Origin of the sequence: Pseudoalteromonas sp. Angola-30 (assembly GCF_028599215.1) — a bacterium.
Taxonomy (GTDB): domain Bacteria; phylum Pseudomonadota; class Gammaproteobacteria; order Enterobacterales; family Alteromonadaceae; genus Pseudoalteromonas; species Pseudoalteromonas atlantica.
This window is the reverse complement of record NZ_JAQREI010000001.1, coordinates 288,358-403,700: the sequence shown is the minus strand read 5'-3', so window position 1 is coordinate 403,700 and position 115,343 is coordinate 288,358. Positions and strand designations below refer to the sequence as shown.

Genomic DNA, 115,343 nt, shown 5'->3' with positions numbered 1-115,343 from the left:
CTTTAAGTGAGGCAAATATAACCGTAGCTGATGACCGCATTTGGAATATACCTGAGAGCAGCGAGCGTTTTGCTAATATTGCCGCTAAAGAGGTGTTAAGTGCCTCCCCCCGCCCTAACGTTATCATTTGTATGAGTGATTTAATTGCCCTTGCCACCATGAGAGAAGCGATAAAACAAGGCATAAAAATAGGTGAAGAACTGCGTATTGTCGGCTTTGATGGAATAGACGAAGCCGCTCGTTTTGTGCCGCGCCTAACCACTATTCATCAAAACAGCCAAGAAAAAGGCGTAATGGCCGCCGAACTATTTATATCTAAAGAAGAAAAAATATGTGATGTAAGTTACGAGCTAGATATTGGCGCAAGTGGTTAATAGGTTATGTTAAAAAGGACTGGGTAAACAAAAGCCAAGCTCAAGAGCTTGGCTTTTATGTTTTAATAGCCTGTTAGGCTAACAATGCGTTTAAACTTATCGTTGTTTCTTCATCACCATTTACTTGGGTAATAAGTGCATCTCGCGTTTTAAAATTAACACTTAATGCAATAGACTTATCTTCAAGTTGCCACGTTAAACAACATATTCCCTGTGTACCGTGAGCACTAAACTCTCCTGCAAAAGCGGGGTACTCATTACGTAATTTAATGAGCTCTATTAAACCTTTTACTACAGGTTTATTGAGTGCGTGCTCAATTGTTTCACTATTTAAATACGGACGGTTAATATCACGGCCCACATTGGTACGCGCAAGTAAATCCATATCGTTTTCGCAGGCAAATAAACCACCGTAGTACACTTGCGGCACACCGGGGGCAAAAAACTGTATGGCACGCGAAATCAAATAATCTAAATCGTTAGCGCCTAATGCATTGTAATACGTGCAATTTACTTGGTATAAATCAACGTTACTGGCAGCAGCACCTGTAGCTTGGCGGCTTTGGTTGTTACTGTTGGCATGCATGGTTTCTACAAGGGTATCTATTTGCTGTGCATTTAATAGCCCTGGCTTGTCGCCCATTGGGCCAGCATCAATAATGCCTATGCCGTCGTGTGTATCAAGTACCGTTAAACAGTTGCGTGGTGAAATTTGTAACCATTTAAGTAATGCATCTACATCGTTATTAAATAAGCTATGTAAAATAAGCGGCGGTAATGCAAAGTCGTAAACCATGTTTACACGCTTTGCTACTTCTACTTGTGTTTGGTAGTGGCTATGAATTTCAGCAATGGTTTCCATGCCAAGCTCGTTTGCTTGCTTTGACAAGTTATCTAGGTAGCCAAAGGTTTCGTCTAGCATAAAACAGTTAGTACCGGCTTGTTTAATTGCGTAACCCGCTGCATCTAAACGAATAATATTTACGTTATTTTCAGAAAACTTAGTTAATACGTTATTTAAATACGCAATACCCGCTTCAACTTTTACGTTTATATCAATTTGGTTATCGGTAAACGTGGTCCAAAAGTCATACGTTTGACCATCGCCACACTGCATTGGCGTAAAACAGCTACCGGGGCGCGGGCGATAAATGGCTTGTTGCTCAGCTTCGCTCATACCATTTGGAAAAACGTCTTCTTTTGTTAAAAACAAATCCCAAAATTCTGATTGCTTGCCTTTAGCTAGCACATCTTGAAACTGATAAGACTGCGCTGAAACATGGTTAACGATTAAATCAGCCATTAGATCATGGTTTTCACCCAGTGCTTGAATATCAGCCCATGTACCAATGCGAGAATCTACTTCGCTGTGATCAATCGGGTCAAAGCCCGCATCGCTTCCATCAATAGGATTATAAAAAGGTAAAAGGTGCACACCACCAAATACGCCCTTCAAAGGACCTTTTAACAATGTTGTAAGTGCGTTTATATCTTGACCTGTGATTCGATCAGCATATGTGATCAATTGAACTTTATTCTTCATCATGTGTGATTACCAAGTTGAAACTTAATCGATTAAGATATATCTTTAACTAGCACGTACAATTTTACAAGTAATTTTTAAATATTTTACATACAAAAGTTGTGGCAAAGGTAATACTAACTAGAGTAAGTGATTGAGTTATTACTATAACTTGAGCCACAACGAGGAAAAATCACATGACGAATTTACACACACACTCGCAAAGCGACCCAATGCAGCGCATACGAATACTCACTTACATGATGTTTTTTATGTTTGCGATGACCTCAGATGCAGTAGGTATGATCATCCCTGAACTAATCACAGAGTTTGGTTTAAGTATGACCCAAGCCAGTGCTTTTCATTATGCACCTATGGCACTCATTGCCTTTAGTGGCTTGTTTTTAGGCTTCTTAGCCGACAGCCTAGGCCGTAAACAAACCATAATGCTGGGCTTACTTATTTTTTCGCTCAGCTGCTTTTTGTTTGCCTTTAGCAATAGCTTTTCGGTGTTTTTAATTTTGCTGTGCTGTATAGGGCTTGCCATTGGTTTATTTAAAACCGGCGCACTAGCGCTACTTGGCGATATATCTGCAAGTAACGCAGAGCACACTAAAACCATGAACAAAGTAGAAGGCTTTTTTGGTATTGGTGCCATCGTTGGCCCTGCGCTGGTAGGCGTACTGCTTACTCAAAACGTGAGCTGGACTTACCTGTACATTATTGCCGGCGTTATGTGTTTAATTTTAGCGTTAATGGCATGGCGCGCCGACTACCCAAGTGTTGTTAAAAGCACAGAAAAGCCCGCTTCACTTGCCACCACCATGAAAATGATTAAAAACCCGTACGCACTTGGTTTTTCGTTGGCTATTGCATTATATGTGGCTACCGAGGTTGCTATTTACGTGTGGATGCCAACACTTTTAAAAGATTACACAGGCTCGTGGCCTTTACTTGCAACCTACGCACTTACTATATTTTTTGTATTACGTGCTGCTGGGCGCTTTATTGCTGTATGGCTTTTAAATCACTTTAGCTGGCAAGGGGTCATGGCTTATTTAAGTTTAGGCATCGCGCTGTGTTATGTAGGCACTTTGGTAGGCGGTGTTGATTGGGCGGTAGGCTTGCTTCCGCTTTCGGGTTTATTTATGTCGATGGTTTACCCTACTTTAAACTCTAAAGGTATATCGTGCTTTCCTGTTGCACAACATGGTGCAGTAGCGGGTGTTATTTTATTTTTTACCGCGCTTTCGGCCGCACTTGCGCCTTTATTTATGGGCATGATAAGTGATTACTTTGGCCACGTGCGCTACGGTTTTTACTTAGCTACCGGCTTTGCTGTGATCTTATTTTTAGCCATGCTTTATAACTTTTACCGCGACCCTGCGGCAAAAGCATTAACTAAAAATGCATAAATGGCTGCTCAAGCCAGAATAAAAATACCTTTAAAATCAATATAAAAACAAAAAAAGTGCAAATTACACACAAAAATAATTTGCATATTGTAAAAACTTTGTTATTTTTACTTAATCGATTAAGTAAAAATAACAAACTCACACAACACAATGAGGCGTTAACATGACAACACACCACACACCTTTATATTTAATCAGTGCCTTAGCACTTGCAGTAAGCCAAGGCGTTCATGCACAAGACGAGCAAGAAACCAAAGTGCAAGCTAAGCAAGGGCTTGAAACAATTGTTGTTACCGGTGTACCTCGCCGCACAACTATTATGGCATCGAGCTCATCAGTAAGCAGTTTATCGCTTGAGCAAGTTGAGGTATCAACGCCACGCTCAACGGCTGAAGCATTTAGAATTATTCCGGGTGTTCGCGCTGAATCAACAGGCGGTGAAGGTAATGCAAATATTGCGGTGCGTGGCTTACCTGTAGCATCGGGTGGCGCTAAGTTTTTACAACTGCAAGAAGATGGTCTGCCTGTAATGCAGTTTGGTGATGTTGCCTTTGGTAACGCCGATATTTTTATGCGCCTTGATAACACAGTGCAAACAATCGAATCAATTCGTGGGGGCTCAGCCTCTACATCAGCCAGTAATGCACCTGGCGGCATAATTAACTTTATTTCTAAAAACGGCGAAAACGAATCGGGTAGCGTATCTACTACTGTTGGCCTAGATTACGACAGTGTACGCACCGACTTTGAATACGGCACCTATTTAACCGACAGCGTGCGTTTTCATGTAGGTGGTTTTGTACGCCAAGGCGAAGGCCCGCGCGAAACAGGCTACACATCAAATAAAGGTGGCCAAATTAAAGCAAACCTTACTAAAGATTTTGAAAACGGCTACGTACGCCTTTATTACAAACACCTAGACGATAAGAGTGTTGGCTACCTTCCTATGCCAATGTACTCAAATGGTGATTCTATTGCCGGGTTTGATGCGCAATCAGATACACCGCATTCAGCATTATTTACCAAAACAGTGCGCCTAAATGGCGAAAACCAAATTAGCAGTGGCGATTTACGCGACGGCATGAACCCTAAAGTGGATGCGGTAGGTTTTGAAGCTGTATTTGATTTAGATAACGATTGGCGTATCGAAAACCGTTTTCGTAAATCGTCAATTAGCGGCAACTTTAACTCGCTTATTCCTGCTGAGGTTGGCAGCGCATCATCTATTGCACAAAGTATTGGCGGTGTAGGCGCAACACTGAGTAACGCAAACACAGGCGAAGCATTTAATGATGAACTTGCCATGCGTATTCACACTTTTGATGTAACGCTTAATGACTTTGGCTCTATTGTTAACGATTTTAAACTAACTAAATCGTTTAGCGATGACACTAGCCTAACCTTTGGTTACTTTGCCTCTACACAAAACATTGCTATGTCGTGGTTATGGAACTCGTACTTAATGGAGCTTAAAGGCGACAATGCGGCACTTTTAAATGTAACCGCAGCCGATGGCACTGAGTATTCAGAAAATGGTTTATATGCATACGGCACGCCTTATTGGGGTAACTGTTGTCAGCGCGATTACGACACCGAGTACGACACTCGCGCACCGTATGTTGCGTTTTCAACAAAACTTGGTGATGTAAGCATTGATGCAAGTGCCCGCTACGACAGCGGTGAAGCACGCGGTAACTACGCAGGTGCCGTAACCTCAACAGTAGATATGAACCGCGACGGTACTATTTCTATTCCTGAGCAAAACGTAGCAGGTATTGATATAGCTAATGCAAGCCCAGTAAATTACGACTGGAGCTATTCGTCTTATTCTGTAGGTGCTAACTATCAAATTGACCCAAGCCTAGCTACGTTTGCACGTATTAGTAAAGGCGGGCGCGCAAATGCAGACCGTTTATTATTTGGTAAAGTACGCAGTGACGGAAGCGTAGCTGATGAAGATGCAGTAGATGAAGTAAACCAATTTGAGATTGGTGTGAAAAAACGTTTTGATTCGTTCTCGGTATTTGCAACAGCCTTTTACGCAGAAACAGAAGAGCAAAACTTTGAAGCAACATCGCAAACCTTTTTCGACCGTGAATACGAAGCAAAAGGGATTGAGGTTGAATCAACTTACTTTATGGATGCATGGGACTTTAGAGGTAACTTTACTTGGACCGATGCTGAAATTGCAAAAGATGCGCTAACTCCTGAAGTTGTAGGTAACACACCACGTCGCCAAGCGGATTTAATTTACTCATTAATGGCGCGTTACAGCTACGATAAAGGCGCGGCAGGTGTAAGCTTTATTGGTACAACCGATGCTTACGCACAAGATAACAACGACCTTAAGTTTGACGGCTACACGCAAGTAAATGCGTTTGTAAGCTACGACTTATCAGAAAACTTAAACCTTGCGCTTAATGTAAACAACCTATTCGATACAGTAGGTATTACAGAAGCCGAAGAAGGCTCAGTACCAGAAAACGACATTATTCGTGCCCGTACTATTAACGGCCGCACTACGTCGGTTACTTTAAAATACGCTTTTAACTAAATGTGTGTATTGCGCTGCAGTGAGTCATCGCTGTAGCGCCTTTTAAAGTATGAATAAATAACACCCTTCATGTTTTAGCCCAGCTTTGCTGGGTTTTTTAGGATATTCCAAATGACCAAACTCCTGTGCTTAGGCGAGCTTTTAATTGATATGCTGCCACAAGATGCTCATAACTCAGCGTACTTACCCATCCCTGGTGGTGCACCTGCTAATGTTGCTGTTGGCTATGCCAAACTTGGCGGTGAGGCTGCATTTTGTGGTGGTAAAGGTGACGATCATTTTGCCAATCAATTAAGTAATGCACTGGCGCAATACAATGTAAATACAGACTATTTAATTACCATTGCTGGCTCACAAACCGCCATGGTAATAGTAAGCCTTGATGAAACAGGCGAGCGCAGTTTTGGCTTTTATCGCCATAACACAGCCGATGTACTTTTAACCCAAGCGCATTTAGCGCAAATAAATTGGCAAAGCATAAGCACCCTGCACTTTTGCTCAAACACCCTAACCGATCCAGCCATAGCTAGCACAACGGTTAAAGCGCTAGAACTTGCTAAAACACATAATAAGCTCGTTAGTTTTGACGTAAATTTACGCTACAGCTTGTGGGAAAACACCCATGATATAGCCAGCAATGTACAAGCCTGCTTCGCTTATTGCGACATAGTTAAACTTTCGCGTGATGAACTTAATTTTTTAGCAAAGCATAGCGAAACAACGGGCGAAGATTACATTCAAATACTATTAAATACCGGAGTAAAACTGGTGTTTTTAACCGACGGGCCTAAGCCTGCTACGGTTTACCACAGCGCATTTATACTTAACGAATCGGCACCAAAAATAAACGCAGTAGATACAACAAGCGCGGGCGATGCCTTTATAGCGGGGGTTTTATACTATTTAAATAACTTAGGGAGTAATTTAGTGCTGACAGATAAACTAAATGATGAAACCAGCATAAAAAACGCCCTGCACTTTGCCCTTCAATGTGGCTCTAAAGCGTGTTTAGCTAAAGGAGCATTTCCGGCATTACCTGTGCTGGCTGATGTAATATAAACAGTTAAAGCCCCAAATAGCGGGGCTTAACCTAATTTATAATTATTGCTTAATAAAAGTAACGCCTTTAGGTGTTTCACCTTGTGGTAAACGGGTTGAGTGCATTTGCGATAATAGCCATTTGTCACCCACTTTTGATACAACCACGCTTTCTAACCAATAAATGTCACCGCTTTTATCGGCGTTTTTAAAGTTGGCTTTATTCCAGTAATTAATAAACGCAACGTTTCCTTCTACACGCGAATTTATAACACTAAAATAATTAGTTCTTATGTAATCAGCGGGCTTAACAACATTTACAAAGTCATCAATAGTCCACACTTCACCGTGCTCTAAAAGCAAGAATGAATCGTCAACCGCCGCGCGCATTTTTGCGTGATCAAAGTTAGAAACAGCTAAAAATAAATCGCTCACGGGCGTAAATATGTTGTTGTCTTTTGCATGTATTGATGTAGAAAATATGAGTAATACCAAAAGGGCAAGTACATGTTTCATTGTTATTATAATGTGTAGTTTTATTAATACTAAGGAGTGTATTTTAATTAAGCAGTATTAACAATTAAAATAAAGCAAATTCAAAAACTTATTAACGCTCCTATATAAAAAAGCACTCTGTAAGAGTGCTTTAACTTAAACTTTATCAATCAAGCTATTCATCTAGCCAATCGATGGCGGCGGTGGCGTTTTCGTAGTATTGCACCTCACCCGATATAAACCAGTTGCCTATTTTAGCCATGCGGGCTTGCCATTCTTGATTGCCATAAATAGCAATTTTATTAAATTCTTTTGAGTGTCTTACACCAAGCTTTAAATCATCCCACGCGGCGCGAAGCTCCCAGCCTTCTAGCTCGCTGGCATCAATAAGCACGTTTGCTATAGGGTGTTTAACCTCGCCAAGCGCTGAGTCGATCATGGGGGTAATGACTTTATAGTCGTCGTGGGTTAGCGTTCCTACAGCTTTTAGTTTTAAAAAAAATTCTCGGCCTGCGCGTTCAATACCAATAGATAAACCATGTGTTGTGTGTACCATGCTGCTCTCCTTAATCGGGTGCGCTTATGTTATTTACAGCCTGTGTGAATGGGTTTAATAACGAAAGTTGGAGTTAATTAAAGCCTATAAAGTGAAATTATTCCCTTTAAAAAATAAAAACCCCCAAAATACCCATCACTTACTGAGTTAAACCATAAAACTACACCGTATTAAGTTAATTAGTACTGAACTAAATCAAACAATACTGCTAAATAATGTTACTTGCTAGGCGTTTTGTACGCGCTCTATTTGCTTATCTACATCTGTTAAGTGCCCTAATTTAAGCCACACTTTTGCACCTTGCTTACCTGCAGTTATATTAAGCTCACTGTTAATAGGCAGCCTTAACCAGCTGTGTTTTACTAATACGTCTGTTTGCTCACTTATATCGCCTTCAAGCACGAGTAGCTCAGCACCCTCGCTTGCGCTAATTTGCATGTTAGCGTCTGCCTCAAAATGCAATAAGCTCACATCTTCAAAGTCATCTTTATAAAGTGGGGTTATGGCAAGGCCTTTATATGTGGCGTGTTGCACGCTGCCCATATGCTGTGTTTGTAAGCGTACGTGGGTTCTATCTTGTGGTTGAAATTGCCAAAGCTTTACAAATATTATGCAGCCTTCATCGGAGCCTGGTTTGTGCTTTGATTGCGGTGGGTTACGAATATAAGAGCCTTGTGGAAAATCGCCATGCTCATCTTGAAATACCCCTTCTAGTACAAAAAACTCTTCGCCGCCTGTATGCACATGAGGCGAAAACTCGCTCCCTGGTGCATAACGTACAATGCTTGTAGCACGGGCTACTTCTGCGCCTACTCTATCAAGTGGGCGCCTATCAACGCCCGCCATTGGCGAAGGGTTCCAATTAAGTTGCTCACTATGAACAACGACTCTCTGGGTAAAATCGGCGGCTATTTTCATTTTATTACCTTTAAAATTGCATAGTGTGAGGGTAAATTTTATGCATAAAAAAAGCGAGCTTATTAAGCTCGCTTATTTAACTTTTATCACTTTACGCTACATCTAGCTTTTTATGCTTAGAGTGTACAAACACTAAACCTACTAAGCCAATAACAACCACAGCGGCACCAATTGGTTTACCTAAGTCGGCCGATAAATTAAAGCCAATAGCAGCAGTCATAATGTACGAAAGTGTTACGCCAGTAGCGATAACGGCAGGTATGCTGGTGATCCAGTGGAATGCACGTCTATCAAATAAGTACTTAGTTGCAAGCCATAATACACTGGTTGAAAGCAGCATGTTTGAAAATGCAAAGTAGCGCCAAATAACCGAGAAATCTAATTTAGTCATAAAAAAGGCAATCGTTAAAATTGGCACTGCCAGTAATAAGCGATTACGTAAGCTTTGCGGAATATTAAACGCATCAACCACGGTTAAACGCAGTGAACGGAACGCCGTATCGCCAGAGGTAATAGGGAACACCGCAACAGCAATAATGGCCATAATACCGCCCATTACGCCTAAGTAGCTATTTGCTACATGGTTAACCACTAAACCTGGGCCACCTTGATCAAGCAATGCTTTTAAGCCAGCGTAGCCTTCTGGGAATGCAGCAATACCCGCAAGTGCCCATACACAACCTACAATGCCTTCACACATCATTGCGCCGTAATATACTGGGCGTACGTATTTTTCGTTTGTTAAACAGCGGGCAATAATAGGCGCTTGGGTAGAGTGAAAGCCACTAATAGCACCACAGGTAATGGTAATAAACAGTAACGGCCAGGTTGGCAGGCCATCAGGGTTTGGCTCTAAAAAGTCATGCGCGTGGTCGGCTTCAAAGTAGGCTAAAAAGTCGCCTGCAACTGGTAAGTGTGGCGCATCTAGTAATAACGCACCGGCTATTAATGTAGTCATTACAATCATTAATAAGCCAAATAGCGGGTAAAACTTAGTAATAATTTTATCAATAGGTAGCAGCGTTGCTAAAAAGTAGTACGCTAAAATAGCCAAAACCCAAAAAGTATTATTAGCAAAAAAAGTGCCTTCAAATACATCTAAGTTACTTAATAAGCCTGCTGGGCTCATAATAAATACAACGCCCACAAAAAACAGCAGCATGGCTGTAAATATCAGCATAAAGCCTTTAAACACAACGTTGTAATAGTGCCCTGCTATTTCTGGTAAGCTTTTGCCATCTTCTTTAATGCTCATCACACCCGAGAAGAAGTCGTGTACTGCACCGCCTAATACGTTACCAAGCACAATCCACACAAGTGCTACCGGTCCGTAAAGCGCACCTAAAATTGGGCCAAATATAGGGCCTACACCCGCAATATTTAAAAACTGAATTAAAAATGCACGCACAGGGTGAATGGCTACATAGTCAACACCTTCGCTAAAGCGTTTTTGTGGTGTATCAACTGTTGTATCCATACCTGCTTGTTTTTCAACAAACGGGCTATAAAACTTATATCCCAGTATTAAGATTGTTATGCAGATAAAAAAGATGATCATAAAGCACGTTTCTCTTTTTGTATTTGGAGTATAGAGCGCCTAATTGCCGCCCCGCCTTTCAATCCATGAATAATCGACGAACATTAACAAAGTATTAATCCCCCCGCTATAAGACGAATAGCTAATACACCTCTCTATTTAAGCCACTTTTTATACACCTTGCTCAACACTTAATCTAAACGGCTTTATTAATAAAAATTAAAACAAAAAAAAGCGGCTTTACTATAAAAGTAAAACCGCTTACACACACAATGATTGGGTGTAACTGTGATTTTTTACGTTACGCTGGGCTCATAAACTCGTTAATTTGTTCATGAGTAAGTGTAGGTGTAGCACCGGCACTTTCAGCCACCATAGCACCTACTGCACACGCAAAATCAACAGCATGTTGTGCACAATCGCTACTACAAAGCTGATAAATTAACGACCCTAAAAACGAATCCCCCGCGCCTACTGTATCCACAACGCTAATTAAATAACCTGAGTTATAATAATTTTCGCCTTTTATGGTTAGTAGTGCACCGTGGCTGCCTTTAGTTACACATAAGTATTCGGTGTTAGTTTGCTGTGCAATAAACGCTAAGTTTTGCTCAAGTGAATGGAACTTACAGCCCATTGCTTTGGCAATTTCGTAAAGCTCTTCATCGTTTAATTTGATGAAGTCGGCTTTATTCATTAAATCTACTAATGTGTCTAACGTGTAGTGTGGCGCACGTAAATTTACGTCAAACACTTTAAAGTTAGCTACATCAACTAATTGGTTTAATGTAGCAAGTGAGGCTTCGCTTCGGCCAATTAGGCTGCCAAATACAAATACATCACTGGCTTTTACTTTTTCAATAAGTGAGTCTGTAAGCTCAATGTTATCCCACGCAGTGTCGGCAACTATTTCGTAGCTGGCTGAGCCGCTTTTATCTAAGGTAACTTGTACTGTGCTGGTTTTTTTGTCGTTATTAACGCCAATGTATTCGCAGCTTACGCCTTTGCTTTTAATTTCGCCTAGTAGCTCAGTACCCAGTTCATCGTTACCTACAGCGCTTATCATGTCGGCTTTAATGCCCAGTGAGTTAATACGCACACACATGTTAAGCGGCGCGCCGCCTAAGCGTTTATCGTTTGCAAAACAATCCCATAGTACTTCGCCAAAGCAACTTACGCTTACGTCTTTACCTTGTTTAGAATCAATTAAAATGCTCATTATTAGTTACCTTTAGGCTCAAGCACGTTATTCATAATTGCTTTAATTTTGCTTGCCGGTGCGTATAACGCTTCTACATTGTTTTTGTAGTGAGACGTAAAGGCACTTTGCGTGTTTAAATCACCAAATAAGCTTGTTAGCGATAAAAATGCAAGGTCATCAGTCGCCGTTTTAGCCGCGGCTTCATGTAACTCGCTTTGCATTGCATCAATTATTTCAAGCTTATTGCCTTGCTCATCTTCGCCTTTATCGCTGTAAAAACACCATGCAGCAATAACCAGGGTCGCAAGTGATACATCACGGCCATGGGCTAGATTTTCGTTAATAGTGGCAATTAAAAACTTAGGTAGCTTTGCTGCGCTTTCTGAACAAATGCGCGATAAGCTGTCTTTAATGTTTGGATTAGCAAAGCGCTCAATTAGCGTGTCTTTGTAGATTTCAAGATCAATGCCTTCTAATTTCTCTAGGTTAGGCGTTACTTCTCTATCCATAAACGCACGTAAGTACTTTGCAAATAAAGGATCTGATACTGTTTCGTCAATTGTGCCGTAGCCATGTACAGAGCCTAATAAACCCAGTACCGAGTGGCCTGCATTTAATAAGCGTATTTTCATGGTCTCAAAAGGTGTTACGTCACTTACAAATTGTGCGCCAACGCTATCCCAATCTGGGCGTCCGCAGCAAAATGAGTCTTCAATTACCCATTGCGTAAACGACTCACAGGTAATTGGCCATTCATCGCTAACCCCGTACGCATCAACAACGTAGTCAATATCGCTCTTTTTAGATACTGGCGTAATACGGTCAACCATTGCATTTGGGAAGGTTACATTAGTAGCAATCCACTCGCTTAGCTCTTTGTCTTGCTCGGCCGCAAAGGCAAGTAGCATTTTACGCGTTACATTACCGTTGTGCTGAATGTTATCGCACGACTGTACTGTAAACGCATCAAGGCCTTGTTCTTTACGTAGCTTTAACGCAGCAGTAATGTAGCCAAACGCCGTAATTGGGTCGTTCGGGTTATTAATGTCGTTAATAATGTCTGGGTTTGAGTAGTCAAACTCACCCGTAACTGGGTTAAAGTTATAGCCGCCTTCGGTTATGGTTAACGACACAATATGCGTATCGCTGTGCGCAAGCTTATTAATAACCGCTTGTTTGTCCTCTGGAGCAAACAAAAAGTCAATCATAGAGCCAATAACTTTGTTATCTATTTGCCCATTTGGGTGTCTTACCGTTAGCGTGTAAAGGTAGTCTTGCTGCTTTAAAATATCGCGCAGACCACGGTTACCTTCTAATAAGCCAACACCACAAATACCCCACTGTTCAGCACCTGGCGTTTTTAATAGCTCGTTAATGTACACCGCTTGGTGAGCTCGGTGAAAGCCGCCCACACCAATATGAACTATACCCGCTTTAAGCTTACTACGGTCGTAGTTTGGTGTATCTACATGGCTTGGCATATCTGCCAAGCTTTGTTGGTTTAGCCCTTTAACAAGAGCGTCAGTGTGCTGGTGTTGCGTCATGGTGCGGCCTTACTAAAACAATATTAAAAATTTAAATTAAGATGCAGTATTGAGTGCTTTATGGCGCAATAGCGACCAGTAAGCGGTTGCAAAATAAATAATGGTGCAAATAAAACATGCAATTTCAAACTGAGATTTATTTCCTGCGTAAATGCTCATGCTGTCACTAAAAAACATTACTTGGCTGGCAAAGCCAAAAATAATAAGTAACGAAACAGTCGACACGCCATTTAACACTTTGGTTAGCATTGAGTTATCAGCAACTGGAGCTTGAACGTTTTCTGCCAGTCCTGCTTGGTACTCTTTAATGTCTTGCTGCTCTTGCTCTTCTGCTGCAATTTCTTTGCTGTAGTCTTCACCTGCGCCGTATTTTTTAGCCAGTAGCGTGTAAATAACAATGGTGAAAATCCAAGTAGGAATAAATAAGTAGTAAAACGACATTACATCAATCGCATTTAAACCAAAGCCAAACACAAGTGCTAATGCCCAAGAGGCAATGGCTGGTACGCTACGTGTAATGTTTTTGTATTTAGCCCAGTAACGGGTTAAACCAATTTTAGGAAATAAAACATGCTCGGCAAATACAATGCCGCCTACAGGTACTACTAATAAGCCTGCGTAAGTTAAAAGCGGTAACATTTGCGAAAATACAAACGGGAAACACGCAATTATAACGGTTACAACACCGACAATTGCGGTAGTGCGCTCGCGCGATTGGTCAACAAAAATAGATTGTGCTGCAAGGCCTGCGCGGTAAAGGTTGGCGTTAGCTGTAGTCCAGCCCGCAATAATTACAATAACAAAGCCTGTCCAGCCTAATGCGTGGTAAGCAACGTCACCTGGGTCAAGCGATGAAATAGTGGTTTTAAGTAATACCGCAACACCCGCGCCCATAATACCGGCCGAGATCCACGCTAAGTAATGGCCAAAAAACATACCTACGCCAGAAAACAAACCGTAGCTTTTACGTTTGGCAAATCTAAAAATTGCCATATCAATTAAGCCAAAGTGGGTAATAGAGTTTGCAGCCCATGCAAAACCAATAACCTCTAATAAGCCAATACCTTTTTCGCCATCAGCGGTGGTACCGGTCCAAATAGAAGAATCCCCTATCGCCATAAAGTCATCAAACCCAGTTAGCGTGGTTACTCCTAATACATGATTAGAAAGCTCAGGGAACAAGGCAAACGAACCCGCTATAAAAATAACAAATAACCATGGCGCACAAATTTTAGAAAAATCAGCAACGGTTGAAAAACCATACATAGCCACAAATACAACAATAGAGCCAACCGATAATACAATGGCCACAAATGCTAAGCTGTTAGGGTACCAATCGAGTTGCGCAGGTATATCAAACAAAAACCGCACTGCGGTTGCCGATACCGTGATCATGGCGGCGGATATCACACTAAATATGACCACGTTTGCCCAGTTATAGAGCTTGGTCATTGAGTTACCCGCAATTTTATTTAGGTAGTTGTATAAACTTAAGCGTGTTTCTACCGCAATTGGAGAGGTAATTAACCACCACGAACACATAGCTAATAGGTTACCAATTAATAAACCTAATAGAATGTCGATGGTCGATGCGCCTAATGCAACAAAGGTTGCACCAATAACAAACTCGGTTGCAGCAACGTGTTCACCAGCGTATAAACCGGCAAAGTGCTTCCAACCATGAAGCTTATGATTAGCAACGGGCAATTGCTCTTCGTTAACATCGTTAAATGTTTGTGTGTGTGGACTTGATGCCATGGTATTTTCCTATTGTTTTAAGCACAGCCCTAACTAACCTGAACTCTGGATAATAAATCTATCTCAAGCAGCTATTTCCAGTGCTAACTACGTTAAATTTACTTGCAATAGGCTAGCTATTGACGCGTAATTTCGCCTTGTTTTCACTGTAAATCTCTGGCTAGAGAAAATAAACATAGATATCACTTTTGATTTAATATGTTAGTAAATCTCTTAACCAAAGTTCAGGTTAACTATTAATTTAAATAAGTGTTTTTTATTTAAATTAATAGTGAGTAAATCACCGTGCCTTTTTATAATGCTACTACTATAACTAATTAATAATTAATGCATTTTTACGTTAAGCTTTGTCAGTGTCATAAAGCTCAACGTTGATATTCTATTACTGTGTTTGTAATGTTGGGTACTGCTTATAAAAGTCATCCCAATGCGTTAAATGCGCTACCTCTGGGTAAGCTTGGTGAACAAAGTTCACTGCATCTTGCATATGCCCACCCCCGCTGTAATGCAAAACCTGCATATTGGCGGCAAGTGCGGCGCACACGCCGGCTTTTGAATCTTCAATCACTAAACAATTTTGTGGCTTTACGCCCATTTGCTCAGCGGCATGTAAAAATAAATCGGGCGCTGGTTTACCATTTTTTACCTCACTTGAGGTAAATACCTTATTAAAGTGCTGCGATAAATTAACCACATTAAGCGCTTTAGCGGTGCGTTTAGGGCTACTGCTTGTTGCAATACAGCAAGGTACAGATAATTGCTCTAGCACGTGTTTAATGCCGTTAGTTGGCATTAATGCAGTTTCGAACTCGTTTAATAGTGCTTCTCGGTAATCGGCTTCAAAGCTCTCAGCTAAGGTCACGTTAAAGGTATCGAATAAGTTTTGGGTGACTGTTTTAAAATTACAGCCCAAAAAATATTGTTGTACATAGGCTCGGTCAATATTAACGCCAATCTCTGCAAGCATGTTTATTAACACTTGCGCGCTTAATATTTCGCTATCTATAACAACGCCATCACAATCAAAAATAACTAATTCTATTTTAGTATTCATATTGCCCCTTTTTATGCACCTAGTTTGGTGCAACCTTAACTTGAGCATAAGCCCAGCAAGTGAGCATATTCTCTTTATTGTTATAATAAGTCAACATCTTGTTAGTGAAAAACGCACCACAGTGGTGAATATTTATTCATTAAATATGAAATTGTCTGTATTTTCATTGATTTCAAAATTGCAATTACGACTAAGGTCGAACATTGCAAAACTGCTATTTAGAAAATAAAAGGCAGCACACAAACAGCAATCTAAATTTGTGATTACTCCAATCTAAACAATCAATTTTACCGAACCCACTTTTGTTAATACACTCGTTAACAGTTAAACAGCCAGCAACACTGCCGGCACTTTTATACAGATGAGGTCGACAATGAATACTCAAAAAAACACGATTAATAATAAATCTACGTTAACGCTAAGCGCATTAGCTTTAGCAATGGCATTACCTGCAAGTGCCGCAACTACCCTTACTAAAGACAACGGCGCAGCTGTTGGCGACAACCAAAACTCTATTACCGCAGGTGAGCGCGGAAGTGTATTACTTGAAGACGTACACCTAATTCAAAAGCTACAACGTTTTGCACGTGAGCGTATTCCTGAGCGTGTAGTGCATGCGCGTGGTACAGGTGCACACGGTGTGTTTGTAGCGTCTAAAGAATTAGATGACTTAACAATTGCTGCACCGTTTGCAGAAGCGGGCAAAGAAACTGACGTATTTGTACGTTTTTCATCAGTAATTCACTCAAAAGGTAGCCCAGAAACACTACGTGACCCACGTGGTTTTGCTACTAAGTTTTACACCGACCAAGGTAACTGGGATTTAGTAGGTAACAACTTACCGGTATTCTTTATTCGCGATGCGATTAAATTTCCAGACATGGTTCACTCGTTAAAGCCATCACCGGTAGATAACATTCAAGATCCTAACCGCTTTTTTGACTTTTTCTCATACGAGCCAGGTTCTACTCACATGTTAACGTGGGTATACAGCGACTACGGTACACCAGCAAGCCTACGTAAAATGGACGGCTGGGGCGTACATGCTTACAAAATGATTAATAAGTCAGGCGATGTTAAATACGTTAAGTTTCATTGGGTAAGCCAACAAGGTATAGACAACCTTGATGCTAAAGAAGTAAACGAAGTGCAAGGTAAAGACTTCCAACACTTAACACGCGACCTATACAGCGAGATTGGTAAAGGCAACTTCCCTAAGTGGGATCTATACATTAAAACCCTTGAACCGTCGCAGTTAGATGACTTTGACTACAACCCATTAGATGCAACAAAAATGTGGTTAGACGTTAAAGAAACTAAAGTAGGCACCATGACCCTAAACCGTATGCCAACTAACTTCTTCCAATCTACAGAACAAGTTGCAATGGCACCGGCAAATGTAATTCCGGGTATTGAGCCATCTGAAGACAGACTATTACAAGGGCGTGTTTTCTCTTACGCCGATACGCAAATGTACCGCTTAGGTGCTAACCACCAACAATTGCCAATTAACCGTGCAAAAGTTGAAGTGGTTAACTACAACCAAGACGGCGCAATGAACTACGGTAATACAACAAGTAACGTGAACTACCAACCAAGTCACGAAAACGTTGCAGAAAACCCAATTGCACGCAGAAGTAACACAGAGCTTAAAGGCTACGTACAACAAGCAGCAATTAAAAAGCAGCAAAACTTTGCTCAAGCGGGTGTACTTTACCGCAGCTTTAGCAAGCAAGAGCGCACTAACTTAGTTAACAACTTAGCCGGCGATTTAGGCAAAGTGAAAGACAGCAAAGTTATGCACAAAATGCTTAGCCACTTCTACAAAGCAGATAGCGAATACGGTACACGCTTAACTAACGCTGTAAACGGCGACATGAAACAAGTTAAGCAACTAGCCGCTAAGCTTTAATATTTTACCCAACCTGTAAGTTATTGAGGAAAGCCTAGCTTTCCTCTTTTTTAAAAAGGTAAACAGTATGCGTAAATTACTTATTATATTTACTTTAGTGATGAGCTTTTCAAGCTTTGCCAATGAGCCACAAAGCCCTGTAACGGAACAAAGCACCGCCCAGTCGCAATACGACAGCTTACTTGCTTATTACTTTGCAGCCGCACGCACCGACGACACCGCCGTAATAACGCAATTTGTTGATGCTGGCATTCCTATTAATAGTTACAACAACAAAGGTTACACCGCGCTAATGATTGCGACCTACCACGGCAATAAAAATACGGTAAACACCTTATTGCAATTAGGCGCTAATGCCTGCCTTGAAGACAACCGCGGTAACACAGCCCTAATGGCCGCCATATTTAGAGGTGAATTTAGTATAGCTAAAACACTTGTTAGCCTTGATTGCGACAACGCACATCAAAACAAAGCCGGCCAAACAGCCGAGCAATTTGCACAAAAATTTGGCCAACAAAAAGTACTCGACTTATTAGCACAGGTAAATAATGAAAAATAGATTCAAATGAGAAGCCTTACTCAATGGGCTTTCATTTACCTTAAATACTTTTACTTATTCTAATAAAAGTTTATTTATTAATGCTTCATGCTCTATCCCTGCTTCAAATTTTAAAGCGCGTATAAAGTCCATAGAGTTAGCAGGCCTATTTGGGTAACTATTATTTTTCCAGATCGACCTGAGCGCGCGAATAATAGGTTTATCACCAATAACAGCTCGTAACTTGGCAAAGACAATGGTTGATCGAGAATATTGATTGAAACCTTGTGTAGCATCAACCAAGGCTAACTTTTCCTTTATACTCATTAAAGCACTTTGCTGATAACGTGATGTTTCATACTCTACAAGCGCTTGCATGGCCTTTTTCCCATAACGTTGCTCTATAACAACAAGCTCAATGTACTTTGCTAAAGACTCCACTAAAAAAGCGCTATCTGCAAATACTCCATTACCAATATCATGCCCAAACCATTGATGCGCAGTTTCGTGAACTGCACGGCGATAACGTTGATCAAAGCCTGCATTAGCACTTGGCTTTGATCTAAAACCAACACTGTCTTCAATAAGTATAAGCTGCGGCAGTGCATAACCTGTTACACCAAGCCTAGGCGAGCCTATTAAACTTAATTGTTTTGCTCTATAAGGGCTTATCTTATTAAGCCATTTTATTGTATCGCCCATTGCGCTAAGGTTTACAGCTATAGAATCTGCTCGTGCAGGCTCATTTTTGTCTTTAGCAAACACGTTTAACATCACGCCATTTTGCTGCTTGGTAACAGGGGAGTAAGGCACCGTCACCCAAGCTGGGATTGCATTTATGGGTGTACGAGTCTCAAAATGAAATATTTCGCGGTCATCTTTGCTGGTACGTGATATTTCTTCTCCTTGGGTTATAACCTGATAACCACTTGTTGTACTCACTTTACTAGACATAGTAAGCCACTGGTAATGAGTACTTGCTTTCGCCGTTTTAGCAAATAGCTTCGTGGGTCTAATAGACTGCTTCACTTTAAGTGCGTGTTGCTGCCGAAGTATAGGATCGGTTAATTCATAATTATCTTGATAGCCAACAGTGGGCAATAAAGGCACTGATCTCATATAGCTAAATTCAGGGGTTATTATCTGATGGCCTCTCACTGGCCAAAGCTTAGCTTGATGAAAATCGAACCGTGTAACTAGTTTACGTATTTCTCCTGGCTGCATTTCATTCTCTAACTTAAACACAGCTTGATTAAGCAAGGGAAAGCTTTTAGCCCTTTGCGCGCCATCGATTTCAATATTAGCCCATTTATAAAAACCTGCACGCCCAATTAATACCTCTTTAATAGACTCTTGATGAGTGTTTTTTAAAGTATATATTAAGGAAAAATGAGCCTGCTGCTTTTGTGGGTAAAAGTCTACATTTGCATCAATGTGAACAATTCTTGGCTGTGCTACATTGCGCCATTGTGAAAAAGACTTTTCGTACTGTGCTTTAAAAGCCTCACGCTTATGTGAGTTGGTTAAAGGCTTCTCTTCAACTAGTCTTAAATGCAATTGAGTAAATAATGCCACAGTGATAAGCAGAGGAATGAATAACCAAAAATGTTTAACCCCCAATACTCTTCGGCTCAACCCAGTACCTCGGTGATTAAAAACTCCCGTAATTATAACTAGACTTATACACGCCACTAACCAAACTGATATATAAGGCCAATAACTACTCATACTTGCACGATAACCCCAAAAGTTATCTGGTGCTTGCAAAGGCGTCCAACCAACACTCCACAATGTATGTGTAAGACCAAAATAAGTCATTATTGGTGTGAATTTGATTAGTAAAATAGCACCAATTAGCAAACCGGCAATAAGCTGCGAACGACATAAATCAAATACGCACAAAAATACACATGCAATGATGGTAAGAGGAATAAACATCAAAAATAAAATGCTCAAATGTGCTTCCAATTGATATGCACTGTGTAAAAACCACTGAGCTGCACTTGCACCTAACAAGCTCATTGATAAAAAAACCAATATCATCGTACCTAATACGAATAACTGACTGATTATAAAGTAATATGTTTTAAGGGGGGTGGCAGCAATTAGCTCTGCTATATTATAGTATTTGGCGAAACAGCTTACTTGCCAGCTCCACAAAGCCAACAATAAAGTCCCAATTAAAAGTTGCATATCAAATGCATAATAGCTAATCGCATCTAGACTTGTGGTGCTCATAACACTCATTGGTTCAACATACCCTGACGACGAAGCAACACTGTTAAAAACCATCACTGGCCAAATAAGAATAATCAGTAACGTTATAGGATGTGAAACCAAATTAACCAGTGTAATTTTATATAAACTGGCCATCATCAAAAATGGTTTTTGTGTGACCCTAGCTGTTGTATATTCAGCGGGTTCTAACATGTTATGACGAATGTATTCGTTAGTACTTTGACCTTTATTAGCTTTTTTATTCTTTAAAATTGTATTTTGATTAAGAGTAACCAAAAAAATACCAACAGCGAGCAAACTCACGACAACGCGATTGATGGCAAACGAAGCTCCTAATGAATTAGTTAAACTGTTTATTACACCTGTGTATGCAAAAGGGTCAAGCCAAATAAATAATGTATAAAAGCTATTGCTTATAATACTGCTTCCAGCAAGCATTGGGTTTCCGGTAATACTTGCAAGCACTATATAGCCTACCCACAGCACTGCAAAAAAAACATAATTAGGTAATGAAGTTGCTGATTTATGGCAAATATAAAAAGCAATCACAACTAACAAGCAGCTATTAGGTAACAATACTAAAAAGCTACTAAATAAAGTAAAAGAAGCCGTATTTGGTATATAGCCTAATTGCCTTATATGCATGAACGCCATTATTAAAATAGCGCTTAAGCTGATAATGAAAACCAAGCAAATCAGTATGCATACCCTTGCTAAACTGCGCTTAAATAAGCTAGTTTGCGTAACGTAAATAAGCTCCTGCATAGACGCGTGTTGATCTCGTAAAAATATAACGGGTGCCAATACTCCCACAAGCATAGGTAACTGCATCATTTGTAGCATTGTAATATTTAACTTAAATTGTTTTAACGAATCAACCTCAACCGTTGCAAGCCCATATGACAACATAATCGCAAATATTAAAGGGATAATTATACAAAGCCAAACAAGTGGTTGGCGCACTGCATATCGCCACTCATTAAAAATCAACATGTTTGATTTCCTTTATTGAGTGAATAAAAGTACTTGTCTTGAAGCGTGGCGGGCGAGTTTATCGCATTTTGTGCAGGCGCCGTATCTGCATAAACACGAAATGAAGATCTTCCATAGCGATGGCTCTTACTTAATACATGCTGATTTGGTATGCCGGTAGGTAGGCTTTCAAGCTGCCATATCTTACCGTCTAAAGTAGTTAGTAACTCTTTTACGTCTCCGCTTTGTATAAGTGCTCCTTTGTCTATAATGGCTGCGTAGTGACATAAACTTTCTATATCTTCAACAATATGGGTCGATAACAGTATCAATCTGTTTTGGCTTATACTTACAAGCAAATTATTTAGACTTTCTCGTTCCATTGGATCAAGTCCTGCGGTGGGTTCATCCATAATAATTAGCTTTGGGTCTCCTAATAAAGCCTGAGCTACGCCAAAACGTTGCTTCATTCCTCCCGAAAAATTAACAAGCTTCTTATTAGCAAACTGAGTCAAATTAGTCAGTTCAAGTAAACTATTAATTTGGTTTTTACGTGTATTACCATCTATACCTTTTAACACTGCGATATGCTCAAGTAACGCTCGACAACTCATATTGGGATATACGCCAAAATATTGTGGTAGATAACCTAGTTGCGAACGAAGTGCACCTGGTTGGCTAATCACATCAAGGCCATTAAAATTAATGTATCCGGAGTCTGCATTTTGTAAACACGCAATTGTGCGCATAAGGGTTGATTTACCCGCGCCATTTGGCCCAAGTAGTCCTACCATACCGGCGGGCAGAGTGATCGTCACATCATTCAAAGCTTGCGTACCATCTACGTATTTTTTGTTGATATTTTTCAATGTAAGCATTAGTTTCATCCTTAGTTGATATAACACCAGCTTAAGAAATCAAGTTGAAACAAGCGAACATGTAATGGTTAACGCATTGAAATAAATGATGAAAACGAAAAAGTGACGTTGATCATTTAAATATGTACTTTCATCATAAAAATAAGAAGCCTAGGCATACTTGGAATATTCATTAACAACATGAAATAAAACAATTATTTTGAATTAATAATTACGATTTAAATGATTTTATCGATAAACTTATGCGCTTAGCGTAGTGAATTATGTAAAGGTAATGTTTACAATAAAAAGACAACTTTATCCCAGCCTAACTGCTCACTAATTATAATAAAAATGGAGTTATATATGCAGCAAGCCAATACACCAATATGGCAACGCTTTAGCATTACCCAACTTATAATCTATTTACCGCTAATGGCTGCTATTTTGCTCGAATCTCACATACGCTTTTTGTCCTCAAATATGGAGTCAATTGGCCAATACCTGACTATTAATACTCAACTTTTTCTACAGTGCATTCCCTTATTTATTGCCCATGCATTTGCGTATCGCTTATTGCTTACACCCGCAATCATAGCTTGGTTGTTAGGATTTTTAGCCTACCCATCTCTCCTACTGATTTTAAATATCCAGCTTTTTAACTTTGCTCAGTGGCAATTTATTAATGAACAATGTTGGGCAATGTGCGCATCTGCAAGTGGTATATGGCTTATCACTAGACGCACTAATAGAAATCACAATGTGTTGAGTAAAAAATGGCTTAAATCTTTGTTATCACTTGATAGCGTTGTGTGTATAGTACTTTTAGGTTGGGCAATAATTACAGCTAGCATACTTAATACCCATATTAATCCCATGTTAAATCAGCCTATTGAGCCCATTATTGACGTGCATAAAATATTTACACAATTTGATATTTTTTTGGGCTATCTTTGGCAAATTACTTTTTCTGTAGGATTAGTCTATGGCGTGTATTTAATAAACCGATACTTATTAATACGTTATGTATTAACGTATCATGGAGTATTGATGTTTCTGTTTGCAAATTTAATCAGCCTCGCTGTACTTACACCTGTTTTAATATCCTGTGTGCTACTGTTACCAATTAATGATTTACCTGTAGGCATTGCTAACCTAACTCCAGGCGGTAATAATAATATTTTTAGCCCCGAAAACTATCAGTTTGTATTTTTATTTTTGGCTATAAGCACCCCCATTATTTTAGCGTTTGAACGACAGCAACAACACGTGCAAATTAGTAATATTGCTCAACAACAAACAAAAACAGAACTAAAACTACTTCAACAGCAAATTAACCCTCATTTTTTATTTAATACATTAAACAACCTCTATGCGCTGACATTAAAAAAAGCAGATAATGCACCAGGCTTAGTTATGGAATTAGCTAATTTACTACGTTACAGTGTTTATGAAGGTCAAAAAACACAAGTGAGTTTAGAAAAAGAAATCAATTACTTAAAGGGTTTTATTGCCTTACACAATATACGAAACACTGATCGCTGTCACTTTGATGTGCAATGGCCTGAATACCAACAACACTATTTAATTTCTCCACTACTGTTAATAATGATTTTAGAAAATGCGATAAAGCATGGTGTGGAGCCCACATCACAAAAAGTAACGGTTGTGTTTAAAATCACCATGGCCAATAACATACTTACGCTATTCTCCTCTAACCCTATTCTAACTAATAACAATTTAGAACACGGCGTAGGGCTTAACAATTTACGCCGCAGGCTAACTCTTTTATATCCTAATAAGCACACATTAATTATTGATAAAAATAACACCCTTTGGCAAACCACACTTAAACTGGAGCTGACTGCATGCTAAACACAATAATTGTTGATGACGAGCCGCTCGCTCATGAAGTGTTACTGCATCATTTAAGTGCTCATAAAGATATTAATATAATCGGGCAATACCTTAACGCTAAAGATGCATTATGTGCTTTAGCCACATCATCTATTGATTTGTTATTTTTAGACATAAACATGCCAGAGATATCAGGCATTGCATTACTAAAAGTGCTCGCAAACCGACCTCAAGTCGTTATTATTAGTGCATATCAAGAATATGCTTTAGCTGGTTTTGAACTTGATGTAACTGACTACCTACTTAAACCAGTATCAGCGCAACGCCTAGACCGAGCATTAAATAAAGTACGGCAAAACAGAAAACTTATAACGCTAAATTCCAATGCACCATTAACTATTACGCTTAAAATCGACCGTGAAAAACATAAAATTCATTTAAGCGAAATAGACATGTTTGAGGCTTATGGAAATTATGTAAAGGTATGGCAAGGTGAAAAAGCATTACTTGCAAGCAGTACTCTCAAATACATAGCACAGGAACTTGATACTTCATTTATTCAAGTCCACAAATCTTACGTTATTAACAAGCACAAAGTGGTCACGTTAAGTAATGAAAGCATTCAACTTTCATCAGGCGTATCAGTTAAAATTGGCAAGTCATACAAACAACTAGTTCGTGATATTATCTAATATTAGCCTGTTTAAGGCTCCCTCTTTTATTGTAAAACCCTAATATCATAGGGCTTCAAATTATTATACCAAAAGAGTAAGTTATACTTTGCGGTGCATTATTTAAGAGACACTTAAAAGCGATACGTTACAGACGCACCAAGCGTTTGAGGGTTAACAACAGCCACATAGCCTGTTGGGTAACGCCCGCTTGCAGGTTCTACCGATGTATATTCCTCTTCATCAAACGCGTTGTTAATATAAGCGCTCATTAACCAATGCTCACTATCGTAACTAATTGTGGCACGTGTAATTGTGTAACCACCGGCAATACGCTCTTGTGTATTAGTTAAATCACCATAATATTCATCCATATAATTAGCACTTACATTAACTTTTAAGCTATCAGTAAACCAATGCGACAACCCTAAGCTAGCTGTAAGCTCTGGTGCAGAGTTAAGCTCGTTGCCAACTGCATCGCTGTACGTGGCCGATTCATCTATTTTAGTTTTAAGTAACCCAAGCCCTGCATGGAGTTGCCTTTGCTCACCTAACATACTGTATGCTTCAAGCTCTAAACCATAGCTATGAGCATCATCAATATTAGTGATTTTTCTATCTGAACTTAACGCTTGATACCCACCAAAGTTATTATAAAAAATGTTCGCACTAATATTAATATCACCATTATGAAGTACACTGCGCGAGCCTAGCTCGTAGGTGTTTACTGATTCTTGGTCGTAGTAGTAATACTCTTGTGCGGTAAAATCTAACGCGCCGCCACCCGAGTTATAACCTCTACGGGCGCTGGCCGATAACGTTGTTTCATCTGTAATTTTGTATTGAATCGCTAATGTAGGTAATTTTATAGTGTTAGAGTCATCTAATTGCTCAACTAACCTACTGCCCCCAAAAGCCATATCAAAATTACGAAGCTGCTCTTCGCGCTCTATTTTAAGCCCTGCGGTGAGCGTAAATGCTTTAGTTAACTTAAAGCTTGTTTCTGAATAAATTGCTTTTGAGTCACTGCTGTCGTCACCAAAATAATCTGTTGCGCCTACACCTTTAAAAAAGGGACTCAGCACGCAAGTTATTGGGGATTAGTTAGCCTTGCAGGTTTGTGCTTTTGCATGGCGGGCTCTACCCTATTACAAGCCTTGTTAACAGAGCACTATTTTAAATATTATCAAAGTATTACTGTTGATTTTAGTGCGGTAGTATTTGCACTTATATTTTACTTTAGTGCCAAAAAAGTAAAAGCAAAATCTGCTCACAATACAAGTACGCCAGTATAGCTTTACAACGGGGTTTAAGCTAACAAATTAAACCCCTTTTACTGCTTTGCCCCTTTACAAAACGTCAGCGCTAAACACGATACAAACCGGTATATCGCCCCCTGGTAATTAAGTTTTGGTTTAAGCTGTTATTCTATTCTTGATTAAGCTGGTCTAACCAGCTACCATTTTTAAATTGAGCATTTAAAAAAGCAATAATAAGTAATGAACACAAACGCTTCAAAGCACGTCACTATAACCTGTAACGACAGGCAAACTCTAAGCGCACACCTATTTACACCCACCAGCGCTATTAAAGGTGCGGTGATGATTGCCCCTGCAACCGGTATAAAGCAGCAGTTTTATGCAAACTTTGCTACTTACTTACAGCAACATGGCTTTGGCGTTATTACGTTTGATAACAGTGGCATTGGCCAATCACTTAACCGTAGTATTAAAAAAAGCAAAGCCAGTTTACAAAGTTGGGGTGAGCAAGACATGCCTGCGGTACTTGAGCATTTGCAAAGGGTATTTCCTGATACGCAGTATCATTTAGTGGGTCATAGCGCCGGCGGGCAATTAGTGGGGCTAATGCATAACGCTAACGAGCTAAGCTCCGCGTTTAATTTTGCTTGCTCGTCAGGTAAATTAACTAATATGAGCTTAGCGTACCAGGTTAAAGCGCACTTTTTTATGAATGGGGTTATTCCTCTTAGTAATGCCTTGTTTGGTCATACTAAATCGCAGTGGTTTGGCATGGGCGAGCCACTACCTAAAGGCGTAGCTAAACAATGGCGCAAATGGTGTAACGCCCAAGGGTATGTACAATCAGCATTTGGTGATACCGTATTTCAACACTGTTACAACACACTTTCTATGCCCTCAATATGGGTTAATGCTACCGATGACGATATTGCTAACAATGCAAACGTTGCCGATATGCTCTCGGTTTTTCCTAAATTAAAAGCACAAACCCTAACCTTAAACCCACACGACTATGGTTTGAAGGAAATTGGCCATATGAAATTTTTTAGCAAAAAATCTGACGGATTATGGCCACTTGCGCTTAATTGGCTAAACAAGCACAGTTAAAAAAGGATGCGTTTACTCCGTAAATTTGCACCGTTAATTTACGGCGTTAATTTGCTTTTTAACTGGTTTTTCACGCGTTACGAAATAGCATACGAGTGAGCCGCCAGTTACCATTATTACTCCTTGCCAAAACGAGGCACTAAGGGTAATTGATAAATAAAGCGCCGAAATAATCGCCGAAAAAACTGGCGTAAAATACGAAAGCGTACCAAGCAACATTAAGTTACCGCCAATAATAGCTTGGTTCCAAAGAGCATACCCGCTGCCAACAACCACACCAGCTAGCACAAGCGTTACGGTCGCGTGCAGTGTAAAGGTCATTTTTGGCTCGTCACTTAATCCATACAACACCCATAAGCTTAGTGCCGTGGCGATAAAAAACAGCACAATGGCATTTTGCCCATTGCTATTTTTTTGAGTAATTACACAGTAAACAGACCAAATAAAAGGTGCTACAAACGCCAACAAGTAGGCTATTGGGTTACTGGCAAAATTGCCCATAATACTATTAAGTGATAACCCACTATCGCCACCAACGCACCAAGCCACACCAAAAAAAGCAAGCAGCATACCGGGGTAAATCCAAACACTTACCTTACTACGGTTAACTATAATACTGAGCAAAATGGTAAGTGTGGGCCATAAATAATTTATAACCGCCATTTCTACCGCTTGGTGGCGATTATTAGCAAGCCCTACAAACAGCGCTAAACACACCTCGTAAAGTGCAAATAAAGCAGTACCCCAAATAATATAGCGCTTATTAAACCCAGCAAACTTAGGCCGCCCCATTACCAAAATTAAAAACAGCGCGCTTACACTGTACATGAGTGCCGCCCCTCCTATGGGGCCAAATAACTCCGAAACATCCCTGAGCAGAGCCACTAAACAACTCCATAATAAAATAGCGGCAATGCCATAAAGCGTGTATTTATGATTAGAAAAAAAGTCCATTAACTACCTAAAAGTACTACTTACGTTTGACGTTACGCTAACAGTAATTAGTGGGTTAAACAATTGTTGCTCATCATTTATTGTTATAAAGATGTTTTTGGCCTGCACTTAAGTGTTTGACCTTTTGGTCAGTAAAGTTACAATCATTCAACACGTTAAAAACAGCATCGCCATAATGAGCACACAAACAAAGCCAAATAAAAAAGAACTCACCCGAGTAAAAAACCAAACATTAATACTCGATGCCGCCGAGCAATTGTTTTCTCAGCTTGGTTACGATGGCACCAGTATGAGTATGGTTGCCAAAGAAGCAGGCGTTCCTAAGGCCAATATTTTATATTATTTTAAAAGCAAAGACGGCCTATACGAAAACGTAATAGACCGCATTATTGCACACTGGAACTTAGGCTTAGATAACGTAACCCCTGAGGACGACCCTGCGCATGTGTTGTATCACTATATTAAAAGCAAAGTCATACTTGCAGTAAACCAGCCGCTGCAATCACGTTTATTTGCCAGTGAAATACTGCGCGGCGCTCCTTATTTGCAAAACTACTTTAGAACCAACACACGCCCGTGGGTAAAACAAAAGGTAGACGTGTTTCAGGCCTGGATAGATGCAAACAAAATGGATAATGTTGACCCTTACCATTTATTATTTACCATTTGGTCAACTACGCAGTACTACGCCGATTTTCAGGCCGAAGTGCTACTGGTAATGAACAAGTTAGAATACGACGAAACCGATGTGGCACAAATAACGCAATCAACTGCCCACATAATTTTAAAAGGTATTGGTTTAAAAATACCTGAGCACAGTGAGGCTTAACCCATGGATAACTTTACCACCCCAGACTTATTTGACGATCACCGCAATAGCGTACAAGTAGCCGACAGCGGCCTGCGCCACTTTGGTAAAAAAACCACATTTAGTGGCCAAGCAGTTACCGTTACCTGCCCAGACGATAACTCGTTTGCCGCCGACATACTGCATGAAAACGGCAAGGGTAAAGTACTGGTTATTGATGGCTTTGCTAGCAAACGCTTTGCTTTTATAGGCGATATTATGGCGGAGCGCGCGTTAAAAAATGGCTGGGAAGGCGTGATTATTAACGGCTGTTGCCGCGACATTGAAATACTTGCCACTATGGATTTACCGGTTATGGCACTTGGCTCTACCCCGCGCAGTACATTAAAGCGTGGCTTTGGAGATAAAAATCAAACAGTGACCATGCTTAGTACCACAATTAACCCTAACGATTGGCTATACGCCGATGTAAATGGCTTAATTATTAGCCCTAACGCATTACTATAAACGCCACACTTGCAACCAAGTTGGTGCAATCACGCACCAACTTGGTGTGTTTTCACCTCTAAATTACACCTTCTTTAATACTTATATTTTTATAAATATCTGCTAAACCCCATACAAACCAAACAAAACCTGACCGAGCGGACAACTTTATTGCATTTGGCATTGCTTTTGCTTAGCTTTTAGGCAATATAATAGCTAACCGATTAAAAAGCGGATCAGGCTCTGTAAAATAAAAATAAGATGTTACGCAGTGGGCTGAAAAATAATAATAACTAATTCGTCTTTTTAATCACTCTAAATCTGATTATAACCAGTTGGTCAGATTTACTTTATAACGAGTGGTGATATGAGTACCAAAACACATAATAATTTTACCGGTATTTTTTGTGACCATGGCCCTAACGCATGGCAAACACAAACCCACGGCAAACTTGTAAATAAGCGCCTTGCAGTAAAAGATGTATTTGCTATTAAAGGCGAGCGCAACAGTGCTGGTAACCCAAGCTGGTTTAAAACAGCAAAACCTGCACAGCAAACAGCAAGTGCCGTAAATAAACTAATGAATGAGGGTTGTCGCTTTACAGGCTTTACCCATACCGATGAGCTGGCCTACAGCTTAGAGGGCAATAACATTCACTATGGTGCAGCACAAAACCCAAAACTTAAAGGCCATGCAAGTGGCGGCTCAAGTATGGGCTCGGCAGCAGCTGTAGCGGCTAACTTAGCCGATATTGGCTTAGGCACTGATACTGGTGGCTCTATTAGAATACCGGCAAGTTATTGTGGCTTATTTGGCATAAGGCCAAGCCATAACGTAATTGAAAAAGATGGCCTAATACCGCTAGCGCCCCCATTTGATACCATTGGCTGGCTTACGAAAAATGCAGAGCTGCTAAGCGATGTAGGCAATGTACTGTTACCAAATCAAGCTATTAATAACGTTGATACTTTAGTTATTTGCGAGCCATTATTTGAGCTGGTTGACCCTGCATTACAAGCCCCACTTAAACAACTGCTTGAAAAAACCAAACCTTATTTTAAACACCATAAAGAATTTGAACTGCCTAACAGCAGCTTATTAAGCGAACTGGCTGACAGCTTTAGAATACTGCAAGGGCGAGCAATCGCAAAAACGCATAAAGATTGGCTTCAATTGCCTGGGCAACTTCCCCAGTTTGCTCCGGCAATTGCGGCACGTTTTAACATGGCGCTTGCTCTAACCGCCCAAGAAGAACAAGAAGCACTAAATGTACAAACCCAATGGCAAACACTAATCGCTAAAAACCTAAACACAAACAGTTGTTTATTTTTGCCAACCACACCCACAACTGCACCTAAATTGGGCGCCGACACAAGCGCCTTACGTATGCAAATAATCACCTTATCGGCCATTGCGGGCTTGAGCCGCTCGGCGCAAGTACACTTACCATTGGCTAATTTAGAAAATAGCCACCCGTATGGGTTTTCATTAATGATGAGCCACGGCAACGATAAAAGCCTACTTGCCTGCGTACAACAATTAGCTGCCCACTTTAAACAGGACATACTTGCATGAGCACACACAACATTGCCTTTACTGCCCCGCATTTTGCAGCAACCGAGGCAGGCACTTTAATACTAAAACAAGGCGGTACAGCCACCGAAGCCATGGTAGCGGCAGCCGCTGCGATTAGCGTGGTATATCCGCATATGAACTCAATTGGCGGCGACAGTTTTTGGCTTATTGATAACCCAAACCAAAGTATACCCACTGCCATTGATGCCTGCGGGCGCGCACCAAACGATATAAGCGCCTATAGCAATGAGCCACACATACCAGAGCGCGGCGGTTTAAGCGCGCTTACTCAGGCTGCAACACTTCGCGGCTGGCAAAAAGCCCTTGCGGTAGATGAGCACGCTGCTCTTTCGCTAAGTACTATTTTAGCCCCAGCCATAAAGCTCGCGCGCGATGGCTTTACAGTATCTAAAAGCTTGCAAGCAGGCTGCGAAAAGCTTGCCACCGCTTCAAACACTAACGCTGCCTTTAAAGAACTTTACATACCTAATGGTAAACCGTTGCAAGCGGGCCAACATTTTAAAAACCCAAAACTTGCCAATACCTTTGAGCACATAGCCGAGCATGGCTTAAACGCCTTTTACCAAGGGCCTTTAGCAGAGTCGTTTGCAAACGATTTAGCTGCCGCAGGCAGTGCAATTACACGCGCTGATATTGCCAATACGCAGGCCGATTTAGTAACGCCGCTCAGTGCTAATTTATCGGGCATACAGTGTTATAACTTACCCGCCCCCACACAAGGCGTACATTCTCTGCAAATAATTGGCGCTGTTAATAAACTAAAACATTTAGCCAAAACAGAGGCCGATTGGATGCACTTAATTGTTGAGGCAACCAAACAAAGCTTTACTCACCGCCCTACACTTTGGGCCGACCCAGACGCGCTTGGCGATGATTATAAAAACGCATTAACTGATGAGCGCTTAAGTGCGCTTGCCAGCAATATAGATATGAGCCAAGCCAAGCAATGGCCATTTAATGCAGAGCCAGGCGATACCGTTTGGATGGCCGCACGGGATAAAAACGGCCAACTAGTAAGCTTTATTCAAAGTGTTTACTGGGAATTTGGCAGCGGCATTTTGATGAGCGAAGGCGGCTTTGTGTGGAATAACCGCGGTTTAAGTTTTAGTTTAAATAGCAACGATGCCAATGCCTTAAAAGCGCATAAGAAACCGGCTCATACACTCAACCCTGCTTTAGCAAAATTTGACGATGGTAGGCGCCTTGCCTACGGCACCATGGGCGGCGAAGGCCAACCACAAACACAAGCTGCAGTATTTAGTGGGTACGCATGGCGAAATAAATCAATTACCCAAGCAGTAAGCGATCCGCGTTGGTTACTAGGGCGCACCTGGGGCGATACAAGCACAAATTTAAAGGTAGAGCAAAGCTTAGTAATTCAAGTTAAACATGAATTAAATCAACGTGACCACGACTGGGTAAGCGTTGATAATAACAATGAAATGATGGGTCATGCAGGTGCCATTTTAGATACGCCTACCAGCCTTGAAGCAGCCACCGATCCTCGTTCAGATGGTCGCGCAACAGTAACTACAGCAGGAACACAATGACAGAAATAATAAATCAATGGCCGATTATAGCGGCCTTAATAGCAACCGGTATTTTTGCAGGTATTTTAGCAGGCCTATTTGGTGTAGGCGGCGGCATAGTAATTGTGCCTGTGCTGTACTTTTTACTGCAAGGCTTTGGCGTAAGCCCTGAGTCGGCCATGATGATAGCCACGGCTACATCGCTTGCCACCATAGTGCCTACTTCTATTTCGTCTATTCGCTCGCACCATGCAAAAGGCAATATCGACCTTGCTTTAATTAAATACTGGGCCCCATTTATTTTGGTAATGGCCGTTATATGTAGCTATTTAGCTCATTCTATACGCGGTAATGCGTTGGTACTTATGTTTGCCTGTATTGCCATTTTAGTAAGTTTAAACATGTTATTTAGAGCCGGCGCGCCTGCCCTAGTTAGTAAATTACCAGGTAAATTTGGCCAAGGCATTATGGCAAGTATTGTCGGTGGTTTATCGGTAATGATTGGCATAGGTGGCGGCACTATTGGCGTACCCATGCTAAACGCGTTTAACGTACGTGCTCATGTTGCCGTTGGCACCGCTGCTGTATTTGGCTTATTAATCGCGTTACCGGGCGTTATTACTTTATTAAGTATTGGTACTACACCCACCGATGCGCCGCTTGGCACGTGGGGCCTTGTAAACCTACCTGCTTTTATACTTATTATTCCGCTTACTATTTTGTTTGCCCCTATTGGCGTAAAAATTGGTAGCAAGCTAGATCAAAAACAATTAAAACGCGCCTTTGCCGTTGTATTAATGATAACGGGCATTCGTATGCTTATTCAGACTCTGGGAGCCTAAAACATGTTTAGCGACACGCAAATTCAAACTTTAAATCCGCCACAGCGATTACTCATGGGCCCAGGCCCAATAAACGCAGATCCACGCGTGCTACGTGCTATGTCGGCGCAGCTAATTGGCCAATACGACCCAGTAATGACCGGTTTTATGAACGAAACCATGGCCCGCTATCGCGAAATTTTTAAAACCAAAAACGAATGGACCATGTTAGTTGATGGTACATCGCGCGCAGGCATAGAAGCCGTTTTATGCTCTATTTTACGCCCAGGCGATAAAGTACTGGTGCCCATTATGGGCCGCTTTGGCCACTTGCTTGCTGAAATAGCCGAGCGCGTAGGCGCAAAAGTACACACCATAGAAGTCCCGTGGGGCGAGGTATTTACCCCCGAACAAATAGAAAAAGCCATTGTTGATGTAAAACCCCATGTACTTGCTATGGTACAGGGCGATACCTCTACAACTATGAACCAACCCCTTGAACACATTGGCGATATTTGCCAAAAGCACGACGTATTATTTTACTGCGATGCCACCGCATCAATTGTAGGTAACGATTTACCCGCCGATGAGTGGAAACTCGATGCGCTTTCGGTTGGTTTGCAAAAATGTTTAGGTGGCCCGTCTGGCTCTGCCCCATTAACACTGAGCGATAAATGCGCCGATTGGATCCAAAAACGCAAAAAAGTAGAAGCGGGTATTCGTACCGCGCAGCATACCGACGGCACCGAGCCATTTGTACGCTCAAACTACTTTGATTTAGGCATGATCATGAATTACTGGGGTGAAGAGCGCCTTAACCACCACACCGAAGCCACCAGTATGCTGTATTGCGCATCAGAATGTGCTCGCATTGTTATTGAAGAAGGCGTAGATAACTGCGTTGCCCGCCACAAGTTACACGGCGATGCCATGCTAACGGGTATTCAAGCGCTGGGCTTAAACGTATTTGGCGACTTAAACCATAAAATGAACAACGTAGTGGGTGTTTATATACCCGAGGGCATTAATGCTGACCACGTACGCGGACAAATGCTAACCGACTTTGGTATTGAAATTGGCACCTCGTTTGGCCCGCTGCATGGCAAAATTTGGCGTATTGGCACCATGGGTTACAACGCCCGTAAAGATGCCGTATTACAAACATTGGCAAGCCTAGATGCCTGCTTACACGCCAATGGTTACAAAGGCCCTAAAGGCGAAGCCGCTATTGCCGCCCTTGCCCATTATAAATAAAAAAAGGATTTAGCATGAAGATTGCAAGCCCCCTCCATGAGCCATTATTAAACAGTGAGCTGGCTAATAAATTTGCCGCGCGCGCGTTATTGCGCTGTAAAACGCTCAGTGGCCTATCGCAAATGCAAGGTGGCATTCACCGTGTGTATTTATCTAAAGAGCACAAAGAGTGTAACCGTGTAACTGCCGCGTGGATGGCTGAGGCGGGCATGCAATCGTGGCAGGACGAAGTCGGCAATTTATGGGGGCGCTTAGCATCATCTAATCCAAACGCTAAACGTTTAATTATTGGCTCACACCTAGACACCGTACCAAACGCCGGTGCATTTGATGGTATTTTAGGGGTATTACTAGGTATTGAAGTAGCCGCCCTTGCACACACGCTTAAGCTTGATTTACCATTTCATTTAGATGTAGTGGGCTTTTGTGATGAAGAAGGCACTCGCTTTGCCACCACGTTAATTGGCTCAAAAGCACTGGCGAACGAGTTTGACCCCCAGTGGTTAAATATACAAGATACAAACGGCATTAGTATGCGCCAAGCCATGCTTGATTTTGGCCTAACCCCTGATGATTACGCTAAAGCCGCCCTTAACAAAAACGAATTACTCGGTTATTGGGAAACCCACATAGAGCAAGGCCCAGTACTTGAATCGGTAAACCAGGCGCTAGGCGTAGTAACCGCTATTGCTGGCGCCAAACGCGCTATGATCACCCTAACAGGCCAAAGCGGCCATGCAGGCACTACACCAATGAACTTACGCCAAGATTCGTTAGTTGGCTGCGCCGAGCTTACCCTTGCCATAGAGCAGCTAGCAAAAAACGCGAGTAATGGTGAAGTCGCCACCGTAGGGCAAATTCATGCTCGCCCAGGCGCTACAAATGTTATTGCCGGTAAAACGACTATAAGCCTAGATGCACGCGCACAAAATGATGCCGACCTAGCAGTATTACTTAATGCAATACATACCCGCGCCGATCAAATTGCAACATCGCGTAATTTAACGCTTGATTGGCAATGGACACATGCGGCCGACGCCGTAGCGTGCGACACTCAAATTCAGCAATTGTTTAGCAGTGCCTGTAAATTGAATAACCAAGCATCACCTTCACTTGCCTCTGGCGCTGGGCACGATGCCATGGCTATTGCCCCTATTTGCCCAGTGGGCATGCTATTTATACGCAGCCCTGGCGGGATAAGTCATCACCCCGCAGAAGCTGTTATTGATGAGGATGTAACAAAAGCCCTTAGCGTAATGTACAGCGCACTCATGCTGTATGTAAAAGAGTTAGAAAAGTAACTAACGGTTATTAAGCGCAGGGTAGGCTATGTGCTGTTAGCTTAGCCCTGCGTATTAAACTGGGCTGTGGTTATTAATTAAAGCCAGTATTTAAAGTCGGAGTTTAAAACTTAATTAAGGCTTAAGCCAAGCTCATTTAAACTCGCTTCAAAGCGCTGCCATTTTCTATTTATTTTACGCTTAGCCGATGAGCTCACGTAATTACTAATAGGAAAAAACTCAGTATTACCAATATCATCAACAACAACACACCGCTCAATGGTGCCGTTATTATTAACACACGCTATGTTGCGTGGTTTTATTTCTTTGGTGATCACTAAATTGTGTAATAAATAATCTTTTAAATTTAATAGTGGCTCGGCTAAGGCTTCACTATTTGGCTGATTTAAATAATATTCTAGCGTTTTAGCCGGCTGATTATTTGCATCAATTACTAGGTCAAACACGTACCCTGTGCCAATATTGGTGTGTACCGTACCATGGTATCGCGCTAACAACTGCCACTGAATATTTCGGTTACTAAGTCGCTTATAATAAGCCAGCTCTTGATCTTGCTCCTGCGAAAACCCTTCATGGCTTACTTTTATACATAAATTATGTGCCTCAGGGTGCCTGTAACACGTTCTATGCGCCCCTTTACCTACAATTAAATCGTCGTTCAATGAGATCAAACCAATTTTCGTCCTAACGTAAATTTACAAATACCAATTCGCTTAATTAAGTAACCTATTTTGAGGATTGGTATAAAACGAGGTAAATAACACGCCTTAAAATTGCACGCTTAGTATTTACATCTATTAATGCAGCTTTTATTACTATGTCAGTAATAAAGTAGGTACATTCGTTAAATAAGCCGGCCATTTTAACTATAAATTAGGGTTTATCAAGGTAAATTAGCTACAGTTTGGATGTATTAGAAGCTAAGGTAGATTTGCTTTTGTATTATTATTAAAACGAATATCAGGCTATTGAGATAAGGAAGAAGAACAAAAAATTTAGATTTGTTCGCGGTAGTTAACCAAGTCTTACAAATAAATTTTTAGATAGTAGAAGCCCCGTTTTTACTATCTAAATACGCCGGTATATAGCTAAACCGACTTTGTATATTTGTATTCGCATGATACAACAGCTGCACATAAGCCACTAAAAGCTAAAATAAAAACTGCAGAAACTGCAGAAACTGCACCCCAAATTGACATTATCATCACAGGTAAACCGGCATTTGGTGCAGACATAACTATTCCATTCCCTAAATCTTTAGGTGCGCCAAGGTTAGAAAAAACGCCAAATAAACCAATGCAAATAGCTATAAAAAACAGTATGTAACTCAAAAACCCAAGTACTCTAGAAGCGATAAGCAGGCCCTTAAGGTTTTCTGTTTTAATTGTTGGGTATGGGTAAAGTTTCATATATATCCTTAATTTAATTACTTTTATTATTTTTCTGAGCGAATGTTCATTATTCACACAAGCAAACTTAAAAACAAGTAGGAGCAACTTAAAATAGCTAAATTCACCAAGTAGTTAGCCAAGCATATTAAATTTATAACTAAGTATTAGATGTATATTGAAATAAGAGAATTGCTTTAGCTAACCTTCGCTAAAAACATTTATTTTGCAGTTATTCGGGTGGCTACATAAAACTAATTATAGAGCCACCCGCTTTAATTTTTATAGTTACTCAATCGTTACCTTTGCATCACTTACCCATGTTTCGGTTATCGCCTCCTCGTTTTTATCAACCAAATACGCGCGTATGCTTACGGGGTCGTTATTGCTCTGTTTGTAGTCAAATGCTAATCGCCATTGGTTGGTCCCCACTATTGGGTAAGCACCAATTGGCTCAAGTATTTCGCCGTTACTGGCTTCAACAATAGGCTTTATGCCGCTTTCTCTATCTAGGCCTTTAAATACTGGGCCTTCAAAATCAATCACCATTTTGTTTACGCCCTCAGGAATAGGCTGGCCAGGAATTCCGCCCTGTCCTTGGCGAGTATTAACAACACTTGCTAGGTTTTTTGATTTTGGATCGAGTGGACGCCACTCAATATCATAAGAAAAGGTAAACTCATCGCCTTTACGTACCTCTTTTTCAGGCACCCAATAGGCAACAATGTTATCAAACGTTTCATCTTTAGTTGGGATTTCAATTAGCTGCACAGCGCCTCTCCCCCAATCACCCGTAGGCTTGATCCACGCTGATGAGCGCTTATTGTAAAACACGCCGTCGTCTTGGTAGTTATTAAAGTCACGGTCTCTTTGGATTAAACCAAAGCCTTTAGGGTTCTCATCAATAAAGCTATTTGTCGACACAGACTGCGGATTATTTAACGGTCGCCAAATATACTGGCCCGACCCAGTATGAATAGCTAAGCCATCGCTGTCGTGAATTTCTGGGCGCCAGTCTTTCGCTACCGTTTTATCTTTTTCTGAGTACCAATACATACTGGTTAGCGGCGCTATACCTAAGCGCTCTACATCGGCGCGCATATACAAATTAGCACTTACAGAGGTAACATGCCCTTTGGCCTCTTTGTTGTCTTTACTTAAACCAAACCGATAAGCACCTGTAATAGAGGGCCCCTCAAGCAATGCCCACACAGACATGCTCTCACCTTTATTTTCTGCAGGGCCTAACCAAAATGCCGAAAAGCGTGGAAATTCTTCTGGCTCACTCATACCGGTATTAATTGCAATACCGCGAGCCGACAACCCATATTGCCCCTGAGGGCCATCAGTTCTAAAATAAGACGCCCCCAAAAACGATATCCAATCTGGCTTTATATCGGGGCGCATAATTCTAAAGCCTGCAAACCCAAACCCTTCTGGCAGGTCGTGGGCTGGGCTATCGTCAGGCATATCAAAAAGCGCATTATTAAAAGGCAGTTCTTTAACGTTGTTTTTATCATCTCTGATGAAAATACTTACCGGCTCAGGAAAATATCGCCCAGGGTAAAATAATTGCACCGGTGCCTTTTCGCCATTTGGGTAGAGGGTTTCATCTTCTTTAAAGCGTATTTTCCAATGTTCGTCATAGGTAATTTTATCAATAAGCTCAGGGGCTGGCACTTCCACAGGCGTATAAGGCTTTTTGGCAGAGGCTTTTGCCATTGCTTTTAAATCTTCAAAAGTAAACTTAGCACTTGTTTGTGCTTGCGCCGCGTGTAACGACACAGAGGAGGCAATAATAGCGGCAATAAATAACTTTAACTTCATAAAAAGTATCTCTAATAAAGGGAGTCTAAAAATAAGCGCCCAGTACGAACGCCTAACTTAAAATGCTTGTAAAGATATTACACACCGCAATATGAACTCGCGTTTACTAAAATAACGTTATTTGGCTTAGTTAATTTGTTTTTGGGGCGGCGATTTTGATGATATCGCTGAAGTGAAAATAAGTGGGGATAGCGCAATTTATTATTAGATCCCTAGTATTCAAATTGATAGGGGTTGTATTTAGATGTTAGAAAACGAAGAGGCTCATCGCTTTAAAATTTGCAATTAATAGCTAATTTTTACTTGGCCCTCAGTTCAGGGCATGTTTTATTTTTTTGAAGTTAATTTTTCTATGGCATCTTTAGCTTCTTTCAAACTTACACCATGAACAGATCTATAATACTTTATTGCTCTAACTTTATGGCCTGATTTTAAAGCAACAATAACATCACCTTCAGTTACGCTGCCATGCTTAGGTATTGAGTGACCAAATATTAATATAAATAAAACTGCAATAAACGCTAAAACACCCCAAATATATTCAATTTCCATAAATATTCTCGATGTTCGAAAAATAATGAGCCTGTAGATTAACTCGTTTTTTATTTTTTTGATAAACAAACCATAGCCGAGTTCATATTTTGATTCAATCGTTTACTGTATTTTACGTGGGATATAAAAGAGAGTTTTAATGTTCTTTTGATTGGCGTTTTGGAAGGTATTACAGGTGCTTGTGTGACTTATTCGATGTTAAAAGGGCTTCCCCTTCTTAATGTATCGTATTTTATTTAAACGCAATCAGGCTCAATAAAGCCAAGTTGTTTACCATTTTTTAATAAAAATTGTTATCGCCTATCGGGCTACCTATTACTACTTTCATCTTGTCAATGTAGTTCAGCTTTTTTGCGTGATGCAATTACATATATTTAACCTAACTCACTGCTATCATTGATGATTTATGTAAAAGTTAGAATGGGTGTCATCCTAATTCTAATGAGCTACCCGAATTCATTATGCAAGTGCACCAATTCTTAACTTATTCATAATTGAACTCTGAAAAATAATTTCTACCTCAGTGTAGAGGTTGGGAGTCCAATTATCTTGCTATATTTACAGTTTCAAAGGTGTGCTAGAGCAAATTAAAACTTTTTGCGATAAAAATTGAACAAGTTCGATGTCATATGTAAGCTTTTCAGCTTCTTCTGTATAAGGAAGTAATAGCTCTAACTCTGCTTCACCATCTTCTGCTTTTACATGTACAACTTTACAACGAATATCGTAAATTCTATCGGCAACTTGGCTAATTATATCGATATTTCTATTCTTAAAATTCAAGACACATGATGTAATCCCTTTTTGTTTAGAACTAAAAAATTCTGCTCTATCTTTTTTCCCTTCAATAAAGCTCTGAAGTTCCTCAGGCTCAATACACCCATGTAATGTTGCTTTTAACTGTTCTCTCTCTGTTCCCCCAGTCTTTGTACTCGCAATAGTTGTGATTCTAGAAATATCGGAGTCTCTTTCAATATTGAAGGATGGGTCTTTCAGAATAGTTCTAACTTTACGGTTAAATTCAGACTTAAAGTAAACAGGATAGTAAAACTCTATAGATTGATAAAAAGCTAAAAACTGCAACAACGGCATATTAGTTGCATTTCTCGCGTACCAGTACAATGAAATAGGGCCTGAATCATATTCATATTTAGGGAATTCAATTTTTTTGTCTTGAGAACCGATTAACCTATTGAACTTACGTTGTATTCTTCTTGATAGTACTGGAGCGAGAGAAGTCTGGACTTCAATACCAAAAAATATGGAGTGAGTTACTTTTTCTAGTATTTTAATTGCATCTGAATGACTTTTTAATTTGGAGGCTTTTATTACAATAGATGTGCCCAATGAGTTATCAACTTTTGTTAGTATTTTTAGCTCGTTACTAAGTTGGCTAATATAAATTTTCGTTTTTTGCTGTGTATCTTTTGATTCAATTTCTGAATCTTGAAATTTACCATCACGGTTATATTTGACCCCAAAAGCACTTAAGAGTCTTCGTTTTCTAAAACCGGATATTTTGGAGTTTTCATTAATAACTGTAAATGCTGCTTCTATAGTATTATTTTCATAGCAACATATAGCCGCGTAGTTACCTACAATAATGTATTTCTCAAATTCAATTTTGTTAAACTCACTTAGATCTACTATGTCCCATAAGTTTATATCTACTTTTTTACGACCTGATGGAATGTAAACAGTTAAATCTACATCAATCACCCCAAATTCTTCACTATATGAGGCATCCTCATATTCAAATTTAGCTTTATCACATCGTAACTTTATTTTATTTATAAGATCAGCTGCAACTTTAGCTTCCTTTATCTCATCTTCATCGTAATCTTCTTGCGGTTCACTCACTGAACTCTCCTTGTAAATATAACAACTTATTGACACCACTTTGGGGATTTATAACGTCCCAAAACGGCGTATATTAGATTGTTCAATAATTCCACTAAATAACTGCAATGTAAACAACCAATTAGGCATGCAGTGAAAAAGCCTTTGTTATTTTGCACCTAAACGACTTTTAATAATGTTATTGGACAACGTCACAATAGCTGTTTATATGCACAGTTTACTCTAAAGGTAAATTTTGCCTTTGTGCATTTAGCACGTATGAGTTAAAGCATTAGCGAGATAAGCGAGCCTTAACATAATAATGAAACAGGCTCGCTGAAGTGTTTATGATAAAACGAATTGGTTAGTGATTTACTTTACATCAAAGTTCACATGATCAAAGTAAGGATTACTCTCACGCGCTTTAAGTAGACTAATTGTAGTGAGCACAATAAGCTTTAGCTCGCCACTTACATTAATGGCAATGCACTCTTGTTTGAGTGCATTGCGTTTTGTATCAGTTGCTACGCCACATACACCATCGCCATTTTTTAATACAAGCTCAATATTCAGCCTGTGCATACAGGCAATTTCGATGTAGTCGTATTGGTGGCAACTGATCATAACGTCCTCTTTAAATTATTTAGCTGGCTTAAGTAGCATTAAAGTGGCAATAACAATTAAGTTGCCTACATACCATAAATCTTTAATTACAAATTGCCCTAAACGCTCTAATAATGTGCTTGAGCTAAATGCACCGGTTGCGGTTATTAAAAATGTTTGGGTCATTAAAAATACACTTAAACACGCTAAGCCACTTATAATAATTAGCTTTTTATTATTTAAAAATAGCCCTAAGCCCAATAACACAGCAAATAATACATCAAACCCGCCAATGATATTTGATGCGCCTTGTACGCTAAATACCGTGTATAACCACGACATAAACGGTGAGGTTTCTACTAGGCCTACAATGGCTTTGGCTTCAAACTCATAAAATTTCATGCCGCCAATCCACAGTAAAACCATAGCAACCGGTATAAAGTTTAAAAGTACGTGTTGTTTGTCTGTTAGTTTATTTTTATAAAACAAAAATAAATACAAAGGGATGATAGCAAAGTATTTAATTATGCCTTGCCCACTGCCAATAATTGGAAAGCCGCCTAACTGTGCCATCCAGCGGTTACTGGCAAATAAGGTAAGTAAAGGCACTATGCTAACAACTAACGCGAGTATAAGTGCAGGCATCGGCTTTATTAATTTTAAATGCGCAGCTAAGGTGGTGACTGCCAACGCAATCATCGCGGTGCCTGTGAGCAAACCTAATGTATTGTTACTTAGTAAGGTATCAAGTTCATAAAAACTAAAGGTAGCTGAGAGTGTGTTTGGATTTGCACCTAAAGCAAACGATACACCAAGTAATGCAAAGCTGAGTGTAAGTAAAAAGGTGAGTGCGTTATTTGTGTGTGTTAAGTTCATTGTGTGCCCATTAAATCTGTAATGGCTAATAAAGACCTAATTTTTACAAAAAGTGATTCAACTAAAATTAAATTTTTAAATACAAGGAAGGACATTTTGGTTTTTACGTTTACAAAAGCCACGCCCGAAAAGCGCAGCTATTTATTATGTCTTAGAAAACTTACTATGGTAGAGCACCTTGAGGTGGCCGGCTTATTTTTAACTGAGCAACAGCATAATGAAAGGGTTGACGAGCAATACGATTGCTCTCATCTCATACAGTTTAATGGTAATACCATAGGTACGTTAAAGTACAAAATATGGGGTAGCCACATTGAAATAATGCAATTGCAAATACACCCCAACCATCAAAATAAAGGCTACGGCAGAGGCGTTATTGAGCAAGTAATTAAAACTGCAAAGTTAAAGCCTATCAGACTAACAGTACTTAAAAACAATCCTGCTAAAGCACTTTATACTCGACTAGGCTTTAAGGTCACTGGGGAAGATAACTATGAGTGCCATATGCAAACCCAGCCTATAAATAACTAAGAGCTACTCTCTTTGATCTTTAAAATCTTTTTTTCTGAAAATGGTTAGGTGCCAGCCCCATTTAAGCGAGCCTAATCTTAAAAATACAGTGGTAAAAAGTGAGCCTAAAATACACCAAATGTAATCGACTTCTATGGTAAACAGCGCAGCATAAACTAGGCCGCCTACTAAACAGGCTGAAGCATAGGGCTCGTTTCGCATAACTGAGGGTACTTCGCGGCAAATTACATCTCGTATTAGGCCGCCAAAAATCCCTGTGGTGATCCCCATTGTTATCGCTATTACCATACCTGTACCGCTTATTAAGGCTTTTTCTATCCCCATAATATTAAATAATGCCATACCTATAGCATCGACTAATAAAAAGTAATAGTTATTTACATGAGGTAAGTAACGCACAAAAAATATGGTGGCAATAATAGCGGCGTAAGTTGAGTATAAATACTCAGGCGTAGCTATCCAAAATATAGGTTTATCTAAAAGTATGTCTCTTAGCGTGCCGCCACCTAAAGCTGTAACAGTTGCGACCACCACTACCCCAAAACCACTTATGTTTTTTTCGTAGCCTAGCAGTGCTCCTGCAACCGCAAAAAAAGCCACTCCGAGCAGCCCCAGCACCATAAAGTATTCAGCAGTCATGTGCATTCCCTTTTAAATTTTATACATTGGTGTATCAATTTATATGCCAGATGTAATTAGCAAAAGCCAAAAGCGAGGATTAAAAGTACATTTAAAAACAATGGGTTAATAAATTTTTGATAAAATTAATGATGGGTTATTGTGATATGCGATATTTAAAAAGGTAATTATTTTAAAAGTGAGTAGTTTTTACACATTTGTTATTTTTAGCTGAGTCGCCTTTTTTAGTCAATTACTAAGCTCATTAATATACGTACGGGAAAGTAAATAACGGCTGGAATGCCGAATAACCAATTAGCAAAGCTTTGCGGCATGACATAAAAAGCAACTTGCTTCACCCAATATATAATACCAACCCGCAATAATACTTAATCATTTTTAGGGGCTAAACGTGTCGCTATCTGCGTTAAAAAATTCTCATTTAGAATAACTAAATAACGAATTTTTTGCCTAGCTATCAACACGTTTTTCTATCCTCAAAATAGATCACTTAATTAAGCGGATTGGTATAAACTCTACATACTACGCTAAAAAGTCATTAAGTGATAAGCTTAAAAATGCTAAATTATTACTTATTAAAACCCATAGTGCATACAAGCCAAGCAGGCCATCGCCCACACTGCCAATATAAGATGAGTAACCAATAAATAATAACAAGCCGCGCATGGTAAGTCCCTGTTAGCTGTATCGTTAAGTTAAATAATAAACTCGCTTAGTTAATTACAGCCTTTGTTGGTTTTAGCAAGCAGAACGTCATGCACACTTGCATGTGCACCACAGTAAAAAATATAGTTAGAACAATGGTAGTTTTCATCCTTAATATTTAAACCATTCTCATCAAATTCTAACTCAAACTTACAGTTAATATCGTATTCGGGCTCTTTCTCTTCAAACACCAATTTTTTACCCTTTAGGGCTAAAGGTAATGGTTCTTTCGTCCCCTCTAGTGGGGCAGTGATAGTGCAAATATGAAAGTTAAAGCCCCAGATAAGGCCTTCTGCAAAGTATTTATCTTCTTTTTTAAATACATTTACATAGCTCCTTTTTAATTTAAAACGCTCATTACTTTTGCTTCCATCGTCGTTAAGCATAGGGATCGCGCTCGTTATTTTGTCTGTCCTTGAATAACATCCTTCAAGTAAGTCTGCATGTGAATATCCACTAAAGAGCACACTTGCTAGCATCAAAAACCTTAAAGCCTGTATGCTCATTACTGCACCTTGCTACGCTGTTAATCTTCGTCAAAAAAACGGCCACTATCATCTGTCATTTTTACTGGCAGGCCGTTATCTACCATAAAATAGTAAAAACGTAGGTCGTCAATTAAATCTGGGGCGGTTATTTCAATATCTTGGTATGTCGCGTTTTTAAACTTAAATCTTAAAATATGCTCAAAACGCTTAATTTGGCAGTACAGTACTTCTTCAAGTTCATGTACTTTGATCGTTATACCTAATACTTCAAGCTCGCCATCAACAATTTCAACCGCATGGCATTGCTCTTTTTTCATATAATGCCATTGTAAAAATACCCTCAATAGGACAAATGCAAATAAGTATAAAAATTGATGCAGCAAAGGCTGTTCAATAAATACCTCTACCCAAAATAAAACTATAACTGCGATAAATGTGTTGAAACCAAGCGTCCAAAGTAGTTTTGCGCTGGGTGTTTTTTTGTACCTTGTTAGTTTTTTCATAAATCCCTTTAAAGTATTATCCTTCGCTGAGTATTACTATTGCTAAATATTACTCACTTTTGTTCCCGCTAAATGATCATGTAAACAGCGTTTATCTTTTCCAAATATAAATGATGGATTAACAAAACCAGCAATGAACTGACCTACCGAAGGGACCAGTGATAACAGCTGCATAGGTAACATGCGTTTAAAGTAAATAGTTATAAAACTTGCTTTTGTGCCGTCTAGGTTTTCTATACGAATAGACATACAGTATTTACCAATAGTTTGTCCGCATTGATACATAAGGTAGGCATGAAGCACTAACGTAGAAAACACACCGTAAACAAATAAAAATGCAGATAAACCCAGATTTGGTTGGCTTAAGTTATCAAAACCGATATACATTATTACAGGTATAAAAAATGCTATACCTAATAGGCCGTCAATAATAGCAGCAACAAGCCTGTCCCCGCGTGATGCTTTTTCTCCCGCTATTTTTAGGTCGGCATTGTGTGCGGGCTCTTGCGCTTCTCGGGTTTTTATAAGCTCGTCTATTTCTTTTGCGCGCTCAGGAAAGCGTTCTCGGTCAATGACTTTTGCGCTGGAGTAAAGTTCATCTAATGTGTAGGTAGAAAAGTCTATTGGGGTATCCATGCTTGGGGTATTCCTTTACGTAATTTAACCCAAAGTAGCATAGCTTTAGTAATTTATTCAATAATCTATGTAAAAAATCTAGTTCAACATTTAGCTTTTTGAGCATAAAAAATGGCGCTAAAAAGCGCCATTCAAAAAACAATTAAATTAAAGCGCTAGGCTTAAAATTTTCTTCGCTTTAGCTATGTCAATATCGCCATGTTCGCCAAGGGCTGTCATGCCGTTACGCTCAAGGTTGTTGGCAACGGCTTCAACCGCGTCTTCACCTAGGTCGTAATCGCCAAGTTTTGTTTTAATGCCCATTTGCTCAAAAAAGTCTTGAGTATGTTTAATGGTTGCATCAATCAGCTCGTTTTTGTCTTGCATATCAAGGCCAAATACACGCTCACCTAACTGAATAATTTTAGCGCGTTTTTGCTCTTGCTGAACAAACATAAGCGGCGGTAATACAATTGCAAGTGTTACAGCGTGATCTAAGCTATAAAGCGCTGTTAGCTCGTGGCCAATCATATGCGTAGACCAATCTTGCGGTACGCCTTGGCCAATTAAGCCATTTAGTGCCATCGTTGCCGACCACATTACGTTTGCACGAACATCGTAATCTTCTGGGTTTTCAAGGGCTTTAGGGCCTTGCTCAATTAGCGTAGATAAAATGCCTTCTGCAAAACGGTCTTGCAGTGGCGCATTAACTGGGTACGTTAAGTATTGCTCAATAACATGTACAAACGCATCAACTACACCGTTAGAAATTTGGCGAGTTGGCAGTGAGAATGTATACGTAGGATCAAGCACGGCAAATTGCGGTTGTACAATTGGCGTACCAAAGGCACGTTTTTGCTGGGTTTCTTTACGGGTAACAACCGAGTTACCGTTGCTTTCTGAGCCAGTAGCCGGAAGCGTTAATACCGCGCCAATAGGTAATGCACTTTTTACTTCTGCGCCATTAACTAAAATATCCCAGCCGTCGCCTTCGTATTTTGCTGCTGCCGCTACGTATTTAGCGCCGTCGATAACACTACCGCCGCCTACAGCTAATATAAAGCTAACGTTTTGCTCTTTCACAATTTCTACAGCTTTTGAAAGTGTTTCGTAAGTTGGGTTTGGCTCAACTCCCGAAAACTCCACAAAGTCCACACCTTCAAGTGCATTTACTACATCGTCATATACGCCGTTCTTTTTGATCGAACCGCCACCGTATAAAAACATGACCTTGCCTTGGCTTGGTACGCGGCTTGCGATCTCATTAATTTGATCTTTGCCGAATAAAATCTCGGTGCGGTTTTTAAATGCAAAATTTAACATATTTGTACTCTACTTGGTTACGGGGCACAGCCCCTGGTGCTCATTGCTTTATAAAATGGGAATTAATAGTTAACTTTCAAGTAATTAATTACCTATTTTATAAATTAAATATGAAAACGGTTAATGTCTAACTGAACGAGCGCAAGTGTACGCGCACTTTACAATAACTAGAATTCAGTTAATCTTGCTTTACCCATCGGATTTCTGATACCTAATGTTTTATGTCTTATTTTGTACAATTACGCACCTTTGTTGAGGTATATCGTTGTAAAAACATCTCTCGGGCTGCTAAAAATTTGGGGCTGTCGCAACCAGCTGCAACCGCGCATATACAAACAATGGAGTCGGTGGTAGGTAAATCGTTATTTGAGCGGCGTCACCGAGGCGTAGAACCAAGTAATGCCGCCCACGATTTAGCAGGCCAAGTGGCAAATCACCTTGATGCTATAGAGCAAAAAGTTGCCTCTGTACGCACCCGTTCAAACGATGTGAGCGGAACGATTACACTAGCCGGACCCGCCGAATGTATTAGTTATGTTGCCTCAGCACAGCTGGCAAATTTGTTACAAGCAGGCAATGTTGATGTGGTCGTGCTGCCTGGTAATCGTGAGCAAATTTATTCAGCGCTTGATACCGGCGTTGCCGATATGGCTATTACAGCCTCCCTGCCCGATAACAAAATTTACGACTTTGAAGTGCTCGACAGCGAAGAGCTAGTACTGGTGGCGCACCGTTTATTAGCGCAAAGCTTAGAGGGGAAAACCATTACGCCAGCACTTTTAAATACGCTGCCGGTGGTCAGTTACGACAGTCAATTACCGCTTATACGCCAGTATTTTGATATTGTATTTAAACAAAGCTGTACGTCAAAAATAATTGCACGCTGCCCCGACATACGCGCGCTCGCCGGCATAGTAAGAACCGGTGTAGGCTATACCGTGCTGCCTGATTATATATGTCATGACGATATTCAATCGGGTAGATTAATTAAACTTGGTCCGCAAGGGCCGGAAAACAATTTGTACTTAGCGTGGCGTAAAGGGGCGCTTGCCCACCCGCGGCTTAATTATGCCCGCGATGTGTTAATGGCTTTTTCTAATATTAATAAATACGCAAAATAGTTTTTTAACTTATACCAATCCGCATAATTAAGTGATCTATTTTGAGGATGGGTAAACGTGATGATAGCAAGGCAAAAAATTCGCTATTTAGTTGTTCTCGGCAATTGCTCCTGCATTGCTCTACCTTCTGCATCCATGCAGTCGTAAATGAGAATTTTTTAAAGCAGATAGCGACACGTTTAGCCCCTGAAAATGATTATGTATTATTACGGATTGGTATTGAACGCTGGTTATTTAATAAAATAGCCAACCGCGCGCCATTGCCCACTGCTTTTACTTAATGTAAGGGTTTCAACCGCAAGCCTTGCTGAAAATTGCGTTTTAAATTGCACAATAAGGTATTTACCTTGCGGGGCACCAGGTAAAGATGAGTAAGCATTAGCACTTATTTGTTCTCGCGTAGCCACTTTACCTAGTGGCGCACGCACTGTGTTTAGGGCGCTTTTCCAGTTTGCTTTACTTAATTGCGATTTAAATAACGCATCGGCTTGTTGCCAACTTTTTGTGTATTCACCCGCATCAATTAACTGTAACCAGTTTATTGCTACGGGCATATTTTTAGTGGTTTCGGCCCACACTGAGCAGCTTATAAACAAGCATAAAATTAAAATGAGGGGTTTCATCATTCTTCCTTTTAATCTGGCGTTAAAAGTAAATATAGATACTCCAAATTACAACACATTGGTTAAATGGTTAACCCCTAATATTAAAAACTTTTGCAAATAAGTGCCTTACTCTCCTTTAATTTTTAAAACCTGCGCGTATGTGCAATCGCTTAACATAGAAAAACCATGCGAGGCTTGCTCTTGGCCTATTACAAATGGATGCGCCGCCTCGGGGGCTCTATTTTTAAGTTGCTTTATGCGCTCAAACGAACCATCGCGTTTAGGGTGGTTTGATATAAACACATCTACACCGGCTTGCATTGCCAGATTGCCAAAACGTTTAGCGGCGACACTGTAAGCGCTAATTCGCTCAATATCAGGCCCATAGTTTAGCCCAGTCCCTCCCCACAGGCTTAGCATATGTTTTTTGCCGTTATCGTATACTGGGAACAACAACGAAATAGTGCCAGGGGTGTGTCCAGGCGTTAAATGAACGCCAATGCTAGTATCGCCAAGCGTAATTGTATCTGCCTCTTTTGTGCTTATATCTCTTGTTGGCCGTTTGCCCCAACGTGGGCTTTCAAAATCAAGCTTTGGTTGTTCTAAGCGTCGCCACTCAACCTCACTCATTACAACACGCGGTTTGTATTTATTAACTAAGTACTCTTGCCCACCGTAATGATCACCATGCCCATGGCTAATAATTAAATACTTAATATCTTCGGGGTTTAAGCCTAGTGTGAGCAAACCTTTTTCAATGTAATTTTTAGCTTGTTCGTTGTTATTTAGCGCATCAATAACAATAAGCCCTTGTGATGTTTTAACTACCCAACTTGCCACTCCACCAGTACCTACATAATAAAGGTTGTCAAACACTTGTGTAGGTTCAATCGTTGATGAGCGCCGTTTACTACCCAACTTTTTACTGCGCTTTTTACCTTCATTATTAGTGCGAACACGCTTTGTTAAATCACGTAACGGGTTTTGTATATCGCATAGGCTTGTTAACCCCGGAAACTCATCAGCGTACTGCATGCCTTTTTCGACATAATCTTGCGCTGTTAATTGTGTATTTTGCGCAATAGCTGGGTGCGTAGCTAAAAAGCTGAGTACCACAGCAGAGAATATAAATTTTGGCATAAACACCCCTTATAGTTTTGTATCTATAGCTAGCCAGTAGCGTCGGCCATCTTCTACATAGCCGTATTCATCGTAGCTGGTTGCTTTATCAAATATATTGTAAATACCAAACATAACTTTAACGTTACCGTTTACTTGCCACGCACTGCCTATATCTGCTGTTGCAATAGAAGGGGCTGAGGTTAAACGGCTAGTTATAGAGGCTGCTTCGGTTTCTTTACCGCGGTAATTAGCACGTGCCCACGTATTAATATTATCGCTTACATCCCAGTTAATATTTAGCGTTGCTAAATGTTTAGGTATTTGCGTAAGTGGCTGGCCTTTATTGTCGCCACTGCGTTGCTCAGAAAACGTATAGCTGTAGCTAGTTGCAAGGGTAATATCTGCACTTAACATTGTTTCTATATTTAGCTCAGCCCCATAAGTCACCGCTTTATCAATATTGATGTTATAGCGGTCAGTTTCATCACCACACACTGTGATAGGACATAAAACGGTGTTAATTTTGTCTTCAAAGCTATTATGAAAAACCGTGACATTAGTTTGAAAATCACTGTTAGCATAATACACAGCCGCTTCTTTACTCACGGATGTTTCGGGCTCTAGGTCAGCATTTCCATATAAATCGCCACCGCGGCTGCTTTGGATCCAATTAGGGCTAAGCTCGCGTAAATCTGGCGCTCGGTAACCGGTAGCTACGCCCGATTTAAAGGTCCATGCCTCATTAATATTCCAAACTCCGTATAGGCGTGGACTCAAGTGCGAATCAAACTGCTCGTTATCATCAACTCGTAAACCCGTGGTAAGGGTAAAATCGGGGTGTAAGCTCCACTCATCTTCAGCAAATAGCGACCATTGTTTGTTATCTATTTTAGTAATAGTGGCTGCGTTTGTTGTTTTGTCATCAAGCTTTTCTTGTTCAAATGCGCCGCCTAATGTTACATGGTGGTTTTCAAGTGCAATTGACCACTGCGTATTTGCTAAGGTATTTTCGATGGTTATTTCACGGCCTTCGTTTTCAACCGCCTCTTGTTGAATATACGAATGCGCAGCGCCCCAACTATAGCTACCTTTATGTGCTAACGACCACGTGCTGCGGTTATTGTTCGTTTCGCTAGAGCTATTTCGACTAGGTAACGATAGCCCCGAGGTAGAAATACGTTTTTGATCGTGTTCGCTGTATTCAAGCGATATCACATCGTGCTGGGTGGCTGTTAAATGCAGTGTACCACTGTAGCTTGTCAGCTCTTTTTCACCGTAACCGCGCTCAATTGCATCTTCTTCACGCTCTTGGTAAAGAGCCGAAAGGTTAACGCTTAATAAATCTTTTATTAATGGCCCCGCTGCATATATTTGCCCTTGGTATTCATCACCCGAATTACTGTTTTCTTGCTGTGTGGTTTCTAGGCGAACATTAGCATGCCAATTGTCGTAATTTTTACGGGTTATAACATTAATAACGCCGCCAATTGCATCCGACCCATACAACGTAGACATAGGCCCACGCACAACTTCAATACGTTCAATAGCATCTAGTGGTGGCAGCCAATCTTGCTCAAAGCCACCGCTGCCGCTTGGTTGTGATTCACGCCCTGACTGCTTTTTACCGTCTACCAAAATAGCAGTGTACTGCGCTGGCATGCCACGCACGCTTATATCTTGTCGCGAGCCACCACCGGTAACCGTAACCCCTGCAACATCGTTAAGTGCATCGGTTAAGTCTTTATAAGCACGGTTTTCTAGCTGCTTTTTGCTAATTAAAGTAATAGAAGCTGGCGCTTGCGCTAAGGTTTGTTCAAAGCCTGAGGCGGTCACTACTATTGTTTCTATATCATTGTTAGCATTAGCCAAAGTGTAAAATGGCGCAACAGCAATTAGAGGCAGAGCTAAAGTGTTTTTCAGAGTCATTACGTGGTATTTAATTAGTTATTTTACGTAATGATAACAATTATCAATAACTTCGGCAATTAACATTTCATTAATTTACAATAAAACTTAATCAATTAAGCTGCAGTTACTCCAGTGCTATTATTAACAATAAGCCAATTTTATTGCGTTTAATGTACAAAAAAGGCTGCATTAACTAGCAGCCTTTTTTGTATTCTGTAACGCTTAAAGTTTTAAAAATGCCATTTAACCATCAAATTTGGGTTGTGCTCTGTTTGACCATCTACACCAAACTTATTTTTCCAATATACGTATTCTATACCTACATCAAGGCGACCTGTGTCTAGGCCAAGCATAGGAGCAATGTTGTATTTAAGTTGTGAGGTAAAGTTAAAACCGCCTTCGCTTTTACCAAACATAGTGTCGGTACTGTCAACAATATCTAAAAAGCCATCGTATCTAAAGTTACCCTTGTTATAGCCCCACGTTACGGTTATTTGGTTGTTATCTTCACGCTCTATGCCAATATCGTCCTGAAAACGACGGTAATAAGCCACATTAAAATATTGGAACCCTGGTACATCTAACGATACGCCGCCACCTAATAAGTAGTTATTTTGATCGGTATCGCCCGAGCCATATTCTGTTTGTAGGCCTAAAAACACCTCTTTAACAAAGCTGTTTTGTGGCTTGTAAAGCGTTGGGTTTATGTTTAGCTCTCCGTATACTTCATCTGGGTTGCTTAATCTATCCATAAAAAAGAAGGTACCGCCCCATGTATGCCCCGATGCATGCTCAATGGTTACTACGCTTCTGTCATCTTCCTCCCCCGAGAACGGCTCGAGGTAATCGGCGCCGGTCATGGCGGTTATACTAAAATCTGACCACAGCTCTTTTGCCGACACACTACTTGAACACACCGTGATAGCACTGACTAAGGCTAATTTTTTAATTGTTGTAATTTTCATTGTTAATCCCTTTGTTATAATTTTATTAGTCTAGTTAAGATGATCTGTACTTGCTGAATAATTTTCTGGTAAAACAAGCGTCATAACGATGGCTGTTAAACCCGATACCGTTACAGCGCTGCCAAAAATAGCGGTTACCAGCTTAGGCGCATTTATAAACATTTCGGGCACAAAGCTAACCCCTAGCCCCATACCTAAGCTCACCGCAATAATAAGTAAGCTACGACGATTTATTTTTTCGCTTGCAAGAATTTTTACCCCTGCGGCTGCTACTGTGCCAAACATGACAAGCGTTGCACCGCCTAGCACTGGTTTAGGAATATTTTGTAGCACGGCACCAATCACCGGAAATAACCCTAAAATAATCAAAATTACACCAATCCACAGGCCAATGTATCTACTTGCTACACCGGTTAATTGAATAACGCCGTTATTTTGGCTAAAAGTGGTATTAGGAAACGTATTAAATGCGGCAGCAATCATTGAGTTAACCCCATCGCCTAAAATACCTCCGCGTATACGCGCTAAATAGCTTGCGCCTTTTACCGGTAATTTAGACACTGCGCAGTTAGCAGTTATATCGCCTGTGGATTCAATGGCGGTAATTAGGTATAAAAAGCTAAAGGCAATCATGGCGCCAAAATCAATGTTAAAGCCATATTTAAAGGGTAATGGCATGGCGATTAAATCAAATTCGCCCATTTTAAATTTGGCTATACCTAAAATAAGTGCAAGTAACCACCCTACTAACATGGCAACGACTACAGCGGTAAGCCTTACCCACTGATTTTTGCTAGCATTTAGTAATACCACCAGCGCCACCACCGAAAAACCCACAATTAAGTTGCTTGGCGAGGCAAACTTTTCAGGCATATTAGTTAATAACCATTGCCCGCCGCCTATGTCGGTCATACCTACTTTAATAAGGTAAACCCCAATGGTGGTGATCACCACACCGGTCACTACAGGCTTAATTACTTTGCCAAGTTTTTCTATAAAAAAGCTAATAAATATCTCTACAAAGGCTGCTAAAAAACACACAGCAAAAATGGTGGCAAGTACTTCATCGTTTCCGCCTCCAGTGGCTTTTACGGTAAAACCGGTTGCCAAAATAGTGCCTAAAAACGCAAAACTGGTGCCTTGTACGCAAATAAGCCCTGAGCCAATTGGCCCCACACGGCGAGCCTGAATAAATGTACCAACCCCCGATACAAACAACGCCATACTAATTAAATACGGTATTTCGCTACCAAGCCCCAACACGCCACCAATAATAAGCGTGGGCGTAATAATACCTACAAAACTTGCCAGTACATGTTGCAGGGCAGCGAAAAAAGATTCGGTCAGCCCTGGTTTATCATCTACTGCGTAAATTATGTCTTCTGAGATTGCTTCTTGGTTTGACATAGTCAACATCCTTTTAGCGCTTTAATATGGGCAAGGTATAAATGCCTTGCCCAGGTTTTAATTTAAATACAGTGGCGCTTATTTAAGCTGCCCTTCAACACCCTCTACATAAAAGTCCATACCCAGTAAGGTTTTATCATCAATTGTTTGCCCCGCTTTAGTTACCAGCTCACCTTGCTGATTGTTAATTGGGCCACTAAATGGATGAAACTCGCCGTTGGCAATTTTGGTTTTAATCGCCTCTACCTCGGCAACAACATTGGCAGGAATGTCTTTACTCAACGGCGCTAAGCGGGTCATACCGGCATCTATGCCTTTCCATACATTTTGCGATTGCCATTTATCGTCAAGTACTTGCTGCACGCGCTCGGCGTAAAACTCATCCCAATGATGCACTGGCGCCGTAAGGTGCGCTTTTTTACCATAGCCGCTCATATCTGAGTGGTAACCAATGGCGTATATTCCGGCGGCTTCTGCGGCTTGAAGTGGCGCAGGCGAGTCGGTATGTTGAGTAATAATATCAACACCTTGGTCGATTAAACTGTCGGCAGCTTCGCGCTCTTTACCAGGATCAAACCAGCTATTAACCCACACTACTTTTACTTTTGCGTTAGGTTTTACTGAGCGCAGGCCTAAAGTAAACGCGTTAATACCGCGTATTACCTCAGGAATAGGAAACGCGGCAATATAGCCAATACTGTCAGATTTACTCATGTGCCCAGCAATAACACCGGTTAAGTAGCGCCCTTCGTAAATACGGTCAAAATAAGTGCCCACATTTTTAGCGCGTTTATAACCTGTTGCATGCTCAAACTTTACGTTAGGAAAACGTTTAGCCACTTTAATGGTCGGGTTCATGTAGCCAAACGAGGTGGTAAATATTAAATCGTGCCCGCTTTTGGCTAGTTGTGTAATAACTCGCTCTGCATCGGCGCCCTCTGGCACGCTTTCTACAAAGGTGGTTTTTATTTTTTCGCCAAATTTATCCTCTAAGTAGCGGCGGCTTACATCGTGGGTGTAAGTCCAACCAGCTTCGCCAATCGGGCTTACATATACAAACCCTACTTTTACGCTGTCTTTTGCCATTGCACTCGCGCTTAACCCTAAGCTAAGTGCTACGCCAAGCGCTGTTATTAGTTTTTTCATTGTTATTCTCCGTGTTGTATTTTTAATATCCTGTTGAAGGCTTATTGTTACTCTTTGTATAAAATTTTTAATGGCCCTTATGCCAAGGCTTACCTAGCCACATGGGTTCGTACATTTTTAGTTTTTGTTTATTTTTACTTAGCATAATCAGTACTATAAGCGTTGCACCATAAGGCAGCATGGCCAGTAAATTAGAATCCACCGCTAAGCCAAGCGCCTGTGCCACTAAGTGCATAATGCTGGCAAAACCAAATAAATAAGCGCCGAGCATTACCCGCTCAATTCGCCAACTTGCAAATACCACTAAAGCCAGTGCTATCCAGCCACGTCCCGAGGTCATGTTTTGTGTCCAAAGGGGTGTGTAAGCAAGCGACAAGTACGCCCCTGCAATACCCGCCATTGCGCCGCCAAACATCACCGCTAAATAGCGAGTACGCATTACAGGCAAGCCTAAGTTATTACCAACGCCTGGGTTTTCACCAATAGCGCGTACCGCAAGCCCTGCCTTGTGGTATTTAAAAAATAAATAAGCGCCAAGTACTAATGCCCAACTTAAATACACAATGGCGTCTTGCGAAAACAATGCTTTGCCCAGTAGCGGAATATGCTCAAACCCTGCAATTGCTAAAGTGGGTAAGGCATTAATGGTTTTACCCTCGTAATCAACGCCTAAAAATGCCGACAAGCCCGTGCCAAAAATAGTTAGCGCTAACCCCGCAGCCACTTGGCTAGCATTTAAATTAAGTGCTACAAACGCAAATACTAACGACGCCATAACCCCCACAAGCGCAGCCACGCTAAAGCCTATAAAGAGGTTGTCGCATTGGTACATGGTTATAAACCCTGCCACCGCGCCTAATAACATCATGCCCTCTTGCCCAAGGTTAAGTGTGCCGCTTTTCTCGCATACCATTTCACCTAGAGCCACCAGCAATAAAGGCGTGCCGGTGCGAATAGTGGCGTATAAAATATTTGTGATTACCTCTAATTCCATGTTTAAGATTCCTGTGCGATGGGTGTTAGCTGCGTTTTTTGTTGTGTAAATGGCAGTAACAATTTAATGCGATAACCAATAAGCACATCGCACGAGAGTAAATAAAATAGCATTAAGCCCTGAAAAATACCGGTAATGGCATTGGGTAGGCCAATTTCTATTTGCGCCATTTCGCCGCCCATATAAATAAGCCCCATTAACAGCCCTGCTAAGGTAATACCAAGCGGATGTAAGCGCCCTAAAAAGGCCACAATAATTGCGGCGTAACCATAACCGGGGGATATTTGCGGCACTAATTGCCCTATAGGCCCAGCCACTTCGCCAGCCCCTGCAAGCCCAGCTAACCCGCCACTTATTACCAATACACCAGCAATTAAAAGCGCACGTTTATAGCCCGCCATTTTGGCCGCCGATGCATCAAGCCCAAGTACTTGAATTTGAAAACCCACAAAGGTTTTACTAATAAACACCCATGTGGCACACAGCGCTAGTAGCGCAAATGCAAGCCCTAAATGAAGGCGAGTACCCTCAAATAAAACTGGTAGTAAGGTGCTATCGCCAAATAAGGCGCTTTCAGGAAAGTTATAACCGTATGGGTCTTTTAATGGCCCGTGTACTGACCACAGCAACACATTAACGGCAATGTAATTGAGCATAATGGTGACTAAAATTTCGTTGGTGTTTAAACGTAATTTCATAAAGGCAGCTAAGCCTGCCCACAGCATGCCACCGGCAATACCTGCAAGTAATGTAAGCCCTAATGCAAAGGAACTTGTAGAGTCAACAAAGTTAACAGCTACGGCACTGGCGCATACGCCGCCAATCATTAGCTGCCCTTCAGCACCTATATTCCACACCGACGCCCTGTAACACAGCGCTAAACCATAGGCACATAATAAAATTGGAATGGTCATTACTAATAGCTCGGTAACGCCGTACCAGTCAGAAATAGGCGCTATGAGTAAGGTATATAAGGCATTAATCGGGTCGTGCCCTAATAAGGCAAACACCACATAACCTGTTATTAAAGTGAGTAAAATGGCTAAAACAGGTGAAAGATAACTCCATGTGTTTGAGCGCTCTACGCGGGGTTCAAGCTTTATCATGCCGGCGCTCCTTGCGGTGTTATTTTTGCTGTGTTGTTTTTAAGGTCGTGATTAAAATCGCCCGCCATCCACTGTCCTAATTGCACAAGTGGTACACAGTCGGTATTTAAAATAGGCGAGAGTTTGCCATCACAAATTGCCCCAATACGGTCACAAATTTTATAGAGCTCGTCTAAATCTTCTGAAATAACCAGTACTGCACAACCTTCGTCGCGCAGCGTTAAAATTGCCTCGTGAATGGCAACTTGCGCGCCAATATCTACACCCCATGTTGGGTGTGACATAACCAGTAATTGTGGGTTTTGCTCAACCTCTCGGCCAATAATAAACTTTTGCAAATTACCGCCCGAAAGGCTTGCTGCGTGAGTACGGTTGCTGGGGGTTTTTACGTTGTATTTTTTAATGATTTTGTCGGCGAGTTGGCTAATTTTTTGTTTTACTAAAAAGCCTTTTTTAACTAAACCACTATCAAAACTGGTAAGGAGTGCATTGTGCGCTAAATCCATATCAGGGACTGCGCCGCGCCCTAGCCTGTCCTCTGGTACGCATGCAAGCCCGAGCCTGCGCCTTTTTAGAGGGCATAACGCATCAACAGCGGTATTTTTAAATTTTATTGCGTTGCTATTTTTTTGCGGCTCCTCTCCCGAAAGCGCTTTTAATAGCTCCTCTTGCCCATTACCGGCAACCCCTGCAATACCGACTATTTCGCCTTGTTGTACGGCAAAGTTAATATTTTTAAGCGCAATATCAAATAACGCCTGCGCACTGGTTGATAAGTTATCGACTGTTAAAAAATCACCTGTGCCAGTCGCTCTGCGCGTTTGGTTACTTATTGGTGTGCTATCGCCTACCATTAAGCGAGCTATTGATTCGCTGGTTTCGTTTTTAGGAATGCAATGCCCGCTTACCTTGCCAGCGCGCAAAATAGTGGCGCTGTCGCAAAGCGCAATAACTTCATGCAACTTATGGCTAATAAACAACACCGAGCAGCCTTCTTTTTTAAGCGAATGAAGGGTTTTAAACAATGCGTCTACTTCTTGCGGAGTGAGTACCGAGGTGGGTTCATCTAAAATAAGCAGTTGAATATCTAATAATAAACACCTGACTATTTCTACTCGTTGGCGCTCGCCCGTTGAAAGCGTAGACACCAACCTATGCGGGTCCAGCGGCATGCCGTACCTAGCCGATGTTTTACTAATTCTGCTGGCAAGTGTACTGCTATGCCCTGCTAAATCGCCCAGCGCTAACGCGATATTTTGCGCAACTGTTAGGGTTTCAAATAACGAAAAATGCTGAAACACCATACCTATGCCTAATTCGCGGGCATCGGCGGGTTCTTTTATGTCCATTTTGCGGCCATTAAAAAACATGTCCCCTTGGTCAGGTTTAACTACACCGTAAAGCATTTTCATTAACGTGCTTTTACCCGCGCCGTTTTCACCAAGCAGGGCATGCACCTCACCATGTTTTATTTTTATTGTTATGCCGTCGTTGGCTATACATCCGGGGTAGTGCTTTGTCATTCCCTGCATAGTAAGGCGGTATTTATTGTCCATTATTTAAACCTTTCTTTGTGCTTGTTGGTTAAATAAGCTAGCCTAGAAACTTAGCTGACCAAACGGTCAACAATGGCATGGTATCTGCAATTAACTTACCAAGATGAAAAAGTTTTTTTCTTACCTGCTTAAAAACAACAAGAAAAAATATACGCCAAGCCTTTACATATCAGGGCTTTATAAAAGTTAAGGGGGTCTGTGTGATTACGTTTTTATTAAATGACACGCCAATAGAAGTAGAAGAATGCGCGCCGAATCTCACCATTTTGGACTGGCTTCGCACCAAAAAAGGGAAAATGGGCACCAAAGAAGGGTGTGCAACAGGCGATTGTGGCGCATGCACAATTTTAGTTGGCGAAGAAAAACTAAATTCAAACGGTGAGCCAGTTTGGCACTATAAAACCATGAATAGCTGCCTGCTTTTATTAGGTAATGCACACGCAAAACACATAGTAACCGTAGAGGCTGTAACAACAGGGCTTTACCCTACACTTAACGATTTACACCCAGTGCAACGCGCATTGGTTGAGTGCCATGGTTCGCAATGTGGTTTTTGTACCCCAGGTATAATAATGAGCATGTTGGCGCTTTATATTAATAACCCGAGTTACCCAGGTAAAAAAGCCGCTATTCATGCGCTAGGGGGAAATTTATGTCGTTGTACGGGTTACAGCCCTGTTTTACTTGCAGTTGAAAAAGCTTATAGCTACGAGCGTAAAAATGAGCCTTACTCTGCCATGGCGGCACAATTTAAGGCATCACTAAATATAGGTAATGACATTCCTTGTTTAAAAAATGGACCTCGTACGTTTTATTTACCGCAAAGTGCAGCGCAACTTGTTGAGCTTAAAGCGCGTTACCCACAGGCACACTTGGTTGCTGGTGGCACCGACTTTGCCATTGAGCTTAGCCAAAACATGCTATTGCCCGATATTATTATATCGCTTAGCCAAACCAGTGAACTTTGCACTTTAACCGATAACAGCGGCGAGCTACATATTGGTGCAGCACTACCTTACAGCCAATTTATTGAAGCGTTTTACACTTACTACCCTGAGTCTAAAGAGCTGTTTGAACGCCTTGGCTCTAACCAAGTACGTAACAGTGGCACCTTAGGTGGCAGCATAGGAAACGCCTCTCCTATTGGCGATCCAGCTCCTTTACTCATTGCACTTAATGCCACTTTAGATTTATTAAGCGCAGCAGGCACACGTACAATAAACGTGGCCGACTACTTTGTTGATTACAAAAAGACAGTCATTAAAAGCGATGAAGTAATTAGCAAAATTACCGTACCTAAACGCCCAGACTCGTTAAAGCTTGCGTGTCATAAAATTTCCAAACGCTTTGAAGATGATATATCTACTGTGTGTTTAGTGCTGGCTATAGAGCAAACGCAAGGCGTAATTAGCAATGCCCGCTGCGCCATGGGCGGTATGGCTGCCATACCAAAACGCGCCGCGCACATAGAGCAAAAGCTTAATGCTCAGCCCTTGCAAGTAAGCACCTTTATAGATGCCGCTAGTGCTATAAATGATGACTTTGCTCCCATGAGCGATGTACGCAGCAGCGCGCATTACCGCACTACGGTAAGCAAAAACTTACTACAGCGTATTGGTATTGAGTTTTGCGGTGCACAGCCAAGCAGTAAAAATAATAACAACATTGCCATTACGAGGATTTCACATGCGTCACTTTGAAATGGATAAACTAAAAGCCCAAGGCGGAAGTGTTGGCCAATCTAAGTATCACGAAAGCGCTATAAAACAAGTATGTGGCAATGCAAACTACGCCGACGATAACCCAGAGCCCCATGGCTGCTTGCACGCCTACCCTGTACTTGCGCCCATTACCAGCGGCTTTATTAAATCAATTGATACAAGTAAAGCGCTTGAAGTGGCAGGCGTTAAGCGTATTTTATCGGCCGATGATGTACCCGGTAAGCTTGATATTGGCCCAGTATTCCCTGGGGATGTGCTATTAACCAATCACGAAATTCAATACCACGGACAACCTGTGCTGGTAGTGGTTGCCAAAAGCTACGCCATTGCGCGCCGCGCTGCTCGCCTAGTGGTTATAGAGTGCGAGCAAACCACCCCCATACTTGATATTAAAGAAGCGATTAAAAAAGAGCACTGGGTAAGGCCGCCACACTCACTTAACCGCGGTAATAGCGAGCAAGCCATAAATAATGCAGCCCACCAACTTAAAGGTGAAATACACATAGGCGGACAGGAACACTTTTACCTTGAGGGGCAAATAGCACTTGCTCAGCCCGACAACGATGGCGGTATTCATGTTCAATGTTCTACGCAGCACCCAACAGAGGTGCAGCACTTAGTTGCTAAAATTTTAAAAAAGCCATTTAGCTTTGTAAACGTAGAAACCCGCCGGATGGGCGGAGCCTTTGGCGGTAAAGAAACCCAAGGCGCGCCGTGGGCTTGCCTTGCAGCGCTTGCAGTTTACTACCTTGGCTGCGCCGTTAAAATGCGCCTAGCCCGCAGCGACGACTTTAAACTTACCGGTAAACGCCACCCATTTTATAACCAATACCATGTAGGGTTTGACGAAAATGGCCTAATTGAAGGCGCTGATGTAACCGTAAATGGGTTTTGTGGTTATTCACCTGATTTATCTGATGCTATTGTCGACCGCGCAATGTTTCATGCTGATAACGCTTATTACTACCCAGCTGCCACCATTAAAGGGAATCGGTGTAAAGTAAACACCGTAAGCCACACTGCATTTAGAGGATTTGGTGGCCCGCAAGGCATGATCATGGGCGAGCTGATAATGGACGATATAGCCGCTAAATTAGGTAAAGATCCGCTTGAGATCCGAAAACTTAATTTATACAAAAAAGGCCGCGACACTACGCCGTATCATCAAACAGTAGAGCAGCATATTTTAAAAGATATGATAAGCCAACTTGAGGAGTCAGGTGATTACTGGGCGCGAAAAAAGGCAATTAAAGCCTTTAACGCATCATCGCCTATTATCAAAAAAGGCCTTGCGATGACGCCGGTTAAATACGGTATATCGTTTACCGTACAACACTTAAACCAGGCGGGTGCACTCGTACATGTTTATAGCGATGGATCAATTCATTTAAACCATGGCGGCACCGAAATGGGCCAAGGGCTTAATACAAAAATAGCGCAAATAGTAGCCCATGGCTTTGGCGTTGATTTTGACGAAGTAAGCATAAGCGCTACTCGTACCGACAAAGTACCCAACACCTCGCCAACTGCTGCATCAAGCGGGACTGATCTAAATGGCATGGCGGCGCTAAACGCGGTAAACACCATAAAAGAGCGTTTAATAAACTTTATAAGTGAGCACTTTGAAGTAGACAGCCAAAGTATTGTATTTAAAGATAACCTCATTACTTTTAGTAACGGCGAAATTAGCTTTAGCGAACTTGCAAACCTTGCTTACATGAATCGTATATCGCTTTCATCAACCGGTTATTACGCCACGCCTAAAATTCATTACGATAGAGCGAAAGGCGAAGGCCGGCCATTTTTTTACTACGCTCACGGCGTAGCACTCAGTGAAGTAGAAGTAGATACGCTGACAGGTGAAAACACCGTAACCCGCGTGGATATACTGCACGATGTGGGCAGCTCAATTAACCCTGCACTTGATATAGGCCAAATTGAAGGGGCTTTTGTGCAAGGTATGGGCTGGCTTACCACCGAAGACTTACAATGGAATGATAAAGGCCAGCTTGCAAGCTTTGGCCCTGCTAACTATAAAATTCCTGCAATTGGCGATACCCCTGCCGAATTTAATGTAAATTTATATAACTCGGCCAATCCAGAAACCACGGTATTTAGATCAAAAGCGGTTGGCGAGCCGCCGTTTATGTTGGCCTTTAGTGTGTGGAGTGCTATTCGTAATGCCATAAGCAGTGTGGCCGATTACAAATACACCGCCCCACTTGATACACCTGCTACACCTGAGCGTGTATTAAATGCAATTGAGCAAACCGCTAGCTGGTTTAAGGAGCAGCAACATGGCTAATTTAAATGAGTCGTTTCAGGGTTTTCATACGCAAAATTGGGCGCAAGCTATAAACGAGCACGAACAAAGCGGCATTAATTATGTTATTGCCACGGTGCTTGGCACCAATGGCTCAACCCCACGTGGCACAGGCTCTAAAATGGTAATAAGTGGCGAGCACATTTACGACACCCTTGGCGGTGGACACCTTGAATACGTAGTAATAGAAAAAGCCCGCGAGCTACTTGCCAAGGGCGAGGCAGCGCAAGTGATAGAGCAATTTAACCTAGGCGCAAATTTAGGCCAATGTTGCGGGGGAGCTGCCACCGTTATGCTTGAGTGCATGCAATGCGAACGCTTTACCCTCGACATATACGGCGCAGGCCATGTAGCACAGGCGCTTATTGGTATATTGGCGCAACTACCTATGCGCATACGCTGGATAGATAGCCGCGCCGATGTATTCCCGCAGGTTATTCCTAATAACGTAATAAAAGTGGTTGACGAAGAGCCAACAGAGCAAGTTAAACGTGCGCCAAAGGCTAATAATTACTTAATATTAACCCATAACCACCAGCTCGACTTTGCACTTACACAAGCCATTATTAAACGCGCTGATGCTAATTGGCTTGGTGTAATTGGCTCAGATACTAAAGCAAAACGCTTTAAACAGCGCTTAGCCCATCGCGATTTTACCACCGAGCAAATAAAGCAAATGACCTGCCCTGTCGGGCTTGAAAATGTAACGGGCAAGCTCCCTATGGAAGTAGCAATATCAATTAGCGGGCAGTTAATTGGCCTTTATCAGGCTATGCAAACCCATGCGCCCAAACGCCAAGGCCTGCAATGGCGTGCACTTAAAAATGCCTTAATTAGCACCACGCACGAGGAAGAAAACGCATGAGTAGCTTAAAAATTAACGACCTAAATGCAGCGCAAGCGCATCAAGCATTAGAGCATTGCTGCGCCGCCCCTAACTGGGTAAGCGGTATGATAAATATCATGCCATTTGAAAATAAAGAGCACTTATTTAACAGCGCGCAAAGCGTATGGGATAGCCTAGGTGAGAGCGATTATTTAGCCGCTTTTGAAGGCCACCCGCAAATAGGCGATTTATCAACATTAAGTAAAAAGTACGCCGCTACAGCACAAAAAGCGGGGCACGAACAATCAGGAATGAGCAAAGCAAACGAGCAAACCCTTAAAAAAATGATTGCGCTAAATAAACAATACCTCAGTAAATTTGGCTTTATATTTATTGTGTGTGCCAGTGGTAAAAGTGCTGAGCAAATGCTTGAACTTATTGAGCAGCGCATACACAACACCCGCAGCACAGAGCTTAATATAGCCGCGGGCGAACAAGCCAAAATAACAAAAATAAGATTGGAGTCATTGCTATGAATAAAAGCCCTATCACTACCCATATTTTAGATACCAGCACAGGCAAACCGGCTGAAAATGTAGCTGTACAATTGTTTTTACTCACTAATAACGAGTGGCAATTAATTGCTCAAGGAAAAACAAATAGCGACGGGCGAATTACCGACTGGCTCAACACAGACGTAGAATTTGCAACCTATAAACTGGTTTTTGACTTAGATAGCTATTATGAAAACCAAGAAACACCTGCGTTTTACCCAGAGGCGCAAATTACCTTTAGATTACAAGATAAAAAACACCATCATATTCCGTTATTGCTTAGCCCATTTGGCTACTCAACGTACAGAGGCAGCTAATTATGAGCACCCACAACAATAATAAAATGACCGTAATGTGTGCCAACATACTCGACTTTGTTGACGACCCCGCCATAGCAGGCGAAAGCGCCCATCGCTATTTTGAAAAAGGCGCGTTAGTTATTCAAAACGGCAAAGTGGTTAACCTTGGTTACGAGCAAGACATACTGCCAAGCATTGATAAGTCAGCCACTATTATTCGCCACGATGGTAAATTAGTAATGCCCGGCATGATAGACACGCACATACATTTGCCGCAAACCGAAATGGTCGGCGCGTATGGCGAGCAGCTTTTAAGCTGGCTTACCGAATACGCCTTCCCCACTGAAAAAAAGTTTACCTGTGAGCATTATTCAAAAGATATATCTAATCGCTTTTTAGATGAGCTACTGCGTAATGGCACCACTACCGCATTGGTATTTGGCACTGTGCACCCGCAATCGGTAGATGCGTTTTTTAACGAATCTCAAAAACGTAATTTACGCATGATTGCCGGTAAGGTAATGATGGACAGAAACTGCCCAGATGACTTATCAGATTGCGCGCAAACCAGTTATGAACAATCAAAAGCACTTATAGAAAAATGGCACAATGTTGATAGGTTAAGCTATGCAGTAACGCCACGTTTTGCGCCCACATCTACCCCAGAGCAACTACAAAAATGTACTCAATTATTAGAAGAATACCCCGACACCTACCTGCATACCCACTTATCTGAAAACAAAGACGAGTGCGAATGGGTAAAAGGGTTATTCCCAGAGGCTGATGATTACCTAGGCGTGTACGAGCAAGCTAAAATGGTGCGTAAACGCTCGGTATTTGCCCATAGCATTCATTTATCTGAGCGCGAGCTGTGCTGCCTTGCCGATAACAACGCGGCTATATCGCACTGCCCTACCTCTAACTTATTTTTAGGCTCGGGCCTTTTAAATTTAAAGAGATGTGAAGAGCATGGAATAAATGTGGGTATGGGTACCGATGTTGGCGCAGGCACAAGTTTTTCTATGCTACAAACAGGTAACGAAGCGTACAAAATTCAGCAGCTACAGGGTCAAAAGTTCTCAGCATTTAAAGGGTTTTATTTAGCCACCCTAGGCGGCGCGCGTGCCCTTGATTTAGAAGGCACCATAGGTAACTTTAATGAAGGCTGCGAGGCCGACTTTATTGTAATGGATTACGCGGCCACCTCCTTTTTAAAGTTCAGAATTGGCCATGCCAAAACCCTTCACGAACAGCTTTTTGCCATGATGATGCTAGGCGACGACCGCTGTATTGAACAAACCTACATTATGGGTAAAAGCGTGTATAAACGCGACCAACAAGCCCAGTTTGCAGCCACACCCACACCCGATTTAGAAGAGGCATAACCCGATGGAAAACTATTTATTTGAGCTTGCTCATTTGGTGTTTAGATACTTTCACGTGGTAGCAGGTATAGCGTGGATAGGCGCCTCATTTTATTTTGTGTGGCTTGATAACAACTTACAAACACCGCCACAATGGAAACAAGATAAAGGCATAAAAGGCGATTTATGGGCTATTCATGGCGGCGGCTTTTACGAAGTGGCTAAGTATCAAAATGGCCCAGAACAAATGCCCTCTACCCTACATTGGTTTAAATGGGAGGCCTACACAACCTGGATCAGCGGCGCGCTGTTATTTACGCTGTTATATTATGTGGGCGCAGATGTGTATTTACTTGATGCCAGTAAAAGTGAGCTCAGTAAGTTTGCAGCTATTGGTGCATCACTTGGTTTTATAGGCTTAGGCTATGGTGTTTATCGGTTATTGTGTAAAAGCCCGCTTGTTGAAAACGGCAAGGCATTTATTGCCCTAGGTGTAGGCTTTTTAGCGTTATGGACGTATGGGGTTGATCAGCTATTTAGTGACCGCGCGGTGTATATTCATGTTGGTGCATTAATTGGTACCTGTATGGCTGGTAATGTATATCACATTATTATGCCTGCACAGCGCTACATGGTAAGCGAAGTAGAAGCTGGGCGCATTCCTGATTCAGCGCCGGGCTTAAAAGCAAAGCAGTGCTCAGTCCATAATAACTACGCCACCCTACCCGTTATTTTTATTATGCTAAGTAACCATTTTTCGTATACCTATAGCCATGAGTTTGGTTGGTTAGTGCTTATTGTTTTTTTTATTATTGGTATGTGGATACGCCACTTTTTTAATTTAAAGCACCAAGGTGTTAATAAGCCTTCAGTACTAATAAGCGGTATTGCCGCGTTTTTTGCGTTAATGCTAGCCATTGCACCGTGGCCAAGTAGTTCTGTAAACGCACAAAATGATCTACAAGCAAGTATAAGCGATGCGCAAGCGTGGGATATTATTAATAAACACTGCACACAGTGCCATAGTGAAACACCTACATCAAAGCTTTTTCAAACCGCGCCGCTCGGCTTTAAGCTCGACTCACTTGCTGATGTAAAAAAAGCCAGTGCACTTATTCATACTCGCGCCGTTATTACCAAAGATATGCCATTAGCTAACATGACAAAAATGACTGATGCAGAGCGTGAAATGCTTGGCACTTGGCTCAGCGCAGTAAAAAAGGAGCAATAACATGAGCGAGCAATTTAAACACTACCCGCGCGATCTTATTGGTTATGGTGCACACACTCCGCATGCCAATTGGCCTAATAAAGCCCGTATAGCCGTGCAAGTAGTATTAAATTACGAAGAAGGCGGTGAAAACTGTGTACTGCATGGTGATGCAGCAGCCGAAACGTTTTTATCTGAAATAGTCAGCGCTCCCCATGTAGAAGACCGCCACATAAGCATGGAGTCTATTTACGAATATGGCTCGCGCGCAGGCGTGTGGCGCTTACTTAAACTCTTTAAAAAATACGATATACCGGTCACCATTTTTGCTGTGGCAATGGCCCTTGAGCGCCACCCCGATGTAGCTAAAGCCTTTGTTGAAGCTGGGCACGAAATTGCAAGCCACGGCCTGCGCTGGATTAATTATCAACATATAGATAAGCAAACCGAGCGCGAGCACATGCAAAAGGCCATTGAAATCATTCAAACGCTTACCGGTAAAAAGCCCACAGGCTGGTACACCGGGCGCACAAGCCCTAACACAGCAGCCCTTGTGGTAGAAAATGGCTCGTTTTTATATGATGCCGACGATTACAGCGACGACTTACCCTTTTACAGTATTAAAGAAGGTAAGCCACAGCTAATAGTGCCCTATACGCTTGATGTAAACGACATGCGCTTTGCTGCAGTGCAAGGCTTTAATGCCGGCGATCAGTTTTATAATTATTTAAAAGATGCATTCGATACGCTATACGAGGAAGGCGACCCCCAAGGTGAAAACGCCCCTAAAATGATGTCTATAGGGCTGCATTGTCGCTTAATTGGCCGCCCTGGGCGCATTAAAGCCCTTGCACGGTTTTTAGAATATGCTAAATCGCATGAGCAAGTGTGGTTTGCCACGCGCGAGCAAATCGCCGAGCACTGGCTTAAAACTCATCCGTATAATACCAATCCGCAATAGTACTTAATCATTTTCAGGGGCTAAACGTGTCGCTATCTGCGTTAAAAAACTCTCATTTAGAACAACTAAATAGCGAATTTTTTGCCTTGCTATCAACACGTTTATCCATCCTCAAAATAGATCATATAATTATGCGCATTGGTATAATAAAGCCTAGATGTGAACCGTTAAAACTAAACTCTAAGAGCTTATTAGATTTATCGTAAAACAAAAAAAGCCCAGCAGTGCTGGGCTTAAGGTCACTTTAGGAGTAGTTAATTAAATGACACTGTAATGATGTTAGAACATACATTTTCAGTTACACATAATTGGTAATCGTACGATGGTAATGTAGCACCACGTACGTAGTCGCGGTAACGGCCGTTGTCTGATGTGGTATCAACCAGCTCACCGTTACGGTATACGCTTAATGACTCAGCGCCAACACGCTCCCAACTTAAATCTACACGCATAGTATCAAGGCGAGATTTATTAGCGCGTTTAAGGGTAAGCTCAAGCTCTACATCACTTACTACAACCGTTTGCGTTGACGTGCTTGTATTGCCTTCGCTGTCAGTTACGGTTAGTACAACATCGTAATTACCAGAGGCTGCATACACATGCATTGGGTTTTGATCAGATGATGTTGCACCATCACCAAACTCCCAGCTCCACTGTGTAATATCGTTGTTTGCATCCGTACTTGAATCAGTAAAGTTAACGGTTAAACCTTGTGTTTCTACATCAAAACCCGCACGCGGTGGTCGTGGGCTAACTTCACCAATAGCGCTTAATGTAAGAGACCACGTATTAATGGTACCCGTATCGGCTGCTGCGGTATCTTCAACGTGTAGCGTCCAATCACCTGTTGCCACTTCACCGTTAAATGACTCAGACGTAAAGCTTCTCACTATGTCGTCGCTTGAACCACCCACGTTGCTTTGTAGCGTTACTTGCGTGCCTTGTGCTGATACTAGCTTAACCACTAAGTCGCCTGAGTAAGTATGCGTAATATCAACATCCGCTGTTGTACCAAACACAGTTAAATCATCAGGTACATTAATTACTGATACGGCGCCCACTGGCGAGTTATCAGGAATATCAACACTTGCATTACTGCTGTAGGTAAAGTCGTTTAGGCCTACCGGTTGAATCATTAATTTAACTGACTGCTGTTTAACAATTTCATCCGCTGTTGCAGTAACGGTTAGCTCGTATTCACCCCACTGTGTATCAGTGTCGGTTTCAACGTTAAGCATTACTTCATCACCAGGGCGAGCCGTGCTAGCCGACAAATAAGCGCCGCTTAATGTTGATGATAGTTCAAGCGTTACTTCTTCATCCCACTGGGCAATTGAGCCAATGGTAAATGTGTAATTTGTAGCTTGGCCCGCTACAATTTGTTGCGTAAGTGGATCGGCTGAAATTTTAAAGCCAGGTGTAGGATCTGCATCAATAAGTGCTTGGTTAACATTAAGACGCGTACCTGCCACCGTTACACCTTGCAGTGCAGTGTTGGCATCGCCAGAGCTCATTAGTAATTCTTTAAGCTCTTGCGTGTTAAGTTCTGGGTTAATAGATAGCACTAATGCTGCAGCGCCAGCTACATGAGGAGTCGCCATTGATGTGCCTGAGTAAGACGCATAGCTCTCACCTGGTGTAGTAGATAAAATTGCGCTACCAGGGGCGCCCATATCAACGCTAGTTAAACCATAATGCGAAAACCACGAAATATTATCGGTTTGATCCGTACTTGCTACAGATAACACGCTCGCGTTTTCGTAGTTAGAAGGATAATGCGGGTTTACATCGTTATCTATGGTGTCGTTGCCCGCTGCCGCTACAAACAGTAAATCGGCTGCTTCGCTTGAGGCAATTGCATCGGCTAATGCTTGGCTATAACCGCCACCGCCCCAGCTATTATTTAAAACACGTAAGTTAACACCGGCATTTTTAAGTCCTACCATGTAATCAATACACTTAATTGCATCTGATGTTGAGCCATTACCTGCAGCATCTAAAAACTTACACCCTACCAGCGATACTTCGTGGTTAACGCCTACAACACCTGTTGCGTTATTACCGCTTGCGCCTATGGTGCCCGATACGTGAGTACCATGGCCTTCATCATCCATAGGGTCACCACTGTTGGTAATTGCATTAATACCGTGCACGTCATCTACAAAGCCGTTACCGTCATTATCGATGCCATCTCCAGGCACTTCACTGCTATTAACCCACATATTGCTAGCTAAATCGCTGTGGCTATAGTCAATACCGGTATCAATTACACCTACCACAACATCGCGGCTACCTGTCGAAATATCCCATGCTTCTACTGCATCAATATCAGCATCGGCAGTACCGCCTGTTTGGCCGTCGTTATTTAAACCCCATAACTCATCAAAGCGCGGATCATCAGGCGTTTGAGCAATGCTTACTTGGTAATCAGGCTCAGCATATTCAATCGCTTGGTGAGATTTTAAGCGCGCAATGGCTTCTTTAGTACTCATGCCCGAAATTTTAAACTTAGCTAACCGCCCAGAAAGTAAAGACTTATAGTTATCATCAATTTCATCAGCGTTTACATCTGAAATTTTTGCTTTAACTAACGAACGCGCTTGTTTACGCATTTGTGCTGATGCATTTTTTTTGTATTTAACAATTACTGCATCACTACTTGCTACAACAGGGTGTTTAACACCTGCATCAGGTAGTTTTGCAGCAGCTAAACACGGGAGTAAAGCAAGAGTGATAATAGATAATTTTGTTTTCATTGTTCTATCCATAGTTGGTTTAACTTAGCCGTACTAAGTAAGTTTACTTACAACTTCAAATACAAGAGGATCACGTGGCATAGAACTAGAAAACTAATAAATATGGATTTACACAAGTCAAAAAATAACAAACAACTAAAAATCAACATTTTTAACCAGACTGATTAACAAAAAAACATACAACACAGTCATTTTTATGAAATACCGCCCGCCATTTTTACCTTTTTAAGGACCAAACATTTTTACTAGTTTTCCTTCCCAGTTTTGTTCCTATATAGATACTTTTTTATAACTCGATGAAATACATAAAAAATAAAATTGGTAAAAAAAGATGATTTAAGTCCTTCGCCGGGGAGAATACAGTGAAGGTGTTCTTACAAAAAAGTTTAGCCACTTTATGTTTAATAAAAATGACAGGCTTAAACTTAGCATTTGTAATAACAAACGATTTACAAAATCAAATTAACAGTGGATCACACCATTATTTCAGCACGGCATGCTGAGCGAAAATATCTTATTAAAATTTATAACACTTAAGGTATTTGATTTTACTATTTCAAGGAGAATAATAATGAAGTTGAATAAAACACTTTTAAGCTGCGCTGTTGCATTAGCAGTCGGTACCAGCTTTGCATCACACGCAGATACACAAAACAAATCAGTGTCTAGCTCGCAACTAAGTACACAGGTATCTACAGAGAGTCTAGAAAACAGCTTAACTCTCAGCCAAACTTCAAATGAAAATAACGCGTTTCTTTATCAAGAAGGCGACAGCAACACCATGCTTGTGACCACCACAGGTAACAATAACGACACTGAAGTTGTGCAAAGCCAATTTGGTAATTATGCCGAAGTAACAACAACTGGCGATAACAACACGCAAGTGTACTCGCAAGATGGCGTTGCTAATGGGTTTATTTCTGAGGTAACAGGTAACAACAACATGTTATTTGTTAGCCAATTTGGCCAAGGCTTTTTCGTAAATAACGAAGCGATTAACATCGTAACCGGTGATGACAACCTTATTGATGTAGAGCAAGGTAGCGGCGGCCACTGGTTCTACAACATGGATATGCAAGGTAATGCAAATGAAATCATGTCTTTACAACAGGGTGAATGGCATGAAGCAGAAATCACTATGCTTTCAGGCGATGAAAATACACTTGATTTACTTCAAGACGGCTACTGGGATACCTTTAAAGTAAGTAGCTTACAAGGTAATGAAAATGAACTTGAAGTTGAACAAAACGGCGACCGTAACGCTGTAGCATTTAGTTCAATTTCTGGTGATGCAAATGAAATTGAAATTGAGCAAGATGGCTTAACAAATGCAGTAACGTTTGCAGCTGTTGTTGGCGATGATAACCAAATAGATTTAGATCAAGAAGGTTCATTAAATACAATTGAATCAAACTTATTTGAAGGCGCAAATAACGAAGTGACAGCAACGCAAGTTGGCGCTGAAAACTTAATGACAGCCGATTTAATTGGCGATAACAACGAGCTAACTTCACTACAAAACGGTGACTTTAACGAATCTTACATGGGTGTAATTGGCTCTGATAATGAGTTTTCAACCTCTCAAGTTGGCGACTTAAACTCTGTTCACCTTGCTAACTTTAACGGCACAGATAACGATGTAGATTTAGTTCAATCTGGTGATGAAAACGTGATGCTGGTGCAATCGTCGTACCCTGATGTATCGCTTACATCAAACAATAACGATATTGATATTGCCCAAAGTGGTGCTCAAAACGAGGCAGTTGTTACGCTTGCGGGTATTTTAGATAGTAACGATAACCAAATCGATATTGCGCAAGATGGCATGTTAAACCTAGTCGATATGATGGTTGAAGGTAGTAGCCACAGTATAGATATTTCACAAGAAGGTGAAGGTAACTGGGTAAGCGGCGTTGAGCAGTCAGCCTTTTTAGTGGGCGGTGAAAACGTATCGTTTACAGTTACTCAAGTAGGTAACGATAACCTTGTTGAAGGCTCAGTAATTGGCTACGACAGCACGGTTTCTGTTACGCAAATTGGTGATGGCAATACAGCAACAATTACGCAAATGTAATTATTGAGGTGGGGAGGTTAACCCTCCCCATTTTATTATGAAAAAAAATTTTCACTTACGTTACTACCTACTGAGTTTTTTTCTGTTTTTTTCTTCGCTAAGCAATGCTGCGCAAGAACTAGAAATAGATGGCTTACTGCTTGATAGAAGCATTAGTCGTTTTGGCCATCAATTTTATTACGAATTTTCAAATTACTGGCGAGATCTCCCTTCAACCGCTGGTTTTAATATAGAAATAAGAGAAACAGTAATACCAAAAGCTGGCACAAAGCTTTCGCTAATTATGAATAACCAACTCGTGTATGTAACCTATTTAGGACGTAGATTAGCGCCCCTCGACGAACGCGTTGAGCAAGCTGTTTACACTGTAATAGACGCGATGGCACGCTCAAATATGGCAACATCGTCACCCGATATGGCAGTAAATGGATGGTAAAATGAAAAAAATAGCACTTATAATAATAACAACACTTAGTTTTTCAGCCTCGGCAACTGAAATTATTTATACCCCAATCAACCCAAGCTTTGGTGGTAACCCACTCAATGCCACGATGCTGCTTAGTAAAGCGCAAGCGCAAAACAAACACAAAGCCCCAACCATCGAAAAAGGCTACGCCGAGCAATTTCAAGACTCATTAGAGCGCACGTATTTAAACCGCATGGTAAGAGAAATTACCGATATGGCGTTTGGTGAAGAAATTGAAGACAGCCTATTTGACCAAGACTCAATATTTATGAGTGGCGATTATCAAATAGAAGTCATCACCAGCACAACCGACACTATTACAGTAAAAATAACCAATATATTAGATGACTCTGTCGTGATCATCGAAGTTCCGAGGTTTGGATAATGCGCAAAATACTCATAACAATAACTCTATTAGCCATAACTGGTTGTTCAAGTATGGGAAACTTAATACCTCCCTCACAGCAACTCGCCACCACACTAGAACCCACTGAAATATTTAGTGATTTAAAAAACTTACCTAAACCTGTAGGCAGTATCCCTGTGTCTGTGTATTCGTTTAGAGATCAAACAGGCCAATACAAACCGCAAACTAATGTTAGCTCGTTTTCAACGGCAGTAACGCAAGGCGCTAACTCTATTTTAGTGCAAGCACTGCACGAGTCTGATTGGTTTACACCGGTTGAACGAGAAGGCTTACAAAATATTTTAACAGAGCGAAAAATTATTCGTGCTGGCCAATCTGATAACCCTAACCAACCAGATTTACCGCCCCTAACAACCGCTAAAATAATTTTAGAAGGCGGTATTATTAGCTACGATACCAATGTAAAAACAGGCGGTTTAGGAATGGAATACTTTGGTATTGGCGCCTCTGAGTTATATCGTGAAGATGCAATATCTATATATTTACGCGCAGTTGATGTTCGCACCGGCCAAGTATTACTTAGCGTAGCCACCAGCAAAAAAGTACTTAGCCAAGAAATGCGTGCAGGATTTTTTAGGTACGTAAGCTACAAACGCTTAGCCGAAGCCGAAGCCGGCTTTAGTGATAACGAACCGATGAGCATATGTGTAACCCAAGCCATTGAAAAAGCACTCACAGACTTAATTACAAAAGGAATTGATAAAGGGTTGTGGGCACAAAAAGCAGCGTAATACCAATGCGCAATAAAACTTAATTAAGCGAATTAGTATAAGGCTATAATTTAAAAACAAAAAAGGCTACATGACGTAGCCTTTTTTATATGAGTGTATACAACAATCGTGTTTTAAAAAATTGCTATAACTACTTAGCCATAGGTAATAAAACCGATATGTAACGCTGAGCCCAATTTGCTAATTCAACACGGTTACGAGAATTGGTTTTTTTAAAGGCACTGTACAAATGCGTTTTAACGGTGTGGTCACTTATATTAAGTTTATCGGCAATGGCGTTATTGCTCGCCCCTTGAGCAATTAAGTGAATAACCGATTTTTCACGTTTAGTAAGGTGCGCATAATCCCCTTTTTTAAGGGTGATATCTTCTTGTAGGCTATTAAACGAAGAGGCAACCGAGAGAATATCTGAAAACGCTTTTGATATAACCTTTCGCGTAAACCATAACTCGCCTGAGGTTATTCTAACTAGCCCTTTAAAAATAGTTTCTGGTGCATCTGATTTATAAAACACACCATTAAAATGATTTAACAGTAGGTTTTTTTCGCACACGGCATTGGGCTCTACATTAAATAAGACAACTTTGTGCTTTTTAGCGAGGCAAATTAAGTCGGCAGGCAGTAAATCTAACCAGTTATTTTTAGCGCCATCAATTAAAAATAAATCAAACTTGTCCCTTTTCTCGTTTTTAGGGATCACGTCGTCCATTTTAATATCGCCAAAAATGGCTTGCATGGTTTTTAATATAGTTGTGTAGCTTTCACAGTGAAAAGAAGATTGAAACGTGGTTTTTACAAAAACGGCGTGTGGTTGTAGCATAGATTTCTTCCTTGAAATGTTTACACCACATTACCGAATTTATTAACAACTTACAATGCGCCCTTGGTATTATTCATATACGGCATAAAACAATCACCAATTATATTTAGCTAATAGTTACAATAACTTAATGATAATGAATGAATTATTTTCATATAAAATACTGCTCTGATCAGTCCTCACATAACGTATAAAAGCGTGAGGTAACCCCGTTAGTCCAGCCAAAACCTTGCTGTACTACGTATTCTCCGCCCCCTGCTTTTAATTGAGGCACGCACACATTGTATTTTTCTAGTAGGCACTGATTAACAGAAAAGTCGTTTTCTACCATTGTTAGCCAGTTTTGCATTATACGTTTACTAAGATCACTAAAACCGTAATTATCAAGCCCTTTAACAGCAAACCACTGCAGCGGAGCCCACCCATTAGGGCTATCCCATTGCTGTGATGTAGAGGTAACGGTAGTAACTATGCCGCCGGCCTTTAAAAAGTCGCTGCTTAGTCGCTCGGCAATATGTTGAGCTTGTTGCTCAGACGCTAAGTTAAAAAATAATGCAGTACTTGCGGCAGCGCTTAACACCTTAGATTGACTCGCTTTGTGATGATTATAATCAACAAAAAAGTGTTGTTGCTCACTCCACATGTATTTATTAATCAGTGTGCGGCGAGCTGCTGCGTAGTCGCTAAATAAATCGGCTTGTTGGTTATTACCTAGCAGCTTATTAAACTTACTAAGCTGTTTTTCTAGGTTATAAAGCAAACAATTAAGATCAATGGGTAATATATCGGTTGTTTGTATAGAGCTAAGTGAATTAGGCTCAGCTAGCCAGCGAGAACTAAAGTCCCAGCCAGATTCACATGCAGCACGTATATGTCGATAAAAGTCGGGCTTTTTATGCTCAGCTAAGCCCTCTGCGAGTGCCAGATCTTCTCTCAGGGATTCTGCCCTAGGGGCTGCTTCATCGTCCCAATAACGATTTAACTTGCCACCGCATGGCATTTTTACAACTCGCCTTAGTGCCGTTTTCTCGTTCGTAAGCTCTTCTGCGCCTTGCATCCAAAACGCATACTCTTTTTCAAGCGCATTAACACATTTTTCAAGCCATGCTACATTATTGGTTTTACTGTGCTCGTGCTGCCATAGCAATTCAACCATAAGCGCTAAAATAGGTGGCTGTGAACGCGATAAGTAGTAACTGCGATTGCCATTTGGAATACACCCATAATCGTTTATAAGGTCGATAAAGTTTTGCAGCATATCTTCAACAATTTCAGGTTTATTAGCATCAATTAAGCCGAGCGCTGTAAAGTAGCTATCCCAGTAGTATATTTCCTGAAAACGCCCACCAGGCACAATGTAGCTATGCTTTAATGCTAATAAAGAATCGGCTTTAGGTTTATCAGCCGCTCGTCTCAAACCATGCCACAAAGAGTTAATATAGTGCTTAACGCTTGCGGTATCTGGCTCACTTTGCATACGTAGTAAGGGGGTCGTAATAAAGTGAGCATTTACAAACTCTTTTAATTGGGCTTGATTAAGCGGTGCTACTTGCTCATAGTTTTTACACGCACTTTGCCAGCTGGTTCGTGCAGTTGCATCTGCAAATGTTTTACAGTCATCAAAAATATGTTGGGTCTGTACATCTTTAAATAACTGGCTCTCAAAAAAATTCATAACAATCCTAAATCAATTATATGCTGGCAGCGTGCTGAGAAATGGCGCGGGTGCGCTGTTTAAAAATAATCACGCTTATAAAAATTAAGCTAATGGGAATTAACGACAGGTAAAATGCGTGCTGACCACTAAAATGCTCAAATACGTAGCCTGTGATCATTGAACCAGTTGTGCCTCCAAGTGCTGAAAACACAACGATTAATCCTGTCATGGCTGCATGTTGGTGCTTTTCTAACGCGCTGAGCATTACCGAATTTAACACTGGATAAATTGGCGCCATAAAAAAACCAATGAGGGGCAAAACAAATGCAGCCAGTGGTGCATCAAATAGGCTAGTGATTGCTGTATTAGGCAGGTTTTCAGTTAGGGGTAACGTTACAATAATAAGTAACGCCATGGCGACTAAGCATCCGCACAGTACAAAAAACCAATTAATGTGCTTAAGCACCTGCCCCGCAACTAAACGGCCAAACGCTAACGCCGCAGCAAAAATACTCGCTAACTGAATACTTATAGCCACAGGCAGTTGTAAAACTTGGTTATTAAAGGTTGGCAGCCAAGTACCTACGCCTTGTTCAATAAGGACATATAAAAATGCACTTATAATAAAAATAAGCACCAAGGGCTGATACGTTAATTTAAGCATGGCTATAAAGTCACTCAAACTAGAGTCAGTTTTATTTTTATCAATTGCAGGCGCAATCGGTGCAATAACAACACTTAGTAATACAATTAAAGTAAGCGCTGCCAACGCGTAATAAACATTGAGCCACGCATTGTTTTGGCTTGGGTCTATAAAGGCGGTAAAAATCCAATAACCACTTAATACACCCACCATAAAAATGCCTTCGATGGTGTTTAAAAGTGACGAGTGACTATTAGCATCTTCGGTTACTTGGCCAATAATCGAATAAACAGAAACTTTTACTACCGCAAAGCCACAGCCTATCACTGCAAATAGCACTTTAAACATATAAAATTCGCTGATCAGTGCGGTGCTTAAGCACGCTAATGCAACGACCGCTAAAGCCCCTAACATTGCGAGCTTATACCCTAACCTAGGAATGAACGAGGCAACAACAAAAGACATTATCGCAATTGATAAGTCTTTAAAGCCTTCCAAAACAGACGCCTCAGTTTTGCTAACGCCCAATGTATTTATTGCCTGCAAAATGACTGTTCCTACGCTATTTAATAATATTGCGAAAATAAAATAGCTTGCAGCAATTGCTAGTGTGATTTTTGTTTTACTCATAGCTTGCCTTACTTATAACGCAGTGCGCCATAACGATTAAAGCTAACACCTTTGGGTAATTAGCGTGTGTGTTTGTGTCAGTGAACGTTGAGTTTAGTGTAGAATAAAAATCAATGCAATCGTTTGCATTTTAAGTTTTAAAATTTGTATCTACCATTCATAAATCAGCGTTTACTCGATTGGCGAGTTATTAATTCTATATCAATAACTTGAGATTCAACTTTTTGACCCATAAATTGTTGCATAAGCTTTTTAACTAAAAGTTCAGCCGCTAATTGAGTATTTTGTTTAATTGTTGAAAGCGACGGATGGCTAATATCTGCCATTGCTATATCGTCAAAGCCAACCAATGCAACATCGTTAGGGATACTGACATAGCGCTCTTTTAACGCCTTCATTGCACCTAAGGCAACCATGTCGCTACAAGCCATTATTGCATCAAAGTAGAGCCCTTTTTCGCGTAATAGACTATTAATTTCTTGATACGCCGAACTACTCGTAATATCAATAGAAACAACGTGCTGCTCTAGTTTATGCGTAGATAGCGCAGCCACATAACCGCGGTGTCTTTCGCTAATTTCACCGTGCTCTGGGTCGCCTAAAAATAAAATATTTTTTGCACCGTGTTCGATTAAGTGCGCAGTGGCTTGCATTCCACCTAGGTAGTTATCACTGCCTACAATAGGGTAGTTACTGGGTGTTTTAGGGTCTCCCCACACCACCAAAGGGATCCCCGCTTTAGCAGCCGCCTCTATATTGCGCTGATCTTTACCCTGCCCAACCACAATAATACCATCGGCCCTTCGACCATTAATAAAATAATTGGCCCAATCGTGCTGTGCCATTATTGAATTAGACAATAAAAGCTCTAGCCCTTGTTGATTAAGTGCAAGATTAATTTCGCTAACCACTTTAAGTAAAAATGGATCGCTAATCGATTGTTCGGTTTGTTCATCTAAGTTAATGATAACAGCAACAACATTTGTTTTTTGCGTTCGCAAGCGGCTTGCAGCGGTGTTTAAACTAAAATTATGCTCTTTAGCGAGTTGTTTTAATTTATCGCGTGTTTCTTGTTTTATTAACGGGTTGTCATTTAAAGCACGCGAAACCGTAGAGGTAGACACCCCTGCCAGCTTTGCTAAATCAGCTAATTTTATTTTTTTGTTATCCATGAAAACCCTGAGCCGCGTTGTATTAACTAATGTTTAATGTAACTAGCTGACAATATAGCATTATTAATTTTTTCTGGCTTGCCTCACAGGCTAAAAAAGCCATACCTAGGCTTTTACGCTCAATATTTCTACAAATATAATTCATAAATAATTTACAAATAAATATTGCAAACGTTTGCATTAATCTTTAAGGTTTCATCATATACAGCCTGTTTACATAAAAACTTTGTATACAGCGCAGTAAAAAACACACTGTTTAACACACTAAAAACGGGATCACACATGACATTCAATAAAGCAAAAAGTACATTAGCGTGCGCTATAACTTTAGCCTTGAGCTCACACGCCACCTTTGCACAAGAGCAAGCACAAGAAACCAAGGTAGAGCGAATTGTTGTTTCGGGCACACCTACCGGGGTCGGCATCAGAAAAATAGATGCAGGCTACGCTGTTACAAATATTGATAGCCAACAAATTATTAAACTTTCACCTAAAAGCACTGCCGATCTGTTTAAAGCCGTACCTGGGGTTTGGGTAGAAAGCTCAGGGGGTGAATCTGGTGCCAATGTATTTGTACGTGGTTTTCCTGGCGGCGGTGACGCCCCATTTTTAACCCTAAGTATTGAAGGGTCACCCGTTTACCCAGCCCCTACATTATCGTTTTTAGAAAACTCTTCACTTTTTAGAATTGATGAAACGATTGAGACCATGGAGGCTTTACGCGGTGGGCCGAACCCTGTTTTATCAAACGGCCAACCGGGTTTAACAACTAACTTTAGGCTAAAGCGCGGTGGTGAAGACACCGAAGGCTTATTTAAATACACAACATCTGATTACGACCTACAACGAGTAGATGCTGTTATTAGTGGTGAAATTACTGACGATTTATACTTTATGGTTGGCGGCTATGTAAAAAGCTCTCCGGGTATTCGTGATGCAGGTTTTACCTCTGAGAAAGGCAGCCAATTTACCATTAATATCACTAAAGATTTAGATAACGGCGAGCTTAACTTTTACACTCGCCAAACAGATGACCACGGTGCATGGTACTTACCAACCCCCCTTAATATTGAAGGGATTGACGCAGAATATACCCAACTTGGCACGTTAAACCGCCAAGCAACCATTTTTACCGGCCCCGATGCACAAGCACACGATATTGACTTAGGGGATGGCCGAGGCTGGGACGGCCATGTAACAGGCGGTAGCATTAAACTAGAGCTTGATAATGGTTGGCAATTTTCTGACCGCTTTAATATAACTAAAGGGGATGCCAATACATACGGGTTGGTGCCAAGTGGCTCAGCAACCACAGTTGGAGACGTTGCCGATAATGGGCAAACCGCATTTGGTGCAGTAACCAATACAGAGTACGCAAGCGACACCCCAATACAACAACTTGGACGCTGGGTTGTACTTAAAGAAATTAGCTCATTTACAAACGATTTAGCGTTTTCAAAGCAATTTGATGATTTATCAGCCACGTTTGGTTACTACACAGCCAGTACATCGGCAAACGATTGGTGGAGTTTAGGTAATACGGCTTACCACGTACTAGAAGCCGGCGGCGAGTCGCTAACTGGCATTGAGTGTAATCAAAGCACTGATGGCTGCGATTTTAACTACGATATTAGCTCAACAGGTGATGCGCGCACCAATGCGTTTTATGTAACAGCTCAATACAAATTTGCCGATGACTTTACATTAGATGCAGGCGTGCGCCACGAAAGTCATGAAGTAGAATACAGTGTTGATGAAGACCTTGATGGAATTATTACCAAAACAGTTAACTATGATGAAAGTAAAACATCGTGGACCACGGGGATTAACTATTCAATAAACGATGACATGGGTGTATTTGCACGCGTAAACCGTGGTTATAAAATGCCTTACTTTGACGACTTTAGAGATAACTTTAGCGCTTATGAAGGCGGCGAAAAGCTAATTAAAGAAGTAACCCAAGGCGAATTTGGCTACAAGCTTATTTCTGACTCTACAGACTTTTACGCTACCTTGTTTGTTAACGAAGTAAAGGGCGATACATTTGTACGCCGCCCAGGTGTACCTGCAGAAATTTTAACAAACGAAGCGTACGGTGTTGAGCTTGATTATAACTTTAATCATCAGTCGGGTTTTTCGGTTAATTTAAATACCACACTACAAGAAACCGAAATAACGCAAAGCCCAACCAATGAAGGAAATGAATCTCAGCGTCAGCCAAAGTGGCAAGTGCGTATCACACCTAGCTACGACTTTGAGCTACAAGGTATGTATGCCACGTTATATGGCACACTGTCGGCTGTTGATGACCGCTTTGGTAACAACGAAAACACGGTGACTCTTGATGGCTACGAAAAAGTAGACTTAGGCCTAATTTTAGAACCTATGGAAGGCATAAAACTACAACTGGCCATTGATAACTTAACGGATGAGCAAGGTATAACAGAGGGCGACCCACGTAATGCCGATGCCCCAAATGGCCGCTATATTATGCCACGCACTACGCGCTTTAGTGTAAGTTATGCGTTTTAAACACACTTAATACTAAAGGGAGCTTGGCTCCCTTTATTTTATTTTTTCGTTTAGTTTATTAAGCGCCTCTACCGAAAAGCCCCTATCGTAAAAATGTAAAATTTTACCTTTGCTATCTATTAAAACAACGCGAGTATTATTTGGGTTTTTATTACCTGTAAATTTTTGCACAGTGTCACCATCTTCATAAATAGTGATTACCCCGCCCCACAGCTCTTTTGGTATACCCTTGCGCATACCGCTGTCTATAAATGTACTAAACATACGCGGGGCCATACCTGCTATGGTAGGCAGTTCGTAAGTGGGTAATGTAACCCCTGTCATGTCTAAGCCAATTAACCAACGGTCTATGTCAAATTGGCTATCTTGTTTATAGCCAATGAGTAACAAGGTTTTATCGGCTTTAAAATTACTCGGTATGGTTACGCTTTTCTCATCTAGGCTTTGGCCGCTAATGGTAGGAAACTGCTTACCGGTAATTTGCTGATTTGGGTATTGAGCTGAGCACGCACTAAGCATTAACACCATAAATGCGCTGGCTATTATTTTAATCATTTTAAAACCTTACACTGTTATAAATATCATACTAATACGTGTATGAGGTAAAACACGTTTAAACCGTTTGCAATTTTAAATACGCTTTAAACTCTCGAAGTGCCATGGGCTTGGCATATTTCCAGCCTTGGCCATAATGTACGCCAGCTTGTTTTAGTATGGCTTCTTGCTCATTTGTTTCTATGCCTTCTGCTACACAGGTGTAGTTAAACTTACGTACCAACGCCATAATATTAGGGATCATTGATGCCTTTAAGCCTTGTGTTGTTATATCTTGTACAAAAGTGCGGTCAATTTTAAGCTGATGAAAGCTCAAGTTTTGTAGATTTTTTAAGTTAGAGTAACCCGTACCAAAATCATCTATCGATAAATTAAAGCCCGCCTCAACCAGCCTTTTAAAGTGGGTATGGGCAACTGTTGAGTCTAAGTATTCGTCTTCTGTTATTTCTAAACAAATAATAAAGCGCGAATCGGTGAGTGCAGGTATGTCTTTTAAAAGCGCAATATTGCCTGTTTCTACATCGTAGGGAAAAATATTAATAGAAATTTTAAAATTGCGCGGTAATGCCTCAACGCTGGTTAGCTCATAAAGTACTTTTTCAATCATGGCTTGGGTAAAGCGCCACGTTAAATTGGTTTTTCTGATAATAGGAATAAATTGATCAGGAAATAAAACCCCGTATTTATCTTCAAAACGGGCCAACGCCTCACAGCCAACCACTTTACCTGTTTGCAAACAAATAATGGGTTGGTAGGTCCAATAAAATGAGCCTTTTTTAAGGCCTTTGCGCACACGCGTGATAGTTGAGCGCCTAGCCGCTAAGCTATAGTCAATTAACAGTCCACTTGATACACCCGCTAACGAAATTAAAATAAGCGAAATAATCAATAAAAATTGATTATCAGCAAAAAATTGGCTCCACGGAAGTTGTGCGGCTGCGCAGTACCCGGGGTTATTAGTACTGCATTTTATAATTGATTCATAAGGTAAAAATGAGTGATTTTTTACCTGCTCATAAACCCCTTTAGCCCCCGCTAAATGAAACGTCTCGAGCGTGTTTTTATAAAGTACTTCCCACTGAGGAGAAACAATTACTTTATCGTTAAAAGCGCGCGTATCGACTATTAAATTGTAATTACCTTGCCTTACAATTATCACTTCCATTGCTCGGCCACTAAACAAAAGCAAATACAATTGCGGTTCGTACCTTACGCGCACAGGTTTATTATCGTATTTATCAATTCGAATGTAGTCGGGAGGATTATCGGTAATTGTAGCTGCCAGCTTTCCTGCACCGGTGGTGCAAACCAGCTCATTATTTGTAAAAAAGCCAATATCTATCACGTATTGTGCATCAAACAACGCGCGGCGCATTTCTATCAATGTATTGTTATTACATTGTTTAGCGTTTGCGTTATTTAGGCGGGTTAAAATTTTTCTACGTTCTGTTGCGGCAGCATCTATGTGTTGAACAATATAATTTGAATCTCGCGCTAACTGCCTACTTAGCTTTTGTGCAGCAAAGTACATCAGTGTGCTAGCACATATAATAAAAACCACGACACCGCTTAATACTGCAATTAAAGACCTACGTTGATATTGTTTCATAACACCTTTTTAAAGAAGCTGTGTGTGAGTCAGGTGCAATAATAATTGCATATCTGGGCATAAAAGCAATCAAGCTTGTAAAATAATTAAAGCAAATTACGTTTTTAATTTATTGATTTGTTTGCATTATAATTGCAAAACCAGGTGGCTGAGTATATCGCTAAGCTGCTTATGGCCTTGGCTATTTAAATGTATACCATCACTCCCTAGGGGGGCGTTAAGGTGTGATATATCAACGTAATTAAGCGCGTGCTCGTGTGCTACACGTTTAAAGAGAGCGTTTAAGGGTTGTAACTTTTGATTACAATTTAAATAAATACGGCTTAACCCATGCTGAGGGTTAATAAATAAAGGACCAATAACAATTATGTTCGGTAAATTAGCAGGCGAGTAAAATTGTTTAATAGAGCCAATAAAATGCGTAAGGCCGGTGGCTATATCTGTTGGGGCTAAGTTAAAACGCTTTTTTAAATCGTTAGTGCCAAGTGCAATAATGAGCGTGTGTAAAGCGTGTTGCTGCAAATCGGGTTTTAAATAGCGAATACCATTAAGCTCCCCCGTAAAAGGCGGGTTATTCACAAGCGTACGGTTTGGCTGTCCCGACTCTATTACGGTAAAGCCGCTGCCTAGCTGTTGCTGTAACCGCGCCGTCCAACGGGTCTTTTCATCATAGCGCTTACCTGTTTCGGGGTTTAAACCCCACGTATTAGAGTCGCCAAAGCAGAGTATATTTTTTGTTATTTGCGTCATTAAAATGGATTAATCGTATAGCCTTGTTGTTGAAGTTGTGCGTGCGCGGTCATCGCAGAAAGCGACATTTTTACGCCATCAATAAGCAACTCAGGCGTTACTTTAAAATGAGTTGCCGATTGCCCACACACATACACCTGAGTGTTATTAGCAAGTAGCTGCTCAATTAACGCTTGGTTTTTATTGTCATCACTAAAGCGTTTTTTATATTCGCTATTAGCTAACACATCAACACTAGCGCTGCCGTGCACAACTAATGCAAGCTGAATGTTTTTAAGCTTTACACCATGCGCTACATGCATGTTAATAAAACGCGCTAGCGAATTTATTGAATTATTTTGCTCGCCTTTTTTAGCGCCATCGGCGACATCAAATGCTATTTTAAATACCGTAGAGCTATTAATTTTGTCATGCTCGGGTACATTATAATAATTACCAAACCCGTTAATTGGTTGCTCATTAGCATTAATAAACGGGCTAAAAAGCAGCACTAACCCTAGTAAATATTTCATAAAACAATCCTGTGTTTTTAAGCGTATTACTAAACTACCAGAGACAACCAAAAAAGGCTGCAATTTAAGCAACCTTTTGGGTACTTTTATGGTGATGATTAATAAACTGCATACCTAAATAACTAAACGTATTTTTAAATTGCTCTACAAAACACGCAGGCGCTTCACTTGATGACGCATTAGAAAGCACAGAAAAATGCTTACTACGCAGCGTTCGTAATTTTGGTTTTAATGCTTCATCGTCCATGTAGTCGGTTATTCTATCAATAAATAACTTCATTTGTACCGTGGTGCTGTACCAATAAACGGGTGAGGCAAACACCCAGTGGTCATACTTTAACAGTGCTTCAAATACAGCATAAAAGTCATCGCTTTTATAGTTTTTGTTATAACAGTACGGCGCTATTTTATAATCATCTAAACATATTGTCCTTACATCGTTTTGCTCAGCAAAGCTGTTAACGTGTGCCTGCGTATTACCATTTTTACGTGCGCTTGAGTAAATAATAACAGTGCTACGTTTAAGTTTTTGTTGCATTTAGTTAGCTCCTTTTTTAATGTTGAAAGAAGCTTAAAACCTCAACTTATATTGAGGTCAACCGGAAATTTAAAACAATGCCAATAGATCAAAAAAAACTAACCGAGGCTAACCTAACCGTAGGTTATGTCGCTAAGCGCAGCGGCGTAAAAGTATCAACCCTACACTTTTACGAAACAAAAGGACTCATACGTAGTTGGCGAAATAGCGGCAACCAACGCCGCTATAAAAAAGATGTGCTGCGCCGTATAGCGGTAATAAAAGCCGCACAAGCCATGGGAATAACACTTGATGAAATAAAACACACCCTGGCCACATTACCTGAGCAGCGCACTCCCACACAAAAAGACTGGTCAGCCCTTTCAAAGCAATGGCAAGCACAGCTTGATGAGCGCATAGCGTATATGCAGCGCCTACGCGACCGCGTAGATGGCTGTATTGGTTGTGGGTGTTTATCTATGAGTAAGTGCCCTATTTATAACAAAAACGACCACTTAGGCGAAAACCAAAGTGGTGCTATTTTGTTAGAGCGAGATTGAGATTTAAATTAAGGTTAATCTAGGCCGCTAAGCCCTTCTCTTGCAGCTCTGTATAAAGCGCCTAGGGTTGAGTCGAATACAGATTTTATAAAGCTATAAGTCAGCTCCACCGCTTTACTAATTACTTTGCCTGCAAACACTAACATATGCCCCAGTAAACCTAAGGTTTGTGTTGCAAACGAGGCTGACGCTTTAGCTATTTTATCAAGCGTTCGCGCCAACATATCGTAAAAAGTGAGACCGGTTCCAATGGCTGCTTGGGCAGCAACTGCGCTGTAATAGCCTGCATCTTTTAAAAGGGTAATTAATGCAGCACCAAGTTTATCTGCCCAATGTGAGGTAAATGATGCTTGATTTCTGTCTTCAAATTTTAAACGCACAGGCATGTTTAAAAAGTGATTAGCTTGTATAGTTAAGTTGTTCCAATTATTGCTATTGGCAGTGTTTAAGTAGCCAGGCGTACCAGCAAGAGTATGAGCAGCACCTTTTAAACCTTGTCCACTATCTAAACGTATTTCTTGGCCATTGTGCGGAGCATGCGAAAAAGGCCATAAAGGCACTTTAGCCACTGGGTCAGCCCCATGTGTACAGCGATAAATTTTATCGATTCTGGATGTTGCTGCGCGAGAAAAGTTTTCAAGCCCAACACGCGGCGAACCAAACGTATATAATTTTACAGGAAGTGAATACTCAGCTTTGATCCAATCAGCAGAAAGCGTCGCTAACGCACCACCCAAGCTGTGGCCAACTAAATGAACGCAACCCGTCACTTTATCTTGAATATTCGCTGCTATAAACTCTTGCAGCGCAGGCTTCATACTATTAAAGGTCTTATTAAAACCAGCATGCACCATACTGCCATTTGACCCACCACTCACACCAAAGTGCCCATCGGTTAATCCATCTCTTAGCGAGTTAGTCCCCCGAATAGTTATAACCGAATCGCCCTCATACGCGCCAAGCCCATGCCCTACTAAAGCAAAGCCCGTGCTTAAATTAAATAAATGAGAAAAAAAGCTGCCCGTTACCCCTTGTACTGCGCCAGGGTTAACAGAAAAGTTAAAATTGTCGCGCAAAGAGGCATGAAGTGTGCGATTGAGTAAATTAGTGGTTTTAATACTTTTTGCTTTATAAGCAAGGTTTGCTAATTGTACGGCTTGAGTGGGTGTCAAAGTATTCATATAAGTTCCCTTTAAATAAATAGTTAAAGTTTACATGATGTGTATATCGCAAAAGTGTGGCTTGTATCTTCTTTAATTGGAATATCGTAAGTTTGTGGTTCTTGGCCAATATCACACTCTAAGTGCGCAAGAAGTGATTTAAGTGTATCGCTATCTTCATGAATTGAAACAAGTGTGTACCACAAAACAATCCCTTCTGGCGTGCCGTTTTCTAAATAAATATGTTGAACCAGCGAGTCGTTATCAAACATATTAGAAGGTTTACCTGTTTTTATTGTTTTTTCTGTGAAGGTAAAATAACCCTGTTCATCTGTTGTGGTTTCATCAACGTATTCATCGCCATAGGTAAGTGAGCGCATCACTTTAGTGTTTGCAACTGGCTGCCCATTATCTAATAACTGCCCTTTTACTGGAGCCGATAAATAAAATTCTTGTTTATTAAAAAAGCCAAACATATCTGCACAAGCCTGTGATGTAGTAAAAAAAACAACGGCAATAGAGACTATTACCAATACAAAAATTTTTAAGCGCGATAAAAACAAAGCAAACTCTCTCCCAAGGCCTAGCTATAAACTACTTAATATATATGGCTAATTAATTACACCAGCCATATTTATACTGAAAAAGTAGGGGTCTAATTAGGTACAATTATACTGCATGTTTTTTAATCAAAAAACAATCACTAATCTAATTATAAAATAGCGTATATATTAATTTACCAATGCCACTAAACATGATGCCGCCCATAAGCAAAAAAGCATACATAATACTAATAGCACCGGCTGAAGGATCGCTCTTTTTATCAATTTCTATGCATGCCGTACACACAACAAAAAATATAAAAAAGTTAGCTATCACACCTAAAATAAAAGCATTGCCAAATAACGGTGATACGCCAGCTAAAACTGCACCCAAAATTAACAGCGAGCCTGAAATTGAATGTTTATCAAACCGGCTTTCAATTATTTTTATAACTAAAGTGGTTAGCATAGATAGTGAAAAGTATAGCGTTGGCCAAAACTGATAATATAAATACCCCCAGTTTAAAAGCTCACCTGAAGTTGATGAAAAAGCTTGCTGGCCTATGTCGGCCGCTGAAGCATTCGCGGCATTTTCGCTAAAAAGGTACCCTATCCCACCGATAATTAATTTTATAAGCCAAAAAAATAAAAAACTAGCAATTGTAAACCCGATAGCGTCATCCCTTGTTAATCGTTTTTTAGCTTTGCTTTTTACAATAATGGCAAGCATTAAACCTAGTAGGCATACACTTCCTAAATAAAGTACTGCCTGCCAAAAGTCATCAGGATAAAATACAGCTAACCCTGGCGCTATAAATAGATACATAGCATCTTCGTTATCTAGTGAACGATTTCGGGCACTTTGCTCAGACTCTTTAAAAAGAGCTAAATATACAAATAAAGGCTGTAAAAACAGCATTAAAATACTCGTGGTAATAAGGCTCATACATCATCCTTAATGAGAAAAACGAATGCAGCACTTGTGCTGCATTAAAATTAAAAATGTGGGTGTTCAATAAAAAAGAGAGGTAGGTATTACAGGTTTATTTTTTGAAAGTATGTTTTAAGTTTTAAAAGCCCCGACTCAAGTTCAAATTTTTGTATTTTAGGGTTTTTGAATTTAAACCCATTAGAAATATGGGTATTAATCATCGTCGCCATCCCCTCAAAGCCAGCTGGTGCAGTGGCAACTAAATCGCTCAATAAGGGCATGATAAGCACTTGATGCTCTTCTATTAAAGTTGGGTTTTCGTATATATCGTAAACAAGGTTAGTTAGTATTTGCTGGTTTTGTTGTTCCATATCATTTCTATAGCGCCTTAGCTTAGGCGTTTATAGCTCCTTTAAAAGTGCAATAACTTTAATGGTTTGTACTAATTATAAATAGTTTAAGTAAATGCTCATTTCTTAATTATCTAAAGAAATGCCCGAATCCTTAAGTTGCTTTTCAAACATTTCTTTTCTGATTTTTTCATAGTTACTTTCATCTAAAAAGCGTTTATGTGCAGCAGCCTTTTCTAAGTCGCCTAGCTCAGTGTAAATTAAATAAAGATCTTTATGAGTCATTTGCACTCTCATTTTTTCTTTAACTTTATTGCTATTTTCAGTGAGGTAACGATTATAAAGATTTATAGACTGTACTAAGTCTTTAGTAACAAAACGTCCAGTGCTATATACATAAGCTAAAGCTAAGATACCATCAGGATCGCCTTCTGCAGCATGCTTTTTTGCCTCAGCAATATAGCGGCTTCCATCACCTGTATGAAGGCCTACTAACTCCAGAGCTTGCCAATTTCCCATTTTATATGCTTTATCACACCAAGCATCAAGCTCTTGAGGTGCATACATTAAGCTTTTTTGACATTGGCGCATGACTTTATCTCGCGATAAGTTAGGATCATTAATATCAAGGTTAGGAAAAAGAGTTCCTGCCATCGCACCAAAACATATTACGGTAGTAAAAAGAAAAGTAGCTATTGTTTTCACCATTATAGCCCTTTCATATGAGCTGAATTTTCAGGTAAGTGAACCTGATAAGTTGTTACTGCTGATTTAAACGGGAAGCCCTCTCGGTAAAAGTACTTTTGCTTAAGCGCTTCTTTTTCATCAGAGTAACCCTTACAATCAGTTTGTGAGTAACAAACTGACCCACCAATAAAGTCGATAAATTTAATTTTTAAAATACCTTGCGCTTTTATCAGTGTGTCTAGGCCTTCTTGATAATTAGTAGAACTCACAGCATGCCACCTATGCATAAAAGCAATAATTTTATTCTGCTTAGACGTATTTAAAATATTACTAATATTTTGTGTCCAAACCATATTTCTTATTGTATGGCTATTAAAACAATTTCCTGCGACTGAATTATTGTAACTACATGAAGCGTCAATCAAATCCATTTCATCTAAAGTTAAATCCAAAGCAATAATTTTTAATCCTAACTCTCTAGCCGCTTTAACTAGTTCACCATAACTGTTTGGTACGCCGTAGCCCCAACTCCAGTTATCATTAAAATATTGCTGAATAACATTAAAGCCTTTACCAGTGCGTTGATAAAAATCTATTTTCTCCTGCATAGATCTTGGTAGCATTTCGATTGCAAAGTGAGTAAACCCAAAAGCTTTCAATTGTCTAAGTGCTTTAATAGCCTCAAATTTATAAATAGCTGGGTTATGGCTAGATTCACCAAGCATCACTAAGCGTGCATTACCGGCCATTGTTTTATAATTTACATCCGTGTTTATTTTATTCATTACCTATCCTTGTTTTTTATTTAAGTTTTCAAAACACCATTTATAGAACTCAATAGCGTCATTATTTTCAGAGCTGTAGGGAGCAACTGCATATTCGTAGCTCATTGCAAATAAAAGCTCTTGCGCAGTGAAATTACACACTTCTCTTTTTGAATAACATTCCTTAACTCCACGCCATAATTGCATTGCGCGACTTACGTAGTCATCACCCCACTTTCCTTTAAATTGCTTGCTGGGGTTGTTTTTTAAAGTAAACGAAGCAACGTCTTGGAGTGTTAAATTTGTGATATTTATACATACCATAATGAACAGCTAACTTTCAGGTGACTTGCAATACAAATTTTCTAGGGCTTTAATCAGCGACCGATCCGGCACTAAGGAGTGAACAGAAACCAGGTGCAGAATGGATGAGTCCACAATAAAATTTATTTCTCCATCGGGTATTCTGTACTCATACTTGGATATGACTTTATTTTCCTTATGTAATAAAAAGTTTTTTTCATTACATATAGGGCAAATTGCTATATGGCGTCTTTTATTAATTACCTCTGCCTTATCTAGAGCATCGAAAAACCACTTCAAAAAAGTTTCTTTCTCTGAATTTGATTTAAACTCAGTACTCATTAAATCTAAATTGATTTTACGATCATTTGGCTTATGTGAAATCACTCACAGCTCCTTGTTAATACCGAGCCATGCACTAAGCACAGCTCACTTTGCCTATAAGTTCACTTCCGAAGACAGAAAATCATAAAAAAACAACCCTTCTTCTTCATGTTCATCAAAAATCTCTTTACCTGCAAGCATATAAGCTTTTAACAGTGAATTTTTACTACTATCTTTATCCCCAAGTTGGTAATAACATTGCCCTATTCTAAAGTGGATAAATGCATTTTCATTTGCTTCAGGATAATTTAAGGCGTCCAATAAAGAGTCTAAAGACTTTTCATATTCATCAATCATGTAAAAACTATCACCAATCGAAACTTTGAGCCATAGTACTTCATTCCAATCTTCATCAGGGTCAATGATTAAATCAAGCGCTTTTTGCCAAATGGCTATAGCGCCTAAAAAATCATCTTCATCGAACAAGTCATTACCTTGTTCGCAATACCGCTCTATTTGATCATGAATATCCATTATTTATACTCACTATAGAAAGTTTTATACTTCTTCGGCTGACTAACAAAGCAGCGCCCTTTAGATATTGTATTCGCTTTATCAAACCACATTTTTGCTAGCTCTAGCTCACCTTGCTCAAAATAAATGGCTCCCTTTAAGAATATAGGTCCATCATCATAGTCATCTAGATGATCTGAGTTCAATAGCTCATCCAAAATCTTATGAGACTTTTCATAAGCACCTAACTCCTTATAAAAATCACAAATATCACTAACCAAACTAATAGTAACATCCCAATCATATTTAGGAACAGGCAGTAAATGCCATGCCTTTTCAGCAATACTTTGAGCTTCATTTAGTTTATTTTCATCAAGCTTTTTAAATGCTTCAATAAATAACTCATTAATCTCATCATGTAATTCTGACGGTAAACTTTTCATATAAAACCTATTTTGAAGGGGGTTTATAACCTTCTTTTAATTTGGCTCCCGCGGAGCGATTTAAACTGTAATGGTCTAGAGTATAATGATTTGAATCCAACATCCATTCTCGAACTTCTTTAGATTTAGCTCCATGTTTTCGTCCAGTTGTATTCCAATATCTCACTGCATCCATTGGTTCATGCGCCATATCGGCTTCAGATAAAGGGTACCATTTCTTATTACTTGCTTGGAAAACCTCGCCTTTTCTCGTATTTTTTATCTTACCTTCATCGCGTAGTCTTTGAATTACTTCTTTACCTGTTTTTGATTTTTTACCAGGCGTGCGTCCTAGGTACTTCAGACGTAATGATTTTTTACGTTTTTTCTTAGCTTTAGGGAGGCTTGCAGGTACTGCATTTCTTAGATTATCAGAGAGCCTATTTGGATTTCTAGTATTATCGTTACCTCCTTCATCCTCTAAGCTCTGCCATTTACCATCTTTTAGCTGCGAGTACTGACCTGACTCTTCTTTAAATATGCCTTCTTCATCATGAATAATATTCGAATTTTCATGCCCATCAATATAAGTACAAGCAGCCCAGTGGTATTCACCCATATTCTCAGCGAGCAGTTCAGATATATGCTTACTTTCAGTAACCTGAATTGAATTGGATGATATATTTAAACTTCCACAATTTGGATGCAGCATATACCCTGGGATTACATCGCCTTCAGTGTATACTTTTTTAAAAACACCACTAGAAACAGTACCATCTTCAATTTTACTACCTAAGTCATCGGTAATTGTAGCCCCGTCCCATGAATAAACTGTTAAGCTAGTTCCCATCGGAACGGTCGCAGGCTTTGTAACATCTATCGAACCATGTCCTGCAAATACATTTTTCTTTTGACCGTCTTTACATGTCAACCCAAACGGATCCACCCAATTCACCGGATTTGGCGCATATTGATAATGGTTTATTCCACCCACTAAACCAATCGGATCTTGGTTTATAAAGCGTTGCTGTTTGGGGCTGTAGTAGCGGTAGCGATTGTAATGTAGGCCGCTCTCTTCATCTAAATATTGCCCTTGAAAACGGATCGGCTGAGTGAAGCTGCTTTTTGTATTAAAGTCGGCTTCTGGTTCTTCATAACCATACACATCGGCTTGGTTTTCCCATACGACTTCTGCTTTGTTATTGGTTACAAAACGTGGGGTATTCAGTTGGTCTAGGTGGTAGTAGTACACCTCACCTTGTTTAATCAGCGCTACTGGATGAAATTGATTTGGCAGGTTGATATACCAGGTATATTCACCGTGTTGGCATTCGCCGATTAACTGGTCGTTATCCCAAATGTAGTCAATTTTGCCGTGCTCGGTGTGTTTTGCGATACGGCGGCCTAATGGGTCGTAGTCGTATTGCGTGAGTGTGCCGTTATTATTAAAACAACTTAATTGGTTAAATGCATTGTATTCACGGCGGGTTTTTATGCCTTTGCCGGTTTCGCGTATTTGGTTACCAAACTCGTCGTAGTAAAAGTCGCTGTCGCCAAATTGTATTAGGCGGTCGGCGTCGGTGGCACTGTTTATTGTGGTGTTGTTAGTACTTTCATTGTTTGCTACTGAGTCAGCGTTGCTACTATTTTTACTACTACTTTTACTACTACTTTTACTACTACTTTCATTACTGTTTGGTGCTAACTCATTGTATTCACTATGCGTGGCGTGTGTTAAATCAATAGAAGAACTGGCTGTATGCTTATTACTGGCTGCATCATGTTCTATACCCTGCTCGCCTGTATCTCTAAGGTCTGCATCGCTTGTGTTTGATTTAACTGTTTGGCTTTGCGGGTTACCAAAGCTATCCCACTGGTAGTGTGTGATTGTATCAGCACCTGAGCTTGCCAATGTTTGTTTTATTAACTGACCCAAGCTGTTGTATTCAAAATTGATGTTTTGGCTGCTTACGCCTTCGTTTTTACGGGCAATCAGCTGGTTTATACTGTCGTAGTTGTACGTACAGGTATCGAATAATGCTTGCGCTGGGTGAGTAAGCTGCTGCTGCGTTAAACGGTTAAATACATCAAACTGTTGATTGAGGGTAATGCTGTTACCAAACTGCTGGGTTTTAATATTACCTTGGCTGTCGTAGCTTAATGTTACAAGCGGCTCTGCGAGCTCAACCTCTTTGCTATTGGTTTGCAATAAGTTAATGCCGCTTAGTTGGCCAAACTGATTGTAGCTGTATTTAAGTGTGGTTGAATCTGGCAGGGTAAGGGTTTGCCTTCTGCCGTATTCATCGTAGCTGTACTTTAAGGTATGCGCTTGTTGCTGGTTATTAACTTGCTCGGCGCACAGTAGCCTGCCGCCTTTATCAAACTGCTGCTTTAAGGTTGATTGTGCATTATGCGCACGAGTAATTTTACCTTGCAGGTTATAGCTGTAGTAATTGGCGTTATTAATGATATGTGAGTCGCTTGCAAGGCTTGCATGCTGCGCAGTTACGCGGCCAAGGCTGTCGCGCTCTATTTTTACATGGCGTTTGTTGCTTTGTGTTACTGAGGCTAAGCGGTTACAGGCATCGTATTTATACTGCTGTAGCGTGCCATCAAACCCTGTTATTTGTGTTGGGTTTTCGTTCGCGTCGTAACTTATGCGGTATACGTGGCCGTCGCTTCGCTCGATGGCTGTTAAGTTTCGCTCTTTGTCGTACGTTAAATGCAGTGCGCTGCCATCGGGCTGAATAACACAATGCGGTTGGCTTAGCCCTTCAAAGTGTTGCTCGGTGGTGTCGCCTTTGCTGTTTTGCGAGCTAATTAACCGCCCTGCTTCGTCGTAGATAAAGTATTGATGCTGTTTATTTTCAGGCTCGTTTTCATCAAAGGCAATTGTTTGTGTAAGCTGGCCGTGCTCATTGTATTTATATTGGGTGAGTAAGCCTGCGTTATTCAGTGTGGCATTTACGCGGCCTAGGCTGTCGTAGCTGTAACGTATTAACTCATCGTTATGGTGTTTTGCTAAAAGCTCGCCTTGCTCGTTCCAAATAAACTTGGTGATTTGACCATTTTTATTAATATGCTGGGTTAACTGGCCGAGCTTATCGTAGCTGTATAATGTGGTGCGGCCATCACCAAAGGTTTCGCTTTGTAATAAGCCAGCCACACTGTATTTACGCGTAATGGTTTGGCCATCAGGTAAGGTAGTTAATACACGTTGCCCAAGTTGGTTGTAAGCAAAATGGGTTTGGCTACCATCTGGCTGCGTTATTGTTTCTAATTGGCCATAAGGTGTATAGCTATAGCGCGTTGTGCTGCTATCGGGCTTTATTTCACTGAGCTTTTGGCCTTGCGCATTGTATGTATATTGCCAAACGTTGCCGTTAGGGTCGGTATGTTTTACCAATTTACCTTGTGCGTTATGTACAAAGTGCTCTTTGTGGCCTCGAGAGTCTATACAGGTTGTTTCACCGCGCTCAAGGTTGTATTCAAACTGGTAAGTATAGGTGTTGTTATCGCCCCACTGCTTTATACATTTAGCGCTGGGTGAGTAGCTATCCCACTCAAAATGATGGCTAAAGCCACTGGCTCGGGTACGCTTTGTTAATAAGTTAGCGGCGTTGTAGGCGTAGCGCTCAGTTTCGTTTTGCTGATTAGTAGACTGAACAAGGTTTTTGTTTTCGTCGTACTCGTAGCTTGCAAGCAATGGTGATAGCAATTGCTGTTTGTTGTTTTTATCGGTGCAGTACGCTGCTATTTTGCTTAATAAACCTTGCGCGTTGTAGCTAATTATACAGCCACGTACTTTGTTTACTTCTATACGGTGTAGGCGCTCTTTAGCATCGTAATAAAACGCGATGCTTTGGCCTTTTTCGTTAATTATTTTTTCAAGCAGCCACGCGCTTTCGCCTGGTTTAAATGTAAGGTGTTGGTCATCTGGTGTTACAAGTACTTGCTTACCATTTGTTTGGTAATGTAGCGCAAGGTTACTACTTAACTGATAGCTTGATTGGCCAGGTTTCACCTTTTCAAATTTATGTTTAGCGCCGTGCTCGTCTTGGTACTCTAACCAGTAAGTGCCTTTTTGTTTAGGACCCACTTTTGGTGGCGGCAAATAATGCTCTGTAAGGCTTGCCATAAAGTCATGGCGCCAACCATTACCCATTGTTGTGCACACATCAGCATGAGATGAGCGATACAAACGTCGCCATATTAATTGGCGACTCCCTGCTAGGGTAAAGTCGATAAGCGGAAGAATTTCTTCGCCAGAGAGCATTGAAACTGGATCTGATCGGCACTCTTGATTTGTAATGGGCTCTTCACTTGCGGTGTTATTACTTGCACCACCCGTGTTTTTTGCGGGTGCTTGCGATGCGCTTTTACCTGATGCAGTTGAGCTTGATTTATTGCTCGACTTTTTGCCCGCTGAGCCACTATTAGTATTATCGCTTACTTGAATGGCAGACTTTGCTTTTTGGTGGTAACACGTTACTGCGCCACTTACTAAGGCCTGGGTAAGTACGCTTGCGGTTTCGCGAGCTGATGCGCTGCGTGGGCAGTTAACGCCAGCACTATTTAATAAATTAATTACATCAAGACGTTTGGCAGCGTCACCTGTTAACGCACCACCAATTTGAGCTATTTGTTGTTTAGCCGTTTCAGGGGTGTTTGCCACAGTTGGCGCATAACCTGACGGCGTTTGGCCTTTGCCAGCAACTAGGCAAATGGGGTAACTCGTTCCTTGTAAAACAACCGTATTACTTTGCATTAGTTGTGTACTTCCTCACTTATCCATAAGTATGATGCTGCGGCCTGATATTTTGATTGTTCTTGAGAAATCACTAACGCGTGTTTAAAGTGATTTACAATAGCCGGGCTTGAGGTCAATTGATATAAATTGACGAGTCCTTCAAGCGCACCAATTTTCCCTAATTTGTAATTAGGTAATTCATAATGTGTATGCTCATTAATTAAATTACTGAGCAATTGTAAATTAGTCAGCCAAACATCACTTTGCTGATGTATGCCGTTGCCAGGAGCAAATATAAGATCTATATGGTCTTTATTATCCTGTGCGATTTTGGAAAATATACCGCCTAGTTGGTCGTGCTTTATAAAATCTATTGAAGGAGCAAATTCATGACTAGTTTGCATCCAGCCAATTTGAGCCGTTTCAATTGTCGCAAGTGCACCACCTACTCCTAAGTATACCCACTCATTGTTTTTATCGGCTTTATAGGTAGCATCAATGGCAATCACGTTTGCCTTATGCCATTTTTTTTGTACCGCCAACTGCACTAACGTATTAGCACCAACAGCGCCATAAAATAATAAGTGCTCTACATGCTCAGGGAACAACTGTTTAAAACTTTTTGCTAAAAGCTGCTTTAGCTCATCTTGGTACGCAAGTGCTGGCAATAACCATACAAGTGGCAAGTTTGAGTCTTCTACTTTAGCAAAAAGCTCTTTCGCTTTTACTATGCAATCATAAATACAGGCATTCCATGATTGCCAAGTAATACCGTTAGGTGGAGTTGGGGTATCTGCATATAGCAGTGTATCTATGTCTTGCGACAAAGGCGTAGAAAAACAGCTTACGTTTACATTAAACGCCTTCATGCTTGCGCCTCTGCTTTTACATTTTTAGCCATCGATTTGTAGTAGGTATACAAATTAAATATTGCTTGGCTATAACAGTCCATTGCCGACATTTCTATTGCGTTTAACCTTTTATTAAGAGATTTGCCACCTACAAACCTTTGTAAGCAAAGCTCTTCCTCGTATTTAGGCCAGTTTTGCTGTAATTGCTGTTTAAAAGCCACTAGTGCTTGTTGTTCAGCATTAAATGCATTTACTTGAATGTCATAGCTTACGAGTAAATCAAGCTTATCACCGAGCATTCGCCTTATTAAGGCAATAATAGCTGATGGGTTTTCAACTTGGTTTAACGACATACACGCTAAGGGCACTAGCTTTACATAGCCACTTTGTAATAGCACATGTAACGTGTCATCTAGTGTTAAAACATTGCTTGCGTAATTACTTAATGCGTTTACTTGTTCCCAACTTAGTGATAATAAAAAAAGCGACATTAACGGTGAATTAACAAGCTTACTTTTACATAGCTCATCAAACACATGTTTTAGTATTTGTATGTTTGCATTAGGGTTGAATGCGCTGATAAGCGCCACTGTTTCGGCTGGTGTTGCCTCTTGTTCGGTGCTATTAGCCAATGCAAAATAAATAGTGTTTAAGTCAATTAATGCAATTAAATTAAAGCTGTGTTGCTGTAATAAAACTTTATAAATAACAGCCTTTGCTAAGTCATGCAGGGATGGGCTGTTGAGCAACGAGTTTATAAAAGCCAGGTTAATTGTTTGCGGTAAATTAGCCATAACCTCTATACATGCCTGCGCAGTCACATCAAGGCTTTGCTCACTCGTTACTAACGTATTAATTAAAGTTAAATCGGGTTGTGTAAAGTGTTGAGGAGTATTATTTTTTTTAGCGGTTAGCCACGTTGTTTCTAACAGCTTTTTTTTAAGTGTTTTTACATAACCTACAGAAGTAAACGGGCAGCACTGCGCCTTACTAATACAGAGCAATTGTGCTTGATGATTACTTATGTAAGTAGACAGCAAGGTTAGCCACCTATTAATACAGTAGGGTTACCAACAACAATTTTTCCGCCGTGGGAGCTATCATCACTCATTCGAGCTGCGGGTTTACCGTTAATTTTTACGCTACCAGAGCCTGACTTTATGCTGTCGGGTGGCCCAACACACACTAACATATCGCCTTTACGTGCTGCGGGCATGCTACCTATTAATACATTAGTTGAGCCTACCACAACAGGGCCGCCAACATGCGGGACTGTACCTGTGGTTTTAGGGCATACATGCATATGACCAATTGTAGCTGCGGGCTTACCCATAAAGACTCCTTGTCTTATTTACTTTTTGACAATAAAACTAATCAAATAAAGGAATAATTAATAATTTACTTTGAGAAACTAAACCCGATAAGGTATCAACTAATTCTGCCTTACTATAATCCGAAATTGATACCGGGCTTTGTAATGCGTACTGATATAAAGCAGCTATGGTATCTTCACTATTTAAAGCATTATGTAAATTACTTAAAAACTGATTAGCATAATAACCATCCATAGCTTTTAAATGCGTTAATGCAGGATTTAGCAATGGATCATCTGGCCTGTTTATTGGCAAACAAATTAAATACGGCAAACCGTAACGGCAATATACAACGTAACCATTATTATTAATGCCATTTCTATGCCCTGTATAAAAGCTATTTATTATTTCCATAACTGCACTAATTTAATTTAATCATGCCGGCAGATAAAGTAATGGCGCTACCATCAACTTTAACGTTACTGCCTTTAATGTCTATATTAGTGCCTTCTATAGTTATATTACCGCTGCTGCTCATTTTAATTTGTGCAGAGCCTGTTTTAATTACTATTTCATCACCAGCTTCAATATTAAGTGTTTTACCCACTTTTAACGTGTCGTTTTCACCTATATCGTCACTGCGATTTTTAGCCACTTTTAGTGTTTCATTATTGCCAATATCAACTTTTCGATCGTTGCCAATTTCAATATTATGGTCGTGATCTGTTTTGTCGTTTTGGTCATTTTTTACGTAAAGCTGCTTATCTTTTTCTGCTTGAATATAAACCAGCTCGCTGCCTTTTTTATCCTCAAACCTTAGCTCATTAAAGTTATCGGCTCCGCCTTCTTTGGTAGAGCGTGTTTTAATACCACTTTGTGTTTTTTCGCCAGGTAGTGCATACGGAGGCATTAAATCTGCGTTGTACACTGCTCCGCTAATAATTGGTTGGTCTGGGTCGCCATTTATAAAGTCTACAAGTACTTCTTGGCCTACCCGAGGGAAGAAAAACGCTCCCCACTTTTTACCTGCCCAGTTTTGCGCAACACGGATCCAACATGAACTTTTTGAATCTTTTTTACCTTCTCGGTCCCAGTCAAATTGCACTTTTACGCGACCATATTGGTCAATCATTATTTCATCGGCGCTGTCGCCAGTTACGATTGCCGTTTGCACACCGTTTATAACTGGTTTTTTCTTATTTATTTGCGCTCTGTAGGGTATATCTTTGGGTACGCATTCAAAATGGTTCGAGTACACTTCTTCTACTGACGACTGCTGAGAGCCAGACTGATTAGGCACCGTTATAGACGTCATCATAGAGGTAATAACAAATGTTTTACCTTCAAGACGTGGGTCTTCGTGCTTTTTAAAGCTAAAGAGTTTACCCACTGTAAATGAGCGGCAATCACTACGACCACTAGAAAGCTTCATGTCTCGCTGTAATGACTCAAGCTGAACAGATGCTAAATTAGCTGCGCGCGGGTGGCATTCTTGCTCGCCCGTGTATTCAAAAATTTCTGATACTGATTGCGTCGGTAACTCTGGATTAGCTTGCTCACCATCTGGGTAGCGTGATGGCTGTTTAAAATCGTAACCAACGCGTTTAAAGCTGCCTGGCGCAATACTTAAACCGCCCTGCCAACGTGATACATGGGATTCGCTTAAATGGCCAGTTGAGTAAACTACCTTTGCTTCGTCGCACACTTCATAAGCGGTAATATCATCAGCTAATACCAAGGTATGGTTGCTGTTGGTATGCTCAAAAAAGTAAAAAATACCTTCTTGTTGAAGCAATCGTTGAATAAAGTCAAAGTCTGACTCTTGGTACTGAACACAGTACTCGTATTTAGGGTATGTTTTGCTGGTTTTATCGCTAAAGGCAACATTGTGTTGGCCAAATAGGTCAGCAAATATTTCTTTAATTGTTTTCTTTTGGAATATTCGGCTGTTTTTACGGTTGCGCATAGATGCTGCAAACGGGACGATAGTTGCTTGGTAATCTATATAGTTTTTTTGTTCTTCTACATCAGCTGTACGGCTGCCGTTTGAAACCAAATGGCTTACTATTCCATGATAGTAACGCTCACCGCCGCCTTGTGCATTTTTTACCTTAATAGATACTGGCTTTCCAACCAAATCTTCATGTGCTATTTGCTTGCCAATTGTGTACATATTGGCAGACATAACAAATAAGTCTGACATTGCCTCTTGGGCAACAAAACGAGTTAAATAGAGGGCATCTTTACCAGCAGGGGTGCTAATCTGAATTACGTTGTTATTTTGTGTTGCTGTTTGCATTCCTTGCCTTTCCCATCCTAAAGATCAAAAAAAGCTCTGAGCAAAAGCCCAGAGCCATTATAAGATAACAAATATTACATTTGTTGACCTTTAACACCGCTGTAACCGTATACAAGTGGAGCAGTAATGTTATTTTTGTCGTCTGTTGGAGTAACAGTCATCATCATTTCTGTGTAGCTGATAGTGATTGTTTCGATAGGACGATCGTTTTGTACTGACACTGAATAGCTAGAAATCATCGCATCTGTAAGTTCGATTTTCATGATTTCTTCAACTTTATCACCTTGTTTAGTGATATGGAAAATAGCTGGTAAGCCTTTACCAATTGTCGCTTCTTTGAAAAGATCCGGAGATGCTTTATCTTGAAGTTTAGTGATAGTAACGTCGCCAAGACGAGTAGAGCTAGACTCACGGTCCATTGCTGTACCAGTTGCTGCGCTAATTTCACGGCTTACGTTCCAATCTAAAGATAATACTGTGATTAAATCTTTGAAAGATTCAGCTGTAGTTTCGCCTTTGATTGAACCGTATTTTAAATATGTATTTGCTTGCATTTGATAATGCTCCTTTTAATTAAACAATGTTATCCATTTAGACTGGATTATTTACTTTGGTTTCCCAAAAATTCCTTTGAAATCATTATCTTTAATACAGCAATGAAAAGGCCTTCAGATTCCTTTCCTTAGATGAAGACAATGTCTCAAAATTCCATGTAGTGATTTAAGGCACCAAAATTATAATACCCTAAAAATAAAGAAACAACCTTAATACTAAGTTAAATTAAATAAACTTTAATTTAACTCAATATTAAATTCATTATCTTTAACCGATAGCGATATACTATTTATTTTTTTGTCATCAATCATGCTAGAAAGTAAAACTTCCGACAACAAAGGCAATAATTTATTTTGCAAAATGGTATGAATGTTCCTAGCACCGGACCCTGCATTTTGACAATTATCAATAATATATTCTATTACGTCATTTTCATATTTAAGCTCAGCATCGTAATGCTTATTAACGCGTTTAATTATTTTATCAATTTGTAGTGATGCAATTTCTGTAAGAATATCGTCACTTAGTGGAATGTAAGGTATTACATTAATACGCCCTAAAAAAGCAGGTTTAAATGATGCGAGTAAATCATCTTGTAATGCTTTTAATAAACCTTTGATACTAGGTTTACTTTCTTCGTCTTCAAATAAACTCATGGTGGTATCAGTTCCCACATTAGAGGTCATAATAATGATTGTATTTTTGAAGTCGATATCACGGCCTTCACCGTCTTTAATTGTACCTTTATCAAACACTTGATAGAAAATATCTTGTACACCAGGGTGAGCTTTTTCCATTTCATCGAGCAATACTACGCTGTACGGTTTTCTTCTTACGGCTTCGGTTAATATGCCACCTTCGCCATAACCTACATACCCAGGAGGTGAACCAAGCAGTAGTGATACTTTGTGCTCTTCTTTGAACTCAGACATATTAATAATGGTGACATTTTCTTCACTGCCATACACTTCTTGTGCAAGCGAAAGTGCAGTCTCGGTTTTACCTACACCACTTGGACCTGCCAACATAAAAATGCCGTTAGGTCGGCTTTCATCTGCTAGTTGGGCGCGAGATGTTTGCACTACCTTAGCGATTAAATCTAACCCATGGTCTTGCCCTACAACACGTTTTTTCATTTGCTGTGCAAGGTTTAAAATGCCATGTATTTCATCTTCGTGCATTTTACCTACAGGTATGCCAGTCCAATCTGATATAACCTGTGCAATAAGCTCTTCATCCACTTGCCAATGAACCATATTATGTTCAAAAGCAGTTAACTTTTCTTTACTCTGCTTAAGATTGGCTAAAATTTCATCTGATGAATTTTCTTGTTCTGAGTTAATAGACTCGAGTGCCTGATTAAGCTCAGCTACAATTTCTTTTTCTACTTTAAATTGCTCAGTTAACGGCGCTAACTGCTCTTCAATAGTTACAAGTTCAGTTTTAAGTGTATCTAGTTGCACTGAATGATCTAAACCTGTTTTTTGTTCACGGTGTAGCATCTGCACTTGTGTTTCTATTTCGCTTAATCGATTTACAAGTTGCTCTATAGTGTTTGGTGTAGATGCTTGGCTCATTGCCACCCGCGCGCAGGCTGTATCTAATAATGCCACCGCTTTATCGGGTAGTTGCCTTGCCGTAATATAGCGATGCGATAAGTGCACTGCACTTTCGAGTGCTTGTTCAGAAATAAATACTTTGTGGTGTTTTTCCATTACGGGCACTAAACCACGTAACATAGCCACTGCTTTTTCTGGCGTTGGCTCTTCTACTTTTACCACTTGGAAGCGGCGTGTTAGAGCTGCATCTTTTTCAAAAAACTTTTTATATTCAGCCCACGTTGTAGCAGCAATGGTTCTAAGTTCGCCACGAGCAAGTGCCGGTTTTAATAAGTTAGCAGCATCGTTTTGGCCTGCGGCTCCACCGCTACCAATCATTGTATGAGCTTCATCAATAAATAAAATAACCGGGTTAACTGAATTTTTCACTTCGTTAATTAATGATTTAAGACGATTTTCAAACTCGCCTTTCATACCTGCGCCAGCTTGTAATAGTGCTAAATCTAAGCTGTGAATTTTCACATTCTGCAGCACGGCCGGTACATCTTTTTGTGCAATTCTTAAAGCTAAGCCTTCAACTACGGCTGTTTTACCTACACCCGCTTCACCGGTTAAAATAGGGTTGTTTTGACGGCGCCTGGTCAAAATATCCACCATCTGGCGAATTTCGAAGTCGCGTCCTAAAATGGGATCTATTTTTCCGGCTTTTGCTTGAGCAGTTAAATCAACAGTAAATTGGTCAAGGCTCGGGGTTTTAGAGTTTGTAGCCGATTGGCTAGGCGTGTTTTGTACTGAGTGATTGCGCTCTTGCGATTGAGCAACTATTTCCGGCCACGCATGAAGTAACTGCCCTGGCTCTATTTTATTAAATAACTTACTGCAACGGGTTACTAAGCTCGATAAGGTATCGTCTTTTACAAGCGTATAAATAACGTAGGCACTGCGAATTTGATTATCTGTATACTCAATACTGGTACTTAACCAAGATTGCTTTAATAAGCTAGTAACATGTACAGATAAACTAGGTGATGACTCACTACCGGTTTTAAACGCTTCTAAAGATTGATTTAAGTCTTGTTTTACTTTTTCAATATCAATGTCAAAAGAGCCAAAAATAAGTCTAACATCATCTAGTTGCTGCTCAATCATGGCAAGTAACCAATGTTCAAGCTCCACTGTAAAGTGGCTTCTGCTATTACAAATTGCAACCGCCGCCTCTAGGCTTTTTCTGCAATCAGGGCTTAGTTTTTCAACTAATTTATTGAGTGTCATCGAAGACATACAGTGTTCCTTTTAATTTTAATTATCCCTTAAACGATAACTTAGTAGGGTTAGATTTTGATTTGTTATTTTGTACCGCTAAAAAAGAATTTGCGCCTAATTGGCAGTCATTCTTAGCCAGCTGAGCGGCGCCTAAATGCTGAAAGTCAGTTTCAATAACTAAGCGGAACTGAATTGAGTTTCCAACGTAGTCTTTAGTAATTTTGTTTGCGAGTTCAAACAAAGCCCCTTTGGGTAAAAGAAGTTTTGCTTTTTTTGGATCGTATGATTTTATATGCACTTCAATATTAGAAGAGACATCCCAAACCTTTTTACCTAGCATGGTATCTACACCTAGCTGCGCATGCTGACCTTCAAATAATACTTGGCTTGCAAGGCGTGTTTGCTCTTGTTGGTGAAGTTCATGCCATTGACCAACCATTTGTTTTATTTTTACTTCGCAACCTAGGTATGAGCTAAGCACACTTTGTAAATCAAATGCGTTACGAATTTTTCGACTGTACAAACCCGAAAAATGCAACTGATGCTCATTATAGCCACCACTTAATAGCCCCAATATTTTGGTATATGGGTCTTTATTTTTGTCATTGTTTACATGGTTTAATGAAGGCTTATATTTTTTCCAAGCTCGGTAATACAAAGAGATCAGACGATGATTAAACATGTCGTAAAAATCGCGCATGGTCGTGTCTTTATAGCGCAGCCTTTGCATAACCAGTTCACTATAAAATTGCGGTAATGCACCAGAGCAGCCAGTTAACCCCATAAATGAAACCTGCATATTGACCTTGTGCAGACCATCTTCAAAGCCAGTTTCTTCTAGCTTAGTAATTGCATTTCCTGGGTAGCCAAACTTTTGTGTGGCCGTAAATTTTATTAGTTCTTGCTTTGGGTTGCTATCGTAACCGACGTGGCGATAATCTAAGCCACGCTTTTTAAGCTGGTTTTCAATAATGAAAACCGCTTTATAAAAATCGACTTGAGAAGCTTGGGCAATCAGTTGCTTTATCATAGTAGTGGTCTATCACCTACGCGCGCAGGCCACTGATAATATATTTGCTCTTGCTCTTTTAAACGCAAGCTCAAACGTGTGTAACTATTTATAGCGGCAAACTGAGCAAAGAAATGATCCAACACTGCGGCAAAAAAGAACATGCCACTGCCCGAAAAATCATCGTTAGCAAAAGTAATTTCTATCTCGCTGCCAGTTACAAAACTTACCCTGCCTTTTTGAATAACACGCGCGGTTGCAGGCTCAATACTAACGCGATATATATTATCTATTAGCCCTTTGGTTTGAGGCGATGCTCTAAAGTCATACAGACGAAGTACTTCTTTTAATTTATTACACGCATCTTCACCGCTAAACGTATCGAGTGTTAAATGATTAACAAGCTGCCAGCGCGTTGCATCGGCTAATACGGGTCTAACTGCATGTGTAAAAGGCGCTAAACAACGAATTTTTTTAATTACATCGCCGCGCTCTGGCATTAGTAATCCAAGCTCATCGTCGCCAAATGGCATACTCGCAGGTAAATTACGGTTGCTACAATGTGCGCGTACAGTGAGTACAGAGTTACCTTCACCATATTCCATAGCGCTGTTTTCAAATTTGGCATCTACCAATGACATAAATGTCTCGGTGCCAGACTCTACATAACCGCCCGCCCACGACGCTGTTTCTCTTCTTATATGCCAAAATAGGTCTTCGTGACCTTGATAATTTGGATGAGTTTGACCATAAAATGGCGCAACGACTTGTTTATTACCTTTATGATCAAACGCTATAACCTCTGAAATACCAATCACTTCAGAAATTTCTGAGTCCATATAACGCGGTGCAAGTTGATACTCGTATTCACTTATCTCAGGGCGAATTGGCTCAAGTTCTTGTTCAAATAAGTTAATTATTGGCGTGCACCCGAGTAAAAACATATCCTCATCAACCTGTTTCTCAAGCTCACTTGACTCAATATCAAGGTATATATAGATATCACATTTGTTGGAGTTTTTAGGTAATGCGCCGCGTATACCTTCAAGTTCAAAAAAACGAAACTTTTCAGGAAAAGTAAAGTTTTCAACCAATAAACGATAACCGGCAGCAGAGCGCTGAGAGTAAGGCACAACCGCTTCGTGTGTTTCAAACCCGACCGCTTTTAATTGGTTTTTTGATAGGTATTTAATGCCTTCTTCGCCATTATCTATGGCTATACCAATGCTGTGTTTAAATAACAGTTCATACACTTTAAGAGTATGGTGCCACTGCCCGTTTATATATACGCGAAGTTTTTCTAAACCAGTTTCTCCAAGCGAAACGCCCTTGTATTCACCGGTTAGCTCTAACTTAAATATAGACTTTGCCTTTTCATGCCAACGCGGCTTAGGCGCTACAAAAGGGCTGTTATCAAACTGGGCTTTAGTAATTTCAATGGGCCAAAGGTAGGTTTCGTAACAGGTTTGAAACTTACATTGCTTCATAGAATCAACGTTAGTTTCAACTTCACTTGCTCTTGGGATGACAACACCCGCGGTTGAAAGGTTTTCGGCTTCTAATTTTACAATCGACATAGAAGGGATAGGTGCCTGATAATCTGGTAGCATCTGCCCTAATAAAGCATCCGTTAATTCAGGAAAACTGTCATCTAGCTTTTGTCTAATATTGGCTGTTAAAAATGCAAACGATTCAATAAGCCGTGATACATGAGGGTCTTCAACATGATCTTCACTAAGCTTTAAACGCCCAGCTACTTTTGGGTATTTCTCAGCAAAGTCTTTACCTAAATGACGCACAAATGCTAATTCACGATTGTAATATTTTAATAATTCATCGTTCATAATGATGCCTCAATAATCTTCATACCTAAATTTACGGGCTCTACCTCAGAATCAAAGCTTATAAATTCTGGCTCAGGATCAGCGTATAAAAGCGCATTAATACGCAAGTTTAAAACGCGATTAACCGGTACTTCTTCATCAGTAAATACTTCAACTTCTAAAAATCGTGGCTCAAATTTTAAAATAGTGTTTCTAACTGTCTCGCATAGCAGTGCTCGACCTTCGTGAGAACTGACCGACATACTTGAAAAATCGGGTAAACCGTACGATAAACACGATGTAGCAAGCTCACTATATTGTGTAGGCCACGTATGCCATTGAATTCGGGCGTTAAGCAGTGCTTCTATATCTCTGCGCACATTTTTACGTAGCTCACTTATAGTGATCCCTTCGGTACGCGATGGTGCATCTTGAAAGTCAGGCTCATCATCAATGAGCCTATCTAAAATAGATGCTTGAAGCTGCTGCTTATGTTCTATCATTATTGCTCAAATATAAATTATGCTGCTTCTACAGCATTAATTTTTAAATTAGGAATTGTGATGGCTTCATCATTTACAAACAACATTTTCTTGCCTTTACCAATAATGAATTCATCTTTGAGTTCAACCCAGTCCGAAACCTGACCTAATTTTTCAAGATCCGATTCAGCATTGGCATAGACAAGCGGTAAATGTGCAGTGCCTGAAGGGCCTTCTTTAATCGTTATTTCAACGCGTAGCCAAATGCTTTCTAATACTGAACTTACAGGCTCTACTTTTATCGACTCAATTTCATCAAAATTTGCCAAGTAAAATTCGCCATTTGTGCCTAGTACTTCTAAATAAGGGTTTAATGTATCGTCCAAATCGCGTGCCACTGACTCTGCATCACTTAACGTTGTAACTCTTAACGTTTCCATTTGCGCAGAAAGCTCAGCAGCTTCGTCTATTTCGCCCTCTAGCAATGCCACATGCATTTTTAAAAACAGCGTGTCTATCTCATCAGCATCATGAAATAATTTAGGGATTCCTTTACCTTGGTAAAAGTCTATTCGTGATTGCTGAGCACGGATCAAATGTCTAAGATTTACAGCACCTACAGCAAACTCAGGATTTTTTTGAACCATAAAGTCGAGTTGTTTGTCTGCTTTTTCTAGATCACCATTTATGCAAAGTAATTCTGAATAGATACTTCTTATATCAAAATTTAAAGGCTCATCTTGAAGCTCTGTAGCACACAAAGATAGTGCTTCAGTTAGTTTTCCCTCGCGAATCAAGCTATGTATTTTCTTCATGGTTATTCCTTTATTTTGTGGTGAGGACTGAGCTCTGTTATTAATTTAATGCTCGAGACCATTTGATCTAATTGAAAATGGGGTTGTAGTTGTAAAACAGAAAAAAAGTGACCTGGATTTGCTTTGTTTTCACTTACTTTTATGCGCGCATTACTCAGTGGATATTTACTTCTGATTTGCTCAGATGCTGAGTCTGACGCCGTTGTATAATTATTGATCCACGACTGTAAGTCGCGCTCGCACGCATGCGCATTTATGTATGAACCGACTCTATCGCGGGCAAGTATTTTTAAATAATGTGCAAAGCGAGATACACATAAAATGTATTGCAACATAGATGAAAGGCGTGCATTTATATTAGCTGCACTGGATTCGTAATTTTTTGCTTTTTGTACCGATGCATTACTATAAAAAACAATATGTTCAGTATTAGTCACTGATGACGTTGGAATAAATCCAAGTTCAGAGAACTGCTTTTCAAATTTACTTGTTACTAATAAATCCAATGGCGGTTTAGCTTCTTTTTGGTAGGTATCGTTTGCAAAGCTGTCTTTTGCAAGCCCTGTGACTAACCCTTTTGACACTTTACCAGGCTCTATCCCTCTAATGTGCCCAAACCATCCGCTATCACAGTAAGCCCTAATTATTGTTGATACAAACTGAAACGCAGCATTACCCCATAACATATCTGTTTCGGGGTTTTTTATTTGTTCTTTAAAATAAAAGTCTTGATGGCGTTTACCATCGTTACTGTAGGGTGCTCTGACTAAAACGTGCGGTAACGTTAAACCAACAAAGCGTGCCTCTTCCATTGCTCTAAAGCTTTGCCATTTTACATATTCAGGTTGCTCAAATTGATTGAATAAATCTGCGTAGTACCCTAGATCAGAAAAGTTATCTGCGCCAAAAAGGTTTGGAGACGCTGAACATATAAATGGTGAGAATGCAGCAGCTGCAGTGCGCGAGATTTCTTTAATAGTATCAATATCGTTATAAATAGTGCCATTAGATGACATATTACTAATTTCGTAATCGCCAATTACTACACCAAAAGGCTCGCCACCGGCACTATCAAATTCACTTTGATAGAGTAACTGAAAAAAGTAACTTTGGTCGAAATCTATCGCTTTGTTTACATCTTTAGAGAGGGTTGCCCAATCACAGTTTAATACTTTTATTTTTACTTTATTTTCTTTGTCGTATTGCTCTGTTTGGAGGGTCAACCACCATAAGTTACGCCAGCTGGCTTCTAACTTTTGAAATCGTGTAGCATGAATAATGCCATTTAGCTGTTGAGAAATTAGCTGATCAAGTTCAACAATAATTCGTTGTAAATAAGGACCAAGCGATTCTTTTGTCCAAGAGATAGGAGAATCAGAAGAGCCTTCAAGCCACAATAACAGTGCCTTGTCTAAGTTTTTTTCGTTCAAAAACCTATCAAGCAAAGCATCATTATCGCTAATTCTAGACTGCGACTTTTGGTGAAAAGCGTAGTCTTGATTTATAAATGAAAACTCTTCGTGATTCATTTTACTGCATTATCCTTAACGCTAAAGACTAGTTAATTAACCAATCTCTGGAATTTTAGCTACAAGACGTAATGAAGAGGTAAGCTCTTCCATTTGTAGCCAAGGTCGTAACCATGCCACTGCGTTATAAGCGCCTGGCTGACCTGGTATTTCTTTAACTGATACTTTTGCATCGGCTAATGGGTAACGTGCTCTAATATCTTGGCCACCACCCTCGGTCGCATTTACATACGATAGAATCCAACGGTTTAACCATGACTCAACATCTTCCGCTTCCATAAAGCTACCAATTTTATCGCGCGCCATCACTTTTAAGTAATGTGCAAAACGAGACGTCGCCATTAAGTAAGGTAAGCGAGCTGAAATTGCAGCATTAGCTGTTGCATCAGGCGTTGAATATATTTGTGGTTTTTGACAGCTTTGGCCACCAAAGAAAACAGCGTAATCGGTATTTTTGTAATGACACAGAGGTAAGAAACCAAGTTTACTTAGCTCAGCTTCACGACGGTCTGTTATGCCAATTTCTGTTGGGCATTTAAGATCCGGATCGCCATCATCACTTGTGAAAATATGCGTTGGTAGGCCTTCAACTTTACCGCCACCTTCAGCACCACGTATCGCAGTACAAAAACCGTATTGCGAAAACGCTTTGGTCATATTAGTGGCCATTGCGTAAGCTGCATTACTCCAGCAGTAGTCGCTATTATCAGTGCTTACTGAACGGCCTGCTTTTGGTTCAACTTCAAACTCTTCATAGTTAAACTCTTCTACAGGTTTAGAAGCTGCACCGTAAGGTAAACGTGATAAGAAGCGAGGCATAGTTAGCGATACAAAACGTGAATCATCGCTGTCTCTGAACGAGCGCCATTTTGTGTACTCTAATGATTCAAACACTTTTTCTAAATCACGAGGTTTAGTCAACTCTTCCCAGTTATCAAACCCGAATAAAGACGGTGAAGAAGCGGCAATAAATGGACAGAAACCAGCTGCTGCCACATTCGACATTAGGCTTAACGTTTCCACATCTTCTGGGTGGTTAGTAAATTCAAAGTCACCCACAATTGTGCCATAAGGTTCGCCACCAGGAGTACCAAATTCAGACTCGTAAATCTTTTTAAATGTTTGGCTTTGGTCAAACTCAACTGCTTTGCTTAAATCTTTATGTAGTTCTTTTTTCTTCATGTTTAAAACACGAATTTTAAGCGTTGAGCTGGTTTCAGAATTCATTACAAGGTGGTGCAAACCACGCCAAGAACCTTCTAACTTTTGAAACTCTTCGCTGTGCATAACAACACTAAGCTGCTTTGAGATTTTCTGATCGATTAATTGAATTGCTTCATTAAACGTCACAGTCATGTTTTTATTCCATTGAACTGTGCCTTTTAATGCCTCTTCAGTTAATGTTTTAAGTAGTTCTTCTGCACGACTTGCATCAGTTTGCTTAGTGGCGCCAATTGCTTGCTCTAATAACGATGAGCTTGCCTCAGCTGTTGACTCTAATTCAGTACTTAGTTGCTCTGCACTCATTTTTCAGTCTCCTCTAGCTTAAGTTCCTTAGCAATAGAATCAAGGCTTGAAGTATTGCTTAATACTTCTTCTAAAACATTTTCAAGCTCTTCTGAACGGTCAATCTTAGTCATTAAATCGCGTAATTTATTACGTGTTTCCATTAGCTTACGTAATGGTTCTACCTGATTAACAACTGCTGCAGGCTCAAAGTCATCGATTGATTTAAAGCTAAGGTTAACTTCAAACTCAGAGTCATCATCGCTCAGTGTATTTTCTACAACAAGTTTTAATGAAGGGCTCATGCGTTTTAAAACATCGTTAAAGTTTTCGCGGTCAATTTGAATAAAGCGTCTGTCTTTTAATGGTTTTAATGCTTCAGTGTTATCACCTGAAAAATCACCCATTACACCAACAACAAATGGTAATTCTTTTTTTACCGCAGTCCCTTCAGTTTCAACATCATAAGTGATGTGAACGCGAGGCTTACGTACTCGTTTTAATTTATCATGGATACTCATAGAGAACTCCTTTTACTTATGTTTCAGTTTCGCTGATCTTAATGCCAGACAACTTAAAGTACCCGGTCCTAGCATCACTATCTGTTATTAATTCATTTAATAATTCAGGCAGCGATAATTCGCTCCATCGAATCACTTGTTCTATCGTGTATGACATTGGAGAATGCGGTTCGGTTTTTCTAAAAAACGCCGCTATTTCTTTAAGCTTATTTATCGCATTCTCACGAGAATCAATTGCTTGGTTAATGGCCTTTTTAGGCGCTTCAATAGCATCTTGCTCTTCATCGTTTTGAGTGAGTTGCTCTTGCGTTTGCTCAGAGATGAGAGCCTGTTCAGCTGCAACAAGTTTATCCGCTGCAATGTGGTTAACGGCTGCCAAACTTACTTCAAGCGCTTGTTTAATATTTGAGGTAGGTTGCGGCTGCCCCGTCACTTTATCCATCACATCGCTAAGCTGGGCAAATTCAGTAATTGCCTCTTCTATATCTTGCTTTAAGTTGACAAAAAATTCAGTGCTTGTCTCCGCAGCGCTTTTTTCAATTAATTCAAAATCGACCGCGCCTTGTGCTAGTTTTTTCTCTCTTTTCTCATCATTTAACCTTGAAATATCATAACCTTGCTGATATTCCCAAAATGTAAAAGGGTCTAAGCTAACACTGTCAGTTAACAGTATGCTTTTGATGGGGATAATAAGAGTCCCCTCACCTGCGGAGCCATTTAATCCGCCAAGAGCCGATACTTTGTCTGAAATTTCATCGTCTGCATCGAGGGTAGGGTATAGCGAGTCGAAATAATTATCTAATAAGTGGCTAGCCACTTTAAAGCCAAAGGCAAGCCCTTTAAAACCGTGAATTCGGCATAAAGCTTCAATAAACCATGCTAAATACTCAATGTCTTTGCTTTGTGATTTAATTGCGCTACTGCATTGCTCTAATAAAGGTAACCAGTCGCGAGCAAGTGATGAAATACCTTCTTCGTCTACTAACGCGTTTCTTTCAGCGGCACGAAGTTGGTTTCTTAAATCTTTTAAGGCGTAATAAGTCGACGTAGGTGAAACATCCGAGCGAGGGTCTAAACCTGCGATCTCAGTTTCAGAAATAGGGGAAATATACTCTTCAAATACAAACATTCCGTCGTCCTAATAATTATCCATAAAACTCCAATAAAGCGGAGCGGATTTCATATTACATTCTTTATATTAAAATACAAGCCTAGTTACAATTGTGTTTAAACCAAAATAATTGCAAATATATAAACAATAAACTTTCAATATAAATAAATTAACACTTAAAATTATATAATTAGTAATAAATAATTATTTAGTAAAAAGTGGAATTGTAGCTTCATCTTGAATTTTGTATGTTTCCGATTTGCTACTAAAATTTTCATGGCCATATTTAATTATAATACAGGTAACATTATCGCGTGCACCTCTAACTAAAGAAGAATGCATTAGC

The 115,343-nt window shown here is 40.5% G+C and carries 104 protein-coding genes and 1 pseudogene (2 of these 105 only partly in view); 33 read left to right on the top strand and 72 right to left on the bottom strand.

What is annotated here, in order from left to right:
- Positions 1-374: the final stretch of a LacI family DNA-binding transcriptional regulator gene (locus PSH54_RS01835; protein WP_054981726.1), read on the top strand. The gene continues 658 nt to the left of window position 1, outside the view; only the last 374 of its 1,032 coding nucleotides appear in the window; its start codon lies off the left edge, out of view; the stop codon is at positions 372-374.
- Positions 375-447: 73 nt separating this feature from the next.
- On the opposite strand, the gene gtfA is transcribed toward PSH54_RS01835, so the two are convergent.
- The gene (gene gtfA, locus PSH54_RS01830; protein WP_273605321.1) at positions 448-1,920 is read right to left on the bottom strand and encodes a sucrose phosphorylase; all 1,473 of its coding nucleotides are present in this window, start codon (positions 1,918-1,920) and stop codon (positions 448-450) included.
- Between the two features lie 173 nt (positions 1,921-2,093).
- On the opposite strand from gtfA, the gene PSH54_RS01825 reads away from it, so the two are divergent.
- The 3 genes from PSH54_RS01825 (at position 2,094) to PSH54_RS01815 (ending at position 6,924) form a co-directional block, all read left to right on the top strand.
- Positions 2,094-3,311: an MFS transporter gene (locus PSH54_RS01825; protein ID WP_121638347.1), complete on the top strand. Its 1,218-nt coding sequence runs from the start codon at positions 2,094-2,096 to the stop codon at positions 3,309-3,311.
- A gap of 163 nt (positions 3,312-3,474) precedes the next feature.
- Positions 3,475-5,865: a TonB-dependent receptor gene (locus PSH54_RS01820; RefSeq protein WP_024032781.1), complete on the top strand. Its 2,391-nt coding sequence runs from the start codon at positions 3,475-3,477 to the stop codon at positions 5,863-5,865.
- 111 nt (positions 5,866-5,976) lie between these two features.
- Positions 5,977-6,924 carry a carbohydrate kinase family protein gene (locus tag PSH54_RS01815; RefSeq protein ID WP_273605320.1) on the top strand — a complete coding sequence of 316 codons (948 nt, stop codon included), beginning with the start codon at positions 5,977-5,979 and terminating at the stop codon, positions 6,922-6,924.
- A gap of 42 nt (positions 6,925-6,966) precedes the next feature.
- On the opposite strand, the gene PSH54_RS01810 is transcribed toward PSH54_RS01815, so the two are convergent.
- The 8 genes from PSH54_RS01810 to PSH54_RS01775 all read right to left on the bottom strand — a co-directional run bounded on the left by PSH54_RS01810 (position 6,967) and on the right by PSH54_RS01775 (position 15,966).
- On the bottom strand, positions 6,967-7,419 hold the full coding sequence (locus PSH54_RS01810; protein ID WP_273605319.1) for a nuclear transport factor 2 family protein: 453 nt from the start codon (positions 7,417-7,419) through the stop codon (positions 6,967-6,969).
- 154 nt (positions 7,420-7,573) lie between these two features.
- The gene (locus PSH54_RS01805; RefSeq protein WP_004589535.1) at positions 7,574-7,954 is read right to left on the bottom strand and encodes an STAS/SEC14 domain-containing protein; all 381 of its coding nucleotides are present in this window, start codon (positions 7,952-7,954) and stop codon (positions 7,574-7,576) included.
- Positions 7,955-8,179: 225 nt separating this feature from the next.
- On the bottom strand, positions 8,180-8,872 hold the full coding sequence (locus PSH54_RS01800) for a cupin domain-containing protein (protein ID WP_064387078.1): 693 nt from the start codon (positions 8,870-8,872) through the stop codon (positions 8,180-8,182).
- Between the two features lie 91 nt (positions 8,873-8,963).
- On the bottom strand, positions 8,964-10,430 hold the full coding sequence (locus PSH54_RS01795) for a carbon starvation CstA family protein (RefSeq protein ID WP_004589533.1): 1,467 nt from the start codon (positions 10,428-10,430) through the stop codon (positions 8,964-8,966).
- Between the two features lie 280 nt (positions 10,431-10,710).
- Entirely contained in the window at positions 10,711-11,628 is a 918-nt protein-coding gene (locus PSH54_RS01790) for a carbohydrate kinase family protein (protein WP_024032786.1), read from the bottom strand.
- 2 nt (positions 11,629-11,630) lie between these two features.
- The gene (locus PSH54_RS01785; protein ID WP_024032787.1) at positions 11,631-13,154 is read right to left on the bottom strand and encodes a mannitol dehydrogenase family protein; all 1,524 of its coding nucleotides are present in this window, start codon (positions 13,152-13,154) and stop codon (positions 11,631-11,633) included.
- 36 nt (positions 13,155-13,190) lie between these two features.
- A complete protein-coding gene (locus PSH54_RS01780) occupies positions 13,191-14,912 on the bottom strand; it encodes a purine-cytosine permease family protein (protein ID WP_126009271.1) in 1,722 nt (573 codons plus the stop codon).
- A 382-nt stretch (positions 14,913-15,294) separates the two neighbouring features.
- On the bottom strand, positions 15,295-15,966 hold the full coding sequence (locus PSH54_RS01775) for an HAD family hydrolase (protein WP_029772306.1): 672 nt from the start codon (positions 15,964-15,966) through the stop codon (positions 15,295-15,297).
- A 373-nt stretch (positions 15,967-16,339) separates the two neighbouring features.
- On the opposite strand from PSH54_RS01775, the gene PSH54_RS01770 reads away from it, so the two are divergent.
- A complete protein-coding gene (locus PSH54_RS01770) occupies positions 16,340-17,878 on the top strand; it encodes a catalase (RefSeq protein ID WP_273605318.1) in 1,539 nt (512 codons plus the stop codon).
- A 67-nt stretch (positions 17,879-17,945) separates the two neighbouring features.
- On the top strand, positions 17,946-18,437 hold the full coding sequence (locus PSH54_RS01765; protein WP_248461834.1) for an ankyrin repeat domain-containing protein: 492 nt from the start codon (positions 17,946-17,948) through the stop codon (positions 18,435-18,437).
- A gap of 54 nt (positions 18,438-18,491) precedes the next feature.
- On the opposite strand, the gene PSH54_RS01760 is transcribed toward PSH54_RS01765, so the two are convergent.
- Together PSH54_RS01760 and PSH54_RS01755 are read right to left on the bottom strand one after the other, a co-directional pair.
- Positions 18,492-21,647 (bottom strand): M1 family aminopeptidase, encoded by a 3,156-nt coding sequence (locus PSH54_RS01760; protein WP_273586972.1) that lies wholly within the window; start codon positions 21,645-21,647, stop codon positions 18,492-18,494.
- Positions 21,641-22,504: an ABC transporter ATP-binding protein gene (locus PSH54_RS01755; RefSeq protein ID WP_264389727.1), complete on the bottom strand. Its 864-nt coding sequence runs from the start codon at positions 22,502-22,504 to the stop codon at positions 21,641-21,643. The genes PSH54_RS01760 and PSH54_RS01755 overlap by 7 nt, the downstream gene beginning before the upstream one ends.
- Positions 22,505-22,849: 345 nt before the next feature.
- Here PSH54_RS01755 and PSH54_RS01750 point away from each other — a divergent pair, with 345 nt between their 5' ends.
- Both PSH54_RS01750 and PSH54_RS01745 read left to right on the top strand, forming a co-directional pair.
- Entirely contained in the window at positions 22,850-24,358 is a 1,509-nt protein-coding gene (locus PSH54_RS01750; RefSeq protein ID WP_248461831.1) for a sensor histidine kinase, read from the top strand.
- On the top strand, positions 24,352-25,032 hold the full coding sequence (locus PSH54_RS01745; protein ID WP_273605317.1) for a LytR/AlgR family response regulator transcription factor: 681 nt from the start codon (positions 24,352-24,354) through the stop codon (positions 25,030-25,032). The genes PSH54_RS01750 and PSH54_RS01745 overlap by 7 nt, the downstream gene beginning before the upstream one ends.
- Positions 25,033-25,145: 113 nt before the next feature.
- Here the strand turns inward: PSH54_RS01745 and PSH54_RS01740 are convergent, their stop codons facing one another.
- Entirely contained in the window at positions 25,146-26,096 is a 951-nt protein-coding gene (locus PSH54_RS01740) for a TonB-dependent receptor (RefSeq protein WP_273605316.1), read from the bottom strand.
- Positions 26,097-26,141: 45 nt separating this feature from the next.
- Here PSH54_RS01740 and PSH54_RS01735 point away from each other — a divergent pair, with 45 nt between their 5' ends.
- On the top strand, positions 26,142-26,306 hold the full coding sequence (locus PSH54_RS01735; RefSeq protein ID WP_273605315.1) for a hypothetical protein: 165 nt from the start codon (positions 26,142-26,144) through the stop codon (positions 26,304-26,306).
- Between the two features lie 204 nt (positions 26,307-26,510).
- Positions 26,511-27,377: an alpha/beta hydrolase family protein gene (locus tag PSH54_RS01730; RefSeq protein WP_273605314.1), complete on the top strand. Its 867-nt coding sequence runs from the start codon at positions 26,511-26,513 to the stop codon at positions 27,375-27,377.
- 33 nt (positions 27,378-27,410) lie between these two features.
- Here the strand turns inward: PSH54_RS01730 and yddG are convergent, their stop codons facing one another.
- A complete protein-coding gene (yddG, locus tag PSH54_RS01725; RefSeq protein ID WP_054981719.1) occupies positions 27,411-28,331 on the bottom strand; it encodes an aromatic amino acid DMT transporter YddG in 921 nt (306 codons plus the stop codon).
- A 175-nt stretch (positions 28,332-28,506) separates the two neighbouring features.
- Between yddG and PSH54_RS01720 the strand changes: the two genes are divergently transcribed.
- The 7 genes from PSH54_RS01720 (at position 28,507) to PSH54_RS01690 (ending at position 36,127) form a co-directional block, all read left to right on the top strand.
- Positions 28,507-29,160 (top strand): TetR/AcrR family transcriptional regulator, encoded by a 654-nt coding sequence (locus PSH54_RS01720; protein ID WP_024032802.1) that lies wholly within the window; start codon positions 28,507-28,509, stop codon positions 29,158-29,160.
- 3 nt (positions 29,161-29,163) lie between these two features.
- Complete coding sequence (locus PSH54_RS01715; protein ID WP_054981718.1) at positions 29,164-29,646, top strand: putative 4-hydroxy-4-methyl-2-oxoglutarate aldolase; 483 nt, start codon at positions 29,164-29,166, stop codon at positions 29,644-29,646.
- 346 nt (positions 29,647-29,992) lie between these two features.
- Positions 29,993-31,201: an amidase family protein gene (locus PSH54_RS01710; protein ID WP_273605313.1), complete on the top strand. Its 1,209-nt coding sequence runs from the start codon at positions 29,993-29,995 to the stop codon at positions 31,199-31,201.
- Positions 31,198-32,772: a gamma-glutamyltransferase family protein gene (locus PSH54_RS01705; RefSeq protein WP_273605312.1), complete on the top strand. Its 1,575-nt coding sequence runs from the start codon at positions 31,198-31,200 to the stop codon at positions 32,770-32,772. The genes PSH54_RS01710 and PSH54_RS01705 overlap by 4 nt, the downstream gene beginning before the upstream one ends.
- A complete protein-coding gene (locus PSH54_RS01700; protein WP_004587085.1) occupies positions 32,769-33,593 on the top strand; it encodes a sulfite exporter TauE/SafE family protein in 825 nt (274 codons plus the stop codon). The genes PSH54_RS01705 and PSH54_RS01700 overlap by 4 nt, the downstream gene beginning before the upstream one ends.
- Positions 33,594-33,596: 3 nt before the next feature.
- The gene (locus PSH54_RS01695) at positions 33,597-34,826 is read left to right on the top strand and encodes a pyridoxal-phosphate-dependent aminotransferase family protein (protein ID WP_004587084.1); all 1,230 of its coding nucleotides are present in this window, start codon (positions 33,597-33,599) and stop codon (positions 34,824-34,826) included.
- Between the two features lie 14 nt (positions 34,827-34,840).
- A complete protein-coding gene (locus tag PSH54_RS01690) occupies positions 34,841-36,127 on the top strand; it encodes an allantoate amidohydrolase (protein ID WP_273605311.1) in 1,287 nt (428 codons plus the stop codon).
- A 110-nt stretch (positions 36,128-36,237) separates the two neighbouring features.
- On the opposite strand, the gene PSH54_RS01685 is transcribed toward PSH54_RS01690, so the two are convergent.
- The 7 genes from PSH54_RS01685 to PSH54_RS01655 form a co-directional block, all read right to left on the bottom strand.
- Positions 36,238-36,798, bottom strand: coding sequence for a YrbL family protein (locus PSH54_RS01685; RefSeq protein ID WP_164834669.1), 561 nt, complete (start codon positions 36,796-36,798; stop codon positions 36,238-36,240).
- Between the two features lie 417 nt (positions 36,799-37,215).
- The gene (locus PSH54_RS01680; RefSeq protein ID WP_273605310.1) at positions 37,216-37,593 is read right to left on the bottom strand and encodes a hypothetical protein; all 378 of its coding nucleotides are present in this window, start codon (positions 37,591-37,593) and stop codon (positions 37,216-37,218) included.
- A 210-nt stretch (positions 37,594-37,803) separates the two neighbouring features.
- On the bottom strand, positions 37,804-39,342 hold the full coding sequence (locus tag PSH54_RS01675; RefSeq protein ID WP_273605309.1) for a glucan biosynthesis protein: 1,539 nt from the start codon (positions 39,340-39,342) through the stop codon (positions 37,804-37,806).
- 327 nt (positions 39,343-39,669) lie between these two features.
- On the bottom strand, positions 39,670-39,894 hold the full coding sequence (locus PSH54_RS01670) for a hypothetical protein (protein WP_273605308.1): 225 nt from the start codon (positions 39,892-39,894) through the stop codon (positions 39,670-39,672).
- A gap of 558 nt (positions 39,895-40,452) precedes the next feature.
- On the bottom strand, positions 40,453-41,754 hold the full coding sequence (locus PSH54_RS01665; RefSeq protein ID WP_273605307.1) for a hypothetical protein: 1,302 nt from the start codon (positions 41,752-41,754) through the stop codon (positions 40,453-40,455).
- A 351-nt stretch (positions 41,755-42,105) separates the two neighbouring features.
- The gene (locus PSH54_RS01660; protein ID WP_273605306.1) at positions 42,106-42,357 is read right to left on the bottom strand and encodes a Rho-binding antiterminator; all 252 of its coding nucleotides are present in this window, start codon (positions 42,355-42,357) and stop codon (positions 42,106-42,108) included.
- 15 nt (positions 42,358-42,372) lie between these two features.
- Positions 42,373-43,212 (bottom strand): DUF417 family protein, encoded by an 840-nt coding sequence (locus PSH54_RS01655; protein ID WP_273605305.1) that lies wholly within the window; start codon positions 43,210-43,212, stop codon positions 42,373-42,375.
- A gap of 96 nt (positions 43,213-43,308) precedes the next feature.
- Here PSH54_RS01655 and PSH54_RS01650 point away from each other — a divergent pair, with 96 nt between their 5' ends.
- The gene (locus PSH54_RS01650) at positions 43,309-43,743 is read left to right on the top strand and encodes a GNAT family N-acetyltransferase (RefSeq protein ID WP_096043029.1); all 435 of its coding nucleotides are present in this window, start codon (positions 43,309-43,311) and stop codon (positions 43,741-43,743) included.
- Positions 43,744-43,746: 3 nt separating this feature from the next.
- Here PSH54_RS01650 and PSH54_RS01645 read toward each other — a convergent pair whose 3' ends face one another.
- The 6 genes from PSH54_RS01645 to PSH54_RS01620 all read right to left on the bottom strand — a co-directional run bounded on the left by PSH54_RS01645 (position 43,747) and on the right by PSH54_RS01620 (position 48,016).
- Positions 43,747-44,382, bottom strand: a complete 636-nt coding sequence (locus PSH54_RS01645; protein WP_004587070.1) for a trimeric intracellular cation channel family protein — start codon at positions 44,380-44,382, stop codon at positions 43,747-43,749.
- 522 nt (positions 44,383-44,904) lie between these two features.
- Positions 44,905-45,048 carry a hypothetical protein gene (locus tag PSH54_RS01640; RefSeq protein ID WP_273605304.1) on the bottom strand — a complete coding sequence of 48 codons (144 nt, stop codon included), beginning with the start codon at positions 45,046-45,048 and terminating at the stop codon, positions 44,905-44,907.
- Between the two features lie 50 nt (positions 45,049-45,098).
- Entirely contained in the window at positions 45,099-45,593 is a 495-nt protein-coding gene (locus PSH54_RS01635) for a hypothetical protein (protein ID WP_273605303.1), read from the bottom strand.
- A gap of 20 nt (positions 45,594-45,613) precedes the next feature.
- Complete coding sequence (locus PSH54_RS01630) at positions 45,614-46,078, bottom strand: hypothetical protein (protein ID WP_273605302.1); 465 nt, start codon at positions 46,076-46,078, stop codon at positions 45,614-45,616.
- Between the two features lie 42 nt (positions 46,079-46,120).
- Positions 46,121-46,714 (bottom strand): RDD family protein, encoded by a 594-nt coding sequence (locus tag PSH54_RS01625; RefSeq protein WP_273605301.1) that lies wholly within the window; start codon positions 46,712-46,714, stop codon positions 46,121-46,123.
- Positions 46,715-46,861: 147 nt separating this feature from the next.
- Complete coding sequence (locus PSH54_RS01620; protein WP_004587069.1) at positions 46,862-48,016, bottom strand: iron-containing alcohol dehydrogenase; 1,155 nt, start codon at positions 48,014-48,016, stop codon at positions 46,862-46,864.
- Between the two features lie 221 nt (positions 48,017-48,237).
- Between PSH54_RS01620 and PSH54_RS01615 the strand changes: the two genes are divergently transcribed.
- Positions 48,238-49,137 carry a LysR family transcriptional regulator gene (locus PSH54_RS01615; protein WP_273605300.1) on the top strand — a complete coding sequence of 300 codons (900 nt, stop codon included), beginning with the start codon at positions 48,238-48,240 and terminating at the stop codon, positions 49,135-49,137.
- A gap of 230 nt (positions 49,138-49,367) precedes the next feature.
- Here PSH54_RS01615 and PSH54_RS01610 read toward each other — a convergent pair whose 3' ends face one another.
- The 9 genes from PSH54_RS01610 to PSH54_RS01570 all read right to left on the bottom strand — a co-directional run bounded on the left by PSH54_RS01610 (position 49,368) and on the right by PSH54_RS01570 (position 59,946).
- Complete coding sequence (locus PSH54_RS01610; protein ID WP_248443452.1) at positions 49,368-49,763, bottom strand: DUF4019 domain-containing protein; 396 nt, start codon at positions 49,761-49,763, stop codon at positions 49,368-49,370.
- Positions 49,764-49,868: 105 nt separating this feature from the next.
- Positions 49,869-50,882, bottom strand: a complete 1,014-nt coding sequence (locus tag PSH54_RS01605; protein WP_273605299.1) for an MBL fold metallo-hydrolase — start codon at positions 50,880-50,882, stop codon at positions 49,869-49,871.
- A 9-nt stretch (positions 50,883-50,891) separates the two neighbouring features.
- Entirely contained in the window at positions 50,892-52,790 is a 1,899-nt protein-coding gene (locus PSH54_RS01600) for a TonB-dependent receptor domain-containing protein (protein ID WP_273605298.1), read from the bottom strand.
- 212 nt (positions 52,791-53,002) lie between these two features.
- Positions 53,003-53,737, bottom strand: a complete 735-nt coding sequence (locus PSH54_RS01595) for a DUF5020 family protein (RefSeq protein ID WP_273605297.1) — start codon at positions 53,735-53,737, stop codon at positions 53,003-53,005.
- A 30-nt stretch (positions 53,738-53,767) separates the two neighbouring features.
- Entirely contained in the window at positions 53,768-55,144 is a 1,377-nt protein-coding gene (locus tag PSH54_RS01590) for a uracil-xanthine permease family protein (RefSeq protein ID WP_054981699.1), read from the bottom strand.
- A gap of 78 nt (positions 55,145-55,222) precedes the next feature.
- Complete coding sequence (locus PSH54_RS01585) at positions 55,223-56,290, bottom strand: BMP family ABC transporter substrate-binding protein (protein ID WP_248532348.1); 1,068 nt, start codon at positions 56,288-56,290, stop codon at positions 55,223-55,225.
- A gap of 67 nt (positions 56,291-56,357) precedes the next feature.
- Complete coding sequence (locus PSH54_RS01580; protein ID WP_055255491.1) at positions 56,358-57,284, bottom strand: ABC transporter permease; 927 nt, start codon at positions 57,282-57,284, stop codon at positions 56,358-56,360.
- A 2-nt stretch (positions 57,285-57,286) separates the two neighbouring features.
- Complete coding sequence (locus PSH54_RS01575; protein WP_273605296.1) at positions 57,287-58,390, bottom strand: ABC transporter permease; 1,104 nt, start codon at positions 58,388-58,390, stop codon at positions 57,287-57,289.
- Positions 58,387-59,946 (bottom strand): ABC transporter ATP-binding protein, encoded by a 1,560-nt coding sequence (locus tag PSH54_RS01570; RefSeq protein WP_273605295.1) that lies wholly within the window; start codon positions 59,944-59,946, stop codon positions 58,387-58,389. Before PSH54_RS01570 ends, PSH54_RS01575 begins: the two co-directional genes overlap by 4 nt.
- A 200-nt stretch (positions 59,947-60,146) precedes the next feature.
- Here PSH54_RS01570 and xdhA point away from each other — a divergent pair, with 200 nt between their 5' ends.
- The 8 genes from xdhA to puuE are packed head-to-tail and all read left to right on the top strand — an operon-like array spanning position 60,147 to position 69,204.
- Entirely contained in the window at positions 60,147-61,646 is a 1,500-nt protein-coding gene (gene xdhA, locus PSH54_RS01565; RefSeq protein WP_273605294.1) for a xanthine dehydrogenase small subunit, read from the top strand.
- Positions 61,633-63,972, top strand: a complete 2,340-nt coding sequence (xdhB, locus tag PSH54_RS01560) for a xanthine dehydrogenase molybdopterin binding subunit (protein WP_273605293.1) — start codon at positions 61,633-61,635, stop codon at positions 63,970-63,972. The genes xdhA and xdhB overlap by 14 nt, the downstream gene beginning before the upstream one ends.
- The gene (gene xdhC, locus PSH54_RS01555; protein WP_054981693.1) at positions 63,965-64,855 is read left to right on the top strand and encodes a xanthine dehydrogenase accessory protein XdhC; all 891 of its coding nucleotides are present in this window, start codon (positions 63,965-63,967) and stop codon (positions 64,853-64,855) included. The genes xdhB and xdhC overlap by 8 nt, the downstream gene beginning before the upstream one ends.
- On the top strand, positions 64,852-65,352 hold the full coding sequence (uraD, locus tag PSH54_RS01550; RefSeq protein WP_273605292.1) for a 2-oxo-4-hydroxy-4-carboxy-5-ureidoimidazoline decarboxylase: 501 nt from the start codon (positions 64,852-64,854) through the stop codon (positions 65,350-65,352). The genes xdhC and uraD overlap by 4 nt, the downstream gene beginning before the upstream one ends.
- Entirely contained in the window at positions 65,349-65,687 is a 339-nt protein-coding gene (gene uraH, locus PSH54_RS01545) for a hydroxyisourate hydrolase (RefSeq protein WP_138576547.1), read from the top strand. The genes uraD and uraH overlap by 4 nt, the downstream gene beginning before the upstream one ends.
- A 2-nt stretch (positions 65,688-65,689) precedes the next feature.
- Positions 65,690-67,054: a guanine deaminase gene (guaD, locus tag PSH54_RS01540; protein WP_273605291.1), complete on the top strand. Its 1,365-nt coding sequence runs from the start codon at positions 65,690-65,692 to the stop codon at positions 67,052-67,054.
- Positions 67,055-67,058: 4 nt separating this feature from the next.
- Positions 67,059-68,264: a urate hydroxylase PuuD gene (locus PSH54_RS01535; protein WP_273605290.1), complete on the top strand. Its 1,206-nt coding sequence runs from the start codon at positions 67,059-67,061 to the stop codon at positions 68,262-68,264.
- A gap of 1 nt (position 68,265) precedes the next feature.
- A complete protein-coding gene (puuE, locus tag PSH54_RS01530) occupies positions 68,266-69,204 on the top strand; it encodes an allantoinase PuuE (protein WP_004587051.1) in 939 nt (312 codons plus the stop codon).
- 254 nt (positions 69,205-69,458) lie between these two features.
- On the opposite strand, the gene PSH54_RS01525 is transcribed toward puuE, so the two are convergent.
- Complete coding sequence (locus PSH54_RS01525) at positions 69,459-71,960, bottom strand: S8 family serine peptidase (protein WP_273605289.1); 2,502 nt, start codon at positions 71,958-71,960, stop codon at positions 69,459-69,461.
- A gap of 571 nt (positions 71,961-72,531) precedes the next feature.
- On the opposite strand from PSH54_RS01525, the gene PSH54_RS01520 reads away from it, so the two are divergent.
- The 4 genes from PSH54_RS01520 to PSH54_RS01505 are packed head-to-tail and all read left to right on the top strand — an operon-like array spanning position 72,532 to position 75,658.
- Positions 72,532-74,034: a curlin gene (locus PSH54_RS01520; RefSeq protein WP_273605288.1), complete on the top strand. Its 1,503-nt coding sequence runs from the start codon at positions 72,532-72,534 to the stop codon at positions 74,032-74,034.
- Positions 74,035-74,071: 37 nt separating this feature from the next.
- On the top strand, positions 74,072-74,470 hold the full coding sequence (locus PSH54_RS01515) for a curli production assembly/transport protein CsgE (RefSeq protein WP_064387109.1): 399 nt from the start codon (positions 74,072-74,074) through the stop codon (positions 74,468-74,470).
- Positions 74,460-74,885: a curli assembly protein CsgF gene (locus PSH54_RS01510; protein ID WP_004587047.1), complete on the top strand. Its 426-nt coding sequence runs from the start codon at positions 74,460-74,462 to the stop codon at positions 74,883-74,885. The genes PSH54_RS01515 and PSH54_RS01510 overlap by 11 nt, the downstream gene beginning before the upstream one ends.
- On the top strand, positions 74,885-75,658 hold the full coding sequence (locus PSH54_RS01505) for a CsgG/HfaB family protein (RefSeq protein ID WP_273605287.1): 774 nt from the start codon (positions 74,885-74,887) through the stop codon (positions 75,656-75,658). Before PSH54_RS01510 ends, PSH54_RS01505 begins: the two co-directional genes overlap by 1 nt.
- 130 nt (positions 75,659-75,788) lie before the next feature.
- Here PSH54_RS01505 and PSH54_RS01500 read toward each other — a convergent pair whose 3' ends face one another.
- From PSH54_RS01500 to PSH54_RS01485, 4 genes and pseudogenes are all read right to left on the bottom strand, one after another.
- Entirely contained in the window at positions 75,789-76,478 is a 690-nt protein-coding gene (locus tag PSH54_RS01500) for a response regulator transcription factor (RefSeq protein WP_096042767.1), read from the bottom strand.
- A gap of 172 nt (positions 76,479-76,650) precedes the next feature.
- The gene (locus PSH54_RS01495) at positions 76,651-78,153 is read right to left on the bottom strand and encodes a trehalase family glycosidase (protein WP_273605286.1); all 1,503 of its coding nucleotides are present in this window, start codon (positions 78,151-78,153) and stop codon (positions 76,651-76,653) included.
- Between the two features lie 16 nt (positions 78,154-78,169).
- Entirely contained in the window at positions 78,170-79,408 is a 1,239-nt protein-coding gene (locus PSH54_RS01490) for an MFS transporter (RefSeq protein ID WP_029773635.1), read from the bottom strand.
- Positions 79,409-79,572: 164 nt separating this feature from the next.
- A pseudogene (locus PSH54_RS01485) lies at positions 79,573-80,583 on the bottom strand (LacI family DNA-binding transcriptional regulator); the annotation flags it as partial.
- Between the two features lie 279 nt (positions 80,584-80,862).
- Here PSH54_RS01485 and PSH54_RS01480 point away from each other — a divergent pair.
- Positions 80,863-83,112 carry a TonB-dependent receptor gene (locus PSH54_RS01480; protein WP_273605285.1) on the top strand — a complete coding sequence of 750 codons (2,250 nt, stop codon included), beginning with the start codon at positions 80,863-80,865 and terminating at the stop codon, positions 83,110-83,112.
- Between the two features lie 33 nt (positions 83,113-83,145).
- Here the strand turns inward: PSH54_RS01480 and PSH54_RS01475 are convergent, their stop codons facing one another.
- From PSH54_RS01475 to PSH54_RS01455, 5 genes are all read right to left on the bottom strand, one after another.
- A complete protein-coding gene (locus tag PSH54_RS01475; protein WP_054981684.1) occupies positions 83,146-83,667 on the bottom strand; it encodes a hypothetical protein in 522 nt (173 codons plus the stop codon).
- A 58-nt stretch (positions 83,668-83,725) separates the two neighbouring features.
- Entirely contained in the window at positions 83,726-85,276 is a 1,551-nt protein-coding gene (locus PSH54_RS01470) for an EAL domain-containing protein (RefSeq protein ID WP_273605284.1), read from the bottom strand.
- 126 nt (positions 85,277-85,402) lie between these two features.
- Entirely contained in the window at positions 85,403-86,026 is a 624-nt protein-coding gene (locus PSH54_RS01465; protein ID WP_036963643.1) for a GDSL-type esterase/lipase family protein, read from the bottom strand.
- Positions 86,026-86,538, bottom strand: coding sequence for a DsrE family protein (locus tag PSH54_RS01460; protein ID WP_273605283.1), 513 nt, complete (start codon positions 86,536-86,538; stop codon positions 86,026-86,028). Before PSH54_RS01460 ends, PSH54_RS01465 begins: the two co-directional genes overlap by 1 nt.
- Before the next feature lie 64 nt (positions 86,539-86,602).
- Positions 86,603-87,076 carry a flavodoxin family protein gene (locus tag PSH54_RS01455; RefSeq protein WP_096042760.1) on the bottom strand — a complete coding sequence of 158 codons (474 nt, stop codon included), beginning with the start codon at positions 87,074-87,076 and terminating at the stop codon, positions 86,603-86,605.
- A 77-nt stretch (positions 87,077-87,153) separates the two neighbouring features.
- Here PSH54_RS01455 and soxR point away from each other — a divergent pair, with 77 nt between their 5' ends.
- A complete protein-coding gene (gene soxR / locus PSH54_RS01450) occupies positions 87,154-87,615 on the top strand; it encodes a redox-sensitive transcriptional activator SoxR (protein WP_248461796.1) in 462 nt (153 codons plus the stop codon).
- A gap of 14 nt (positions 87,616-87,629) precedes the next feature.
- Here the strand turns inward: soxR and PSH54_RS01445 are convergent, their stop codons facing one another.
- The 27 genes from PSH54_RS01445 to PSH54_RS01315 all read right to left on the bottom strand — a co-directional run.
- Positions 87,630-88,796, bottom strand: coding sequence for a lipase family protein (locus PSH54_RS01445; protein ID WP_273605282.1), 1,167 nt, complete (start codon positions 88,794-88,796; stop codon positions 87,630-87,632).
- Between the two features lie 23 nt (positions 88,797-88,819).
- A complete protein-coding gene (locus tag PSH54_RS01440; protein ID WP_273605281.1) occupies positions 88,820-89,338 on the bottom strand; it encodes a DUF6795 domain-containing protein in 519 nt (172 codons plus the stop codon).
- A gap of 145 nt (positions 89,339-89,483) precedes the next feature.
- The gene (locus PSH54_RS01435) at positions 89,484-90,263 is read right to left on the bottom strand and encodes a hypothetical protein (protein ID WP_273605280.1); all 780 of its coding nucleotides are present in this window, start codon (positions 90,261-90,263) and stop codon (positions 89,484-89,486) included.
- 89 nt (positions 90,264-90,352) lie between these two features.
- Positions 90,353-90,619 (bottom strand): hypothetical protein, encoded by a 267-nt coding sequence (locus PSH54_RS01430; protein ID WP_273605279.1) that lies wholly within the window; start codon positions 90,617-90,619, stop codon positions 90,353-90,355.
- Between the two features lie 105 nt (positions 90,620-90,724).
- Positions 90,725-91,306, bottom strand: a complete 582-nt coding sequence (locus PSH54_RS01425; RefSeq protein WP_273605278.1) for a hypothetical protein — start codon at positions 91,304-91,306, stop codon at positions 90,725-90,727.
- Positions 91,306-92,070, bottom strand: a complete 765-nt coding sequence (locus PSH54_RS01420) for a ChaN family lipoprotein (RefSeq protein ID WP_273605277.1) — start codon at positions 92,068-92,070, stop codon at positions 91,306-91,308. Before PSH54_RS01420 ends, PSH54_RS01425 begins: the two co-directional genes overlap by 1 nt.
- 3 nt (positions 92,071-92,073) lie before the next feature.
- Positions 92,074-92,373, bottom strand: coding sequence for a hypothetical protein (locus PSH54_RS01415; RefSeq protein WP_273605276.1), 300 nt, complete (start codon positions 92,371-92,373; stop codon positions 92,074-92,076).
- Positions 92,374-92,382: 9 nt separating this feature from the next.
- Positions 92,383-92,739 carry a hypothetical protein gene (locus PSH54_RS01410; RefSeq protein ID WP_273605275.1) on the bottom strand — a complete coding sequence of 119 codons (357 nt, stop codon included), beginning with the start codon at positions 92,737-92,739 and terminating at the stop codon, positions 92,383-92,385.
- Positions 92,740-92,790: 51 nt separating this feature from the next.
- On the bottom strand, positions 92,791-93,210 hold the full coding sequence (locus PSH54_RS01405) for a tetratricopeptide repeat protein (RefSeq protein ID WP_182719977.1): 420 nt from the start codon (positions 93,208-93,210) through the stop codon (positions 92,791-92,793).
- The gene (locus tag PSH54_RS01400; protein ID WP_273605274.1) at positions 93,210-93,632 is read right to left on the bottom strand and encodes a hypothetical protein; all 423 of its coding nucleotides are present in this window, start codon (positions 93,630-93,632) and stop codon (positions 93,210-93,212) included. The genes PSH54_RS01405 and PSH54_RS01400 overlap by 1 nt, the downstream gene beginning before the upstream one ends.
- Positions 93,633-93,639: 7 nt before the next feature.
- On the bottom strand, positions 93,640-98,379 hold the full coding sequence (locus tag PSH54_RS01395) for an RHS repeat-associated core domain-containing protein (RefSeq protein ID WP_273605273.1): 4,740 nt from the start codon (positions 98,377-98,379) through the stop codon (positions 93,640-93,642).
- Positions 98,379-99,230 carry a hypothetical protein gene (locus tag PSH54_RS01390; protein ID WP_273605272.1) on the bottom strand — a complete coding sequence of 284 codons (852 nt, stop codon included), beginning with the start codon at positions 99,228-99,230 and terminating at the stop codon, positions 98,379-98,381. Before PSH54_RS01390 ends, PSH54_RS01395 begins: the two co-directional genes overlap by 1 nt.
- Positions 99,227-100,252 carry a hypothetical protein gene (locus tag PSH54_RS01385; protein ID WP_273605271.1) on the bottom strand — a complete coding sequence of 342 codons (1,026 nt, stop codon included), beginning with the start codon at positions 100,250-100,252 and terminating at the stop codon, positions 99,227-99,229. The genes PSH54_RS01390 and PSH54_RS01385 overlap by 4 nt, the downstream gene beginning before the upstream one ends.
- Before the next feature lie 2 nt (positions 100,253-100,254).
- Positions 100,255-100,545, bottom strand: coding sequence for a PAAR domain-containing protein (locus tag PSH54_RS01380; RefSeq protein WP_273605270.1), 291 nt, complete (start codon positions 100,543-100,545; stop codon positions 100,255-100,257).
- Positions 100,546-100,582: 37 nt separating this feature from the next.
- Entirely contained in the window at positions 100,583-100,939 is a 357-nt protein-coding gene (locus tag PSH54_RS01375) for a hypothetical protein (protein WP_024032868.1), read from the bottom strand.
- Between the two features lie 7 nt (positions 100,940-100,946).
- On the bottom strand, positions 100,947-102,824 hold the full coding sequence (locus tag PSH54_RS01370) for a type VI secretion system Vgr family protein (protein ID WP_064387133.1): 1,878 nt from the start codon (positions 102,822-102,824) through the stop codon (positions 100,947-100,949).
- Positions 102,825-102,898: 74 nt separating this feature from the next.
- Entirely contained in the window at positions 102,899-103,378 is a 480-nt protein-coding gene (locus PSH54_RS01365; RefSeq protein WP_024032870.1) for an Hcp family type VI secretion system effector, read from the bottom strand.
- A gap of 237 nt (positions 103,379-103,615) precedes the next feature.
- On the bottom strand, positions 103,616-106,219 hold the full coding sequence (gene tssH, locus PSH54_RS01360) for a type VI secretion system ATPase TssH (RefSeq protein ID WP_273605269.1): 2,604 nt from the start codon (positions 106,217-106,219) through the stop codon (positions 103,616-103,618).
- Between the two features lie 22 nt (positions 106,220-106,241).
- Positions 106,242-107,231: a type VI secretion system baseplate subunit TssG gene (gene tssG, locus PSH54_RS01355; RefSeq protein ID WP_273605268.1), complete on the bottom strand. Its 990-nt coding sequence runs from the start codon at positions 107,229-107,231 to the stop codon at positions 106,242-106,244.
- Entirely contained in the window at positions 107,228-109,054 is a 1,827-nt protein-coding gene (tssF, locus tag PSH54_RS01350; protein WP_273605267.1) for a type VI secretion system baseplate subunit TssF, read from the bottom strand. The genes tssG and tssF overlap by 4 nt, the downstream gene beginning before the upstream one ends.
- Positions 109,051-109,536, bottom strand: coding sequence for a type VI secretion system baseplate subunit TssE (tssE, locus tag PSH54_RS01345; protein WP_064387136.1), 486 nt, complete (start codon positions 109,534-109,536; stop codon positions 109,051-109,053). Before tssE ends, tssF begins: the two co-directional genes overlap by 4 nt.
- Positions 109,537-109,553: 17 nt before the next feature.
- Positions 109,554-110,330 (bottom strand): type VI secretion system accessory protein TagJ, encoded by a 777-nt coding sequence (locus PSH54_RS01340; RefSeq protein WP_273605266.1) that lies wholly within the window; start codon positions 110,328-110,330, stop codon positions 109,554-109,556.
- 2 nt (positions 110,331-110,332) lie between these two features.
- Complete coding sequence (gene tssC / locus PSH54_RS01335) at positions 110,333-111,859, bottom strand: type VI secretion system contractile sheath large subunit (RefSeq protein ID WP_273605265.1); 1,527 nt, start codon at positions 111,857-111,859, stop codon at positions 110,333-110,335.
- 36 nt (positions 111,860-111,895) lie between these two features.
- On the bottom strand, positions 111,896-113,386 hold the full coding sequence (gene tssC / locus PSH54_RS01330) for a type VI secretion system contractile sheath large subunit (RefSeq protein WP_024032877.1): 1,491 nt from the start codon (positions 113,384-113,386) through the stop codon (positions 111,896-111,898).
- The gene (tssB, locus tag PSH54_RS01325; protein ID WP_024032878.1) at positions 113,383-113,886 is read right to left on the bottom strand and encodes a type VI secretion system contractile sheath small subunit; all 504 of its coding nucleotides are present in this window, start codon (positions 113,884-113,886) and stop codon (positions 113,383-113,385) included. Before tssB ends, tssC (PSH54_RS01330) begins: the two co-directional genes overlap by 4 nt.
- Before the next feature lie 16 nt (positions 113,887-113,902).
- Positions 113,903-115,015 carry a type VI secretion system protein TssA gene (gene tssA, locus PSH54_RS01320; RefSeq protein ID WP_273605264.1) on the bottom strand — a complete coding sequence of 371 codons (1,113 nt, stop codon included), beginning with the start codon at positions 115,013-115,015 and terminating at the stop codon, positions 113,903-113,905.
- Between the two features lie 186 nt (positions 115,016-115,201).
- Positions 115,202-115,343 carry the final stretch of a PP2C family protein-serine/threonine phosphatase gene (locus PSH54_RS01315; protein ID WP_273605263.1) on the bottom strand. The gene runs 656 nt beyond the window's last position, so the window shows 142 of its 798 coding nt (coding positions 657-798); its start codon lies beyond the right edge, outside the window; the stop codon is at positions 115,202-115,204.

Excerpts from the sequence above, each read along its gene's own strand:
- gtfA (WP_273605321.1), bottom strand. The coding sequence starts at position 1,920 with ATGATGAAGAATAAAGTTCAATTGATCACATATGCTGATCGAATCACA.
- PSH54_RS01825 (WP_121638347.1), top strand. The coding sequence starts at position 2,094 with ATGACGAATTTACACACACACTCGCAAAGCGACCCAATGCAGCGCATA.
- PSH54_RS01820 (WP_024032781.1), top strand. The coding sequence starts at position 3,475 with ATGACAACACACCACACACCTTTATATTTAATCAGTGCCTTAGCACTT.
- PSH54_RS01815 (WP_273605320.1), top strand. The coding sequence starts at position 5,977 with ATGACCAAACTCCTGTGCTTAGGCGAGCTTTTAATTGATATGCTGCCA.
- PSH54_RS01810 (WP_273605319.1), bottom strand. The coding sequence starts at position 7,419 with ATGAAACATGTACTTGCCCTTTTGGTATTACTCATATTTTCTACATCA.
- PSH54_RS01805 (WP_004589535.1), bottom strand. The coding sequence starts at position 7,954 with ATGGTACACACAACACATGGTTTATCTATTGGTATTGAACGCGCAGGC.
- PSH54_RS01800 (WP_064387078.1), bottom strand. The coding sequence starts at position 8,872 with ATGAAAATAGCCGCCGATTTTACCCAGAGAGTCGTTGTTCATAGTGAG.
- PSH54_RS01795 (WP_004589533.1), bottom strand. The coding sequence starts at position 10,430 with ATGATCATCTTTTTTATCTGCATAACAATCTTAATACTGGGATATAAG.
- PSH54_RS01790 (WP_024032786.1), bottom strand. The coding sequence starts at position 11,628 with ATGAGCATTTTAATTGATTCTAAACAAGGTAAAGACGTAAGCGTAAGT.
- PSH54_RS01785 (WP_024032787.1), bottom strand. The coding sequence starts at position 13,154 with ATGACGCAACACCAGCACACTGACGCTCTTGTTAAAGGGCTAAACCAA.
- PSH54_RS01780 (WP_126009271.1), bottom strand. The coding sequence starts at position 14,912 with ATGGCATCAAGTCCACACACACAAACATTTAACGATGTTAACGAAGAG.
- PSH54_RS01775 (WP_029772306.1), bottom strand. The coding sequence starts at position 15,966 with ATGAATACTAAAATAGAATTAGTTATTTTTGATTGTGATGGCGTTGTT.
- PSH54_RS01770 (WP_273605318.1), top strand. The coding sequence starts at position 16,340 with ATGAATACTCAAAAAAACACGATTAATAATAAATCTACGTTAACGCTA.
- PSH54_RS01765 (WP_248461834.1), top strand. The coding sequence starts at position 17,946 with ATGCGTAAATTACTTATTATATTTACTTTAGTGATGAGCTTTTCAAGC.
- PSH54_RS01760 (WP_273586972.1), bottom strand. The coding sequence starts at position 21,647 with ATGTTGATTTTTAATGAGTGGCGATATGCAGTGCGCCAACCACTTGTT.
- PSH54_RS01755 (WP_264389727.1), bottom strand. The coding sequence starts at position 22,504 with ATGCTTACATTGAAAAATATCAACAAAAAATACGTAGATGGTACGCAA.
- PSH54_RS01750 (WP_248461831.1), top strand. The coding sequence starts at position 22,850 with ATGCAGCAAGCCAATACACCAATATGGCAACGCTTTAGCATTACCCAA.
- PSH54_RS01745 (WP_273605317.1), top strand. The coding sequence starts at position 24,352 with ATGCTAAACACAATAATTGTTGATGACGAGCCGCTCGCTCATGAAGTG.
- PSH54_RS01735 (WP_273605315.1), top strand. The coding sequence starts at position 26,142 with ATGGCGGGCTCTACCCTATTACAAGCCTTGTTAACAGAGCACTATTTT.
- PSH54_RS01730 (WP_273605314.1), top strand. The coding sequence starts at position 26,511 with ATGAACACAAACGCTTCAAAGCACGTCACTATAACCTGTAACGACAGG.
- yddG (WP_054981719.1), bottom strand. The coding sequence starts at position 28,331 with ATGGACTTTTTTTCTAATCATAAATACACGCTTTATGGCATTGCCGCT.
- PSH54_RS01720 (WP_024032802.1), top strand. The coding sequence starts at position 28,507 with ATGAGCACACAAACAAAGCCAAATAAAAAAGAACTCACCCGAGTAAAA.
- PSH54_RS01715 (WP_054981718.1), top strand. The coding sequence starts at position 29,164 with ATGGATAACTTTACCACCCCAGACTTATTTGACGATCACCGCAATAGC.
- PSH54_RS01710 (WP_273605313.1), top strand. The coding sequence starts at position 29,993 with ATGAGTACCAAAACACATAATAATTTTACCGGTATTTTTTGTGACCAT.
- PSH54_RS01705 (WP_273605312.1), top strand. The coding sequence starts at position 31,198 with ATGAGCACACACAACATTGCCTTTACTGCCCCGCATTTTGCAGCAACC.
- PSH54_RS01700 (WP_004587085.1), top strand. The coding sequence starts at position 32,769 with ATGACAGAAATAATAAATCAATGGCCGATTATAGCGGCCTTAATAGCA.
- PSH54_RS01695 (WP_004587084.1), top strand. The coding sequence starts at position 33,597 with ATGTTTAGCGACACGCAAATTCAAACTTTAAATCCGCCACAGCGATTA.
- PSH54_RS01690 (WP_273605311.1), top strand. The coding sequence starts at position 34,841 with ATGAAGATTGCAAGCCCCCTCCATGAGCCATTATTAAACAGTGAGCTG.
- PSH54_RS01675 (WP_273605309.1), bottom strand. The coding sequence starts at position 39,342 with ATGAAGTTAAAGTTATTTATTGCCGCTATTATTGCCTCCTCTGTGTCG.
- PSH54_RS01670 (WP_273605308.1), bottom strand. The coding sequence starts at position 39,894 with ATGGAAATTGAATATATTTGGGGTGTTTTAGCGTTTATTGCAGTTTTA.
- PSH54_RS01660 (WP_273605306.1), bottom strand. The coding sequence starts at position 42,357 with ATGATCAGTTGCCACCAATACGACTACATCGAAATTGCCTGTATGCAC.
- PSH54_RS01655 (WP_273605305.1), bottom strand. The coding sequence starts at position 43,212 with ATGAACTTAACACACACAAATAACGCACTCACCTTTTTACTTACACTC.
- PSH54_RS01645 (WP_004587070.1), bottom strand. The coding sequence starts at position 44,382 with ATGACTGCTGAATACTTTATGGTGCTGGGGCTGCTCGGAGTGGCTTTT.
- PSH54_RS01640 (WP_273605304.1), bottom strand. The coding sequence starts at position 45,048 with ATGCGCGGCTTGTTATTATTTATTGGTTACTCATCTTATATTGGCAGT.
- PSH54_RS01635 (WP_273605303.1), bottom strand. The coding sequence starts at position 45,593 with ATGAGCATACAGGCTTTAAGGTTTTTGATGCTAGCAAGTGTGCTCTTT.
- PSH54_RS01630 (WP_273605302.1), bottom strand. The coding sequence starts at position 46,078 with ATGAAAAAACTAACAAGGTACAAAAAAACACCCAGCGCAAAACTACTT.
- PSH54_RS01625 (WP_273605301.1), bottom strand. The coding sequence starts at position 46,714 with ATGGATACCCCAATAGACTTTTCTACCTACACATTAGATGAACTTTAC.
- PSH54_RS01620 (WP_004587069.1), bottom strand. The coding sequence starts at position 48,016 with ATGTTAAATTTTGCATTTAAAAACCGCACCGAGATTTTATTCGGCAAA.
- PSH54_RS01615 (WP_273605300.1), top strand. The coding sequence starts at position 48,238 with ATGTCTTATTTTGTACAATTACGCACCTTTGTTGAGGTATATCGTTGT.
- PSH54_RS01610 (WP_248443452.1), bottom strand. The coding sequence starts at position 49,763 with ATGATGAAACCCCTCATTTTAATTTTATGCTTGTTTATAAGCTGCTCA.
- PSH54_RS01605 (WP_273605299.1), bottom strand. The coding sequence starts at position 50,882 with ATGCCAAAATTTATATTCTCTGCTGTGGTACTCAGCTTTTTAGCTACG.
- PSH54_RS01600 (WP_273605298.1), bottom strand. The coding sequence starts at position 52,790 with ATGACTCTGAAAAACACTTTAGCTCTGCCTCTAATTGCTGTTGCGCCA.
- PSH54_RS01595 (WP_273605297.1), bottom strand. The coding sequence starts at position 53,737 with ATGAAAATTACAACAATTAAAAAATTAGCCTTAGTCAGTGCTATCACG.
- PSH54_RS01590 (WP_054981699.1), bottom strand. The coding sequence starts at position 55,144 with ATGTCAAACCAAGAAGCAATCTCAGAAGACATAATTTACGCAGTAGAT.
- PSH54_RS01585 (WP_248532348.1), bottom strand. The coding sequence starts at position 56,290 with ATGAAAAAACTAATAACAGCGCTTGGCGTAGCACTTAGCTTAGGGTTA.
- PSH54_RS01580 (WP_055255491.1), bottom strand. The coding sequence starts at position 57,284 with ATGGAATTAGAGGTAATCACAAATATTTTATACGCCACTATTCGCACC.
- PSH54_RS01575 (WP_273605296.1), bottom strand. The coding sequence starts at position 58,390 with ATGATAAAGCTTGAACCCCGCGTAGAGCGCTCAAACACATGGAGTTAT.
- PSH54_RS01570 (WP_273605295.1), bottom strand. The coding sequence starts at position 59,946 with ATGGACAATAAATACCGCCTTACTATGCAGGGAATGACAAAGCACTAC.
- xdhB (WP_273605293.1), top strand. The coding sequence starts at position 61,633 with ATGCGTCACTTTGAAATGGATAAACTAAAAGCCCAAGGCGGAAGTGTT.
- xdhC (WP_054981693.1), top strand. The coding sequence starts at position 63,965 with ATGGCTAATTTAAATGAGTCGTTTCAGGGTTTTCATACGCAAAATTGG.
- uraD (WP_273605292.1), top strand. The coding sequence starts at position 64,852 with ATGAGTAGCTTAAAAATTAACGACCTAAATGCAGCGCAAGCGCATCAA.
- uraH (WP_138576547.1), top strand. The coding sequence starts at position 65,349 with ATGAATAAAAGCCCTATCACTACCCATATTTTAGATACCAGCACAGGC.
- guaD (WP_273605291.1), top strand. The coding sequence starts at position 65,690 with ATGAGCACCCACAACAATAATAAAATGACCGTAATGTGTGCCAACATA.
- PSH54_RS01535 (WP_273605290.1), top strand. The coding sequence starts at position 67,059 with ATGGAAAACTATTTATTTGAGCTTGCTCATTTGGTGTTTAGATACTTT.
- puuE (WP_004587051.1), top strand. The coding sequence starts at position 68,266 with ATGAGCGAGCAATTTAAACACTACCCGCGCGATCTTATTGGTTATGGT.
- PSH54_RS01525 (WP_273605289.1), bottom strand. The coding sequence starts at position 71,960 with ATGAAAACAAAATTATCTATTATCACTCTTGCTTTACTCCCGTGTTTA.
- PSH54_RS01520 (WP_273605288.1), top strand. The coding sequence starts at position 72,532 with ATGAAGTTGAATAAAACACTTTTAAGCTGCGCTGTTGCATTAGCAGTC.
- PSH54_RS01515 (WP_064387109.1), top strand. The coding sequence starts at position 74,072 with ATGAAAAAAAATTTTCACTTACGTTACTACCTACTGAGTTTTTTTCTG.
- PSH54_RS01510 (WP_004587047.1), top strand. The coding sequence starts at position 74,460 with ATGGATGGTAAAATGAAAAAAATAGCACTTATAATAATAACAACACTT.
- PSH54_RS01505 (WP_273605287.1), top strand. The coding sequence starts at position 74,885 with ATGCGCAAAATACTCATAACAATAACTCTATTAGCCATAACTGGTTGT.
- PSH54_RS01500 (WP_096042767.1), bottom strand. The coding sequence starts at position 76,478 with ATGCTACAACCACACGCCGTTTTTGTAAAAACCACGTTTCAATCTTCT.
- PSH54_RS01495 (WP_273605286.1), bottom strand. The coding sequence starts at position 78,153 with ATGAATTTTTTTGAGAGCCAGTTATTTAAAGATGTACAGACCCAACAT.
- PSH54_RS01490 (WP_029773635.1), bottom strand. The coding sequence starts at position 79,408 with ATGAGTAAAACAAAAATCACACTAGCAATTGCTGCAAGCTATTTTATT.
- PSH54_RS01480 (WP_273605285.1), top strand. The coding sequence starts at position 80,863 with ATGACATTCAATAAAGCAAAAAGTACATTAGCGTGCGCTATAACTTTA.
- PSH54_RS01475 (WP_054981684.1), bottom strand. The coding sequence starts at position 83,667 with ATGATTAAAATAATAGCCAGCGCATTTATGGTGTTAATGCTTAGTGCG.
- PSH54_RS01470 (WP_273605284.1), bottom strand. The coding sequence starts at position 85,276 with ATGAAACAATATCAACGTAGGTCTTTAATTGCAGTATTAAGCGGTGTC.
- PSH54_RS01465 (WP_036963643.1), bottom strand. The coding sequence starts at position 86,026 with ATGACGCAAATAACAAAAAATATACTCTGCTTTGGCGACTCTAATACG.
- PSH54_RS01460 (WP_273605283.1), bottom strand. The coding sequence starts at position 86,538 with ATGAAATATTTACTAGGGTTAGTGCTGCTTTTTAGCCCGTTTATTAAT.
- PSH54_RS01455 (WP_096042760.1), bottom strand. The coding sequence starts at position 87,076 with ATGCAACAAAAACTTAAACGTAGCACTGTTATTATTTACTCAAGCGCA.
- soxR (WP_248461796.1), top strand. The coding sequence starts at position 87,154 with ATGCCAATAGATCAAAAAAAACTAACCGAGGCTAACCTAACCGTAGGT.
- PSH54_RS01445 (WP_273605282.1), bottom strand. The coding sequence starts at position 88,796 with ATGAATACTTTGACACCCACTCAAGCCGTACAATTAGCAAACCTTGCT.
- PSH54_RS01435 (WP_273605280.1), bottom strand. The coding sequence starts at position 90,263 with ATGAGCCTTATTACCACGAGTATTTTAATGCTGTTTTTACAGCCTTTA.
- PSH54_RS01430 (WP_273605279.1), bottom strand. The coding sequence starts at position 90,619 with ATGGAACAACAAAACCAGCAAATACTAACTAACCTTGTTTACGATATA.
- PSH54_RS01425 (WP_273605278.1), bottom strand. The coding sequence starts at position 91,306 with ATGGTGAAAACAATAGCTACTTTTCTTTTTACTACCGTAATATGTTTT.
- PSH54_RS01420 (WP_273605277.1), bottom strand. The coding sequence starts at position 92,070 with ATGAATAAAATAAACACGGATGTAAATTATAAAACAATGGCCGGTAAT.
- PSH54_RS01415 (WP_273605276.1), bottom strand. The coding sequence starts at position 92,373 with ATGGTATGTATAAATATCACAAATTTAACACTCCAAGACGTTGCTTCG.
- PSH54_RS01405 (WP_182719977.1), bottom strand. The coding sequence starts at position 93,210 with ATGGATATTCATGATCAAATAGAGCGGTATTGCGAACAAGGTAATGAC.
- PSH54_RS01400 (WP_273605274.1), bottom strand. The coding sequence starts at position 93,632 with ATGAAAAGTTTACCGTCAGAATTACATGATGAGATTAATGAGTTATTT.
- PSH54_RS01395 (WP_273605273.1), bottom strand. The coding sequence starts at position 98,379 with ATGCAAAGTAATACGGTTGTTTTACAAGGAACGAGTTACCCCATTTGC.
- PSH54_RS01390 (WP_273605272.1), bottom strand. The coding sequence starts at position 99,230 with ATGAAGGCGTTTAATGTAAACGTAAGCTGTTTTTCTACGCCTTTGTCG.
- PSH54_RS01380 (WP_273605270.1), bottom strand. The coding sequence starts at position 100,545 with ATGGGTAAGCCCGCAGCTACAATTGGTCATATGCATGTATGCCCTAAA.
- PSH54_RS01375 (WP_024032868.1), bottom strand. The coding sequence starts at position 100,939 with ATGGAAATAATAAATAGCTTTTATACAGGGCATAGAAATGGCATTAAT.
- PSH54_RS01370 (WP_064387133.1), bottom strand. The coding sequence starts at position 102,824 with ATGCAAACAGCAACACAAAATAACAACGTAATTCAGATTAGCACCCCT.
- PSH54_RS01365 (WP_024032870.1), bottom strand. The coding sequence starts at position 103,378 with ATGCAAGCAAATACATATTTAAAATACGGTTCAATCAAAGGCGAAACT.
- tssH (WP_273605269.1), bottom strand. The coding sequence starts at position 106,219 with ATGTCTTCGATGACACTCAATAAATTAGTTGAAAAACTAAGCCCTGAT.
- tssG (WP_273605268.1), bottom strand. The coding sequence starts at position 107,231 with ATGATAAAGCAACTGATTGCCCAAGCTTCTCAAGTCGATTTTTATAAA.
- tssF (WP_273605267.1), bottom strand. The coding sequence starts at position 109,054 with ATGAACGATGAATTATTAAAATATTACAATCGTGAATTAGCATTTGTG.
- tssE (WP_064387136.1), bottom strand. The coding sequence starts at position 109,536 with ATGATAGAACATAAGCAGCAGCTTCAAGCATCTATTTTAGATAGGCTC.
- PSH54_RS01340 (WP_273605266.1), bottom strand. The coding sequence starts at position 110,330 with ATGAAGAAAATACATAGCTTGATTCGCGAGGGAAAACTAACTGAAGCA.
- tssC (WP_273605265.1), bottom strand. The coding sequence starts at position 111,859 with ATGAATCACGAAGAGTTTTCATTTATAAATCAAGACTACGCTTTTCAC.
- tssC (WP_024032877.1), bottom strand. The coding sequence starts at position 113,386 with ATGAGTGCAGAGCAACTAAGTACTGAATTAGAGTCAACAGCTGAGGCA.
- tssB (WP_024032878.1), bottom strand. The coding sequence starts at position 113,886 with ATGAGTATCCATGATAAATTAAAACGAGTACGTAAGCCTCGCGTTCAC.
- tssA (WP_273605264.1), bottom strand. The coding sequence starts at position 115,015 with ATGTTTGTATTTGAAGAGTATATTTCCCCTATTTCTGAAACTGAGATC.